Consider the following 113,018-nt stretch of genomic DNA (forward strand, 5'->3'; position numbering starts at 1 on the left):
CCCGGGATTTGCTCGATGTCCTGATTCGCGCCGCGCTCATTGCCGTCCTGGCGATGTTCTGCTTTCGCATCTTCGCCCCGTTCCTCGACCTCATGGTGTGGTCCGTGATTCTCGCGGTCACGCTCTATCCGCTGCAAACGAAGCTGCAGCGCAGCTTCCCTCACAAGGATGGACTCATCGCCACGCTCATCATTCTGTTGGCGTTCGCCGTGATCCTCGCACCCACCTGGCTGCTCGGTGTCGCCGTCGCCGATTCGATCGAACATGCCATGAGCGTCGCGAAGGGGGGCACGTTTCATATCCCGCCTCCCGCCGACTCGATCGCTCACTGGCCAATCGTCGGTCAGCGCGTATACGACTTCTGGATGCAGGCGTCGACCGACATCGCCGGTCTCGTGCAGCGGTTCGCGCCGCAACTGAAGGCGGCTGGCCTTGCGCTGCTCGGCACGATCACCGGGCTTGGCGCCGCGCTGCTGATTTTCTTCGTAGCCCTGATCGTTGCAGGCATTCTCATGGCCCACGGCGAGTCGGGCTATCGCAGTACGGTGCAGATCGCGTCGCGCGTTTCCGGCCCGGAAAACGGCCCGCAAATCGCCGACCTTTGCACTGCCACGATTCGCGCCGTCGCCCAGGGCGTGGTGGGCATCGCGTTCATCCAGATGGTGTTGATCGGCGTCGGCTTTATCGTGATGGGCATTCCCGGCGCAGGCCTGCTCGCGCTGGCCGTGCTGCTGATCGGCATCATGCAGCTGCCCGCCACCCTGATTACCGTGCCCGTCATTATCTTCGTGATCATGACGCAGGGCGTGAGCACGGCAACCATCGTCTTCGCCGTTTACGAGTTCGTCGCCGGTCTCGCCGACAATGTACTCAAGCCGCTGCTGCTTGGCCGCGGCGTGGCCGTGCCGATGCCCGTGGTGCTGATCGGCGCCATTGGCGGCATGGTCACGGGCGGCGTAGTCGGCCTTTTCATCGGCCCGGTGATGCTCGCCGTCGGCTATCAACTGTTCTGGCGCTGGGTGAAAGACCAGCCGCAAGCCGAGCACGCACGAGAAGAACAGCAGGCTTGAGCCGCGAGGCCGCCCTGTGATCCTCTGCGAGCGCCCTTACTGGCTCCCGCTCGGCGCCTGCTGCCTGAGCACGCTATTGGGCGCGTGCATGCGCGTGGGCCCCGATTTTCAGCCGCAACGCGAAAGCTGGAGCGAACACTGGAGCAGCGCGTCGATCGAGCAGGTCACGTCGATCGCGGCACAAGCCGACGCGCAACCCGACGCGCGGCAATGGTGGCGTGTATTCGGAGACGAAAATCTCGAACAGCTGATTGCCGCGGCCGACGCGAACAACGGCGACCTGAAGATCGCCGCCTTGCGCGTGATCGAGGCGCGCGCCCAACTCGGCATCGCGCTCGCAGGGCGTTACCCGCAGGTGCAGCAGGCCAACGCCGATGTGCTAGCCTCGGCGCGCAAACGCCACGACGGTTTCGACCCGCGTTCGGGTGCGTACTTTCAGTACGGTCTTGGCTTCAGCATCGGCTGGGAGCTGGACTTCTGGGGGCGCTTCAGCCGCGCGATCGAATCGGCCGATGCCTCGTTCTTCGCCGCCCGGGACAACCGCGAGGACGCGCTCGTGCTCGTTCACGCGCAGGTCGCGGACACCTATTTCACGCTGCGCACGACCGAAGCGCGCCTGCGCATTGCGCGCGAAAACGCGCAACTGCAAAAGCGCAGCTACGAGATCACGCAAAAGCTCTTCAAGAGCGGCGAAACCGATGAGCTCGATCTCGAGCAGGCGAAAACCCAGTATCTCGGCACGCTGAGCAGCGTTCCCGTGTTCGAAAGCCAGATCGCGGTGGCGCGTCACGCGCTTAGCGTGCTACTCGGGCGCCCCCCCGGCCCGCTGCCGGAGCTCGACGTGCAGCCGGCCAAGGCAGGCTTCGTCCCGCTCGTCGACCGTGCGGTGCTGCAGGACGTGCCCGCGAAGCTGTTGCTGCGCCGGCCGGACGTGCGCGCCGCGGAGCAGCAGATGGCCGCGCAGTCGGCGTTGATCGGCGTGGCGAAGGCCGACCTGTATCCGTCCATTTCGCTCGTTGGCTCACTCGCCTGGAGCGCCAGTTCGCTTGCGGGCGCGCCGAGCACGCTTGGCGTGGCGGGCGGGCCGAGCATTACATGGAACCTGTTCGATCACGGCCTCATCACGAACAACGTGCGCGTGCAGGACGCCCGTCTGCAGCAATTGATCGTCGCGTATCAGGACACCGTGCGCGACGCGGCGCGCGAAGCCGACGACGCCGCAACGGCGCTGAACGCGGCGCTGCAGCGCGACACGATCCTGCACGACGCGCAAGGCGCGGCGCAGCGCTCGCTCACGCTCGCCAATACGATCTATCGCGAAGGGTACTCGGACTTCCAGCGCGTGCTCGACGCGCAGCGCGCACTCTCCGCGCAGCAAGACGCGTTCGTCGTCAATCGCGGCAACGCCGTGAGCAGCCTGATTGCGCTGTACAAGGCCGTGGACGGCGGCTGGGATCTCGATCAGCCGCTCATCGATCCCGCGACTCGCGCCCAGATGCAGCGACGCACGGACTGGGGCGACCTGCTCGACGAACCGGCGTCGCCCGCTGCCGCGCAGGGTGCCGGCAACCGACAGGGCGGTCCGACACGATGAGCAGCGCGTCCGAACCTTCGAACCCGCGCGAGACGCAGCCGGCTTCCGACCCCTCCGGCAAGGCGCTCAAGTGGATTGTCATCCTGATTGTCGTCAGCCTGATCTGGTATCTGCTTGCCGATCGCTTCACGCCTTATACGCAGCAGGCGCGCATCGCTGCCTACGTCGTGCCCGTTGCGGCTGAAGTGTCGGGACGCGTGACGCGCGTGCTCGTGCACAACAACCAGGAGGTCAACGCAGGCGACGTGCTGTTCGAAATCGACAGCGAGCAATACCGTATTGCCGCCGACCGCGCGCGCGCCGACCTCGAATCGACGCGGCGGCAAATCGGCGCGAGCACGGCAGGCGTCGAGTCGGCGCAAGCCTCATTGCGCGCGGCGCTCGCCAACGAGGTCAAGGCGCGCCAGGACAGCGACCGGCTCGAACGGCTGTACCGCGAAGACGAGGGCACGGTCTCGCTGCGGCGGCTCGAAGTGGCGCGCGCGACGCACGAGCAGGCGCAAAGCCAGGTCGAAGCGGCCCGGGCCGAAGTCGAACGCGCACGCGAACAGCAAGGCGGCAACGAAGCGGAGAACGCCCAGTTGCGCAGCGCGGCGGGCGCGCTCGAAAAGGCCGAACTCGATCTCGCCAACACGCGTATTCGCGCGCGCCCGGCCGGCGTCATCACCGACCTGCGCACGGAAGTCGGCCAGTTCGCGGCCGCGGGCAATCCGGTCATGACGCTGATTGCCATTCACGATGTCTGGGTCAGCGCGGACATGACGGAGAACAATCTGGGCCGGCTCCATGCGGGCACGCCCGTCGCCATCGCGCTGGACGCGCTGCCGGGCGAAGTGTTCGCCGGACGCATCCGCAGCATCGGCTATGGCGTGAGCGTGGGACAGAGCACGCCGCCCGGCACCCTGCCGACCGTGCAGAATAGCCGCGATTGGCTGCGGCCCGCGCAACGCTTTCCCGTGATCGTCGAGTTCGACAGCGACGAGCGCGTACGGCTGCGCAACGTTCGCGTGGGCGGGCAGGCCGAAGTGATGGCGTTTCCGAGCGCCGGCAACCCGCTCAATCCGCTCGGCCGCGTGTTCCTGCGCGCGATGAGCTGGCTCTCCTACGTCTACTGAGGGGCGCCCATGCAAACGAGCCCATCGCTTCCCGGCCGCCGCGCGCTACGCGTGGCCTCCGGCACGGCGCTCACGCTTGCCGTCAGCTTCGCGCTCGACTTTCCGATTCCGGTGATCGCGCCGGTGCTCGCCGTCTTTCTGCTGGTGACGCAGAACCGGCCGCTTTCGCTCAAGGCGGCGCTCGTTCTCGCCGTAGTCGTTGCGCTCACGACGGGCAGCGGCCTGCTGCTCGTCCCCGTTCTGCGCTATTACGCGTTCGGGGGCGTGTTGCTCGTCGGCCTCTGTCTCTTCCTGGCGTTCCGCGCCGGCCTGCGTGGCGGCAACAATCTCGTGGCGACATTCCTCGCGGCAGGCCTCACGATGATCAGCGCGGCAGGCGTGGCCGACCAGCAACTCGCGGCCACGGTGGTCGGCGCGCTCGTAAAGGGACTGCTACTCGCGGTGCTCGTCTCGGTCCTGAGTCACGCGCTCTTTCCCGAGCCCGGCGCCGCGGGTGCGGGCGCCAAACCCGCCGCGCGCGTCATGCCGCCGGACGCAGCGTCGCGCATCGCCTTGCAGGCCGCGCTCGTGGTCATGCCCGCCTGGCTGCTGGCGATGAACGACCCCGCGAGCTACATGCCGATCATCATGAAGTCCGTGAGCCTCGGCAGGCAAACCTGCACCACGTCGGCACGCGGCGCAGCGCGCGAACTGCTCGGCTCCACGGCGCTCGGCGGACTGCTCGCCGTCGCGTTCTGGTTTGCGCTCAGGCTCTTCGTGAATATCTGGATGTTCTATCTCTGGATGCTGCTGTTCGGTCTGCTCGTGGCGCGCAAGCTATATCGCATCCGCCCTACGCGTTACTCGTCCGGCTTCTGGCTGAACAGTCTCGTCACCATGATCATTCTGCTGGGTCAGTCGGTCGAGGACAGCGTGGCGGGCAAGGACGTGTTCCGCGCATTTGCCGTGCGCATGGCGCTCTTTCTCGCCGTCACCGCTTACGCGTGTCTGATGCTGCAGATAGTCGAGCGTTTCGCACGGCGCGGTGCAACCGCACTCAAGAGGAATACGCCATGAACGATGCGTCAACGAGCGCGGACCATGCCCCGAACGCACGCGAAATCCTGCTGAAATCGGGCCGGCGCCTGCTTCTGGGCGGGCTGCTACTGCGCGGACTGGTCGGCGTGAAGGCGGCCTCACACCATGCGCAATCGCGTGTGAGAAGGCTCTAAGCGAATTCGAGCAGGTGTAATCAGACCCAATCGGGCATCGGGACCCGGCAGGATCGAACATGACGAACACCACCGTCCGTTGGCTGCAACTGCGCATCGCGCTAGTGAAGACTGGCGTGGCGATGCTCGCCGCAGTGTTGCCGTGGCATGCGCACGCGCAGAACGTACCGGGCCAGCTGTCGAACCAGACCGTGATAGGCGGCAACATCAAGCAGCATGCGGACGCCGTGCTGTCCATCATGACCTACACCACGGTGCCGGACGTCACCACCAGCTCGCTTTCGATCAACAACGGCACCACCGGCAACCCGGGCTTCGGGCAAACACAGCTAGGCGGTGGTTTCACGCTGAGCCGGTCGTTTCCGTTGTACATGGAAGGCACGATCGCCTATAGCCGCTACGACCCGACGTTCATCGCGACCGACGGAACCGAGACACGCGCTGTGCCCACCAGGTGGAATACCTTCAGCGGCACGGTGGGGCTTGGCTGGGACTTCCGCATCACCAACGAACTCGTGTTTCGCCCGATCATAAACGGCACGATTGGCCGTGTTTCCAGCGATCTGCGAATCGGACAAACGCTGTTCAACCATGTCACGGACAGCAATCTCCAGTTCCTCAATAACGGCTATCTGGACGCGTATGGCTACGGCGGCTCGCTCATGCTCGACTATGAGCACTACCGAGAAAACTACGAAATCGATGCAGAACTACGCGCGACCGATATCTACCTGCGCAGCTTCGGCGGGAGTTCTGAAGCCGTTCAAGGTTCTGCGATGGCACAGCAAGTGAGCCTCTGGACGCGCTGGCGCGCGCCGACGGGTTGGCACGCGCTCGACAAGCCGGTGCGCTACGTGCTGGAGTTCGCCTACTCGCATTACTTCGGCGACAGCGCCGGGGTGCTCGGCTTCAACGAACTCACTTCGCTGGGCGTGGGGCTGGAACTCGACAGCAGCGCGCATCCCGTCATCATTACCCGAACGCGGGCGATGGTCCGCTATGTGTTTGGCCACAACGTGCGCGGCGTGTCGTTCGGGCTGGCGGTCAGCTTTTAGGAATTCGAACGATGGATGCGTGAGGTAAATTACGATGAGTCCGAGAGGTGAGCGTCAACTACATTCAACGGCAGGTTCCGCATCGAGGCGTCTCGCGCTCGCGGGCGTTTGGGCCTGTCTGCCGCCACTGGCGGGATGCCCTACTACGCGGCGCCACCGGGCACCGTGGTCATGACGCCCGCCAGCTACGACCGGCGCATGGGGCGCCAGGGGATCGTTTTCCGATTGAACGCGGGGCCCGCGAACGCCGCCCCACCCGCTTACGCAACGTGCGCGGCAAACCCCGTGCGTTCCGGCGCAACGTCCTCACGCAGCGTGAGTGCCGGAATATCATACGCACCGCCATTTTGCTTGCGGAAAGCGATCGGTTCGGTCTGCGCCAGCGCATCCAGGCGAGCGCCGAGCGCGTCGCGTGTTTGCGCATAGCGCTCCTCGTCCATGCGCCCCGTGCGATACACGAGAAACGGCGGCAGCACGTCGTAGCCCGGGTAATAGAGCACGCCATGATGGATCGGGAACAGAATGTCGTCGATCGGGCCGTTCACGCCCCGGGGCCCGTAGTGCGACGCCCAGCCGCCCATCGTCACGACGAGCATCGCGCGCTTGCCGGCCAGCGTTCCTTCGCCGTAGCGGTCGCCCCAGCGCACGTCGGAGTGCTCGCCCACGCCATAAGCGAAGCCGTACGCGAAAACACGCTCCACCCAGCCCTTGAGGATGGCAGGCATGGAGAACCACCAGAGCGGAAATTGCAGGATGAGCGTATCGGCCCACACGAGTTTGGCCTGCTCCTGCGCGATGTCCCCGGTCTGGAGGCCGTTCTCGAAAGCGTGCTTCGAATCGAGCGACGGATCAAACGGCGTGTCGCTCCGGCGTTCGACGCTGTCCTGAGCGTCGAGCGCCGCTTTCCAGTTCATGGCATAGAGGTCGGACACCTGAACGGCGTGCCCCGCCGCCTCGAGACGCCGCACGGTGAAATCTCTGAGCGCGCCGTTGAGCGACTTCGGCTCGGGATGCGCATAGACGAGCAGGATATTCATGGGGAGGGCTCCGTGATGTGGTACGAACCCAGCTTAGTTGCCCGGCTGCTATAGTGAAAATGAATAACGAGAATACCAGCCATTATGTCCGCTAATTTACGCAGCCTCGACCTCAACCTGCTCGTCACGCTCGACGTGCTGCTCGCCGAGCACAACGTCACGCGCGCGGCGCGGCGCCTGAACTTCTCGCAACCGTCGGTTAGCGTGCATCTCGCGCGGCTGCGCGAGATATTGGGCGATCCACTGCTGCTGCCAGGCCCACGCGGCATGCAGCCTACGGCACGCGCGCTCGCCTTGCGCGAACCCCTGCGCGAGGCACTCGAGTCGCTCGAGCGCGCCATTGCGCCCGAGAGCCCGTTCGATCCCGCCAGCGCCCACGATACCTGGTGCGTGGCCGCGAGCGACTATGGCGAGTCCACCATCGCGTTGCCGGCGCTGCGCGGCTTGCGCGAGGCCGCGCCGCATACGCGCCTTGCCGTGGTGGAACTCGCGCCGGCGCGCGTCGCGAAGCAGGCGGCGCAGGGCGAAATCGATCTGGCCTTCCATACCACCAGCGACGCACCCGAGAACCTGCGCCGACGCGCGCTCTTCACCGAGCGCTACGTGCTCGCGGGCCGCGCGGACCATCCGCGCCTCAAGCGCCGTCCGGGCGTCAAGCAGTTCTGCGCACTGGAGCACGTCATCGTCTCGCCCGATGGCGGCGGATTTCGCGGCATCACCGACGAAACGCTTTCACAAGCCGGACTCACGCGGCGCGTCGTGCTCTCCGTTCCGCACTTCCTCTTTGTCATTTCCGTACTCGAACGCAGCGACCTGGTAGCGATGCTGCCGTGGCGGCTCGTGCGCGCAAGCACGGCACTGCGCGTGGTCGAACCGCCTGTCGAGGTACCCGGCTACGAAATGTGCATGCTCTGGCACGAGCGCTCGCATCGCGACCCCGCGCATCGCTGGCTGCGCGAGCAAATCGCCCTCGCTGTTTAACTGCGTAAGACGGACAGACGCCGAAGAGAACAACACGATGTCACCCAGTCGCGCACGCCGGCGCCTGAAAAGCCGGTGCGCGATATCGCTAGCAAACCTGTCGCGTAGGCGCTCGCGTCAGCCAGCATGTCAATGGCATCGGCGAGTCATCCGCTGGAGCCAGGGGACATTGTCACGACTGCAAGATAAGGAAGCCTTAAGAATCATTCCCTAAGCTCGCCACAGGGAATTCATAAGTCGAAGCGCATTCTGCGCCGTCCCATAGGGCTACACACTTCCCTGGTCGGGCAAGGGTGAACTCGCAGGAACTGATGAATGAGCCATGTAGATGCGAGCAGACCGGCAACGCTGGCGCGCATTGCGCGCGCATCCGCACCGGCTAGTCGTGAAAGGAAATGGAAAGGCAGGATTCACGTATGTCGGTTCAGGTCGTATGGGCACGGGCTGGACGGCGAACCGCACTTTCAATGCGTTGAATGCGGCGTGTTTATGGTGCGTGGCGTCCTGTATGGCCCAGATTGACTCCCCTTGATGTTCCGCAGCCCATGCGGCCAACAGCGGGCAGTCGTGAATTGCTTCAGAATACTGGCTGGCCAATTCACTGAGGCTACAAATGGTTAATTCGTCTGCTATTGCGACAGTCTTTTCCGTCTATGCGGCAGCTGTCGTCATACCTGGGCCGAACTTCGTCGCAATCACTCAGAAGGCGGTAGCCGGCAGACGCTCCGACGCGCTCGCGCTTGTCGCCGGGATCGTGACGGTGAATCTGTTCTGGGCGACTTGCGCCATTCTTGGTATCGGCATGGTGTTCGCTATTTTCCCGTGGCTCGCTGTCGGTATCAGGCTTGCTGGCGCGGCCTATCTGATCGGGTTCGGTGTGCGGCTCATTGTGTCGGCACGGGCAACCCCCTCCGAAACACGTCACCCAACGAAGGTGCCCCTGTTTCGTGCCGCGTTCCTGCAAGGTATCGCGACAAATATCGCGAACCCGAAGTCCATCGCCTTTTATGCGGCGGTGTTTTCCTCAGCGGTGCCCACGCACGTTCCCATGCCGACGTTTTTCGCGATGCTTGCTACCGTCGGTGCAACAGCGACGTGCTGGTACGGAGCAGTCGCGCTCGTCCTATCGCACGCGGCGATTGCGACGGCGTATCGACGCGCGAAGTCATGGATCGACCTCACATGTGGTGGGCTCATGATTGCGTTGGGAATCCGGCAGGCATTTCGGTAAGCGAAGAGATGAAGTCGTTGGTCCGCAAGGGCGGGTGTTTCTTTTCTGAGAGCGAGCAGCAAGCAAGACAGCAGGGCGCCCTCTGGCGCCTTCGCAGGCGGCCCCAATACCGTGCAATAGCGGTTACTCAAGAGGTGAAGCGCTACAAAGGTCGCGGCTCCGACTTCCTTCCGTTGCTCCGGTCGTGTCCTTGTGGTTGAAAGGTCTATGATGGGACTGTGAGCTTGCCATGCGTTGTCAGGACCCGAGCATCGAATGAAGCCACCACGTAATACCGACTCCGCCCCAGGGGAGTGGTACATCGACACAGCGTGCATCAATTGCGGTGCATCGCGTCATGTCGCGCCTGGGCTGATCGTCGAGCGAAACGACAAAAGTATCTTCGTTCGCCAGCCCGGCACGCCGGAAGAGCAGCTTGCTGCCTGGCGGGCGGTGTTCGTATGCCCAACGGCATCGGTACGCAGCGAAACGAAGCAGCTTCGTCCGAACGCGGTGATCTTTCCGCAGCAAATCACATCGGGCGTGTGGCGCTGTGGATTCAACTCACGCTCATCGTTTGGTGCACATTCGTATTTTGCCTCGCGCGCTGACGGCAATCTGCTGATCGACTCACCGCGCTACACGGCCGAGCTCGTCAAATGGTTCGACGACGCCGGTGGCATCGCACACATTCTTTTGTCGCATCGCGACGACGTCGCAGACGCGGACAAATACGCGCGCCGATTCGGCGCGCGCGTCTGGATTCACCGGGAGGACAGCTCGGCTGCCCCCTATGCAACCGATCTACTCGACGACGTGTCGGCGCCGACCATTGCGGCCGGCGTACAGGCAGTCCCCGTGCCCGGTCACACGCGGGGTAGCGTCGTGTATCTCCTCGACGATCGCATTCTCTGCTCCGGTGATTCGCTTGCCTGGAGCCCACGCGAGCAGGACCTCGTCGCATTCAGGGACGCGTGCTGGTACTCATGGGCCGAGCTCACCGAATCGCTCGGCAAGCTCGCCATGTATCGTTTCGAATGGCTGCTTCCTGGTCACGGCTGGCTCGCACACTTGCCGGCCAAGGAAATGAATGCTCGCCTGGTCGCATTAGTTGCACGCATGCGAAACGGTTGAAATCGCCGGAATAGCGCCTTCCGGCATGAGGCGCTTCGAATCCTTCCTGATTCCGATCTGCAAAGAGGTGGCAAGACTCGGCCAGTTCCGCACACTCGATCGCCAGGTGGACTTCACCGCGAAGCAGACGTTCGCGAGAGCTTTCTCTACTCGCTGGAAGCGCTCGGCGCACCAGCACACGACGTCTTCCTTATCCGGCACACGGTTTTCCCAGGTCCACTGGGCGCCGCCCCAGCGCCAGAAGCGACACAGGACGAACGGCACGGCCGTGGCTATTCCATGCCCTAAGGGAGCAACGCCATTTTGCGCCGCACGATGCGTAACAACGCATCCAACTCTGATGCGTGTTGCGCATTCCTGTAGGCGAGGCCGAATCCGATCCAGAATTCCCCTTCCTTGAGCGGCCTGAAAGTCGCACCGGCGCGCCGCACCTTCGTCATCGACTTCGGTATGAAGCCGATGCCCCGTCCGCTTGCCACTTCGGCCAGCAGGAGGTGGTGATCCGCGGGTTCCGTCAGTCTGCGGCTCGGCGCATGTCCGAGCTTCGCGAACACTTCCTCGTAGTGATCGAAGAATCCGGGATTTGTTCGGCGCTGCGGCCAGAACAGGGGTTGGTCATTCAACTGCGCGATCGACAGAACTTTGTGCCGCGCGAGCGGATGCCGCACGGGGATTACCGCGACCAGCGGCTCTTTGTGCAGCGGTTCAACCACAAGCTCCCCTGTTGCGCTGGGCAGTCCGATCAAGGCGACATCGAGCGCGCCACGCTGCAGGCGCCGGATAAGTTCGACGGAAATGGCGGCAACGAAAGCCAGCGACCCGCCAGGAACCGCTTTCTTGAAGGCAGGCTCGAGGGAAGGAAAGACCTCCGGGTCGAAGACCTTGGTATAACCGACCCTGAGCTGTCGGGGCGTTCCCTTCGAATGCCGTCGTGCGGTTTCGATCGCCTCTGCGGCTTGAAGCAGCGTCTTCCTTGCCCCCTTCAGGAATGCGCTGCCCGCCGTCGTAAGATCCGCGCCCGCCGAATCGCGATTGAGCAACGTCACCCCGAGTTCGCTCTCGAGCTGTTTGATCTGGCGGCTTAGAGGCGGTTGTGACATGTGCAGTCGTTCGGCCGCGGCGCGGAAGGTGCCTTCCTCCGCCACTGCAACGAAGCACTCCAACTGGCGTAGATCGATTCGTATCCTCATGCAGAAAAGGTATCACGAATTTGGTCTTGGCCCATTGCATCTTCCTGCCCGTATGCTTCGTTCCACCGACTTCGAGAAGGAGCAAATCAGACATGGATACGTACAAGCGCAGGGACTTTCTGCAGAGGATCGCCGCAGCCGGAACGCTGGCAGCGGCCGAAGGCGAAACACCGATGAATGGATCTACGGCTCAGACAGGCATGACGGCCTTGTTGGGTGCTTCCGCTGGCGAAACCAGTGCAGAACGTCATTCCCGGGGTATCGAGGTGCTGAAGAGGATCGGTGGCGCGGGCTATGATATCCCGGTCCACCGTCTGGCGCAGGTTGCCCCGGATTTGGCACGATTCACGGTTGAATTTGCCTATGGAGACATCCTGTCGCGGCCGGGGCTGGATCTGCGCCTTCGCCAGATCGCCACCGTTGCCGCGCTGATGGCCCATGGCAGCGTGCAGCCGCAGCTGAAATATCACATGACCGGCTTCCTCAATACCGGCGGAGAGCCGGCAGAACTGGTCGAAATGCTGTTCCAGGCGATTGCCATCCTGGGGTTTCCGGTCTCGATCAACGCCGTGGGCATCGTTCGCGAGATCTTTCTGGAGCGCGGTCTGGCTTTCGATCCGATAGCCCCAGTGTCCGACGACGGCACTGCGCGATATCAGCGGGGTCTCGAGGTGCTCGACGACTTGATGGCTAATCCTGATGAGTACATGGAAAAGCTGGAAGGCACTTCACCCGAGCTCTCCCACTGGGCGGTCGAGTTCGTGTTCGGTGAGATCTTCGTCCGCGAGGGACTCGATCCAAAGGCAAGACAGATCGCGATCATCTCGATGCTCGCGGCAGCTGGCAATCGCAGCGATCTGCTCCACCTTCATATCGAAGCCGGGCTCAAGTCGGGCCTGTCCCGCACCGAGATCACCGAAGCCCTGATGCAACTGGCCGTCTATGCCGGGTTCCCGAGCGCTTTAAATGCCTTTGGGGTTGCGAACGCCGTCTTCACGAAGCCGGAGCAGAAAGAGAAAGAACGAGCAGGCGGCCGGGTACGCGCGAATGCCATCGTCTCCGAAACTCGCAAGGCTCGCAGCGAACGCGGATTGGCGACACTCGCCACGACTTCTGCCCAGGCGGGCGAGGCCGTGGTCAACAGCTTCAACGACCTGGCCCCGGATATCGGCCGCGCCATCGTCGAGCACTCCTACGGCGACATCTTCAGCCGTACCGGGCTCGACGCGAAGACGCGCGAGCTTGCCGCATGCTCGGCGCTCGCCGCGGTGGGAAGCAAAGCGACGGAGACGCCGCTGCGGGTCCATGCGAATGCGGCGCTGACGGCGGGAGCGACGCAGGCGGAAATCGTCGAAACGCTGCTAAACGTCCTTCCCTATCGCGGATATCCCGCAGTCGCGGAAAGCATGCGTGTCGTCGGCGAGGAATTCAGAAAACGCAGCGATCACGCCTGAAAAGCGGCGGGAGAACGGCAACGAATGCCACACGCTTTCGGACACGCGGCCGGCCCGAAGGCAGCACGACCGGTATCGGGAACAGAGCTAGCGGGCGTACGAGAACCTTCAGCAGCGCGCGCTGAACCTCGGCTCACATGGGCAGTCACGCATTGACCAGCTCACCGCGGCAATGCAGTTGCCACCGACGCAACATACCGATGCGTATTTGCACGCGCTGCAGGGCGCGACAGATGACTCGAGGGTGGCCGTCCTGAGTTATCGCCGCGGGTTGCCCTTCGTCGAAACGGCCAACTCGCTGATCGAGAGCCTCGCGAAGCCTTCCCCGTCTGCCGACGAGGAGGAGGCGTGGCGCGAACAGTTGCTGTTCAGGCTCGCCGAGGTGCTGGAGATGGGCGCCGACTTGATCGCTGAAGGCGAAGCGCACCTCGAGCGCAGCGCGCGCGCTGAAATCGAGTGATCGCCCTACGTAGGCGCCCCGGTGTCTAACTGGATGAGTTCAGTCACAGCAACGGTCAATTGCTGAGGAAACGCGATCGCTGCTGGGCGCGTCCCAAAGCGATCGCGAGCCCCCTCGCTAACGCGTCAGATAGGGACTTTCATGGCCCGGCTCATACGGCCGCGCCTTGATCTCCATGCGCGCAATGCTCTGGAGATGCACCTCATCCGGGCCATCCGCGAACTTCAATGCACGCCCCCAGGTCCAGCTATCCGCCAGCGGCGTATCAGGGCTCAGCCCCATCGCGCCGAAGGTCTGCATCGCGCGCTCGCATACGGCCGTGTGCACGCTCGGCACGAGTGCCTTGATCATGGCGATTTCCTTGCGCGCCTCCTTCGCACCCACGTTGTCGATCATCCAGGCCGCCTTCAGCACGAAGAGCCTTGCCTGATCGATTTCGATGCGTGACTTCGCGATCCACTCGCCAACCGAGCCGTGCTGATAGAGCTTCTTGCCGAACGCCGTGCGCGCCTGCGCGCGTTCGATCATCAGTTCAAGCGCAAGTTCGGCGGCGCCGATCGAACGCATGCAGTGGTGAATGCGCCCCGGTCCCAGACGCGCCTGGGCGAGCGCGAAGCCGCTGCCTTCTTCGCCGAGCAGATTCGAACGCGGCACGCGCACGCCCTTGAATTCGATCTCGCAGTGGCCTTCGGGCGCCGTATGATTGACCACCGTGATATTGCGGATGATCTTCACGCCCGGCGTGTCGCGCCGCACGAGAATCATGCTTTGCTGACGGTGCGCGGGCGCCTCCGGGTCGGTTTTGCCCATGACGATGAACAACTGGCAGTTCGGGTGCGCCGCGTTCGTGATGAACCATTTGCGGCCGTCGATCACATAGTCGTCGCCGTCGAGTCGAATCGACGTGGTGATATTGGTCGCGTCCGAGGACGCCACTGCGGGCTCCGTCATCGCAAACGCCGAGCGAATCTTGCCTTCGAGCAGCGGCTCGAGCCACTTCTTGCGCTGCGCGGGCGTGGCGAACATATGGAGCAACTCCATGTTGCCCGTGTCCGGCGCATTGCAGTTGAACACCTCGGATGCCCACGACACGCGCCCCATGATCTCGGCCAGCGGTGCGTACTCGAGATTGGTCAACCGCGTGCCTGGCTCGTCGTCGCGCAGATGCGGCAGGAACAGGTTCCAGAGGCCTTCGGCACGCGCCTTCTCCTTCAGGTCTTCCATGAAGGAAACGGGGTACTGCCCCGCGCTCACTTCTTCATGCCATTGGTGGATGCGCGGCACGATATGCGTGTCCATGAACGCGCGCAACTGCGTGCGCAGCGCTTCGACTTTCGGGCTATAGGCAAAGTCCATCTTGCTCTTCCTTGAATCGTGGTGAATGTCGTGCGGCGCATGGGTCGATGACGCGCGCCGCTCCCATCGTCAAACCGTCAGGCCGCCGTCCACGACGATGCACTCGCCGTTGGTATAGCTCGCCGCGTCGGAGACGAGATAGAGCACGGTGCCGGCCATCTCGCGCGGCTCCGCATGGCGGCGCAGCGGAATCTTCGTCATCCAGCTTTCGTACATGGCCTGGTCTGCGAACAAGGCTCCGGCAAATTTCGTTTTGGTAAGACCCGGTAGCAGCGCATTCACGCGAATGCCGAGCGGGCCGCACTCCTTGGCGAATGCCCGCGTCATGTTGACTACAGCGGCCTTGGTGATCGAGTAGATGCCCTGTTTGTCGCCTGGCTGCAGCGCGTTGACGGAAGCCGTGTTAACGATCGCGCCGCCGCCGTGCTCGCGCATCAGCTTGCCCGCCTCGACCGACATGAAGAAGTAGCCACGCAGATTGACCTCCACCGTCTTTTCGAAGGACGAAAGATCGGTGTCGAGAATGTGGCCGAAGTATGGGTTCGCCGCCGCGTTGTTCACGAGAATGTCCAGCCGGCCATGTTTCGAGCGAATGTGCTGGAAAGCGCCTTGAATGTCGTCGAGACGCCCCACGTGGCACGGATACGCCTCGGCGCTGCCGCCCGCTTCCCGGATGCCGCACGCCACGGCTTCGCAATCGTCGAGCTTGCGGCTCGACACGATCACGTGGGCGCCCTGCTCCGCCAGCAGCTTCGCAATCTCTTCGCCAATGCCACGGCTCGCGCCAGTCACCAACGCAATTTTTCCGTTCAGATCGAACAAATTAGTAGTCACAATTGTCTCCTCAATGTATTCGCGTATCCGCGTCAAACGCCAGGCGTCAGGTGACGTCGACGCCCAACTTCGCGAGCGCGCCGGCCATTTCACCGACCTGGCGCGCCCTCTCATGCGATGCGTTGCCGCCCAGCGCGCGCTTCTTCACGCCCTGCGCGATCGCAGCCAGCCGGAAGAAGCTGAACGCGAGATAAAAATTCCAGTTCCCGATCGATCCGATTCCCCGCAAGCCGCAATACCGCTCAACGATCGCGGCCTCGTCCGGCACCCCAAGCGCCGCCCGGTCCACGCCAGCAAGACCGCCGATATGGCCTTTCGGCGGGAGCCGCAGGCACATGCAGAAGTACGCGAGGTCGGCGAGCGGATTGCCGAGCGTGGAGAGTTCCCAGTCGAGCACGGCGCGAACCTTCGGCGTGCCGCGGTGGAAGATGAGGTTGTCGATGCGAAAGTCGCCGTGCACGAGCGAAGGCTTGCCCGCTTCGGCCGGACAATGCGCCGGCAGCCAGTCGATCAGCGCTTCCATGGCGTCGAGGTCGTCGGTCTGCGCCGCACGATATTGCTTCGTCCAGACTTCGATCTGTCGTGAGAAGTAGTTGCCCGCGCGGCCGTAGTCGGCGAGGCCAACAGCCTCGACGTCCACATCGTGCAAAGCCGCCATCGTGCCGATCAGCGCGTCGTACACGGCGCCGCGCTCTCCAACGGGCAGCGCGGGCAACGCTGGATCCCAATAGATTTCGCCCTCTTCGAAACTCATCACGTAGAACAGGCTGCCGATCACGTCGCGGTCCTCGCAAAGATGCAAGGCCCGCGCAACAGGAACCGATGTATCGCCGAGCGCGCTCAGCACGCGGAATTCGCGGTCCACGGCATGCGCGGACTTGAGCAGTTCGCCGGGCGGCTGACGCCGCAGCACATAGCGGCCGCTTTGCGCCTCGAGAAGAAACGTGGGGTTCGATTGCCCGCCGGCGAACTTCTCGACGACCATCGGCCCCTGAAAGCCGGGCACGTGCGCGGTCAGATAGCGCGCGAGTGCATCGACATCGAACTGAAGACTTGCATTCATCATGGAGCGGGAATCCGGATTCGAATCAGCCATAGGTGACGAGTTCGCGCCTCTCGGCCTGTTCGAGATGCGGCAAGGTGTTGAAGGTGACCAGCGACATCGCGCTGTCATTGAAGACGTACTGGCTCACGCTGCTGTTGCGGATCTGCATGTTGAGCGCGATGGCGGCCGCAGCCGGCGCCTGCAGAACCTGCTGGGCAAACACCGCGATCGGTCCGCCCGAACTCACCACCAGAATGCGCTTGCCGCCGCTGCGCTGAATGGCGAGACGCGCACGCTCGCAGCGCGCCTGAAACTGCCCCCAGGTCTCGGGAATGCGTCCGGGCAGCTTGTCTTCGGACCAAAGCTGCAAGACCTGCTTGAGCCCCTTGTAGAAGGACTTCATCGAGCCTTCGGCGAGCAGGCCGGGCGCGAGTCCGCTCTCGCCGAGCGCGGAAAAGAGGGCGTGAAAATCGTACTCGTTCAGATCGGCGTCCTGCACGACCTCCACTGTCGCGCCGCCCATCGCGGTGATCAAGGCGTCGGCGGTTTGCGCGTGCCGCCGCATCGTACCGGTCACGACGCGATCGAACGTCAGGGCCGCCTGCGCGCAATATTCGCCCAGCCAGCGCGACTGGGTAACGCCGGAAGAGGAAAGCTCGTCATAGTTTTCGGCGCCGAATGACGCCTGCCCGTGCCGTACCAGGTAGAGTTCCGCCATGCCAACCTCGTCTAGACATGACGCAAACGATACCGGGACACTGGCTATTCAGGAAATTTATTCTGGTGATACCGCGCCATAACGATTCGTGACACCTATGGACGCTGCTTGCGCATGAGACGGCCAATCTGCTCGCGCAGCCAGCGATGGGCCGGATCGGTCGTGACGCTGCGGTGCCAGTAGCCATGCGTCTCGAGATCGGGGAGATCGAACGGCAGCGCCAGTATGCGTGCGTCATAGCGCTTGAGCAACATGAGCGGCGCAGTCAGGACGAGATCGGTGCGCATCGCGATAAGGGGCGCGACGAGATAATGCTGAACGCGGGTCTGGATGGTGCGCCGAAGTCCCAGCTTGTTGAGTTCGGTGTCGACGAGACCAGGTCCCTGCCGGCGGCTGGACACATGGATATGGCCGAAGCGCAGGTAGTCGTCGATCGTGAGCTTCTTCTTCGCGAACGGATGGCCCTGGCGCAGCATGCACGCGTAACGGTCGCGGCCCATCGGTTCCTGCTCCAGGTACGGATCGTCGATGAGCGGCGCGTCGATCGCCAGGTGGACCGCGCCGCTCGCCAGCGCTTCCGGCACATCGCGGCGCGTCGTGAAGTAGCTCTCGATGCGGATGCCGGGCGCAAGACGCTGCAACACCTCTTCCAGCGCAGGAAGCAGCATGGTCTCGGTCAGATCGTTCATGCTGAGCCGGAAGGTTCGCTGCGACGAGGCCGGATCGAAGCGTTCACCGGCATGGGTGCTCGAATCGAGCAACTGCAGTGCCTCGCGCACGCGCCCGATGATGTTTTCGGAAACGGGCGTGGGCATCATGCCCGCCGGCGTGCTCACGAACAGCGGATCGTCGAATGCCTTGCGCATGCGCGCCAGCGCGTTGCTCACGGCGGGCTGCGTGATGAAGAGCAACTCCGCCGCACGCGTAAGGTTGCGCGTTCGATAGACGGCCTCGAACACGACGAAGAGATTCAGATCGACTTTGGATGGGCGCATGGTCCCGAGCCTAACCGGCCCATCGCAATGCCGTCAATCGAGGGCGTGATCGGGCATCGCGTCGCCTCGAACGTCAGTCCGCATACCCCGGATAGGCTCGATCGAGCCGGCGCAGCAGACCGGGCCAGACGAGCGCCCCTGGCATGACGCCCCGCGTCACTGCCACGATCTGCTGCCTGAAGCCGTCGAGAATGGGCTGCGCGATTGGCGTGAGCTTCGCGCCGCCCGACTGCGCGCGCACCTGGATCATGCAGGCCGCCTCGAAGAAGTACATCGCGACAAAGGCGTCCGCCGGCGTGCTTCCGACGGTCAGCAGCCCGTGGTTACGCAACATCAGATACATTTTGTCGCCGAGGTCTCGAACCAGACGCGGCTTTTCGGCTTCGTTCAGCGCAAGGCCTTCATAGTCGTGGTACCCGAGCGACGCCAACACCCCGAGCGACTGCTGCGAGAGCGGCAACAGTCCCGCCTCCTGGGCCGACACGGCCACGCCGTTGATCGAATGCGTGTGCATCACGCAATGCGCGTCGTCACGCGCCGCATGCACGGCGCTATGGATCGTGAAGCCAGCGGGATTGATGTCGTACGGCGACTCGCTCACCTTGCGGCCATCGAGGTCGATCTTCACCAGCGAGGACGCCGTGATTTCCTCGAACATCATGCCGTACGGGTTGATCAGGAAATGATGCTCCGGGCCGGGCACGCGCGCCGAGATGTGGGTAAACACCAGATCGTCCCAGCCGAACAACGCTGTGAGGCGATAAGCAGCTGCCAGATTGACGCGCGCCTCCCATTCGGCGGGTGACACGTCGTTCTTGACATTGACACAGGGTGAAGCCATGTCGACGCTCCTTGGTTGGTTTGGTGAACTCCAGAGAGTCCTCATGATGCGTGCGAACTCCCCGAAAGATTGTCGGCCAGGCGACAACTCCATTCAACCGCGGCCGGCACATGCCATTCGATACTGCTCGCCTAAGGCTCCGCCTTGCGATCCCACGGCGGTTCGTCGCCAAACGTCTCGGCGAGGTAATCGACGAACCGGCGCACCTTGAGCGGTATGCGCCGCACGCCCGGATACACCGCCTGAATCGCCAGTTCCGTCGCGCGATAGTCCGGCAGCAGCGCCACCAGTTCGCCGCGCCTGAGGTGCTCGCCGAACACGAAGGTCGGACCATAGGCGATGCCGGCACCCGCCAGCGCCGCGCCGAGCAGCATCTGCGTATTGTTGGCCGCCAGCCGGCACGGCCCGTCGATGACGTGTGCGCGGTGGCGCGCATCGAGCAACGTCCAGTCGCCCACCGACACCGCCTCGCTGAAGGCGAGGCGCTGCACGCGCCGCAACTCGTCGGGAGTGCGCGGCGTGCCATGGCGCTCGAGATACGCGGGCGACGCACACACGACCATCCGGCACGCTGCGAGCCGGCGCGTTACGAGTCCCGGTTCCTGCAGCCGTCCGATCCGGATCGCGACATCGACGCCCGCATCGATGAGATCCACGTAGCGGTCCCCCAGCAGCACCTCCACATTCACGTCCGCATGATCCTCCAGATAGCGCGCGACGACTCCACCCAGATGCATCGCGCCGAACGTCACCGGCGCGGCGACGCGCAGCACGCCGCGCGCCGTGCCCTGCGAATCGCTTGCCTCCCGATTCGCTTCGTCGAACGCTTCGAGAATCCGCTTGCAGCGATCGTAGTAGGTGCGGCCGACATCGGTCAGGCTCAGGCGCCGGGTCGTTCGCTGAAGCAGCCGCGCATTCAGTTCGGCCTCGATTGCGCTCACGTGCTTGCCGGCCATCGCGGCCGACAGCCCGAAGCGCCGCGCCGCCGCGGCGAGGCTACCCTCCTCTACGGCGGCGACAAAGACGCCAAGGCTCGTCAGTCGGTCCATTGGTTCCTCAAATTCGATATTCCGATTATCGACTGACAATACTGCAACGGCAATTATCGAACCCAAGGATTGAATCTACCATGCATCCATCACCCAATCGGGAAGGAGCCTGGCAATGGAAATCAAGTCGAACGGCACACGGATTCACGTCAAGGAGCAAGGCAACGGCGAGCTGGCGCTGGTGTGCCTGCACTACTACGGCGGCTCGTCGCGCACATGGGACGATGTAGCGAGCGAACTGTCCGACCGGTATCGGATCGTAGCCACCGATCACCGCGGCTGGGGCGATTCCGAGGCGCCGGCTGACGGCTACCGCATCGCCGATCTCGCCGCAGATGCCGAGGGTGTCATCGAGGCGCTGGGCCTGCAGCGCTACGTGCTTGTCGGGCATTCAATGGGCGGCAAGGTCGCGCAACTGATCGCATCGCGCCGGCCGGGCGGGCTCGAAGGTCTCGTGCTCGTGGCGCCTTCGCCGCCGTCGCCGATGGTCCTGTCGGACGAGCAGCGCGCGACGTTGACCGGCGCGTATCAATCGCGCGCATCGGTCGAATACGTCATCGACCACGTGCTGACCGCGAAATCGCTCGACGCCACCCGCCGCGAGCAAGTCATCGAGGACAGCCTGAAGGCCGCGCCGCAGGCCAAGGCGGCCTGGCCGAACGTAGCCATGCGCGAAGACATCACCGAGGCGGTGGCATCCGTCAACGTGCCGACCATCGTCATTTCAGGAGAACTCGACCAGGTCGATGGCGTGGCGACGCTGCAGGCGGAACTGCTGCCGCGCATCCCGCACGCGGCGTTGCACATCCTGCCCGGAACGGGACACTTGTCGCCGCTCGAAGCGCCCGCCGATGTGGCGCGGGTCATTGCGCGGTTCGTCGGCGCGAATATTCCCGCGCGACGCATTGACTCGAAAGCAGCGGAGTGAAGGGAATGGAACCCGGCGCAACTCGCCGGGTGCTCAGCCCGCGCCGCCATCAGGGTTACTGATCGACGGGAATCCAGTTCGCCGTCGCCGCGTCGCTGGCCCGGAATGCCGGGAATTTTGCCCCCAGTTCCGCGATGGTGTGGATATCGTTCTTGACAAGATCGTCGCGCGTGACGAGCGTGGGCTTCACGAGGATGTGATGGTCGAGCGGCTGCCCGGCCACGTCGAGCGCCGCGGCGCGCACCGACACGGCGCCCACCACGGCGGGGTTGGTCGCCGCGGTGGCGACCCATGCGCTGTTCGGCGCGCGAATCGCCTCGATGTCGGCAGTCGAGATGTCCGCGCTGTAGATCCGCACCTTGCTCGCCACGTTCGATTCATTCGCCGCGAGATTGGCGCCGCGCGCAAATTCGTCATAGGGGGCAATGACCACGCGAATATCCGGATGCGCGCGGTAGGCGGCAGCCGCCTGATTGGCAACCGACTGCGCAATCGGATTGTCCACGGTGCCCCAGCGCGCCTTTTCCTGGATGCCGGGATGCTCGTGCTTGAACGTCTGCCAGACGGCGTCGCGCCGGTCGAGCGGCGCAAAGCCCGCTACGTACACGTAGCCCGCGGAAAACGCGTTGCCATTGTCCTTGACGGCCTGAGCGAGCAGCAGCGAAGCGAGGTCGCTGTCGCTCTGCTCGATTTGCGGGACCCTGGGGTTCGCCAGATTGACGTCGAAAGCGACGACCTTGATGCCCTTGTCGAGCGCCTGCTGCACGACGTCCTTGAGCGACTCGGGCAAGCCGTGGTTGACGATGATCGCCGACACGCCCAGATTGATCGCCTGCTGGATCTGGTCGCGCTGCTCGGCCGCGTCCTGGCGCCCTTCGTAAATGCGCAGGTCGATGCCGAGCGCCTTCGCCTGCTTCTGCGCGCCCGCCTCGTAGGCCTGGAAGAAGTCGCCCTCCGAAAGATAATTGACGAGCGCGATCTTGACGCCGCCTTTGTCGAACGGCGCCGGGGCGCCCGCCAGGGTGGCCGCCTGCGCCGTGAGCGTGCCGAACAGGCCCGCCGTGCAGAGCGCCAGCGCGCTGTTGCGAATGAGCCGTTGAATCGATGTCTTCATGACGTTCCCGTTTGTGCGATGGGGTCAGTTCCAGGCGTGACGTGCCGGCTTGACGCCGTTGAGGTAGTAATTGCCAACAAGGTGATACTTCCAGCGCACCGGATCGTGCAGCGTGTGCGTTCGTGCGTTGCGCCAGTGGCGGTCAAGGTTGTGCACGTCCAGCGTCGACTGCGTGCCGGCCAGTTCGAACAGCTTCTCGCCGGCCAGCAGCGCGACTTGTGTCGTGAGCACCTTCGCCTCGCCCACGGCGACCGAGGCGCGCGCCACGTCGTCCTCCGTCGTCTCGCCCTTTGCGGCGAGTTCGTCGAGTACACGCGCCGCACGCTCGAGCAAGGCCTCGGCGGCATGCAGCTGGATATGCAGATTGCCGACCTCGCGGATCGTCAGGGGGTCGTCGCTTGCACGCTCGACGCCGCTATCGACCCACGGCCGCGAGCGAGAGCGCACGAACGCGAGCGTGTCTTCGATCGCCGCGCGGGCAATGCCTGCGTCGATGGCGGCCTGGATGATCTGCGAGAGCGGACCGTTGAGCGTGGGCTGCTCCGACACGCGATGCGCGGGCAACACGAGCCTTGCCGGCACGCGCACGTTCTCTAGCGTCACGGTGCCGCTCGCGGTGGTGCGCTGGCCGAAACCGGACCAATCGTCGACCACGCTGAGCCCTGGCGTGCCGCGCGGAATATAGGCGAGCCAGCCCCTGCGGTCCTCGTCGAGCCCGAGCACGGGAACGTAATGCGCGAACAGGGCGCCCGTCGAATAGAACTTGGTGCCGTCCACGACGTAGTGATCGCCGTCGCGGCGCACGCGCGTCTTCAGGTCGAGCACGTGTTTCGTGCCCTTTTCCGAGAAGCCGTTGCCAAAGCGCTTGCCGGCGATGACTTCGCCGAACAGCTCGCGCTTTTGCTCCTCGGTGCCCGTCAGGGCGATCACATCGACGAGGCCGAAGTGATTCTGCGGCAGTTGCCCGAGCGACGGGTCCGCAGCCGCAATGATCTTGACGACCTCCGTGAGCGTGACGTTAGACACGCCAGCGCCGCCATACGCTTTGGGCACCGTAATGCCCCACAGCCCCGAGCGCGAAAACCACTCGATCTCCTCGTGCGGCAGGCGCCGCTCGCTGTCGCGCTGCGCCGCGCCAACGGCCAGCCGCGCGGCCAGCTCCGTTGCGACAGCGATCGCTTCGTTTTCCGTAGCAATCACATGCGCGGCCTCCGTTACGGGAGCGGCGCCCAGTGTCTCGCTGCCTGCCAGTGTCTCTGCCATGATTTGCTCCGCTCGATCAGATTGTGTAACTCGCTAACCACGAAATTGCCGGGCGTCTGCCGGCTTCAGTTGCGTCCTTCCGCCCGGCGCCCGATGCTGAACGTGAACGCCAGCGCCACGACCAGCAATGCGCCCTTGATGAAGTCCTGGAGGTAATACGGGGCGTTGAGCATCGTGAGCCCGTTGAGCAGCACGCCGACGAACACCGCGCCGATCACCGTGCCCGGCACATTGGGCCGCTTCGCGCCCCATACCGCATAGCCAACCAGCGCTGCCGCCACCGCATCGAGCAGCAACGAATGCCCCGCGCTCACGTCGCCTCGCCCCACGCGCGCGGCGATGAGCAGCCCGCCGAGCGAGGCGATCGTCGCGGAAGCGACATAAGCCGCGAGCCGGTAGCGGGCCGTTGGCGCACCGGCTAGCCGGGCCGCCGTCTCGTTGCCGCCGATCGCATAGACCACCCGGCCCCAGCGCGTGGAGCCCATGACAAATGAGACGAGCGCGGTCAGCACGAGCAGCACGATGACAGGCACCGGCACCACATCGAGGAGGCGTGCGCGGCCTAGCGCGAGGAACGCATCGGGGAACGTGCCGCTCGCTTCGGTGCCGTCGGGCAGGATCGTGCCGCTCGCAAGCGAGCGGCCGCCGGTGGGAATCAGTTGCAGGCCTGCAAGCAGGAAGAGCGTGCCGAGTGTCGCGAGCTGGTCCGGGACATGCAGGCGCGTGATCAGCAACCCGTTGAAGAGCCCCGCCGCCACACCCAGCGCGAGACACGCGAGCACGGCTTCCCAGCCGTTGCCGTGCCACACCACGAGCACATAGCTAGCGGCCATCTGCGCCGAGGCGGCGACACTGCCCACGGAAAGATCGAAGCCGCCCGCGGCGAGCGTGACCGTTACACCGATGCCGAGCAACGCCACGATCGAGACGGCCTGCAAGATGCTGAACAGGTTCGCGACGTTCAGAAACGCGGGTTCGCGAACCGTGAAGATGACGCCAAGAGCGACGAGCACGAGCAGCAGCCCGCCGCGCTCGAGCGCGACGAAGAGGCTGTGCCGGCGCTGCCGGGTCGTGTCGCGCGCGGAAGACTCGTCCGATGCTGCCGTGGGGGTGATGGATCTCATGAGTGGGCTGATAAGAGGGATTCCGCTACGGCTACGCGTTCGACTGTGCCGCGGTCGAACAGGACGATGCGGTCGGCGACTTCATGCGCCTCTTCGAGGTCGCTGACGAAAACGAGCGTCGCGCGCGTAGCGGCGCGCTCGCGCAACGCGGCGGCGATATCGGCCCGTGCGCCCGCATCGACGCCCTGGAACGGCTCGTCGAGCAGCAGCAGCCGGGCCGGCTCGGCGTGCCAGCGCGCGAGCAGCACCTTCTGCTGATTGCCGCCCGAAAGCCGCGCGACGCGGTCGTCCGGACCCGAGCAGCGAATGCCGAATGTCTCGATGGCGTCTTGCGCCTGCGCGGCTTCGCGATCGCGAGGCAGGCCCACGCCGCGCTGCCAGCGGGACAGAAACGGAAAACTGATCGTGCCGGCGATCGATGCGAACGCAACGGTGTCGGGAAAGAGTGACGTGCGCCACCGGTCTTCGCCGGCGAGAAATACGCCCGCGCGGATCGCGTCGGTTGGCGAGCGCGGGGCCCAGGCGCTGCCGTAAAGGCGCATCTCGCCCGCGGTCGCGCGCAACGCGCCGAATATCACCTGGGCAAGCCTCGACTTCCCCGCGCCGACCGGGCCGACAACCGCGACGATCTCGCCTTGCTGCACGTCGAGATCGAACGCGTCGCCATGCGCCGTGAGGCGCAAGCCGCGCAGCCGCAATGCGGGTTCCGCGCCCGCCTCGCCCGTGCGTGGCAAGACTCGCGCCTGCGGCAGTGCGCGGCCGATCATCGCCTCCAGCGCCGCGTCGAAATCGATGGGCGCGCTCTGTTCGGCCACGATGCGGCCGTCACGGAGCACGGCCACCCGCGAAGCCAGTCTTCGCAGGTCGCCAAGCCGATGCGAGACGAGCAGCACCGCCACGCCCTCCGCGCGCAAGTCATCCACTAGCGCATGGAGCCGTGCGGCCTCGCTCGCGGAAAGGCTGGCCGTAGGCTCGTCGAGAATCAGCAGCCGCGGGCGCGTAGCCAGCGCCCGCGCGATCACCACGCGCTGCTGGCCGGCGAGAGAAAGCGAACCGAGCGGTGCCGTGAGGTCGGCTTCGAGCCCCACGCGCGCGGCCAGCGCGGCTGCACGGGTGTAGCGGGAAGCGCGCGGCGTCCACCAGCGCGCTCCGCCGCCGCAAAGTTCGTCGAGCAGAAGATTGTCGGCAATGGACAGCGCGGGCACCACGGCGTCGGCAATGCTCTGATGCACGGTCGCCACGCCCAGACGCTTCGCCGCCTGGGGCGAACCCGGCGCATAGGCGTGTTCGCCGAGCGTGAGCCCGCCTTCGTCCTGCGAATTCACGCCGCTCAGGATCTTGACGAACGTCGATTTCCCGGCGCCGTTCGCGCCCATCAGCGCAACGACCTCGCCGGCGTGGATGGAAAAGTTCAGCCGCGACAGCGCGAGCGTCGCGCCAAAACGCTTCGTGATCGAGTGGGCAGTCAGAATCGGAGCGGACATCGCTGGGGTTAGCCGGTTGGAGATCGCTAGCGGACAGTGCTGCCCATCGTAGCGAGGCATGGGAGAGAGCCCAACGAAGCGATGCTCATATTCATGCGTCTGCATTTGATAAGGCACCCTACAGAAAGCGGCCTGACAGGAACAGGGCGTATCCGCTGTCGCAACAGCCAATTCGACGACATTGCAAAGAACGCGCAGAAGCAAATCGGGCAAGCCGATATCGATTCATCAATCAGTTATTGGAGCCGCAGCGCGCGGGTTTCTATACTTTTCTTCTTCGCTGCGTGGTGCGCAGTCTCTCCACCCCCAACCGAGAAAGAACGCATGAATGTCTCCCGATCCCATGACGCGCTCTCGCAAGGCGCCGACTACGAAACCCTCGCCGCCCGCTTCCGCCCGATCTTCACGGAGATCGGCCGCGAAGCCGCCGAACGCGAGCGCTCGCGCACGCTGCCGCATGACGCGATTGCCGCGCTCAGGCAAGCGGGCTTCGGCGCCGTGCGCATTCCGGTGCGTGACGGTGGCGCGGGTGCTTCGATCGCGCAGTTGGCGCAACTGCTCATCGAGCTTGCCGCCGCGGACTCGAACCTGCCGCAGGCGCTGCGCGGGCACTTCGCCTTCGTCGAGGACTGGCTGAACGTGCCTGCCGGCGCGGACCAGCGCGCATGGTTCGATCGCTTCGTGAGCGGCCAGCTCGTCGGCAATGCATGGACCGAGGCTGGCGACGTCGCGCTCGGCCAGATCAACACGAAGGTCGCGCGCCGCGACGGCGGCTTCGTGCTCAACGGTTCGAAGTACTACAGCACCGGCAGCCTCTACGCGGACTGGATCGACGTGTTCGCGCAGCGCGAAGAGGACGGCAGCGACGTGATCGTGGCCGTGGCGACGGACCAGCCCGGCGTGCTTCGCGAAGACGATTGGGACGGCTTCGGCCAGACGACCACGGGCAGCGGTACCACGCTCTTTCGCGACGCCGCGGTCGAGGGCCGCAACATCATCGACTTCAGCCGCCGCTTCAAATATCAGACCGCGTTCTATCAGCTCTTTCACGTCGCCACGCTCGCAGGAATTGCCGAGGCAGCGAGGCGCGATGCCGCCACCCTCGTGCGCAGCCGCAAGCGTATCTACAGCCACGGCAACGCGCCGCGCGTGAGTGACGACGCGCAGATCCAGCAGGTGATCGGCGAGATCGCCTCATGGGCCTATGGTGCAAAGGCCGTCGCGCTGCAGACCGGAGACGCCGCACAGCGCGCTTACGAGGCGCGCTTCGAAGGTGACGACGAGGCCGAGCGCGCGGCAAACGTGGAAGCCGAAATCGCTTCGGCACAGGCCCAGATCGTCGCCTCCGAATTCGCGCTGCGCGCGGCGACGCATCTGTTCGATGCGCTCGGCGCGTCTGCCATCCGCGCCGGCCACGCGCTCGACCGCCATTGGCGCAATGCACGCGCGGTGTCGTCGCACAATCCGCTCGTCTACAAGGCGAAGATCGTGGGTGACTGGACCATCAACGGCACCGAGCCGCCCTTTCTCTGGCAAATCGGCAACGGACAGGAACGCGGGAGCAATTGAACATCATGAGCAAAACTATCCACCTGAACGCGTTCGAGATGAACTGCGTGGGCCACCAGTCGCCAGGCCTCTGGACCCACCCGCGCGATCGCTCGTGGCAGTACAAGGATCTCGATTACTGGACCGACCTCGCGAAGATACTCGAGCGTGGGGTCTTCGACGCGATCTTCATCGCAGATGTAATCGGCTACTACGACGTCTACAAAGGAAGTAACTATCACGCGCTTCATCAGGCCGCGCAGATTCCGGTCAACGACCCCCTGCAACTCGCCGCGCCCATCGCGATGGTGACGTCGCATCTAGGTATTGGCATCACGGCCTCCACGAGCTTCGAGCACCCCTACACGTTCGCGCGGCGTCTGTCCACAGCCGACCATCATACGAAGGGGCGCCTCGCGTGGAACATCGTGACGTCGTATCTCGAGAGCGGCGCGAAGAATATCGGGCAAGGCGGTCTGCGCGACCACAACAACCGCTACGAGGTCGCGACGGAATACGTCGAGGTGCTCTACAAGCTGTTCGAGGGCAGTTGGGAAGACGGCGCCGTGGTGCGCGACCGGGACCGGCGCGTGTTCACGCACCCGGAGAAAGTGCACGAAATCGGCCACAAGGGAAAATACTTCGAAGTACCAGGCTATCATCTTTGCGAGCCCTCTCCGCAGCGCACACCGGTGCTGTTTCAGGCCGGCGCATCGGGCCCCGGCAAGACGTTCGCGGCGCAGCATGCCGAATGTGTGTTCGTCGCGGCACTCACGAAAAACCTGCTGCGCGACTATGTGGCGGACGTGCGCCGCCAGGCGGCGCTCGCCGGGCGCGATGGGAACAGGCTGCTGATCTACAACCTCGTCACCGTGATCGTCGACGAGACCGATGCCAAAGCACAGGCGCGCTTCGAGGAGTATCAGCGCCACGTCTCCTACGACGGCTCGCTCGTGTTCATGTCGGGCTGGACCGGCATCGACTTCGGGCAGTACCTGCCCACCGACACAGTCAAGCGTGTGCAAACGAATGCGATCCATTCGGCCGTCGAACATCTCTCGGGCGGCGACACGACCTGGACCATCGAAGCGCTGGCGAAGTGGGGCGGCGTAGGCGGAATGGGACCGGTATTCGTCGGCTCCCCCACGACGATTGCCGACATCCTCCAGGAGTGGGTCGAAGAAACCGGCGTGGACGGATTCAATCTGGCGTACGCGCTCGCGCATGAGACCTTCGAGCATGTCGTCGAGTACCTCGTGCCCGAGCTGCAGCGCCGCGGCGTGTACCCGCGCGACTACGCGCCGGGCACCTTGCGCGAAAAGCTCTTCGGCGGCGGTGCGCGATTGCCCGACGAGCATCCGGCGGCACGCTATCGCGACATCGAGCGAGTGAAGCGCGAATCGGCCGTTGAGACGGGCGAAGTGGTTCCCGCCCCGGCTGCGTGAATAAACATAAGCAACCCAAAAACAGGAAGGCGCGTCCGTGGATGCAGCACATCCGTCGTTATATTCCACCAGCGCATATGCATAGCGAATGTGTCTGGTTTGCAGGCAGACACGCCGACAGTAGAATCCGTCGACTCACTGATGCCGTCAACGAAACTCTCATTACGAACATTTCAATCATGAAAGCCATCCGCTCCGCTCTTTTCGCCGCTCTGCTGTCGGTCGTCGCCGCGGCGCCGGCCCTCGCTGCAGACGAACTCGCGCAGGTCAAGTCGTCCGGTGTGTTCCGTGTCGGCACCGAAGGCACTTACGCGCCGTTCACCTACCATGACGAAACCGGCAAGCTGACCGGCTTCGACGTCGATATCGCCACGGCCATCGCACAACGGCTTGGCGTGAAGCCGCAGTTCGTCGAAGGCAAATGGGATGGCCTGATCGCGGGCCTGGACGTCAATCGCTACGACGCCGTGATCAACGAGGTTTCGATCACCGACGCACGCAAGGCCAAGTACGATTTTTCGAAGCCGTATATCTCGACGCACGCCGTGCTGATCGTGCGCTCGGAGAACACGACCATCCATTCCTTCGACGACCTGAAGGGCAAGAAGTCGGCCAATACGCTGACCAGCAACTTCGGCAAGCTCGCCGCGTCGCATGGTGCCGACGTCGTGCCGGTTCAAGGTTTCAACGAATCGATCGATCTGCTGACATCGGGCCGCGTGGACGCCACCGTCAACGACGCGCTTTCGTTCCTCGACTTCCAGAAGCACAAGCCGGACGCGAAACTCAAGATCGCCGCCATCGACGCGTCTTCCGCTGACGACCAGTCGGGCGTGCTGCTGCGCAAGGGCAACCCGGACCTGGTCGCGGCCGTCGACAAGGCGCTCGCCGATATCAAGGCCGACGGGACCTACGCGAAGATCTCGCAGAAGTATTTCGGCAAAGACGTTTCGCAATAAGGCGGACTGAACAATGCCGGCATGGCTGCATTTGATGGCGCGATCGTTGTGGCCACTGCTCTACGCGGGACTGGTCTTTACCGTCCCGCTCACGCTGGCTTCGTTCGCGATCGGCATGGCGCTCGCGTTCTGCGCGGCGCTCATCCGCCTCTTCGGGCAACGCTGGGCGGTCGCGGCCGTGCGTTTCTATATCTGGCTCTTTCGCGGCTCGCCACTGCTCGTGCAGCTGTTCGTCATCTTCTACGGGCTGCCCAACGTGGGCATCGTGCTCGATCCGTTGACGGCGGCCATCATCGGCTTTTCACTCAATGTGGGCGCTTATAACGCGGAAGTCATTCGTGGCGTGATCGAATCGATTCCGCGCGGCCAGTGGGAAGCCGCCTATTCGATGAACATGACGCGCGCGCAGGCGCTGCGCCGCGCCATCCTGCCGCAAGCGATTCGCGTAGCGTTGCCCGCGCTCTCGAACTCGTTCATCTCGCTCGTGAAGGACACGTCCCTCGCGGCCGTGCTGACCGTGCCGGAAATCTTTCAGGCTGCACAACGCATCGCCGCCGTGACTTACGAACCCCTCATTCTTTATACCGAGGCCGCACTGATCTATCTCCTGTTCAGCTCCGTGCTCTCGCAGGCGCAAGGGCGTCTCGAAGCGCGCTATGGCCGCCATGCCCTGTTCCAGGCAGGGCGCTGATGATCCACATCGAGACACTCCACAAGTCGTTCGGCGACCACGAGGTGCTCGCGGCCATCGACCTCACGCTCAAGGCCGGCAGCGTCACGGCGCTGATCGGGCCGTCCGGCAGCGGCAAGAGCACGCTGCTACGCTGCATCAATCTGCTCGAAATGCCAGACTCCGGCACGTTGAGCGTGGGCGATGCCCGCCTCGAATTCAGCCGCGGCCGGCGGCTCTCCCACGCGGAAATCGCCTCGGTGCGTCGGCATACCGGCATGGTGTTCCAGAACTTCCAGTTGTTCCCGCACCTGAGCGTGATCGAGAATGTGATGGAAGGTCTCGTCACGGTCCTCAAATGGGAGAAGGAGCGAGCCCGCGAGCGCGCCGCCGCGTTGCTTGCGAAAGTGGGAATTGCCCAGAAGGCGGACGCATGGCCCTCCACGCTTTCGGGCGGCCAGCAGCAACGCGTGGCGATCGCGCGCGCACTCGCGCCCTCGCCCCAGGTGCTGCTCTGCGACGAGCCGACTTCGGCGCTCGACCCCGAACTCTCCGCGGAAGTGGTCGACGTGCTGAGGCAGCTCGCGCAGGAGGGCACGACCATGCTGATGGCGACGCATGATTTGCGGCTCGCGGCTTCCGTCGCGCACGACGCAGTCTTTCTCAAGGAGGGTGCGATCGTCGAAGCCGGCCCGTCGCATGAACTCTTCGCGCGGCCGCGCGATGCGCGCACGGCTCGCTTCGTCTCTACGCTTACCCAGGCCCTTCCGCCGCTCTGAGCTCACGCAGGCGGCGTCGCCCGACGCCGCCTGATCGTATCCGCTCAATGCACCCTGGGAAAACCGTGCCGATCGGCAAGCAGCGCGAGAATGCGTTTCGTGTCGGTTACGAAGTGACGGCCGTTCAGCGTCTGTACGCCCTCGGGTACCGGATGCTCGTCGCCCAGCACGAGCACGGGCAACCCCTGATGCGCCTCGTCGAGCACGTCGATCACGGCCGCCCGCGGGCGCGCAAACGGCAGGCGTTTCACATCGAGCCGCGCGACGCGCTCGGGCTCGGACGCGAGCAGTCCTTCTATCGGCGCGCCGTCCGGACAGATGAAACGCTCGCCGGGACGCGCGGGGTCAGTGAAGCCAGGTTCCAGCAACAGCAGCAGGTCTCGAGTCATGGTAGATCGACGCTCCGTGATCGAATTGAGGGCACACGGGGATTGTCGTGCGCGGCGGCCACTGCCGCCACGAACGAATCGATCCAACAATATTCGCGCCGCTGCTAACCGGCATATTGGCTGACCGTAAAAAACCGGTTCTCCGGTTTCGGCAGGCCGAGATGCTCGCGTAGCGTATTGCCCTCGTACTCGCGACGGAAAATGCCGCGCCGCTGCAACTCGGGCACGACTTTCTCCACGAAGTCATCGAGGCCCGCGGGCAGATACGGGAACATCACGTTGAAGCCATCGCTGCCCGCCTCCACCAGCCATTGCTCCATCTCGTCCGCGATCGAATCCGGTGTGCCGACCATTTGCAGGCCCGAGTAACCGCCCACGCGCTGCGCGAGCTGGCGAATCGTCAAGCCCTCGTCGCGCGCCCAGTCCACCACGCGTTGCCGCGCGGTACGGCTCGCATTGCTCTCCGGAATCTCGGGCAGCGGGCCGTCCGGCTCGAAACCGGAGACGTCGTGACCGAGCGCGATCGATAGCGAGGCAATGCCGCTGTCATAGTGCACGAAGCTGTCGAGACGTTCGCGCTTCTCGCGCGCCTCTTCCTGCGAGTCGCCCACCACGACGAACGCGCCAGGCAGGATCTTCAGATGATCGGGATCGCGGCCCAGCTTTTCCATGCGCCCCTTCACGTCGGCATAGAAACGCTTGCCGGCTTCGAGATTCGGCTGCGCGGTGAAGACCGCCTCGGCCGTTTCGGCAGCGAGTTGCCGCCCGGCCTCCGACGATCCGGCCTGCACCACCACCGGCCAGCCCTGCGGCGGCCGCGCAATATTGAGCGGCCCGCGCACGCAATAGTAGTCACCCTTGTGCGCGAGCACATGGAGCTTCTCCGGATCGAAATACTCGCCGCTCTCCACGTCGCGCAGGAATGCATCGTCGGCCCAACTGTCCCAGAGGCCAGTCACGACGTCGAAGAATTCGCGGGCGCGGCGATAGCGTTCGTCGTGCTCCACGTGTTCCTCGAGGCCGAAATTGAGCGCTGCGTCCGGATTGGAAGTCGTCACGAGGTTCCACCCGGCGCGGCCGCCGCTCAGATGATCCAGCGAGGCGAAGCGGCGCGCGACATGATATGGCGTGTCGAACGTCGTCGAAGCCGTTGCGACGAGCCCGATCTTCTCCGTCACGGCGGCAAGCGCCGAGAGCAAGGTGAACGGTTCGAACGAGGTGGCCGTGTGGCTGCGCTTGAGCGCGTTGACCGGCATGTTCAGGACGGCGAGGTGGTCGGCCATGAAGAACGCGTCGAAACGCGCACGCTCGAGCGTCTGCGCAAAGCGCTTCAGATGCGCGAAATTGAAATTCGCGTCAGGGTACGCACCGGGGTAACGCCACGCCCCCGTGTGCAGGCTGACGGGGCGCATGAATGCGCCGAGATGCAACTGTCGGTTACGGTTCATCGCTTCGGCCGCCGGAAAACGAAAGTCACAACATACTCCGGATCGGCAAACTCCGCTGAGGGCGCCAGCGCAGATAAGCATCTGACAATATCTTGGTTGTGCCGATGTTGAAACAGATTAAGGTGAGAGACGGATCGCCGCGCACCCGCGGCAGTTTCAACATGCATCTTTAAACAGGCAACGGCACGATGTCGAACGACAACTACGACCATCACGACGACCACACGGCAAACGGCGCACGCCGCAAGCTATTGAAGCTCGCAGCGGGGGCCGCGACGGCCGCCGCGCTGCGTGGCGCAACGGGGCTCACGAGCGCTGCCGCGTTGACGCTTCAAAGCGGCGCGGCACGCGCGGACGAAGGCCGGGTCCTGCGCATCGGTTTCCAGAAGTACGGCAACTTTGTGGTGCTAAAGGCTCAGCACACGCTGGAGAAGCGGCTCGCGCCGCTCGGCTTCACCGTGCAATGGCTCGAGTTTCCCGGTGGCCCGCAGTTGCTGGAAGGGCTTGCCGCCGGCGCGGTGGATGTCGGCACCGTGGGCGAAACGCCGCCCATCTTTGCGCAGGCCGGCGGCGTGGATTTCGTCTACATTGCCAGCGAACCGCCCGCGCCGCAGGGTGAGGCCATTGTCGTGCACGAAGATTCGCCGATCCGCACGCCCGCCGACCTGCGCGGCAGGCGCGTTGCGTTCAACAAAGGCTCGAACGTGCACTATCTGCTCGTCAAGGCGCTGCAGAGAGCCAACCTCAAGTATGAAGATATCCAGCCCGTCTATCTCGCTCCCGCCGATGCGCGCGCCGCATTCACGAGCGGCAGCGTGGACGCCTGGGTGATCTGGGATCCCTACCTCGCGGCAATCGAACGCCAGGCGAAAGTGCGTTCGATCGCGAACGGCGAAAACCTCGTTCGCAATACACAGTACTACATAGCAAGCCGTAACTTCGCGAACGCGCATGCGTCTGTCCTGCATGCGGTCGTGGAGGAAATCGGCGCCGTGGACGCCTGGGCACGCGACAACGTTCCGGCCGTTGCGGCTCAACTGTCACCGCTTGTCGGCCTCGACGCGTCGACGCTCGAACTCGCCCTCAGGCGCGCGAGCTACGGCGTGCAGCCCGTCGACGCGGCCACGCTCGCCTACCAGCAGCAAATTGCCGATACGTTCTCCGAACTCAAGCTGATCCCGAAGAAGCTCGTCGTCGCCGATGCGCGCTGGCAATCCGCCTGAGCGCGCTGACGCCCGGTTGTCGAAACATGCCAGCCGCGCCTGGCGTCACGCCAGGGCGGCCTTCCCCCGTTGCCCGGCAAAACCGGCCTAGAAGCCGAGATCGGCGCCGCCAGGGCCACCCACCGGCGCTTGCGCCGCCTGGGCTTTGGGAGCCTCATGCACCGTGGCATCGGTAGTGAGCAAGAGTCCCGCCACCGAAGCCGCGTTTTGCAGCGCCGTGCGCGTGACCTTGGTCGGATCGAGCACGCCCTTTTCGACCAGATCGCCGTATTCGCCCGTGGCCGCGTCGTAACCGAAGTTGCCCGTGCCTTCCGCGACCTTCGCCGCCACCACGCTCGCTTCTTCGCCCGCATTGCTCACGATCTGACGCAGCGGTTCTTCCAGTGCACGCAGCACGATCTTCACGCCCGCCGTCTGGTCGGCGTTCTTGCCCTTCAGGTCGAGGATCGCCTGACGCACGCGGATCAGCGCCACGCCGCCACCCGGCACGATGCCCTCTTCCACGGCCGCGCGCGTGGCATGCAACGCATCGTCCACGCGGTCCTTCTTTTCCTTCACTTCGATCTCGGTGGCGCCGCCCACCTTGATGACAGCCACGCCGCCCGCCAGCTTCGCCACACGTTCCTGCAGCTTCTCGCGGTCGTAGTCGGAGGTCGCTTCCTCGATCTGCACGCGAATCTGCTTCACACGCGCCTCGATGGCGCCGGCTTCGCCCGCGCCGTCGATCACCGTGGTGTTTTCCTTGCCCACCTCGATGCGCTTGGCCTGGCCCAGTTCCTGGAGCGTGGCCTTCTCCAGCGTGAGGCCCGTTTCCTCGGCGACCACCTGGCCGCCCGTGAGGATCGCGATGTCTTCGAGCAGCGCCTTGCGGCGGTCGCCGAAACCCGGCGCCTTCACGGCCACCGTCTTCAGCACGCCGCGAATGTTGTTGACGACGAGCGTGGCGAGCGCCTCGCCCTCGATATCCTCGGCGATCAGCAGCAGCGGGCGCCCGGCCTTCGCCACCTGTTCGAGCAGCGGCAGCAGGTCGCGAATGTTCGAGATCTTCTTGTCGTGCAGGAGGATGAACGGATTGTCGAGTTCGGCGACCTGCTTGTCCGGGTTGTTGATGAAGTACGGCGAGAGATAGCCGCGATCGAACTGCAAGCCCTCCACGACGTCGAGTTCGTCGGCGAGCGACTTGCCGTCTTCCACCGTGATCACGCCTTCCTTGCCCACGCGATCGATCGCCTCGGCAATGCGCTGGCCAATCGACTCCTCGCCGTTGGCCGAAATGGTCGCGACCTGCGCAATCTCCTTGCTCGTCGTGGTGGGCTTGCTGATCTTCCTGAGTTCTTCAACGGCGGCCACCACCGCCTTGTCGATGCCGCGCTTCAGGTCGAGCGGGTTGAGCCCCGCCGCCACGTACTTCTGCCCTTCGCGCACGATCGCCTGCGCAAGCACGGTGGCGGTCGTGGTGCCGTCGCCCGCTGCGTCGCTCGTTTTCGAGGCGACTTCCTTGACGACCTGCGCGCCGATGTTCTGGAGCTTGTCGGCCAGTTCGATTTCCCTGGCGACCGAAACGCCGTCCTTGGTCACGACGGGCGCGCCGAAGCTGCGTTCGAGCACGACGTTGCGGCCCTTCGGGCCGAGCGTGACCTTGACGGCGTCGGCGAGCAGGTTCACGCCTTCGATGAGTTTGGTGCGGGCGATGTCGCCGAATACGATGTCTTTGGCTGCCATGATGACGTGCTCTCTCAGGTTCTCGCTTATTGATTGACGACTGCGACGATGTCTTCTTCGCGCAGCACGAGGAGTTCGTTGCCGTCGACCTTCACGGTCTGCCCCGCGTATTTGCCGAACAGCACGCGGTCTCCCGCGTTCAGGTCCGGCGCAATGCGGCGGCCGTCGTTGTCGCGGCGGCCCGGTCCCACGGCCAGCACTTCGCCCTGGTCGGGCTTTTCGGCGGCGCTATCGGGAATGACGATGCCCGAAGCGGTGCGGGTTTCCTGGTCGAGTCGTTTGACGATCACGCGATCGTGCAGTGGGCGCAGGCTCATGGGTGGCTTCCTTGCGGTTATCTCTCGGTTATTCGCGGTGAAAATGGCACTCGCCTCGTGCGAGTGCTGATGGAAAACCGAGTATAGAAAGCCGGCGCGCGCCGCTCCAATAACGGATTGGCAGATCGATATCTCACGAACGGGCTTATCGATATCGCGCGGAAGTGGAAAACGGAAAGGAGAGAGGAAAAGAGGAAGCGGAGCGGCGTCAGGCAACGCCGCTCCGGGGTCGTGTTACTGCCGCGGCGCCAGACCGCGAACGACCGACACGAGCGCATCGACCTCTTCGCACGTGTTGTAGAACGCGAGCGAGGGCCGCACGGTGGCTTCCAGACCGAAACGGCGCAGAATGGGCTGGGCGCAATGGTGCCCCGCGCGCACTGCAATGCCTTCGCGGCTCAGCGCCTGCCCCACCTCTTCGGTGCTGTAGCCCTTCAGCACGAACGACAGCACGCTGGCCTTGTCGCGAGCCGTGCCCACGAGGCGCACGCCCGGCACCGGCGCGAGCACGCTCGTTGCGTAGGCAAGCAGATCGTGCTCGTAACGCGCGATGTTTTCGATGCCGACGCGGCTCACATAGTCCAGCGCGGCGCCCAGCCCCACCGCATCGGCGATATTGCCGGTGCCCGCTTCGAAGCGCGACGGCGGCGGCTGGAACACCGTCCGCTCGAACGTCACGTCCTGGATCATGTTGCCGCCGCCCTGCCATGGCGGCATGTTTTCCAGCACCTCGCGCTTGCCGTACACCACGCCGATGCCGGTCGGCCCATAGATCTTGTGGCCCGAGAACACGAAGAAGTCCGCATCGAGCGCCTGCACGTCCACCCGCATGTGCGAAATCGACTGCGCGCCGTCGACCAGCGCCTTCGCGCCCGCGCGATGCGCAAGCTCCACGATCTCGTCCACGGGCACGACCGTGCCCAGCGCGTTCGACACCTGCGTGACCGAGACGATCTTCGTGCGGTCGTTGAGCAGTTTGCGGTACTCGTCCAGCAGCACCTGGCCCGAATCGTCGACCGGAATGACGCGCAGCCTGGCGCCCTTGAGCGCGGCGAGCTGCTGCCACGGGACGATGTTCGCGTGGTGCTCGAGATGCGAGACGATGATCTCGTCGCCCTCGCCCACGTTCTGCACGCCCCAGGTCTTCGCGATCAGGTTGATCGCCTCGGTCGTGCCGCGCACGAACACGATCTCTTCGGGCGACGATGCATTGATGAAGCGCTGCACCGTCTTGCGTGCATGCTCGTACGCGTCGGTCGCTCTCGCCGCGAGCGTGTGCGCCGCGCGGTGAATGTTCGAGTTCTCGTGCGCGTAGAAGTACGCGAGGCGATCGATCACGGCCTGCGGCTTGTGCGTCGTCGCGGCGTTGTCGAACCACACCAACGGCTTACCGTTCACGCGCTCCTGGAGGATCGGGAAGTCGCGGCGCACCGCATTGACATCGAAAGGCGGATGCGCGCCGCGCAACGGCACCCCCTGGCTCACGCCTGGCGCCGCTGCCCGTTCGTCGAGAAAGTATCGCGCGGGGCCGCCGTTTGCATCGTAGTCCCGATGATCGAGCGTCAGCAGGCCACGCAGCGCATCGTCGCCCGGCAAGCCGAACGCTTCGGGAGAGGCGAGCCCGTGCACCGGCACCTCGATATCGCGCGCCGTATCGCGCCAGCCGTTGCCCGCCGTTTCCGTGAAGTAGAACGGCGAACGCTCGCTCGTCGTGGCTCGCACGGGCTCGGGCGGCTCGGACACGGCGTACGCTTGCGGCACGCCAAGCAGCGCACCGCCCGCGCGCGGCTCCAGCGCCGGTGCGACCGTCACCGCGTTGTCGGGCAGCCCGTTCGCCGCCGCCGCGTGCGGCGCGAGCGCGGGTACGCGATTGCCGAGCGAAAGCACGTGCGTGGGCGCGGAAGGCGCGAGATTCAAGCCCGGTGCCTTGCCTTGCGGCGGCGCGAAGCCCGGCACGCCCGTGCCGGTGCCGCCCGGACCCGCGAGCGGTGAGCCCGCCGGCGCCGGATTGCTGACCGAGGCAAGTATCGGCGCGGCCGCGGGCAAGGCGGACGGCACGCCGCCTACCGCGCCGCTTCCTGCCGCGACGCCGGGCGCGCCTGCGCCGCCCGGCAACGTGCTGAAGAACTCGTTGGCGAGCCGCGCAAGCGTGGCGGGATCCGGCAGTCCGCCCGGCAACGGCGGATGCGCGATCTCCGTTGGGTTAGCGGTAGGTGTCAGGGTAGTCATGGTACTTGCCGATTTCCACGTCATCGAGCACAGCCAGCGCATCCGGCGAATGCACCGCCAGCGAGCAGTACAGCGAGATCAGATACGACGCGATCGCCTGGTTGTTGATGCCCATGAAGCGCACCGAGAGCCCCGGTCCCTGCTCGCCCGCCACGCCCGGTTGATACAGGCCCACCACGCCCTGGCGCTTGTCGCCCACGCGCAGCAACAGGATCTTGGTCTTGCCGTCGGCAACCGGCACCTTGTCCGAAGGAATCAGCGGAACGCCGCGCCACGTGAGGAACTGCGAACCGAACAGGCTGACCGTAGGCGGCGGCACGCCTCGCCGCGTGCATTCGCGGCCGAATGCGGCAATCGCGAGCGGATGGGTAAGGAAGAACGCGGGCTCTTTCCAGACCTTCGTGAGCAGTTCGTCGAGGTCGTCGGGCGTGGGCGCGCCGGTCAGCGGGAAAATGCGCTGGTCTTCCTCGACGTTCGCCAGCAGGCCGTAGTCGGGATTGTTGATGAGCTGGCTTTCCTGCAACTCCTTGATCGTTTCGATCGTGAGGCGCAGTTGCTCCTTGATCTGGTCGTGCGGGCTGCTGTAGAGGTCGGAAATCCGCGTGTGTACGTCGAGCACCGTGCTCACCGCGTTGAGGAAGTACTCGCGCGGCTGCTCTTCGTAAGGCACAAATGTCGTGGGCAGCGTGCCTTCGTCCTCGCGCGCCGTGCAGGCGGCACGCACTGCTTCGGGGTCCTTAACGCGGTTCAGACGATAAATACCGGCTTCGACCGGCACCCATTGCAGCAGGTGCGTAAGCCAGCGCGGCGTGATCGTGGAAAGCTGCGGGACGGTTTTGGTGGCATTCGCCAGTTGCCGCGCGGCGTTATCGCCAAGCGCGGTCTGGCCGCTCTGAATCGAGGACATGAACGAGGGCTCCGGTGACTTATAACGAAAACTGCTTTGCTTATGAAGACGGCTGATTATGAGGAGCCAATGGAGCCGGATCAACCGGCTATAGACGGCAGCGTGCGGGAAGCCTCAGGGCGACAACGGGCTGCCGGGAAGCGAGATCGCGGTCGGCGCGCCCGCGGCCCCACCCGCAAGCAGCTCCGCGATACCCAAGCCGAAAGCCAATGCAAGCTTTTCGACGGTGACGATCGAAGCGATGGCCGTGCCGCGCTCGATTTCGCCGACGTAGGTGCGGTTGAGTCCCGCATGTTCGGCGAGCCGCTCCTGCGACCAGGCCTGCGCCTCGCGCAGGCGGCGCACCGTGGCGCCGAAGTCATGGACGATGGCGCTCATTATGCCGCGCCCGTTGCGATGGCATCCGGCGCGGCGGTGCCGGGGCGTTCATGCGCCGGCGCGCGCACTTCGTGCCGGGAAATCGCCTGGGTGATATGCGCCCCCGCCGGCACGCTTTCGGTCAGCCAGACATTGCCGCCAATCACCGCGCCGCGCCCGAGCGTGACACGCCCGAGAATCGTCGCGCCCGCATAAATGACGACCTCGTCCTCGACAATGGGATGACGTGGCAGCCCTTTCTCGAGATTGCCGGCCGCGTCGCGGGGAAAGCGTTTTGCGCCGAGCGTCACGGCCTGGTACACACGCACGCGCTCGCCAATGATCGCGGTTTCGCCGATCACGACGCCCGTGCCGTGATCGATGAAGAACGCACTGCCGATCTGCGCGCCCGGATGAATGTCGATGCCGGTGGCCGCATGCGCCAGTTCTGAAATGATGCGCGCGAGCAGCGGCAAACCGAGCCGGTAGAGTTCGTGCGCGAGCCGGTGGTGAATCATCGCCAGCACGCCCGGATAGCAGAGCAGCACCTCGTCGACGCTGCCCGCGGCCGGATCGCCGTTGAACGCCGCGAGCACATCGCTGTCGAGCAATCCACGGATGACTGGCAGGCGCTGCGAGAACGCACGCACGGCAGCCAATGCGCGTGCATCGATTTCGCCGTGATCGGCTTCGGCGTGGCGCGCCTTGTAGCGCAGTTCGAGCCTCGCCTGCGCCAGCAGTGCGTGCAGCGCGGCGTCGAGCGCATGGCCGACGTAGAAGTTTTCGCTTTCCTGGCGCAGGTCGGGCGGCCCGAGCCGCATCGGGAACAGCACGCCCTTGAGCGTTTCGACGACCTCGGCCAGCGCTTCGCGCGCGGGCAGGTCGCGCCCGCCCGGCTCCAGGGCGCGGCGCTGCAATTCCCGCCATTGCTGACGCACGCCTTGCAGCGCATCGACGATTTCCGACACATGAAATACGGTCACGCCAATTCTCTCTTCGTTATTCGTTGGGGGCGTCGGGAACAGGCTCTAATCCTGCACCCACGGTAAGTCATGAAAACGCCAGCCATTACGGCGCCCGCGCCGGCCGGCTTCGTCCAGGTCGCCTTCAAAGCCTTCGGTGACGTTGAACACATGGGTAAAACCCGCCTTGGCCGCCGCTTCGGCGGCCTGTGCCGACCGGTTGCCGCTGCGACACAGCAGGACAATCGCCGCGCTCTTGCCTGTCTTTGCCTCGAGCTCGCGCACGAAGCGCGGATTGCGTGTGAAGCTCGTGCCCGTGGCCCACGCCACATGCAACGTGTCGGGCACGTGGCCAACGAACTTGCGCTCTTCGGCCGTGCGCACGTCCACGAGCACCGCTTCGCCCGCCTGATGGAGCGCCCAGGCTTGCCGCGGCGTCACGCTGCCCGCGTAGGGCAGGCCGGCCGCCTGCGCGGCGCCGCGCGCCGCTTCCAGATCCGCGTGCAGCGGCGTTTCATGCAGTTCCACTGTCATCAGTGTCTCCTTAATGTGGACGGCAGCGCCCCGACCTTCGGAGCGCTGCCGCCTATAGCCATCAGGATTCCACTATGCGAGTGCGCCGCCGCCGTTCCAACCAATAAAAACTGATATGCAAATGGGCACACGTATGAGATGCATTCGTGCGAATTCGATCGCGTGCGCCCTCGTCAACATGACGCCGGCCTGCCGCGCTGGTCGATCCACAGTCGCGCCCAGCGCGAGGCGTACGCAATGGCGTGATCGGCCTCGAAGAAGTAATCGAGTGCGTCGAAAGTGAACGACGAACCGGGCGGCGACGACCAGTTTTCGATGGTCAGGTTCGCCGCGTAGAGTCCGCTCGGCAATGCGTGTGCGGACGCTTCGACTTCGTAGCCCTTATATCGCATGAAGGCTCCCGTAATGACAAACGCGGACACAAGCGCCCGCGGCACTTCATCCTGGTGCAAGAAGCGCACGACGGCAAAGAAGGCTTTGGCGTTAGCAAATCAGCACGGGCATCACTTCGTCATCACGATGCACTTTGCCTGCATGGGCGGGAATATTCACGCTGGAACGTCCGATGACAAACGACAGCATATGGTTTGCGCAATTCATTATTTCGCGGCAAACCAGATTCGGCGTTACGCTGACATTCGACGTCGCTTTCCAATATTTACGCCATTTAATTAGGTTTACATACGATTCAATTCATGGCGACGCGCGCGCACGTATGCAGACCGTACTCACCTCAAGCGCCTCTTCACTTCGATCCGCACGGAGACCGATTCATGGCCGCATTGCACGGTTCCAGTCTCACCCCGCCCGCCCCGAACGGGCAACGCCGCAAATGGCTGCGCGCCGCCGGCGCGACCGCGCTGAGCGCGCCGGTTCTGACACTCGGCCGCAAGGCATGGTCGGCGCCGGCGCTCAAGCCGTTCACCTTCGCGTGGGCGCCGAACGGCTTTTGCCTCACGCCCGTCGCCGTCGCGCAGGAGCAGGGGTTCTTCGAAAAGAACGGACTGAAGGTCAATCTAGTGAGCTATGCCGGCTCGAACGACCAGTTGCTGCAAACGCTTTCCACCGGCAAGGCCGACGCTGCGGTCGGCATGATCCACCGCTGGCTCAAACCGTTGGAGGCAGGGTTCGACGTGAAGATCATCAGCAGCGTGCACGGCGGATGCGTGCGCCTGATCGGCTCGAGCGCGGCCGGCGTGACGTCGCTCGCCGCGCTCAAAGGCAAGACCGTGGGGGTGAGCGACCTCGCCTCTCCGGGCAAGAACTTCTTCGCCATCCTGCTGCTCAAGCACGGCATCGACCCGGACCGCGACGTGAGCTGGCGCCAGTATCCCGCGGACCTGCTCGATGTCGCCGTGCAAAAGGGCGAGATCCAGGCCATCGCCGACGGCGACCCGAATCTCTATCTGCTGGAACGGCAACGTCCGGGCGCATACACGCATCTCGCCAGCAATCTTTCCGACGAATACGCGCACAAGGTCTGCTGCGTGATCGCCGCACGGGGCTCGCTGCTGCGCAGCGATCGCCCGACCGCTGCGGCGCTTGCGCGTGCGCTGATCCAGGCCACCGACTTCTCGCGCGAGAACCCGCGGGAAGCGGCGAAATCGTTCGCGAAGTACACGCCGAAATTCGCCGAGGATGACCTTGTAAAGCTCTATTCGTCGCTCACCTACGATCACCATCCGACCAACGTCGATCTCCAGCAGGAGATCGCGTACTTCGCCGAGGACTTCAAGCGCGCCGGCGTGCTCAAGCCCACCACCGACCCGCAGCGCTTCGCCGCGGCCGTCTACACCAACGTACTGGGGTGACGCGATGACGACGCTCGAACAGCCTGCGCTGGCGCGCGCCGGCGCCAGCGACGCACTGGAGGCCAGCGAAGGCGCAGGCCAGCCTTTCGCGAACGTCGACCTGCGGGGCCGGCGTTCTTCCGGGCAGCCAACCGCGTGGTACACCGGGCTCGCGGTCGCGGCGGCATGGGCCGTGTTTGGCGGCGTCACGCGCCTGTGGCCGAACCGCATCACCGGTTTTTCCGACTGGGCCTATACCGCCGAACTGGGCGCGGCCGCCTGGGCGATCGCGGCATGGCTCGCGCTGTTCGCGCTCGTACTGCCCGCTCTCGAACGCAGCAGCGAGCGGTTGCGGCCCGCGCTGCGCGGCTTGAGAAAAGCGGGACCATGGCTGATCGCGTTGCCCGTTGCGTTCGCGCTCTGGGAGATCCTCACGGCGAAGACCGCGCTCCTGCCTACGCCGTTCTTCGCGCCGCCGCAGGCGCTCGTCGAGGTCTATCGCGACGACTGGGCGCGGCTCGCCGATTGCGTGGTCCATTCGATCGGCCTGCTCGCCGTAGGCTTTCTCTACGGCGGCGCGGCCGGATTCCTCATCGGCGTGTCGATCGGCTGGTCGCGCGCCGTGGGCTACTGGGTGCACCCCCTCATGCGCGTGCTCGGCCCCGTGCCCGCCACGGCGCTGCTGCCGCTCGCGTTCTATATCTTCCCGTCGAGCCGTTCCGCCGCGATCTTCCTGATCGCGCTCGCCACCGCGTTCCCCGTGACCGTGCTCACGTGGTCGGGAGTCGCGAGCGTGAACAAGGCGTACTACGACGTGGCCCGCACGCTCGGGGCAAGCCAGCGGTTCCTCGTGCTGCGCGTCGCCATTCCGGCTGCGCTGCCCCAGGTCTTCGTCGGCCTCTTCATGGGCCTGAGCGCCTCGTTCACGGTGCTCGTGACAGCCGAGATGATGGGCGTGAAATCCGGCCTTGGCTGGTACCTCACATGGGCGCAGGGGTGGGCGTCGTACTCGAACATGTACGCCGCGCTGCTCGTGATGGCTGTCCTGTTCTCGGGCCTCATCACCCTGCTCTTCCTCGTGCGCGATCGCACGCTCGTCTGGCAGAAAGGAACCGTCAAATGGTAAATGCCGCCGTGGCGCACGCCACGCCCTCGATCTCGCCCGAGCCAGCGATCCGGGGCGCACATATCTCTGTCGAGCAGGTGAGCCACCGCTTCGACACGCCCAAGGGCCCGCTCGCGGTGCTCGACGACGTGACGCTCTCGGTCGCGCCGGGCGAATTCGTCGCGCTGCTGGGCCCAAGCGGCTGTGGAAAGTCCACGCTGCTGCGTCTCGTCGCGGGGCTCGAACCGGCGACGCAGGGCAGGGTCCTGCAAGACGGCGCGCCGATCGAGCGGCCCGATCCCTCGCGCGTCGTGGTGTTTCAGGACCCGACGCTCTACCCATGGCGGCGCGTGCGCGCGAACGTCGCGCTCGGGCTGCAGGCGCGCGGCGTGATCAAGCAGGAGCGCAAGCGTGTGGATGTCGAGCTCGAACGCGTTGGCCTCACCGAATTCGCGGATGCCTTTCCGCACCAGCTTTCGGGCGGTATGTCGCAGCGCGTGGCGCTGGCCCGCGCGCTCGTCAACGATCCGCGCCTGCTCGTGCTCGACGAGCCGCTCGGCAAGCTCGACTCGCTCACGCGTCTGGCAATGCAGAGCGAACTCGTGGATCTCTGGCAGCGCGACCGTTTCTCTGCGCTGCTCGTCACCCATGATGTGGAAGAAGCGCTCTTTCTTGCCCAGCGCGTGATCGTGTTCAGCCCGCGGCCCGCGCGCGTCGCGGCCGAACTGCATGTCGACCTGCCCTATCCGCGCCATCGCGGCGACCCGGCGTTTGCCGCGCTGCGCCGCGAAGCCTTGCAGCATCTCGGCCTCGACGCGAGCTGGTAAGGAATACGAATGATGCGGCACGCTTCATCCCACGCGCGGCGATGAGCGCGCTGGTTTCCGGCAACGTCTGGCTCAACCCGTTTCTCGGCGCGCTGCAGGCGGCGCAGGTCGAACTCGGCAGTGTGGCGCACGCGCTCGGCATCGCCGGCGACAGCCACGGCCAGCCCGCGTGGCCGTGGCCGAAACGCCTCGCCGTAGAGGTTCTGCTGATCGATGCGGGCGTCGCGCGCCAGCTCGCACTGGCGCTCGCCGCCACCGGCGGCGCACTGCTGCTCGCGGTCGCGGGTCTGGTCTGGCGCGGGCGGCGCATCGCGCTGTTCGCCGCGGCCGCACTCGCCGCCTGGTTCGCGCCGTGGCCCGACACTTCGCTGTGGCTGACCGACGCCGTGCCCACGAGCTTCCAGACCACGCCCTTCTCGGTCGAGACGATCGCGCTCGGCGCGGCACACTATGCGCGCGAGTGCGCGGCCTGCCACGGCGACACGGGCCGCGGCGACGGCCCGCGCGCCGGCACGCTCGTGCACTGGCCGCCGACCGTCGTGGGCCCGCTGCTCGGTCATCGTCTGGACGGGGAATTGTTCTGGCGCGTGCTGCATGGCATGCACACACGCGACGGCGCGCAAACGATGCCCGGATTCGAAGGACGCCTGTCCGATGCGCAGACGTGGGCCATTCTCGATTACCTGAAGGTCCTGGCCGCGGGCGGCGGCGCGCAGGACGGCGAAGGCTGGCCCGTGCCTGTGGCGCTGCCTGCACTAGACGTGCGCTGCGGCGACGCGCCGGCCGTGCCGCTGGCCAGTTGGCGCGCAGGGCAGCGAGTTCGGGCCGTGGCCGTCGACGGGCGCGCGCCTCCGCTCGAAGATCCGCGCTGGCAAACGCTGCTGCTGTTCCGCGACGGCGCGTTGCCCGCGCCGTCCGAAGCCGCGCGTTGGGCAGCGAATGGCGACGCCTCGTGCGTGGCCGTCTCGCCCGGAGCGTGGACTGCGTTCGCGGGCATAGCGGGCGTGAATGCGCAAGCCTTCGCGGGCTCGCAACTGATCGCGGACCGCAACGGCTGGCTGCGCGCCGAGGCGAAACCGGGCGACCCCGCATGGGCCAACGCGGCGCTGCTCTGCACAGCCGCCGGCGCGGGCGGCGAACGCGGCGAACGCGGCGGGCGCGGCGGGCGCGTGAGCCGCGGGCGGTCCGATCCGCTCACTTCGCTACTGCTGCGCATTGATGCGGAGCCAGTGCGTTACGTGAAGGGTGGCTACGTGCATTGATCGCGGCACGGAAAAACGCACCTTCATCGCACACCTTCATCGCGCACCTTCCGCCGCATCGAACGAATCGGAAAGATAACGCATATGATTCGGCATCCCTATTATCTGCCTTCGATATGTAAATCTCGATTTGATATTGGCCACGGTTTGCGTCCCAAACCATAATGGGCAACGAGCGGATTGCACCGCCCGCGCGCTCCCGCAGTCTTGAAGCGCGACCTCTCAACCGTATCTGGATCGCTGCGGCCGCGGCCACTTCCGCCACACGGTGACGTGACCCGCGCTCGCGCCCATGCAGGAGGTAACGTCTTGAGTACCGTACTGGAACATCGAGCGCCGCAATCATCACTTACCCCGCAAGCGGGGTCGCCACTGCTCACCGACTCACTGTTGGAGCGCATCGGTGCCCGCGCAGCGCAGTACGACCGCGAGAACGCGTTCTTCGTAGAGGATCTGGCTGACCTCCACGCATCAGGTTTCCTGCGTGCAAGCGTGCCGCGCGAGTTCGGCGGCCTTGGTTTCACGCTGCCGGCGCTATTGCGCGAACAGATCAGGCTCGCCTCCCGGGCGCCCGCCACGGCGCTCGCACTCAATATGCATCTCTACTGGGCAGGCGCCGCCTTGCATTTGTGGCGGCGCGGCGATCCTTCGGCCGACTGGATTCTGCGCGAAATCGGCGCTGGAAAGGTGTTCGCCGCAGGCCATGGCGAGCCTGGCAACGATGCGGGCCTCGCGGACTCGACAGTGCGCGCGACGCCGCTACCCGGCGGCGCCTGGCGCTTCGACGGCCACAAGATATTCACGTCGCTCGCCCCCGCATGGGACTGGCTCGGCGTGCATGGACGCGACGACAGCGATCCGGCCAATCCGCGCATCGTGCACGCCTTCATTCGCCGGGACGCGGCGGGCCATCGCACCGAGCCCACGTGGGACGCGCTCGGATTGCGTGCGACGAGCAGTCACGACACGTGGCTCGAAGGCGTCGTTGCGCAGCCCGAGCACGTCACCCGCGTGTTGCCCGCGGGGCCGCCCGATGACCCATTCGTCGACGGCATTCTTGGCGCAGTCCTGCCCGGGCTGGGCGCGGTGTATTACGGCATTGCGAAGCGCGCTTTCGACCTGGCGCTGGATGCGGCGCGATCGCGGCGCTCTCTCGCGCTGGGCGGCCAGACGTATGCGTTCAAGCCGCTCACGCAGGCCCACGTCGCGCAAGCCGCGATCGAACTGGAGAGCATCGAGGCGCTGCTCGAGCGCACCGCACAGCGCTGGTGGGACGGCTACGCACCTGGCGAACTGTGGCTCGCGCAACTCCTTGCGGCCAAACAGCACGCCGTCGATGGCGCGCTGCGTGTGGTCAATCTCGCCTTGCAGGTGAGCGGCGCGGGTTCGCTCTCGCGCCGGCAGGAACTCGAAAGGCTTTTTCGCGACGTGCGCGCCGGCGCGTTCCATCCGCCCAACGCCGATGCAACGCACGAGTTGATCGGCCAGCTATGGCTGGGCGTCCTCGGCCAAACCGTATAGCGCACGCATCTCAACGATTCTTCGAAGATTTCCGGTTCGCACGCAAAACATAAGGAGTCCTTTTATGTCTTCTGCTGCATCCACTATCGATATCGCGTCGCGTCGGGCGGATTTCGTTGCCGGTCACGACATCGCACACGAGCCCGTCTCCCGGCTTGGCCTGCCCGAAGAATCGGGGCTGCCGCCGCATGCTGCCGAGCTCTTCGAGCGATTTCGGCGCCAATACGGCTTCGTGCCAAACTGGCTGGCCGCACTGGCCGTCAACCCCGACACGGCGTCGCGGCTCGTGGCGTTCTACGAACATCTGTTCGACCCGCATCGCAGCCGCCTGACGGCCGCCGAGCGAGAACTGATCGCAGTCGTCACTTCCGCGGCGAACACCTGCAGCTATTGCGTGTTCAACCACACCCAGTCGCTCGCGACTGCGCTCGGCGACACCGTGCGCGCACAGCGCATCGCGCAGGGATGGCATCACGTGCGGCTGGATCCGAAGGAGGCGGCGCTCACCGGGATTGCGGAGCAGCTCACGCGCGAACCCGGCCTTGTCGACGACAGCGCTTTGCAGCGGCTCCACGACCTCGGCTTCACGCGTGAGGCGGTCGTCGAGATCCTCGAAATATCCGCTTTCTTCAATTACGCGAACCGTCTGACGATCGCGCTCAATGTCGTGCCCGACGATCAGTTTTTCTCGGGAAGAGACCGCGAGACCTCATAAGATTCGCGCCGTCGACGGGACCGTATAGCCGCTGCCGCCCGCCGCAGGCGAACCGCCGCTCACGCCGCACGTGCAAGCTTCGCCGACTTGAAGCTTTGCGCAACGCTTTGCGCCAGCACCGCGATAGCGGATTCCATCTTGCCAATGGCGCGTGAGCGGACGATCCGCACCGCGATTTCGGGCTTGAAGTCGCTCACCTGCACGATGTCCAGCAAATCGGCGTGCGCGCTCGCCACGACGAGCGGATACGGCACGACACCGAGGCCCACGCCGTCCGCGACGAGCCCGAGTTGCAACTCGGTGCCGAGCGTTTCGAAATTCAGTTTGAGTGCGTGGCCTTGCGCAGCGAGCGCATGCTGCAGGCCGGCGCGAAAGCCGCAACCGTCCGGATTGAGCACCCAGCCGTGCGACTGGCATTCGGCGAGCGTCCAGGCGCGGCGCTTCAGCAGCCCCTTTTGCGCGACCACGGCGAGCTTGAGCGAGCTGAGCGATTCCGCCACCAGCGTTTCGGACAACGCGCGGTTCGCGGGCAACAGCACGACGGCCGCGTCGAGTTCGCCGTCCTCCACTTTTTGCAGCAGCGGTGCGCCCCACCCCGTGGATACACGCGCCTGCAACCCGGGATGCGCGTGACGCAGCGATTGCAGCGCGTCGAGCATCGCGATGTCGGCAACGGTTTGCGCTACTCCCACACGCAGCACGCCCGCAAGCGGCGCCCCGTCGTTCACGAGTTGCCGCAGCGCGTCGATCTCTCGCACGATGGCGCGGCACTGGTCGTACACGGCGCGGCCCATCGGCGTCGTGCGCATGGGCTTGGTGTTGCGATCGAGCAGCGCCACGCCCAATGCTTCCTCGAAATTCTGGATGCGGCGAGTCACGGCGGGCTGCGTCAGTTCGAGCCGTTCGGCCGCATGGCTCAGCGACTCGCTGCGCACCACGGCGACGAAGGCTTCGATCTCGTCGAGTGTCATGATGGTCCCGGTGTATTGATCGCGTAGCTTAACGTCGTTGCAACGCTTCGTTCAAGCGCCGGCGCATTTGCGATCTGCATATTTCCTTAGAAGAACAATGCGTTTGCCTTATACGGGAGCGCTCCGTATCGTGCTCTCTTCGCTATCCGCATTACCCAGGGAATCTTCATGCGCCGCGCTTATGTCCGCTTTCTTGTCGCGATTGCTGCAACATTGCCGCTGGCTGTATCCGCCGCCACGCTCAAGGTCGGCGACCAGCAGCTCCAGACGCGCGGCATACTCGAAGCGTCGGGCCAGCTAAAGGACGTGCCCTACCAGATCGAATGGTTCAATTTTCCCGCCGCGCAGCCGCTGGGCGAAGCGCTCAACGCGGGCGCGATCGACGTGGGCGGCCTGGGCGACGCCCCGCTCATCTTCGCGTACTCGGCAGGTGCGAAAATCCGCGCCGTTTCGGCCACGCGCTCGACGCCTGTCGATCTCGCGATCGTCGTGCCCGACACTTCGCCCATCCGCAACGCTGCCGACCTCAAGGGCAAGCGCATCGCCACCACGCGCGGCTCGATCGGCCACTATCTCGCCGTGGCCACGCTCGAACATGCGAACCTCAAGCTCGCCGACGTGACCTTGTCGTACATGCAGCCCGTCGACGCCCAGGCCGCACTCGCCACCGGCAGCGTGGACGCCTGGTCCACATGGGACCCTTACGTGGCACTCACCGAAGCGCGCCAGCATACGCGCAGCATCGCGAACGGCGTGGGCGTTTCATCGGGCTTGAGCTTCGAGGCCGCCACCGATACGGCGATCCGCGACAAGCACGCCGAACTCGCCGACTTCCTGCGTCGCGTGGCGGCCGGCCAGCGTTGGGCGCTCTCGCATCCTGACGAAGTCGCGGCGATCCAGTCGCGCGTGACGGGCCTGCCCGCCGACGTGCTCAAAACCGTCTATCAGCGCGCGCAGCTGCATCCCGTGCCGATCGACAACAGCGTGATCGCCGAGCAGCAGCGCACCGCCGATCTCTACCTGCGCGCGGACGTCATCAAAACACGCCTCGACGTTGCGCCGAGCTTCGACAAACAGTTCTCGTCGACCGCTCCCTGAACGGACGTCCATCGCCCGGACTTCACCGCAATTACGGAACCGCCATGGCAGACGTCACCTCTTCTTCAAACCGCTACGGACCGCCTTCGCGCGCCGGCGGCTCGCGGCTTTCGACGGGCCGCTTTTATTTCTGGCTCTCGTGGGCGATCCCCGCGCTGATCGTCGTGGTCTGGGAACTCGCGGCGCGCGTGGGCTGGATCGCGCCGCAAGTGCTGCCGGCGCCGAGCAGCGTCGCCGCGACGGCGTGGGATCTTGCCCGCAACGGCGACCTCTTCGTGCACCTCGGCGTCTCGCTGCTGCGTGCCGTAACAGGACTTCTGATCGGCGGCACGATCGGCCTCGTGCTTGGCGTACTAGTGGGTTTTTCCCGGCTCGCGCAGGCGCTCATCGACCGGTCGATCCAGATGGTCCGCGCGATTCCCTTTCTCGCGATGCTGCCACTCGTCATCGTATGGTTCGGCGTGGGCGAAGTCGCGAAGATTTTTCTGGTCGCGCTCGCCGTGCTGTTTCCCGTCTACATCAACACGATGCTCGGCATTCGCCAGATCGATCCCAAGCTGATGGAACTGGCCAAGGTGATCGGGTTGAACTGGCCGGCCGTGGTGCGCCGGATCATCCTGCCTGGCGCCATGCCTTCGATCCTCACCGGCGCGCGTTACGCGCTGGCGCACGCGTGGCTCGCCCTCGTGATCGCCGAAACGCTCGCGACGACCAAGGGCATCGGCTTTCTCGCCATGGACGCCCGCGAATTCCTGCAAACCAACGTCATCCTGTTGACCATGATTATTTACGCGATCATCGGCGTTGCCGCGGACGCGCTGGTTCGCTCGCTCGAAGCGCGCTTCCTCTCGTGGCACGCGAACTATGCGAAGGGAGCGAAATAGTGGGCTCCATCGTCGCGTTGTCCCTTCCTCCGAATGGCGCGCCTCGCGCCGCAAACGAAGCCGCCGCGGCACCGTCCGCTGTATCGGTGCACGGCCTGCAACGCCGTTATGGCGAGCGCGTCGTCATCGACGCACTCGACCTCGATATCCGCACAGGCGAATTCGTCGCGCTGCTCGGCGAAAGCGGCTGCGGCAAGACCACACTGCTGCGTGCGCTCGCGGGCCTCGACAAACCGGATGCCGGGCAGATTCGTGCACCAGAGCGGCCCTCCGTGGTGTTTCAGGAGCATCGTCTGCTGCCCTGGGCCACTTTGTGGGAGAACGTCGCGCTCGGCCACGAGTCGAGCGTCGGGCGCACCGGTGCCACCCGGGCACTGGCCGAAGTCGGTTTGTCAGGCCGCGAGGACGACTGGCCGCGCAATCTGTCCGGCGGTCAGGCGCAGCGCGTGGCGCTCGCGCGGGCGCTCGTGCGCGACCCCGCGCTGCTGCTGCTCGATGAACCGTTCGCCGCGCTCGACGCGCTCACGCGCATCAAGATGCATGGACTTGTGAAGCAGCTGGTCGCGCGCCACGCGCCGGGCGTGCTGCTCGTGACCCACGACGTCGACGAGGCGCTCGCGCTCGCGGACCGGATACTCGTCATGCGCGCCGGGCGCATCGCGGCTTCGTTTCACACCAAAGACCACACGCCGCAGGCATTGCGGCTCACGCTGCTCGAGGGACTGGGCGTTCGGTCGCACTGATGCGCTCCGCTCTCTACAGAAGGAACCACCACGAATGAACGATGTTTCACTGACTCGCCGCCAGCTTCTGCTCGCGGCAGGAGGTTTGCTTGCCGGCGCCGCAGCCGCGCCTCTTCTTTCCGCGCAGGCGGCCGAGCCGGCCCGCAAGCTCACGCGCAACACCGACACGGTACGCATTGGCTGGGGCTACGGCGCCCTGCCCGACATCGCCAGGCAGCGCGGCGTCTTCGAGAAGACGCTCGCCGCGAAGAACATCAAGGTCGAATGGATCGGTCCGTTCCCGAACCATGCGCCCTCGATCCAGGCCGTGGTCGGCGGTAGCGCGGACTTCGGCTTCTGGGGCTCCACCACACCCGCGCTCGCCGCCATGCTGGCCGGCTCGCCCATCGTCTTCACCGGATTCGACGTGTATTCGCCGCGGTCCACGGCCATCATCGTGAAGAAGTCGAGCGGCATCAACTCGGTTGCCGACCTCGCCGGGCGCAAGGTCGCGGTGAACCGCTCGGGGCTCGGCGAGTTCCTGCTCATCGCGGCGCTGGAGAAGCATCATATCGACCGCGACAAGGTCGAGTTCGTCTATCTGAATCCGCCCGATGCGGCGCCTGCATTTGCGCAAGGCAGAGTCGATGCATGGTCGATGTGGTCGCCCGCCGTGGATATCGCGCGCTATTCGCATGACGCGAAGGACATTTTCAACGAGGGGCGCGATCTCGATTTCCTCATCGACTACAGCTCGCTCGTGACACGTCGCAAGTTCACCGAAGAAAATTCGGAGCTGGTGCGCGCCGTGCTCGACGCGTATTACGTGGAAGGCGCCTGGCAGTCGGCGCATGCCGCCGATTCGGAACAGCTCGTGCAGAAGGAAGCGAAGTATCCGGACCAGGTGCGCGACTATCTGACGAGCCTGAAGCGCGTGAACCAGTTTCACGAGCCGGACGACGCGGCCTTCATGGCGCAGTTCCAGCGCGCGGCGGACTGGCTCGCGCAACGCAGAATCATCAACGCGCCCATCAAGGTCGCCGACTACAGCGTCAAGGTGTGACGCGCCATGAATGGGAATGCGCATGACTGAAACCTCCGCCCTCCAGCCCGGCGGGATCGCGCTCGTCTCGCCGTTGTCCGCCGCGCTCGGGTTCTCCGAAGCGATAATCGGGATCGCCGCGACGGCGGCGCAGCGCGAGCGGGAGCAGCGCCTGCCGCACGAAGAGATCGCCACGCTGAAGGCGCTCGGTTTCGGCGCGTTGCGCCTGCCCGCCGACGACGGCGGCCGCGGTCTGTCATTGAGCGAACTCTTCGCCGTGGCGCGTGACGTCGCAGCGGCCGATTCGAACATCGCCCACGCCTTGCGCAATCACTTCTGGCAAGTGGAAGCCGCGCTCAAGCAACGTGCCCTGCCGTTCCATGCGCACGTGCTCGACCTCGTGCGCCAGCGCAAGACGATCGGGCTTAGTTTCGTCGAAAGCGACGCGACGGCGGCCGGCGCGCGGCCGAGCCGCGTATTGAGCCGCCTGGAATGGGACGAGCGCAAACAGGTGTATCTGGGTTCGGGCGACAAGGTCTACGCGACAGGTAATCTGTACAACGATGCATTCATCGGTGTCGCTGTGGAAAGCCGTGCGAACACAACGGTGCAATACGTGCTCGAACGCGCCGAAGGCGTGAGCGACGAGGACGACTGGCTGGGTTTCGGGCAGCGCCTGACCGGCTCCGGCACCGCGCGCTTCCGCGACGTCGTGGTAAAGGTCGAGCATGTCTATGCGCCCGACCCGCCGAAAGCGCCCGAAGCCGCGCCGTGGGGCTTCACCTTCCACCAGATCTACCTGACCAATTGCATTGCCGGCATCGTTCGGCGCGTGGTGCTCGATGCGGTCGAGGTGCTGCGAGGACGCAAGCGCAACTTCTACCACGGCGGGGCGGCGCATCCCGCCGACGAACCGGCGCTACAGGCCGTGCTGGGCCGGATTCGCGCCTACGCGGCGAGCATCGAGGCGAGCGCCGACCGCGCCGTGCAGGCGCTGCAACGCGCGTTGGATAGCGAAGGCACGAACGAGGAATACGCCGCCACGCTCGCCGCGACGCTTGCGGCTTCGGAGGCGAAAGTCGTGATCGACGATCTCGCGCCGCAAGTCGCGAGCTGGCTCATCGACCTCGGCTCCGGCTCTGTGGTGTCGAGCGTGGGCGCGCTGGACAGGCACTGGCGCAACATCAAGGTCATCGCCTCGCACAATCCGCGCCTCTACAAGGAGCGCCTGCTCGGCCAGAACCTGCTGACTGGCCAGCTTCCGCCAACGGGCGCGTTCTTCTGATCGCGCCCGCCGCTACCCGCTTCACGCTGCGAGTTCGCGGCGCACGCGCGGGACGATCTCCTGCGCGAAGCGCCGCATATCGTCTTCGAACGGCTGGAACTGGAGCATGAATAACTCGACGCCCGCCCGGTGAAAGGCCGCGATGCGCCGCGCGACCGTATCGTAATCGCCTACGAGTCCGGCGGCCGTGCCGCCATTGGAACCGACGCGCGCCGAGCGGGCGAAGGTCTTGAACATTTCGGCGTTCGGGTCGATGTTGGCTTTCTGGCGCTCGCGTAACGACTTGTCGAGTTCGGCCAGTGCGAAGAGATGCTCGAGATGGGCTTCGGCCTGCGCTTGCGTTTCACGCGCGATCACAAACGCGGACAGGCCAAAACGCAACGCTTCGTGGCCAGCCGGACGCGTGCGTGAAGACACGTCGGCGATCAGAGCCGCCACGTCGTCGAGCGGCTGGCCGTTGATGAACCACGTATCGCCGTGCGCGGCAACAAGCGAGCGCGCCGGTTCAGACTCACCGCCCACGTAGATGCGCGGACGCGCACGGTACGGATCGGCCGGAAGAAGCCGGTAATCGTCGATGTGGAAATGGCAGCCGTGATGGGTCACGCGCTCGCCGCGCAGCAGCGCGTCGACCACCGAGATCCATTCGCGGCCATAGCGGTAGCGATCGTCGTGTTCCGGAAACGGGATGCCGGCGCGTTCGAGTTCAGGCCGGTTCCATGCGTTCACGAGGTTGATTGCAAAGCGGCCGCCGCTGATGTGCTCGATCTGCTGCGCCATTTTCGCGAGCACGACCGGATGGTAGAGAAACGGCTTGATCGCGGCGATGATCTCGATGCGCGAGGTAAGCGCCGCAAGCGCGGCTGATGCGGTCCACGCCTCGAGCTGGTCGAGTGCGGGATCGTGCGGATTGACCGTATGCTGCGCCACGAGCACCGAGTCGTAGCCAAGCCGCTCGGCTTCGAGCACGAGCGCCTTGTTGCGGGCCCACGAGGCATCGTAGGGTTCAGCGGGGTCTTGCAGCGCCGCGCGGCTTCCGTGCACGAGCGCCCAGATGCCAAAACGTGGGAAAGAAGGGGACATCGCGTGAGAACATCAAAGGACGGCAATGATCGGGCATCCATACTAACGCCACGTGCGTCACGGCCAATCCAATATCTGCTGATATCAAAGCCGTGAAAACGCATTAAGGCGAATCACGCCGCCGATATGGCGCGCTCACCCGGCCAAAGCGCTCCCGCGCGAATCCTTAGCAGAATCGCTTCGTTGCCTTGTGCGCGAAGGTCATCCAGCATTTTCGATTCGTCAACTGAATCCGCTGGGTCCGCCATGTTCTCTCCCTCCCGCCGACGCCTGCTCATTCATGGATCGATTCTCGGCGTCGCGGCGACCACGGGTCTCGCTTTTGCCGCACCGGCTTCCACGCTGCGAATCGGCTATCAGAAGTCGTCTACGCTGATCACCGTGCTCAAGACGCAAGGCAAGCTAGAATCCGCGCTCGCGCCGCTCGGCGTGAGCGTGAGCTGGAGCGAGTTCGCGAGCGGGCTGCCGCTCACCGAAGCGCTCAATGCGCAAGCCGTGGATTTCAGCGCCGATGTTGCCGACACCGTGCCGATCTTCGCGCAGGCTGCACATGCGCGCTTCGTCTACGTCGCCCAGGAAGCGCCCTCGCCCGGTGCGCAGGCCATCATCGTCAAGCGCGCGGGTGCGCTGCGCACGCTCGCCGACCTGCGCGACAAGGACATCGCCGTGACGAAGGCGGCCGGCAGCCACTATCTGCTACTGGCTGCACTCGCGCAGGCGAACGTGCCCGCCGAAGCGGTGCGCATCCACTACCTCACGCCTGCAGACGGGCGCGCCGCTTTCGAGAACGGCAGCGTCGACGCGTGGGTGACGTGGGACCCCTATGTGGCCTCGGTCGACCAGCAGCCCGACGTGCGCGTGCTCGCCGACGGCAAGGGGCTCGCCACCTACCAGCGCTACTATCTCGCCTCCACGCATTTCGCGCAGGCGCGGCCCGACGTGATCGCCGTGGTCTATGCGCAGTTGCGCGACGCCGGCCAATGGGTGCGCAGCGCGCCGCAGGACGCCGCGCGGCTGCTCGCGCCGGTCTGGGGGCTCGATGCGCCCACCATCGAGCGCGCCAACGCACGCCGAAGCTATCTCGTGCGCGAGGTCAGCGCCCTGGTTTTCGGCGAGCAGCAGAAAATCGCCGATACGTTCTTCAACGCGCATCTGCTGCCGGCCCCGGTGGAGACGGCGCACGCCGAGCGCTGGGACTTCGCGCAAAAGCGTGCGATTGCGATCGGCGTGTGAGCCGCTCCGTTATCGCGACGGCGCCGGCTCGACGCGCTCTTCACTGTACACGCTGTCCACATACAGCGACGGCTCGAAATCGGCGGCCACCACGGCGCTCATCCGCGCCTCATGCGCCTCGATATCGTCGAGAAACAGATCCTCGCTGATGCGCCGGATCACGGCGGGGATATCGCGCTTCATGCTCGGCACGTCGCCAACGGGCAGCCCGCGGCTCACGAACGCGGCCGGATTGAAGACGTGAACATTGCGCAGGAACGGTGCCGTGCCCGGCGTCTTCTCCAGGTATTCGAGCGCCGCGCCGAGGTAAGGATGCGCGCCGAGCGCCTCGTCCTGCTCGTGCGGCGCCGGCATGTAATGATCGCGCCAGAGCAGCACGTGATCGGCCAGGTCGGCAAGTTCGGGCCGCGCGTGCAGGTCGACGGCGTAACCGGTTCCGGCAATCGCGAAATCGAATGCGAACGTCGCGTCGTTCACCCGCGCCGCTACGCGCGTGCCCTCCACCGTCGCGCGCTGCCACACGGCGTCCAGATGCAGATGGAAGTTCGGGAAGCGCGTGGCGCGTGAGACGGCGTCGGCGGGCGGCGTCGATCCCGCGCGGCGAAAGCGCAGTGCCAGGCGCCAGCGCAGCGCGTCGGGCAGCGCGGGATAGTTGTCGTACGCGCCAGGATACGCACGGGCGCGCGTCACAGGAAGGCTTGGCAACAGCGCGCGACGCACGAAGAGGTGCACATCGGCAGCGCCCGCTTCGAGCGCCGTCGCCGCCGCGTCGAACGCCGAGGCCGCGCCCCCCACCACCGCGACGGACTTGCCGCGCAATGCGGCGAAATCGATCGCATCGGACGTATGCGCGAGGTGCGTGCGCGGCAGCACGGCCAGCGCCGCGGCGAGGTTGGGCTTGCCATTGCCCGCCACGCCGTTTGCGAGTATCACCTTGCGCGCCGTTTCCACACGCCGCACGACATCGTCACCGTGACGAACGTCGAGATGTAGCCTGAAGTGCGTTCCAACCGGTTCGATGCGCGTGAGCGTCGTGCCGTAACGAACCGCGATGCCGAGGAATTCCCGATACCACGCAAGATACTCGGCCCAATCCTCGCGGCCAATGCGTTCGAATTCGGCGTACGCGGCCTCGCCGTGACGCGCTTCGTACCACGCCTGGAAACTCAGCGCGGGCAACCCTGCTTCCGGCCCCGCCAGTGTCTTGGGCGTGCGCAAGCGCTGCATGCGAGCGCGTGTGGTCCAGACACCCGCGTGCGGCGCGCCAGGCGCGCCGTCGATCACGCTGACCTTGCCGATCCCCGCGCGCCGCAAGCCGAACGCGAAGGCCGTGCCGCTCTGGCCGCCGCCCACGACGACCACGTTGTGATCGATGCCGTCACGGTTGACGACCCAATCTTCCGGATCGGGGCCGATGAGGCGCAGTGTGCTGTGCGCTAGACGGTCGTGCAGTGTGGGATCGCTCATGGGAATGTCCTGCGAAGGGGCACGTGGGGCGCAACCGCGCGCCGGAAATCCGAGTATCGGTGAGCGCTCGCGCGCCGGCAAAGAACGATTCGGACTTTCCTTTTTCGGCGCGCGGCATGCCGCTGCATGTCATGTGCGAATGGAATGTTTATCAGCATTCAATATTTAAACCTCGCATGCCCGGGTGGTAGCCTCTTTGGATCGTTCGTCCACCCAGGGAGCCCGCATGAGCATCGAATTCATCGGCATGATCCAGCAGCGCAAGGTGTCGGAGACGCATCTCGCCGAAGGTCCGGCCATCGACGTCGACTACGTTCGCGACTTTGCGCAGGCGCACGAGCACGCAGGCTTCGACCGCATTCTCGTGCCGCACAGCTCGGTCAGCCCCGACGCCACGCTGACGATCGCCTATGCGGCAAGCGTGACGTCGCGCGTGCATTTCATGCTGGCGCACCGCCCCGGCTTTGTCTCGCCGACGCTCGCCGCACGCCAGCTCGCAACGCTCGATCACTTTTCCGGCGGCCGGCTCGCCGTGCACTTCATCTCGGGCGGCAGCGACGCCGACCAGCGGCGCGACGGCGACTACCTGAGCCACGACGAGCGCTACGCGCGCACCGACGAGTACCTGCAGGTGCTCAAACGTGTATGGACCGAAAGCAAACCGTTCGACCACGAAGGCCGCTTCTATCGCTTCGAACAGGCGTGGTCGGAGGTCAAGCCGCGTCAGCAGCCGCACGTGCCGATCTACTTCGGCGGCGCTTCCGAAGCCGCGCTCGCGGTGGCCGGCAAGCACGCGGATGTGTACGCGCTGTGGGGCGAATCGAAGCAAGGCGTGGCCGACCTCATTGCTCGCGTGCGTGCCGAAGCCGCGAAACACGGACGCCAGGTGCGCTTCTCCGTGTCGTTCCGGCCGATCCTCGCCGACACCGAGAAGGCGGCGTGGGAGCGCGCCGAACATATCCTCAACGAGACGCGCCGCCTGCGCGCCGAACAGGGTCTCGACACGGGCGGCCCGCTTCAGAGCGAAGGCGCGCGTCGCCTGCTCGGCGCAGCGGGCGACGGCGTGCGCGCCGACGACCGCCTGTGGACCGCCGTCGCGAAGGAAATTGGCGGGCGCTCGAACTCGACGGCGCTCGTGGGCACGCCTGGCCAGGTGGCGCAGACGCTCGCCGAATATCACGCGCTGGGCGTGACAACGTTCCTGATTCGCGGGTTCGACCCGCTCGAGGACGCCATCGATTACGGCCGCGCGCTGATTCCGGCCACGCGCGAACTGGCCTCGCGCGTACGCGCCGCCGCCTGATACGGCTGGAGAGACCGCCATGAGCCATCCCGACGCCGCAGATATCGGCACCGCTGCACCGCGCGCCGTCCTCCGGCATGCGCCCATCCGCAAGTTCTGATGGGCATTCACAAGCTTCGCCGCTTCGTCGGCACGATTGCGGAACTCGTGGACCACGCGCCGCGCGAGTCCAGATTGATCGATCGCGGCCTCGATGCGCTGCGCGAACTCGTGCGCGACGACGACTGGTTGCCCGACGCCTACGCCGCGCCCTCGCCTGAGCGCTATCAGCAATACCTGCTCTACGCCGACGCGCGCCAGCGCTTTTCGGTGGTCAGCTTTGTCTGGGGACCGGGCCAGCAAACGCCCGTTCACGACCACACGGTGTGGGGCCTGATAGGCGTGCTGCGCGGCGCCGAATATGCGCAGCCCTACGCGCACGACGCGGCGGGTGCGTTGCATCCGCTGGGCCGCGAGGTGTTGCTTCAGCGCGGCGAGGTGGAGGCCGTCTCGCCGACGCTCGGCGACATCCACCGCGTGCGCAATGCCTACGACGATCGCGTTTCGGTCAGCATTCACGTGTATGGGGCGAACATCGGCGCGGTGCGCCGGTTTACCTATCCGGCCGACGCCTCGCCCAAGCCCTTCATCTCCGGTTACTCGAACGACGTCCTCCCGAACTTCTGGGATCTCAGCAAGGAACCCAACGCCTCATGAAGTCATTTCCCGTACGCACGCATCAGGACGTGCGCAACGCCCTGCTCGGCCGCCGCGAGATCGCGCTGCTCGACGTGCGCGAGGAAGATCCGCATGCGCAATGCCATCCGCTTTTTGCCGCCAACCTGCCGCTCTCGAAGCTCGAACTCGACGCCTGGACGAAGCTGCCGCGCCGCAGCGTGCCGATCGTGCTGCTCGATAACGGCGAAGGCTTCGCACAGCGCGCGGCCACGAAGCTCGACGCGCTTGGCTACACCGATATCGCGCTGCTGGAAGGCGGACTCGCGGGCTGGATCGATGCGGGCGGCGAGGTGTTCCGCGACGTGAACGTGCCGAGCAAGGCGTTCGGTGAATTCGTCGAAGCGGAGCGCCATACGCCTTCGCTGACGGCCGAGGCCGTGAATGCGCTGCTCTCGGGCGGCGAAGACGTGGTCGTGCTCGACGCGCGCCGCTTCGACGAGTACCAGACGATGAACATTCCCGGCAGCATCAGCGTGCCAGGTGCGGAACTCGCGCTGCGCGCCCGCGCGCTGGCGCCCAATCCCGCTACGCGCGTCATCGTGAACTGCGCGGGGCGCACGCGCAGCATCATCGGCACGCAATCGCTCGTGAATGCGGGGCTGCCGAACCCGGTGGCGGCGCTGCGCAACGGCACGATCGGCTGGACGCTGGCCGGGCAGACGCTCGAGCATGGCAGCGCACGCCAGTTCGAACCGCAGGCGGGACGCGACGCGGCCACGCTCGCGCAATCGCGCGCAGCGGCCGCCGCGCTCGCCAGCCGCGCGGGCGTGCAGCGCACGACGCTCGCGCAAGCCGAACAGTGGGCCGCCGACACGTCGCGTACGACGTATCGCTTCGACGTGCGCACGCCTGCCGAGTATGAACACGCACATGCTCCAGGGTTTCAGGGTGCGCCGGGCGGGGAGCTCGTTCAGGAAACCGAAATGTTCGCGCCGGTGCGTGGCGCGCGCGTGGTCCTGTTCGACGACGACGGCGTGCGTGCCAACATGACCGCTTCCTGGCTCGCACAGATGAACGTCGACGTGCATGTGATCTACGAAGCCCGCACCGGGCACCTCACCGAAGCGGGCGCATGGCGCGCGCCGAAGGCCGCCGCCGCCAGCGTCTCGACGATCACGCCCGAAGCGCTCGCCACGCGTCTTGCCGCGAGCGATCATGGCACCGTCGTGCTCGATTTCACGTCGAGCGCCAATCACGTGAAGGCACATATCCCCGGCGCGTGGTGGGCGCTGCGGTCGCATCTCGCGCCAGGCTTCGACGATCTGCGCGCGCTGCCCGATGCGCGCCGCTATGTGGCCGTGTGCATGACCAACGCGCTCGCACCGTTCGCCGCGTCCGAGATTGCCTCGCTCACGGGCAAGCCCGTCGAAGTGCTGGAAGGCGGCACGGCGGCATGGATAGGCGCCGGCCTGCCGGTGCAAAGCGGCGATGCGCATCTGGCGTCGCCGCGTATCGACCGCTACCGGCGCCCTTACGAAGGTACCGACAACGCCCGCGAGGCGATGAACGCGTACCTCGAATGGGAGTACGGGCTCGTGGCGCAGCTAGAGCGCGACGGCACACATGGATTCTTCGTGATCTGAAGGCGACGCCGAGAGCGCGGGTCGCGTAAAACAGGATGCGTTCAGCCCGGCAATCTGCAGACAGTCGAACGTAACGTGATTGCAGCGCGATGACGATTGCCGCGGCCTGATAGCCTAACCGGGCTAGGCCGGAATCGCCTGACGAAATCGATGTGAGCGCGAGGAACTCGACAAGCCTCTCGAGCAACAGTTCGTAGCACTTGAGAGCCCCGCCTCCGGGTTATTACGTGAAAGCGACTCGGCTAGCTTCCCGCCAGAAGCCTTGCGGCCAATGCGCAAATCAGGGCCGGCGGCATCACGACGGCGCCCACGCTCAGAAAGCGGCCAAAGGTAATGGACTCACCTTCGCGGCGAAGCGCGGCGAGCCACAGGATCGTCGCGAGCGATCCAGTCACCGAGAGGTTAGGCCCGAGATCGACGCCGATCAATAACGCGTCGATTACCGGCTGGGGACTTTGCGCCTTGATCGTTGCTGCGCTAGCAACCAGTCCCGCAGGCAGGTTGTTGACGACGTTGCTGACGAACGCCGCCGCCGCGCCCGCGCCCAATCCTGTCAGTGTCTCGTTCGCCGAAGTCGCGTGCTTCAGCAGACCGGCCAGCGCGTCGATCACGCCGGTATGATCGAGCGACGCAACCATCACGAACAGCCCGGCGACAAGTGGCAGCACGCTCCAGGAGATGCGCTTGAGCAACGGCCACGGCGACGCGCGCTCGCGCCATAGCACGACGCCGGTAGTGAGCGAACCCATCACTGCGGTCGGCGCACCGAGCTGCAGGCCACGCAACGACGCGGCCAGAAGCGCAACTGACGTCAGGGCGAGGCCGCAAAGCGTCAGGCGACCACCGGCGCCAAGACCGGACTCAGGTTTATCGTTGGCCAAGGTGCCTTGCAACGCGCGACGCTGCGTCCACCATAGGAGCGCAAAGGTCGCGAACAATGACAACACCGACGCCAGCGCGAATCTCGAGAGCCAGGCTCCGAGCGGCGGCGTGTGATTTCCATATAGAACCAGGTTGGCCGGGTTCGAGATCGGCAGCACGAAACTGGCCGCATTGGCGACGAACGCACACGAGAGCAGGAGGGGCAACGGCTCAGCCTTGGCCTCTTTGGCGGCGGCGTAGACGGCCGGCGTCATGACGACCGCGGTCGCATCGTTCGAGAGAAAAGTGGTCGTGACGACTCCTGCCACGTAGACGAGCACCAGCAGCCGCAGTGGAGAACCACGCGCATGTTGCACGGCGAGCGCGGCGATCCAGTCGAATAGTCCTTCCTGTCTGGCGACTTCCGAAAGCAGCATCATGCCGCCGAGAAAGAGATAGACGTCCGTCCCCTTGCCGATAGCCTGCAATGCCGCGCTCAACGGCAGCAATCCGGACAGCATTAGCAACAGCGCCCCTCCGACCGCCCAGATGGCTTCCGGCCATCCAAGCGGCCGCAGGATGACACCCGCAGTCGCGACCGCTGCGATGGTCCAGGAAAAGACCGCTGGATTCAAGGGTGCTTGCACTGTACCAAGCCTGACAGATCGGGACAGCAGCCCCTCGAGCACCCGTCGTACCCGCCCTGACCGGTCGGCGCTCGCGCAGCCGACGGCAATTTGATCAACGATCCCGGGGACGAAGACCGTCCGGCGCTCGAATCCGACGTGGCGAGCAGGCTTTCGGCTGCCTCCTGTGGTCAACCAGTCACTACCGGCCGCGATGCCGGCTCGCCATTGCCTGTATCGAGGCGCTCGTACTCGGCAATGAGTTGCGCACCGAACAGCATCAGGGTCGCAAGGGTTTCGAGGCTGAATAGCACGACGATCGCCGTCGTCAGCGTCCCGTAGACGACGCTCACCTCGGAGAGCGTCGCGAAATACCACACCAGCACGCGTCGCGTGATCTCCCACAACACGCCGGCGGTGACCGCGCCGACGAACGCATGGCGCAGCGTCGTGCGCCCCGCCGGTATCACCAGATAAATCGCTGTCAATACCAGAATCTCACCCGCGAAACCGCACAGATACAGCACGACCCGGGTCGCGCCTGTTAGCGGCACCGCATGACCGAACAGCACAATGCTGTCGCTCGCTACGGCATGCAGGCCGCTGGAGACGAGCGTCACCACCAGCACGCCGATACCCAAAGACAGGCTGAACAGATACGGCACGATTGCCGACAGCAGGAAGTGTCTGCGCCGGATCGCGACCCGATGCACGAAAATGATTGAAAGCGCGTTCTCGAGCACGGTGAAGGCAAGCGAGCTGAAAAAGATCATCGTGACAACGAGAAACCAGCCAATCACGGAGCGATGGGCGAGAAAGCTGGCAAGCTCCGCCACAATCGCTTTCGACTGCCCCGGTACGAGCCATTCGAGCAAATGGGCGAGCGTATCGAGCAGAAGCTGCTCCCCAACGAAATGACTAAACGCGATCGCGACGAGTATCAGGAGCGGCACGATAGACAGCAACGCGTAGTAAGCGATCGCACCTGCGAGCAGCAACCCCTGGTTCCTGCGAAACGCCGTGCACACCTGGAAGACGAACCGGAGGGGATGCCGGGTAACGAAGCGCAGAGCCTGTCCGTGTGGATGATCGGCGTTGCTCACGTGAAGCTGTCCTGTTTCGTCCGCTCCGGGCAGCGTTCGCCTGCACCCGGCGCGAGGCGTTGCGCCCAAGGCCGCACCGCCTGGGCTCATTGTGCAGGTGACGTCCTGAAGCATAGCGAACTGCGACGTCACCGGTCAGCGAACATGCGGAGAAATCGCTACCTGGCGGTGCGCAGTCTGACGCCTTCCTGGCAGCAAGCAGCGGACCTGCTTGCGCAATACAGACTTGTAGATACTGTGAAACGCAAAGGCGATAAGGATTGGTCGGAGTAAGCGCGCGAATGTCGAACCGGTCAACGCGCCAGTCTGGCACGTCGCCCATGTTCCCACCCTCTTCCGCGGTCCGCTGCGTTCGCGCGCGCGGCACGTTTCGTGCTGTTGCGCTCTTGACCCGCCTGCCGCTGCGTGGCTTCGCATGCAGGCTCACGACCGAAAAGAGGGTTAGCCATGGATGAGATCGATCGACTTGGGAATGACGTCGCAGCAGCGCGGGTCGCGGAGTCCCGCAATGGACGCCCACGCTCCGCCGTTTCCTGGAGCGCTGTCGTGGCGGGAGCCGTGGGCATGGCGGCCTTCGCCCTCATTCTTCTCATGCTCGGCACGGGCCTCGGGCTTTCGTCGCTTTCGCCCTGGTCTGGAAGCGGCGCGCACGCAGAGACTTTCGGCGTGGCGGCCGTCATCTGGATCTGCGTGACGCAGGTGATGTCTGCCGGTCTCGGCGGCTATCTCGCGGGGCGGTTGCGTCGGCACTGGCCCGGTATCGGTACAGACGAGACCCACTTCCGCGACACCGCACATGGCTTTCTCGCCTGGGCGCTCGCCACGCTCCTTTCCGCCATCCTGTTCACCGCGGCCATGTCCGGGCTGGCCCGAGAGGGCGTGAGCGCAGGCGCACGGAGCGCAGCGCACGTCGCGAGCGGCGTTGCCGCCCTCAATCGCGGCAACGCCCAGGCCGCATACAGCACCTGGCCCATGGGCTATCTGATCGACGGCATGCTGCGTCCGGTTGCGGGCGCCGCCGCATTCGGTGCGTTGTCTACCTCGGTTGCTTCGAGTTCACCGAGTACCTTGCATGCCGAACAGGTCTTCGAGACCGCACAGCAGAAGCAGGAGATCGCGCGAATTTTCCTCAACAGTCTGCCCGCGGGCGGGGCGCTTTCGGCCGAGGACACCGCGTACGTAGCGCGCATCGTAGCCGAGAGAACCGGGCTCGCACCGGCAGATGCCCGAGCGCGCGTCACGACCACCTGGTCGCGCTTGCAGGAAAAGGTCGATGCCGAGGAACGCGCCGCGCGCGCAGCCGCAGAAGCGATCCGCAGGGCCACCGTCCGCGTCACCTTGTGGCTCTTCGTTTCGCTGCTCATAGGGGCCTTCTCCGCCAGTCTCATGGCGACGGTCGGCGGCAGGATGCGTGAATGGTGACGGCTCGGCAAATCCCACTACTTTCGATCTGAGAGGAGGCAAACATGCGCTCAATTCTTCTTTTTCTGCTTGGCGTTCCGATTCCGATCATCATTCTTATCGCGCTCCTTTGGCATTGACCCGAACAATTACGCCTGCCGTGCTGCGGCCTTTCACGGGCTGCAGCTCGCCATCCTGTTGCGACCCGTCGCCTTGGCCGGGCTCCTCAGCTGTCGTAAGGTACCCCCGGCGTTGGGCATCGGGTTGTGGGAGTATCCTTACAGGGAGGCCGACGCATTTGGTTTCGTTTTCCTTACGCGCAACTGCCTGCACGGCAGGATTCACGCGTCGAAGCCCCGTTCAACGGAGAGCAGGCAGGTGGCCGTCGAAGGTTCACGCGCGGCCAGACGGACAAAGGAGACAGGCATGAGCACATGCAACGAACCTCATCACGCACACCATAACCACCAGCATGGCCCGGGCTGCGGACACACCGCCGTCAGGCATGGCGACCACGTAGACTATCTGCACGATGGCCATTTGCATCATCCGCACGGTGATCACGTAGACGAACACAGGATCGAAGTCAGCGCAAGGAATCCGGACCAATGCACACCCGACTGCGGTGGCCATGAACCGGGCCACGTCCACGGCCCTGGCTGCGGACACGAACCGGTACCACATGGCGATCATGTCGATTATCTGGTCAACGGCCATCTTCATCACCCGCACGGCGACCACTGCGATGACCACGGTGCGGTGGAACTCGCCTGAGCGCTATTGAAGAAGCGCGACGGGGACCCGGTTCGCTGCCCTGTCATCCGCCCGTTGGAGACGTATGTCCCAGCACGGCCGCGAACACGAGAACGGCCAGCATGACAAGCGCTTCAACAGTCAGCCAGGCGTCGAATCGGCCCAGCGCGGCCATGAAAACAGGGCCGTCCTGCTGGGCGTTGGCACACAGATCAGGCAAGATCAGCCACCGGTTCCAGCCGCCCAATGCCACCGCGGCGGCGACGCACGCGAGCTTCGCAGAGAGGACCCGGCCCCAGGCCGTACCGAAGAACGGCACGCCCGCCTGCGCGGTGTCCTGCATCACGTTGTAGAGGCCGGTGATCAGCACGACGAGGAGCGCGGCCGTCGCCAGATGCGACAGCCCGAGGCGGAACGCCGCCGCCCTTTGCCCAGCCGATGCGTCAGCGACAGGCGCCGCCCGGCGCAATATCACTGACGCGACGATCACGCTGCCGGCCCATAGGGCTGTCGCGCACAGATGCACGAGATGAATGCCTTCGCGCACCGAGAAGTCGCCGGCGTCCGCCGCGTGGCTGGCCGCGGCCTTGCCCGCCGCCCACACGAGGAGGCCCACGGCGAACAGCGGCAGGCCGCGACGACCGGCGATACGACTCAGCGTGGCCAGCAGCGCGCCAACGAACCCGACTGACCACGCGACGCCAAAGTGTGACTGCGTGAGCACGGCGGCGACCGCGTCGCCGGCGCCGGCAAGCGGGGAGCCGCTCATGACGGCGGCCTGCAGCCAGAGGTAAGCGAGAGCCGTGAGCGCCAGCGCGATCACGAGGCCGGCCTGCCACCCGCGCAGCGTGGCCGGCGCGCCCATGCCGCTATGCGTGCCCAGCACGGCGCACGCAAGCGAGCCGGCCGCCGTCGCGAACAGCACGTCCTGCACTGCGGCAAGGGCGATCTGCCCGGCGACAAGGAGCTCCATGATCACTTCACCGTGAACGTGTAGTGCCCCTGCGTGCGATGCCCGTCCGCCGCGACAGCGACCCACGCGACCGCGTAGACACCCGGCGTCTGCGGGTTCAGCGCGACCGACATGTGCTTGCTGTTCGACGGGTCGGCAACGGCCTTGCCGCTCGTGATGGCCTTGCCCTGTGCGTCCGTGACGGTGATCGAGCTGAATGCGGGCTCGAGGCCATCGTCGAAGTCGATTGCGACTTCCTTCTGCGAGCCTGGCACGGTCGAACCAGCCCCCGGCGTCTGATGGGTCGGGTAGGCGTGCGCCTGCACGAACTGACAGACGGCGATCAATAATGCGGCAACGGCGCCGCGTGCGGTCGTATGCAGTTTCATGAAAGGATTCCTCATAGGTCAGAACAGCGGCTTGCCGATCGAATTCGGGAAAATGTCGTCGAAGTAGATATGGGCTTGCACCAGGATACCCGTGTGCGTGCCGGTCGCGCGATTGACGGGAATCTGTGCTTCGACGCCGAACTGCCCGTAGCGATTGATCCAGATCACGCCGGGGTTGATCGTGCCCGTCGTCTGGCCGGCGCACGCGCCTGCCGTGCAGGTGCTCATCGGGAATTCGACGACGGGAATCAGGTTGCTGAACGGCTGGGGCAGCCCGAGATCCTTCACCTGCTGTTGCAGGTACGGAATGCTGTACTGCAGCGTCAAGCCCCAGCCGAGCGAGTTCGGCCCCTGGTCCGATGACGCGGTCGTCAGATTCGGGCCGATCGTGCCGGTGATGGCGAACGGCCGCAGGTAGCCGAGCGACGCGGGCAGGTCGCCGAAGCCCTTGCCGAAGTAGACGGTCGGAGTGAAGGTCGAAAAAGGATTGGCGATCGATTTGGCGCCAGTGCCGCCGAGCGTGGCAAGCAGCCCGACCGACGCCATGAACTCGTGCTGCGGGTTCGCGTAGACAAGATATTTGACGCCGAGCGTGAAATTGTCCCAGCCCTTCGCGCTGCCATCCGGCGAATTCAGGCTCGCGTAGTTGCTCGCAACGCTGAACGCGAGATTCTTCGTGATCAGCTTGTCCCACTCGTACGACACCGTGTTGACGTTCATGTCGTTGCCGTTGCTGTCGGGCGTCTTGATGTGGCCGTACTCCAGGTTGAATTCGTCGCCGACGCCGGGGTCGTCGACCGCCATCGTGGCCGGAAAGACACGATCGCCGACCACCGCGTGGGCCGACGCATCGACTGAAACCAGGCACGACGCAAGCGCGCACAGCGCTGCGGCACCCCGTTGGAGAATGGTTCGCATGTCCAGATCCTGATCGAATGGTGGTGAAGCGCCCTCGCGCCGTGGCAGGCTGGCGCAGAGCAGGCGCGCGCCAGCGCAGCGATGCCGTTCACCGGCATCGCCACATTGGCTGGAAAACGTCTGCGAGGATCAGGATGAGGCGGGCGGAGCGCGCGGCTGGGCCGGCGTCATCACTGTGTATGGGCGGAACGCAGCGGTGACGAGGGGGACAGGAAAGAAGGGGCGCAGCGGCGCGACGCTCGATTTGACGGCCAGGCCGGGCAAGGCTGGCGAGTGAGCGAACAGTGCGCAATACGGACACGCGTCGCACAGCGACGATGAATCGGAGCCATGGTGGTGCCCGGCATGGGCATCGCACGCAACCTCGACAGCCAGTTGAGGGTGATGAGCATGATGGGCGTGATGCGCGACGCCGCCATGCACGCCGCGCAGCACCTGGGACACCGTAGGCGCGACCACGCTCAGCAGGATGGCAAGCATCCCGAGCCAGGCACCGATCTTCTGACGGTGGCGGTCAAGCATGGCGAATCGACGAGACGTAAAAATTTTGCAGAGGAACGGCTGAACCTACGCTGCTCGTCAGCCGGGGCTAGTCATCGCGCGGCCAGTTTGCAGCAGGCAGCGCGATGACTAGGTGGCCGAGCGTACCAAAGCTCTCGACTGGCGGGAGATTCCCCATCGTATAGCGGCAATTTTGCGCTACCGGTCAGTTGAGGTTTGGCGAGACGCCGCTCGCCGCACCTCAACAAGTGCGGCGTCTCATGCACCGTCACGGTCAAGTCACGTCCCCGTGTTTCCATCTATTTCGGTTTCCTACCGGTCGCCTCGGAAACGATGGCGCCCCGACTTTTCTGCCCGCGTACCTGCTTCAGGAGATGAACATGCGAAGCATTCAAACTCTTCACGCAGCAAGCCGCATTTTTAGCCGCACCGCGCTCGCGTTCACCGTACTCTGCTTCGCGGCCGGTGCCGCCGACGCCCAGACCGCGGCAAAACCGATAGTCACTCCGGGATTCAGCCTGTCCGTGTTCGCCACGGGTTCAGGCGGGCTGATGAGCGCACCGGACTCACTTGCCGTGCTTGATGATCACGTTTGGGTCGGCTATGCAAACACCGGCGCACCGGATGGCACGAATGGCGCGATGAGCGTGATTGTCGAATACACGCTGGACGGCAGCGTCGTGAAGTCGTATCAAGTCGCGGGACACAACGATGGCCTGAAGGTCAATCCATACACGCGCGAGATCTGGGCGATGCAGAACGAGGATGCGAATCCGAACCTCGTCATCATCAATCCCGCGACCGGCCAGGCCTCCAGGCCGTATTCCTTCGCCAAAACGCTGCACGGTGGCGGCTATGACGACATCGTGTTCAAGGACGGCCAGGCCTACTTCAGTGCGTCCAATCCCACCCTTAGCGCTAGCGGCAAGAATACGGGGCCCGCGATCGTCCGCGTCGTGCACCTTGATGCAAACAGCTACAGGATCGACGTTACGCCGGTTATGAGCGGCTCGCTCGACGCCAGCAACATTCCGTTTGGCACGGTGGCAACCCTCAACCTGACCGATCCGGATTCAATGACGCTCACGCCGTCGGGAGATGTACTGCTCGATGATCAGGGAGACGGTCAGCTTGTCCTGTTGCGCTCGTCGGGCGATGAGCCGCGCGTGCAATATCTGCCACTTCTCGGCAACGTGCAGGTTGATGACACGGTATTCGCCGCGGCGCGACAGGGGTACTTGCTGGTATCCGATACGAAAGCCAACACGGTGTACAAGATCAGCGCCAATGTCTGGCAGCGTGACGCGGCTTTCTCCGCCTCGACGGGTGTGGCCGCTTCCGGTAGCACGCCGGCAGTGCCGGCTTACGTTGGCCAACTTGACTTGCGCAGCGGAGCACTTCTGCCGCTGGTAACCAATTTGGCCAGTCCGCATGGCATGGCCTTTGTATCGACAGGCGCCCAGCAATAACGGCCGCGTATCGATTGCCGGATGACGTGATCGCAGCAAGCCGGTTCGCGGCGATTGCGTCATCCGGCAAGTGCGCCCCAACGTCGCGACGGTCCCAGGGCGCCCCCTCGGCTCGAAGACGCCGCGCCCCTGAAGCCTTCCCCTCTCCTTCCAACACCCGGTCGAGCGATTTTCGAAAGCGAGCGCCACGGGAAATCAATCAAGCGTGAGCATGCCCGTTCCTGGCGCCCTGGATCGGCGCGATGCGGGGGATTGCCAATTCTTTATGTTACGTTATAACATTACCAATCCTGCGCGCCAACGCTCGATTGATCGATGGCGCGTCGTTGCCTGACAAAAGGCGCGTCCACCCCGAAATCACAACAAAACAATGAACCGCTCGCTGAAATCGCAGGCCGGTATGGTGCTGCTCGCCTGTACGTTTTGCACCCGCTCGATCGCCGCCAGTGGCGAAACCACGCTTGCCGGCACGGTAGCGGACGCGCAGGGCCACGCGCCCGCCCATGTCCAGATATCGCTCCAGGACGCCGGCGGCAAAAAAGTCGCCCAGACGACGGCTGACGCCAGCGGGCACTTCCGGCTCGAGGACATCGCGCCCGGCACCTACGCCGTCAACGTGGAAGCGACGGGCTACGGCACCGTCACACGCGTCGCGACGGTGACACAGGGACAGGCGCCCGAGCCGGTCGCTGTCGTGCTCCAGAAAGACTCCACGCTCGACATCACCGTCAACGCCCAGCGCCTTGACCGCGCTCGCAACGGCCTCCAGCCCGAAGTGGGTGCGAGCGTCTACCGCATCACGCAGGCCGACATCGACTCGTCGCCGCAAGGCGCGAACACGCCGCTCAACCAGGTTCTGCTCCAGGCGCCCGGCGTCGCCAACGATTCCTACGGTCAGCTCCACGTGCGCGGTGACCATGCCAACCTGCAGTACCGCCTCAACGGCATCATCATTCCGGAGCCGATCAGCGGCTTCGGGCAGTCGCTCGATACGCGGATCATCGACCAGGTGAATCTCGTGACGGGTGCGCTGCCGGCTCAGTACGGCTATCGCACGGCGGGCATCGTCGACATCCGCACCAAGTCCGGCGACACCGGCAACGGCGGCACGATTGACGTTTACGGCGGCAGTCACCAGACAATCCAGACGAGCGCCGATGTGTTCGGCTCCAGCGGCCCGTTCAGCTATTACTTCGCCGGTTCGCTCGGCCAGAACAATCTCGGCATCGAGGCGCCCACCTCGGACGGCAGCCCCCTGCACGACCACACGCGCCAGGGCAACGGTTTCGGCTACATGTCGTACCTGCTCAACCCGCTCACGCGCGTGAGTGTGATGTTCGGCACCGCCAGCAACCAGTTCCAGATTCCGAATACGCCGGGGCTCGCCCCCGTCTACACGCTGAACGGCCAGTCCACGTTCGACTCGGCGAACCTCAACGAGACCCAGTCGGAGCTGAACAACTTCGCGGTGGTGGCATTGCAGGGCACCAACGGTGGCGCACTCGACTACCAGGTGGCGCTGTTCACGCGCTACACGCGCACCAAGTTCAATCCGGACCCGGTCGGCGACCTCATTTTCAATGGCGTCGCATCGGAGGACTTCCACAGCAACCAGGCGAATGGCGTTCAAGCCGATTTCACTTACCGGCTCAATGATCAACACACGCTGCGCGCGGGTCTCATGTTCCAGCAGGAGCACGCCGTGTTCGACAACAGCGTGGCCGTGTTTCCCGTCGACGCGAACGGCAATCAGACCTCCGACCAGCCACTCACGATTCAGGATGCCAACAGCAAAACAGGCTATCTGTATAGCCTCTACCTGCAGGATGAGTGGAAGATCACGCCGAAGCTGACACTCAACTATGGTCTGCGTTACGACCGCATGGACGAGTATGTGCAGGCCGGACAACTGAGCCCGCGCGTCGGACTCGTCTGGCAGCCGACCAACGCGACGACGCTGCACGCCGGCTACGCGCGCTACTTCACGCCGCCGGCTTTCGAACTCGTTTCCGACTCCACGGTCAGCAAGTTCAACGGCACGACCAACCAGAGCCCGAACGCGCAGAACGATCCCGTGAAGCCCGAACGCGCCGATTACTTCGACATCGGCATTACGCAGCGCCTCACCTCCAGCCTGACCGTTGGACTCGACGCGTACTACAAGCGCGCCAGCAATCTGCTCGACGAGGGGCAATTCGGTACCGCGCTCATCTTCACGCCATTCAATTACCAGTATGGGCGCGTCTACGGCGTGGAGTTCACGTCGAGCTACCACCAGGACAATGTGACGGCCTATCTGAATGTCGCATTCAGCCGCGCGCAGGGCAAGAACATCGAATCGGCGCAGTTCAATTTCGGCGCCGACGAACTGGCCTACATTGCAAACCATTGGGTCTACCTCGATCACGATCAGCGCATTACCGCGTCGTTCGGCGGCACCTACTCCCTCGGCCAGACGACTCTCACCACCGATGCGATCGTAGGTAGCGGCCTGCGCAGCGGCTTTGCGAATACCGGGCGACTGCCCTGGTATGCGCAGGTCAACGTCGGTGTGATCCAGCATTTCAGCGAACCGTTGATCGGCCGCTTCGATGCGCGGCTCGTGCTGGTCAATGCCTTCGGCCGCGTCTACCAACTGCGTGATGGATCCGGCATCGGCGTGGGTGCGCCACAGTACGGCCCGCAGCGAGCGATCTATGCCGGTATTACCAAGCACTTCTGATCATTTCACGCGTAAAGTAGTCCAATCATGAACGAATGGAACGGTATTGCCGAAGCGTTGCGGCTCGGCGGCTGGGTCATTTACCCGTTGAGCCTGCTGGCGATCTTCGCACTCGCCATCACGTTCGACCGGATGTACGTCTGGTGGCGCTACGCCCGAATGCCGCGTGATGGCGCCGTACGCGCACTGCCGGACGAACATGTGCTGCGACGCGTGGACATGCTGTTCGATGACAGCAGCATGCCCATCTGGCGTATCGAGGGGCAGGTCGAAACGGCCGCTTCGCAGATCGAGCGCGAGATGGGCCGCGGTCTGTGGCTGCTCGAAACGATCGTGACCGCTGCGCCGCTGCTGGGATTGCTTGGCACGATCGTCGGCATGATGCATTCGTTCCGACTGATCGGCGGCGATGGCCTCGTCAGCCCTTCGGGCGTGTCGGGGGGTGTGGCCCAGGCCCTGGTTGCCACCGCCATCGGTCTCGTGATCGCACTGATCGCACTCTTTGCGTTCAACTATTTTTCGCGTCGCGTCGACCGGCTCATGGATGACGTCGAGACCTTCGCGAACGGCCGCATCGGCGACCTGCGCCTCGCGCGCGAACGCTCCGGTGCGGCGTCATGAAGCTCAGACGTGCACGCACGTCGAGACGTGGCCGCATCGAGATCATCCCGATGATTGATGTGATGTTCTTTCTGCTCGCCACGTTCATGCTGACGACACTGGCGATGCAGCGGCTCGACGCGGTCCATATCGATCTGCCCCGAGGAGAGGCGCAGCCGATGCAGATGGACCGGCCGCTCACCATCTCCGTGAATCGCGCCAACCACATCTTCGTGAACCAGCAGCCCGTTCGCCTCGATGAAGTGCGCGCGGTGGTGACGAACCTGCTCCGAAAGGACGGGAGTGTTGTCGTAGCCGCAGACGACGGCGCTTCGCATGGCGTGGTCGTGGAAGCAATACTCGAAGCGCGCAAGGCGGGCGCCGAACATTTTCTCGTTGCCGTGCATCGTGAATAGCGAATCGCTGTCACGCCGCAACCACAATGTGCGTCGCTTTATCGTTGCCGCGTCGGTGGCAGCGATAGCGTGGTGGTTCTTCCTTGCGCATCTGCGCTGGCTCATGGGCTCCGGGCGACCCGCGGCGCCCCCGCAGGCGATAGAGCTGCAGGTCGTGGAACTACCGCGCGCGCAACGCGCAAGCGAAACGCCACACGACAACGTCCGGCTCGCTGCGCCAACCGCGCCTCACAGCGCGCCCCGCATGCAACGGCAGCAGCTGCAGGTGGCGCGCAGCAGCGCGGCGCACCATGCCCCTCGCGAGCTTACGCCGCCCCGCCCCGCACCCGACGCTCCTCGAGGCGCGACAGCCACACAGCAAGACGCATCCGCAACGCCCGCGTCAAAAACTGCCTCTGCCCCGGGCGCTGACACGCCGCAGTCCGGCCCCCCATCGAACGCCGACGGTTCAACCGGGCCCGTCAGCCAGCAGGCCCGGCTGCTCTCGCAACCCCTGCCGGAAGTCCCCGACGATCTTCGAGAGCAGGCATTTCAGGCCGTCGCCGTTGTACGCTTCGCCGTCCATGCGGACGGTACGTTCGATATCGAACTGGTGAAGCCCACGCAAAGTCCGCGGCTGAACCAGATTCTGCTTGTCACGCTGCGGCAGTGGCGCTTCTTCCCGGCAATTGAGAACGGTAGGCCCGTCGAGAGCCATCAGGACGTTCGCGTCCACTTCAATGTCAATTGACACACTGAACGATGAGCCAGGCGTGCACGCGCGGCCGCTCCTTATCATTGGGGCGGCCGCGCGTGGCCGTCACGTCGTCGGTTAGGTTGAGCGTGAGGAGCGTCTCGGGCAGCCCGACCATCGTCATCAAAGCGGCGTAGGGCAGGACGATCCTGAGCGTCGTGAGGTCGAACGGCAGGAGGCGAGACGCACGCCTGCCGTTCGCGTGTTTGATACGATTCGCTTCACCCGCCCCCACAGCGAACCCCATCATGGCGCGCGAAAACTTCAGCGATCTCATTGCGTTTCTCGCCGTCGCGCGCGAGCGCAGCTTTACGCGTGCGGCCGCGCAGCTCGGCGTCTCACAGTCGGCGCTGAGCCACACCATCCGCAGCCTCGAAACGCGTCTCGGCCTGCGTCTGCTCACGCGCACCACGCGTAGCGTCGCCACCACGGAAGCCGGCGAGCGGCTCTTTCAGGCGCTCTCGCCGCGCTTCGAGCAGATCGACGCCGAGCTTGCCGCGCTCACCGAACTGCGCGACAAGCCCGCGGGCACCATCCGCATCACCGCGATCGATCATCCCATCGACACCGTGATCTGGCCGAAGCTGCGCCCGCTCCTCGCAGACTACCCCGACATCAAGGTCGAGATCACTGTGGACTACGGCCTGCGCGACATCGTCGCCGATCGTTACGACATCGGCGTGCGCCTGGGCGATCAGGTCGAGAAGGACATGATCGCGGTGCGCATCGGGCCGGACGTCAAGATGGCAATCGTCGGTTCTCCCGATTATTTCGCGGCGCACAAGGCGCCGCGCGCGCCGCAGGATCTGCTCAAGCACAATTGCATTACGCTGCGGCTCACGTCGTCGGGCGGCCTGTACGCGTGGGAACTCAAGAAGGACGAGCATGCGCTGCAAGTGCGCGTGGACGGCCAGCTCACGTTCAACGCCATGCCGCAAATGCTCAACGCGGCGCTGGACGGTCGCGGCCTCGCGTTCGTTCCCGAGAACGCCGCGTTGTCGTTCATCCGCGCAGGCCGCCTGAAAAGCGTGCTCAAGGACTGGTGCCCGGTATTTCCGGGCTATCACGCGTTTTATCCAAGCCGGCGACAGTCGTCGCGCGCGCTCGCGCTAGTGATCGACGCGCTGCGCTATCGCGCTTAGCGTAGCGCAGCGCCTGCCGGTGCGGATTACGTACGCGTCTTGCGCCCTTCGACCGGATAGCCCGGGTCCGTATATCCCGGCGTAGAGGCATGCCCCGGCGCCACGAGGCTGTCGACGAACGTTTCGTCGTCGGGGCCGAGCTGAAGGTTCAGCGCGTCGATATAGCTGTCCCAATGCGCTTCGGTGCGCGGGCCCGCGATCGTCGAACTGACGTGACGATTCTTGAGCACCCATGCGAGCGCGAACGCAACAGGCGTCGTGCCGCGCTCTACGGCGTAATTCGCGATCTCGGTCGCAATCCGCAACGACTCGGCGCGCCACTCCGTCTGGTGGATGCGCCGGTCGCCGCGGCCCGCGCGGCTGTCGCCGGGCGGTGGCGCATCGACGGCGTATTTGCCGGTCAGCACGCCACGCGCGAGCGGACTGTAGGGCACTACGCCCAGCCCGTAATGCGCGGCCGCGGGCAACTGCTCGACCTCGGCCGTACGATCGACGATGTTATAGAGCGGCTCGCTCGCCACGGGCCGGTCCATGCCCATCTGGTCCGCGAGGCGCACGATCTCGGCGATGCGCCAGCCACGGAAATTCGACACGCCGAAATAGCGCACCTTGCCCTGGCGGATCAGATCGCCGACGGCGCGCACGGCTTCGTCGAGTGGCACGTCGGGCAGAGCGCGGTGAAAGTAGAGGATGTCGATATAGTCGGTTCCGAGGCGCTTCAGGCTCGCCTCCACCGACTGGTAGATCCACTTGCGCGACTGCCCCTGCTCATTCGGCCCCTGTGCGAACGGGAAACCGAATTTTGTCGCCACGACCCAGTTGTCGCGCTGCGCCGCGATGGCGCGGCCCACGATTTCTTCCGAGCGGCCTCCGTGATAGACGTCCGCCGTATCGATGAAGTTGATTCCCTGTTCGAAGGCCTTGTCGATGATGCGTTTCGACGCGGCTTCGTCGGTCTCGCCGCCAAACATCATCGCGCCGAGGCACAGCGGCGAAACTTTGAGTGCACTGCGGCCCAGATTGCGATAGTCCATATCCTCTCACTTCGAGCTCGTTGCCAAAGTGGAGATTTAAATACGGAGTGGCTTTTCGATAAAGGCCTGGATCGCGCATGCTTTCATGAATGCGATTCATGAAACGCTATTGACAAAAAAGCTACCGCGCAAAATACATATCGTGAAGCACCTCCACGTTCACCTCCCTGGCACGCGCAGCAAACGTAACCTTCCCGCCCTGCATGAGATAAACCTGATCCGCAAGCCGCAGCGCCATATTGGTATTCTGCTCCACCAGCACGATAGTACGCCCCGCCCCCTTAAGCCGCTCCAGGATCGCAAAAACTTCCTGCACCATCACAGGCGCAAGCCCAAGCGAAGGCTCATCGATCAGCATCAGTTGCGGCGAAGACATAAGCCCGCGCCCCAGCGCCAGCATCTGCGCCTGCCCGCCTGATAGCGTGCCCGCAGGCAGCGCGCGCCGCTCCTTGAGCAGCGGAAACAGCGCATAGACTTCCTCGAGCTGCGTTTTCGCCCCCGCGCGCCGCGTTTTCGCAAACGCGCCCAGCATCAGATTCTCCTCGATCGACATGTCGCGGAAAATCATGCGCCCCTCGGGCACCATCGCGACACCGCGCTGCGCCATGTCCCATGTAGGCACGCCCGCGAGCGACGCGCCGTCGAAGGTGATCTGGCCGCGCTCCAGCGGCACGAGCCCCATGATCGCCCGTAGCAGCGTGGTCTTGCCCGCCCCGTTCGGGCCCACGATCGTCGTGACCTCGCCGCTCGCGATATTGAGCGTAACGTCCCACAACACATTGATCGCGCCATAGCCGGCGCGGGCGCTGCTGACCTCAAGCATGGGCGGCCTCCCCCGTATAGCTGCGCACGACCTCGGGATCGCGGAACACTTCGGCGGGCGGCCCATCGGCGATCAGCTTGCCGAAGTTGAGCACGCACACGCGCCGGCACAGGCTCATCACGGTTTCTATATCGTGCTCGATGATGAGGATACCTACGCTGTATCGCTCGTGCACCGCCAGCAGCGTTTGCATGAAGCGGCGCTTGGTGGCCGTTTCGAGACCGCCCAGCACTTCGTCGAGCAACAGCAGCTTCGGCCCCGTCGCGAGCGCCTTCGCGACCTCCAGCGCCTTCAGTTCGGTGAGCGCAAGTTCCGTGGCCGCGTCGCGCTGCGCCTTGCCTTCGAGTCCCAGGAACGCGAGGATCTCGTCGATGCGCGCCTCGTCCACTCGCCCCGTGCCGAAGCGTTGCGCGACGATCAGGTTCTCGCGCACCGTGAGCTCGTGCATGGGCTGCGGCACCTGGAACGTGCGGCCGATGCCCAGGCGCGCGCGTCGATAGAGCGGCGCTTTCAACAAATCCACATCGCCGAAACGGATCGAGCCGCTCGTGGGCCGAACGAGCCCCGAAATCGCGTTGAAAAGCGTCGTCTTGCCCGCGCCGTTCGGGCCGACCAGCCCCACCACATCGCGCGTGCCGAGCGAGAGCTTTACACCGTTGACCGCCGTGATGCCGCCAAAGCGGATCGACACATCCTGCAGGCGCAGTTCCGCCGCCTGTTCAGCTTGCTGCATAGACACCTCGCCGGGTACGTTTGAAGCGCAGCGCGGTCAGACCCGCGGGGCTCACGATGATCATCGCCACGAGCAGCATGCCCAGCACGATCTGGTGCCCCGTCGGCAGCAGGCTTTTGAGCACGAGCTGGTCGACCAGATAGACCGTCACCGCGCCCACGAGCGGTCCGAGGATGGTGCGATAGCCGCCGCAGATCGCCGCGATGATCGGCACGACGGCCCAGCTCGCGTTGAACGCGTAGTCGGGTTCGAGAAAGTTGATGTAGTGCGCGTTGAATGCGCCGACGAGCCCTGTCATCAGCGCGGAAAGCATCAACATGGCGAGCTTGAGCATCACGCTGTTCACGCCCACCACGCGCGTGGCGTCCTCCGACTCGTGCATCGCCCGCAGCGCGAGTCCCACATGGCTGCCGCGCAGCCGCGCATAGATCGCGGCGAACACCAGCACGAGCGTGAGCACGACGAGGTAGCCGCCGCTCTTGCTGCCGAAGTCGAAGCCCGCGACCTTCGGCAGCCCCGGGATGCTCGAAAGGCCGCTCGCGCCGCCCGTGAGATCGGACCATTCGGTCGCGATGATGCGGAAGATCTGCGCATAGGCGAGGATGGCAAGCGCGAAGTACGGCCCCTTCAGACGCAGCGCGGGCGCCATCGCAAGCGAGGCAACTGCCGCCCCCACGCCGCCCGCGAGCATCGCGGGAAACACGGGCCAGCCGGCCTTGAGCGTGAGGAGCGCGGAAATATACGAGCCCACGCCGAAAAATGCCGCGTGGCCAAAGCTCACCATGCCGCCCAGATTGCCGAGCAGCGCCCACGCGAGCGCCACGCCCGCGATCGTGAGCGAGGCCACCGCCAGGCTCATCAGATACAGGTTTTGCCCGAACACGAGCGGCACGCCCGCATACAGCACGGCCAGCGCCACCGCGAGCCCGGCCAGGCGCGGGCCGGACCAGGCCAGTGTGATTTTCAAAGTCGACATCGATCTCATCCCCTTCGTTTCGCCACACCGAACAAGCCGTTCGGCAGCACGTAGAGCACGAGCAGAAACAGCAGCATGCCCGCGAGTTCCTGCAACGCCGAACTGGCGAGCGTGACGGTGAGCGCCTCGGTAATGCCGAGCAGCATCGCGCCCGCCAGCACGCCCGGAATCGAGCCCACGCCCGCGAGCACCGTGATGATGAACGCCTTGACGGTGAGCGCTTCGCCGATGGATGGCTGGATCGCGCTCGACGCGTAGATCGACACGCCCGCGCACGAAGCGAGCAGCCCTGCTACGACGAACGAGATCAGTTCGGTCTTGCGCGGGTCGATGCCCATCAGGCGCGCCGCATCGCGGTTGCTGGAAATCGCGCGCACGGCGCGCCCATACCACGAACGCGAGAGCCACCACCAGAGCGAGAGCATCAGCACGACGCTGATACCGAACGAGAGCACTTCGCTGCGCATGGAAAGCAGGTTGCCGAGCATCACGCTGTCCTGCAGCCATGCGCTGCCGGTCGAGCGCACGTCGGCGCCCCAGCCCAGCAGCACGGCATTGGTCAACACGATGCCGATTCCGTAGGTCAGAATCAGCGAGTTCAGCTCGCGGTCGCGCTTGATGCGGCTAACCAGATACCACGCAGCGGCCGCCGCGGCGCAAACCACCGGAATCGCCACCGGAATTGCGAACACGGGGTTCAGGCCCAGCTTCGTCTCGAACGTATAGGCGATATAGGCGGCAAGCAGCACCAGTTCGCCGTGGGCGAGATTGATGATGCGCATCGAGCCGAATACCAGCGCGAGCCCCAGCGCGACGAGCGCGTAGGCGCCGCCCACCAGCACGCCCGAATACAGCGATTGCAGCAACAGGTCCGTCATCGCGGCTCCTCCTTCGTTGCGCGCGCAATTACCACGGCAGCGCGGGGTAGTTCAGCTTGCCCGTGGCGCGCTCCTTCGGCCACACGAGCACGATGCGATTGCCCTGGATCTGCGCCATGTTGTTCAGGAACACGGGGTTGTCGCCGTTCGGCGCGAAGCTCACCTTTCCGATCAGCGTGTCGTGCGGCTTCGCGCGCAGTTCGGCGGCAATGCCGTCCTGCTTGAGCGTGCCCGCGTCGGCAGCGCGCGCCATGGCCTCGAACAGCAGCCGCGACTGCACGTAGGCGAATTCGGCCAGATAGTCGGGCTCCTTGTGATATGCAGCCTGATATGCCTGCACGAAGGCCTTGCCGTCGGCCGTGCCGAAGTCCGCGGGATATGGCAGCATCGCGCAGCCGATCACGTTGTTCACGAGATCGGGATAGTCGGTGGTCATTTTCGGCGTCACGATGGACCACGCGCCCATCACGGCCTTTAGTTGCGGGCGCAGCACCTTGGCCGCGCGCAGAATGCCGATATAGTCGTTCTCGTAAGCGATCATCAGCAGAACTTCGGGTTTGTCCTGCAAGCGCACCTTGTTCACGAGCGGCTTGAAGTCCGTCATCGCCGGGTCGAACGCATGCACCGTCACCGCCACGCCCTGCGCGCGCAGTTGCGTCGAGACTTCGTTGCTGAGGTCGGTGGTGGCCTGCTTCGTCGAGGCGAGAATCGAAACCGACTTCACGCCCATGGCGTTCAACTGCCCCACCACGGCCTTCGAATAGCCCGATGCGGGGCCGATGCGGAAAAAGTGCTTGAGGCCGCGCGAGGTCATCGCGCTGTCCACGGCCCCCGAGGTGATATAGACGATGCCCGCCTTGTCGGCCGCTTCGGAAGCCGGGCTCACCGAATTGGAGCCATAGCCGCCGGTAATGGCGAGCACGCCTTGCGACGCGAGCTTCTCCACCGCCGATACGGCCTTGGCGGGCTGCGCCTCGTCATCGACCACGGTGAGCGCGACCTTGTGTTTACCGCTACCGTTGTTGAAGAGATCGGCGGCGAGCCGGATGCCCTCGAGCTGCGCGTTGCCTGCACGCGCCATCGAACCGGTAAGCGGCAACTCCACCCCCACGGGCAGTGTGTCGGCAAATGCGGCGGGCGTGTGGGCGAGCAGCGCGCAGGCGCTTGCGGCGCCCGCGCCGATGCGAAAGAGTGCGCGCACGAGGGCGCGCGGCTTGCTGCGAGTCGCGAAGCGGTCCATCGAACCTCCAAACCTGAGTCTCGGTAATAGGAAGCGGCACCGTTCAATTGCAGTGCTCGCCCTGTTTCGTTTTTCTATGTTTTCGTTACCACGGCACGCCGGGATACACCGGCTTCGCCGTCGCGTAGGTCGCGGGCCAGACGAGCGAGAGCTTGCCGTCGCGCGCGAACTGGCCCATATGCGCCACGTAGTTCGTGTTGTCGCCGCGTGCGTCGAACGCTACCTTGCCGAGGAACGTGTCGTCGCGCTGGGTCGCGCGCAGCGTGTCGGCGAGACCGCCCTTGTCGAGCGTGCCCGCTTTCTGCGCGTTCGCGATCGCGTCGAACAACAGCTGCGCGTAGACGAACGACGTCTGCGACTGATAGTTCGAGGTGGTCTTGAAGAGCCGCTGGTACGTGTCGGAGAAGTCGCGCTGGTCCGCCGAGCGGTAGTCGGCCGGCGAAGAGAGCACGGTCGCGCCATACACGTTCGGCACGAGGTCTGGGAACGACTGCGCCATCTTCGGACTCGCGAACGCCCATGGCGCCGCGATCGCCTTCAGGTCGGGCTTGAGCACGCGCGAGGCGCGCAGAATGCCCACGTAGTCGTTCTCGTAGCCGAGCATCGCCATGGCGTCGGGCTTGTCCTGCAGCTTGACCTTGTTGACGAGTGGCTTGAAGTCGCCGATCGAGGGATCGTAGGCATGCAGGAAGGTCTTCATGCCTTGCGCCTTGAGCGCCGTGTCGAGCTGCTTCGCGAGGTCGCTCGTCGCGTCCTTCGTCGAGTAGACGATCGCCACTGACTTCACGCCCAGCGTGTTGAAGAGGCCCACCATGCCCTTCGTGTAGCCAGGCGTGTTGCTCACGCGAAAGAAGTTCTTCAGGCCGCGCGTGACCATGTCATCGCTCGTGCCGCCCGACGTCACGTAGACGAGCCCGGCCTTGTTCGCAGCTTCCGACGCCGGGCCGGCGCAGTTCGAATTGGCTGCGCCCGCAATCGCGACCACGTGCTGCGAGGCGAGTTGCTCGACAGCAGCGACGGCCTTGGCCGGGTTCGATTCGTCGTCGACGGCCACCAGCGTGATCTTGTCCTGCGGATGGCGCCGGTTGTAGATGTCGGCCGCCACCTGAATGCCGCGGTACATTTCGGTGCCCGCCTGCGCGAGCGCGCCGGTGAGCGGCAGTTCGACGCCCACGCGCCATTCCGTGGCGTGCGCGAACGACGGCGCGAGTGCGATGGCGAGCGCCGCCGCCAGCGCGCCGCGCAGGTTCGTCTGTGCGGGCCGTTCGCGTCCCGGTTTGCCGATGCTCCCGTGCTGCGTGTTGGGTCGCGTCATGTCTCCTCCTTTGCCCTTGGGGGCTTTTGTCTGCTTTGGAGTCTGCTGCGCGGCGGCCGCCTGATTCGTTTGTGCGCGCCACTGGACAGGTGCCAGTGTGGTTCAGGCGCGCGAGGCCAACAATTCGTTTTCGGGAAAGCGGGCGTTCGGCTGGCTGGAAGTCGGCATTTGTCCCGATGCCTGCGCGCGTGCAGTCAGCGGATCCATCGAGGCGGCGCAAAAAAAACCGCTGCACTCAGGCAGCGGTCATTGGGAACCAGGTCGGCGCACGCACTCGCGATGCGCCGTCAAACGGACGGTCTACGGTGCGCTCAGGCCGGCGCGTTTTCGGTGCTCAGCTTCGACACCATGCCGGTCTTGGCGTCGTAGGCATAGCCCTGCTGCTCGAGATGGGCGCTGACCGCTTCGACGACCACTTGCTGCTGGGACTCCTTGCGCAGCAGTTCATGCTCCGGCGCGACCTGGCCCAGCTCGGTGGCGAGGCGGCGGCTCAACGAGGCTTCGCCGGCGCTGCGGGCGAGACCCACGATCGCCTTTTCGTTGGCCTGGGCCAGTTGCTGCTTCAGTCCGTTCGCGTACTCGGACCAGCGCTTGATGTTCTCGCGCGCATCGGCAATCGCGGCGGCGTGCCTGGCCGTCTCGCTGGCAAGCTGGGCCTTCAGCGCTTCGACTTCTTCCGGATCGGCGGCCGCGGGCTGTGCCTCGGCTGCGCCCTCGGCGGCTTCGCTCGATTCCGCGGCCTTGGCGAATTCGCCCATCTCGGCGAGTTCGGTCGCCTGCTGCTGCGCGGCGTCGGCGCGCTCCTGCGCCTCGGTCAGGCTCGCCGTGAGACGCGCGATTTCGGAGGCGTCGGCCGTGCGCTCGTCGCTCAGGCTGGCGAGCTGCTGCTGGGCATTCTGCAGTTCGGTGGCGGCGGCATCGCGCTCGGCCTGGGCACCGGCGACCTGTTCGCGCTGGGCCGCGTGCGCTTCCTGCTCGGCTTGCAGCGCCGCGCGAATCGCTTCCAGTTCGCCCTCGAGCTTCGCCACAGCTTCCGTGTGAGCCGCTTCCAGCGCTGCGCGCTCCGCTTCGTCATTCCCGGTCGAGGCTGCCGGCTCGGCCTGGCCGCTTTCCTCCGCGGCTGCCTCAGCGGCTTCGGCTTGGGCGGCCTGGGCCGCGTGCGCTTCGCGCTCAGCGGCCAATTCGGCGAGCGCGCGCTCCAGTTCTGCCTCGAGGGCCGAAACGCGCCCGGCCAGTTCCTCGGCGCGCTTCTCGGCTGCGTCGGCGCGCTCGATCGCGCTCGCGATGTCTTCCTCGAGAGCCGGGCCGGCATTGGGCCTGGTCTCGTAGGCGCGCGTCATGTTATCCAGCTGAACTTGCAGGGCGTCGAGTTCCTGGACCGTGCTCTGCAGCTCTTCGAGCGCGTTGTCGCGCTCGTTGCACGCGTCCTCGACACGCTCGCGCATCGACAGCAGCCGGCGCGCCACGGCTCGCTCGGCTTCGTCCTGCGCCGACGTCCACAGACGGTCGAGCGCGTCGCGCATCGTGTCCGTCACGGTTTCCGGCAACCCGGGGCGCTCCACGACCTGCTGCACGCGCGGCGCACGCTCTTCGCGCCACTTGCGCAGCGAGGCAGCCACTGCGACCACCGAACCGGTATGAACTTCGGACCAGATGGCCATGGGAGAAACCTTCTGACCCTCGTCGGCCATCCGCTCCGCGATTTCAGCAACCAGTTCGTCCGTGATCGTAATGCTGCTTGACATATCTGCCTCGAGAAAGTGCGAGCCCACCCCGCGTTTCTAGAGATTGTCAGGCAACCACCTCCCGGTTAATCGCTCGAAAAGCCGGGTTTAAGGGGAGGTGTTCACAGGATTGCGCCGCCGGGCGCGCTCCGCGTCACGCCGCTGCCGCAGCCCAAAGTCAGCTCCTCCACGCTGGCCACCGGGGTTTTGTGGCTCGCGTCAGGCGGCCAGCGCCCTGCGAATCGCCGCCGAAAGCTCCGCAGGTGCGAACTTGGAGACGTATCCGTTCGCGCCCGCGTTGCGCGCGTGCGCCTCGTTGGCGCTGCCTGAAAGCGACGAATGAATGAGCACCGGAAGGTGCTTCAAGCGCTGGTCGGCCTTGATCTTGCGCGTGAGCATGAAGCCATCCATCTCAGGCATTTCGAGGTCGGTGATCACGAGCGAAACCTTGTCGCGAATTGCGATGCCTTCGCTGTGCGCATCAGTCGCCATCTGCTGGAGGATCTCCCACGCGGCCTGGCCGTTGTGGGCAATCACGTGCGGCACTTCGAGGGCGGTGAGCGCCTGCCCGATCAGCGCGCGGGCGAAGCCCGAGTCGTCGGCAGCGAGGATGCGGCCGCCGGCAAGACGCACGGCTTCGCCCACGGCGTCGGCGCCCACTTCGGTGTGCTGCTCGGGGAAGGCGTCGCGCATGATCTGCTCGACGTCGAGCAGTTGCGCGAGGCGCGCGTTCGCGGTGCCCGGATTGATGCGCGCCACGCCCGTCACATAGCCCGTGGTGCCGCTCGATTCCGCACTCAGCACCTCGCTCCACTCGAGCCGGACGATGTCCTCCACTTCCTCCACGGCGAACGCCTGCGTGCCGCGAGAAAACTCGGTCACGAGCAGAATGCCGGGCGGCTTTTCCGAAACGGAGCCGATCATCGAGCCGACATCGATCACCGGAATGATCTGGCCGCGAATATCCACCGCGCCGGCGAGATGCTCGGGCGAGCCTGCAATCGGCGTGAGCTCGGGCATGGTCGCGATTTCGCGAATCTTGAAGACGTTGATGCCGTAAAGGCCGCGGACCGTCCCCTTGCGCGCCGAACCCAGGCGAAAGAGGAGCAGTTCGAGCCGGTTATTGCTCGTCAGAGTGGTACGCTCGTCCACGCCATGCTGCTGTACTGATTTCAATTTGCACTCCGTAATGATCTGTCGCGAATAGGCTTGGGGAACCGGTCATCCAGCTTACCGTTGTGCTTGTTTCAGGGGGCTTCCGGTGGTATCAGGCGAATGCAGGAGACATCACCGGCTCGTACCGCTCGCCGAGCACGCCGCTGCGCTCCACGAGTGCGGCGAGCACGTCGCCGGCGAGCGGCAAGCCCTGCCAGAACGCGCGGGCGCTGGCGCCATGGGCCAAATGCAGCAACGAGAGCGAACCGGTGAGCACGGCACGCAACGCCAAGGGCCGCTGTTCATCAGCAACTCCATCACCGCCAGCACCGCGTTGAAGGGCGGCGGCGTAGCGCGCACCGCGAACACCTCCGGCCGCGCGAAATATCCGTAATCGGCAGGCGCGCCACCCGTGCGGCGCGCGGCGACGCCTCTTCCATCAGCAATCCGCCCAATTCTTTCTCCTGTGCGGCTGCTTTCCGCGTGACATCTGAGCTTTCCCCTACTAACGGCTCGGGCGCGTCTACCTTGAGTCGATTTACACGTTTACCTCGTCTTTGTTCGGGTTAGCCCGCAGGTTAATTCTGGCCCTTACGGCTAACGCTCATCGATGTCGGGCCGCAGAAAGATACGCCGTGAATAGTTGTAAGCGACAGATCCGAACAAAAAAGCACGGTCGTTATTTCGCTATCCAGATTAATCTTTTGTTAGAAAAATGGCTGCCCAATCGTGCGCACCTCGGGCGCCCGAGGACCGGCATCGCGGGCTCGCAAGTGATTGTCGATCTGTCACTGCCGGGCGTGCATGTCGCGCCAATCCGGGACCTCACCGGCGATGCGCACTTCTCCGAAGTCACCTTCGACGATGTGGAATTGCCCGATGACGCACTGATCGGCACCGAAGGCGCGGGCTGGGAACAGGTCACCGCGGAACTCGCGTTCGAGCGCAGCGGCCCGGAGCGCATTTATTCGAGCATCGTGCGGCGGCCATTGCGAAGGCGCGTGCGAGCCGCGCCGCTGGTGGCGAACGGCGCACATGCGCTCGTGGGCGCGATGGGCATCACCGCCGAGTTCGATCTGCAGCTCTATACGAGACGGTTACACGCGCAACGTCTTCAATATGGATCGGAGTCGTTCTGGGACGACGTCGTCGGCACGCACGCCATCGATCACTGGAACAACGTCGCCGCGGGGGTCATCGGCATTTACGATGCGCTCGATGAAGCCGCGGCGGTCGGAACCTAACCGCGCGAACGCGGGCCTGACGCCGTGCCAACGCGCTCCAGGACCACATCCAGCAGCACGTTCGCGCCGTCGATGAGCTGATCGTCGTCCGTGTGCTCGCGCGGATTGTGGCTAGTGCCGCCACGGCTCGGCACGAAGATCATCGCCGCCGGCGCGATCCGCGCAATCATTTGGGCGTCATGGCCCGCACTCGGCGTCCTGCAAACGCGTTTCACCCAGTTCGCGCAGTTGCCGAAGCAGCACTTCGCCATTCAGTTTCAGCATATTCACGATTGGTTGATTCCGCCCGGCAACGCGAGGCGCGCGATCTCCGCAAAGTAGCGGGCGCCGGTCATCAGGATGTCGTCGTTGAAATCGTAGCCGGCGTTGTGCAGCGGAATCCCGCCGCGCTCCGGCGCGTCGCCGTTGCCGATGAAGATGAAATTCCCGGGCACGACCTGCAGGAACGCACCGAAATCCTCGGAGATCATCATCGGTTGCACGTTGGCGTCAACGGCGGCGTCTCCCGCCACGCTGCGCGCGGCGTTCACTGCCAGTTCGACGAACTGCTCCGAATTGACCGTTGGCGCGAACTCGTGCGTGTACTCGAAGCTGCATTCGGCGCCGTGCGTCTGGCAAATGCCGACGCTGACTTCCCGCATGCGGGTTTCTAGCAGCGCTTGCACCTCCTTCGAATAGCTGCGCGTATCGCCCTTGATGATCACGTTCGACGGAATGACATTGCGAATGCCGTCGGTGATGACTTCCGTGCAGGAGATCACGGCTTGCAGGCTCGGGTCGAGATTGCGCGACACGATGGTTTGCAGCGCGAGCACGATTTGCGCCGCGATGACGATGGGATCGGCCCCCATGTGCGGGCGCGCCGCGTGCGTGCCACGCCCCTTGATATGGATGACGAAGTTATCCTCGCTCGCCATGATGCCACCCGCGCGCGTGGCGAACGTGCCGGCGGGCATGCCCGGCATGTTGTGCGCGCCGAAGATCGCATCGACGGGAAACCGTTCGAACAGCCCGTCCGCCATCATCGCCTTCGCGCCGCGGCCATGCTCTTCGGCCGGCTGGAAGATGAAACGCACCGTGCCGTCGAAATCGCGCCGCTCTGCGAGCAGCCGCGCCGCGCCGAGGACCATCGACATATGGCCGTCGTGTCCGCATGCATGCATTTTTCCCGCGTTCAACGAGGCATGTGCGCGGCCCGGCGCCTGCTCCGCGATATTGAGCGCGTCCATATCGGCGCGCAGGCCGATTACGCGCTTGCCGTTGCCGACCGTGAGGTTTGCCACGAGCCCCGTGCCGCCAATGCCGCGGTGCACTTCGAGACCCAGTGTCTCGAGGATGTTGGCCACGTAGTGGGCGGTATGGATCTCCTCGAAGCCGGTTTCGGGACGTTGGTGCAGATACTGTCGCCAGCTTTTGAGTTGGCCTTGCAGTGTGCTTTCCATGTGGGGGTGTCCTCTTTTCGGTTACTGCGCGACCTGACTCAGCCAGGCGTCGCGACGGGCCGCCACGGTCTCCGCGGACGCGCCGACCAGTTGCGCGTACACGCCGGGCGCCGTGGCGCCCTCGGTACTGATCAACAGGACGCGTGAGGCTGCGTCGAGCCCTGCTGCGCGCGCAAGATTCGGATCGCGCATTAGCATCGCGAGGCCCGCAAGCCCTGCCGCGCCCGATTCGCCCGATACGATCGGCACGTCGCCTGCCGCGCCGGTGGCGAGGCTACGCATCGCCTCCACGGCATCCTCGTCGTCGATCAGCATGAAGTTGTCGACACACGGCTCGAGTATCTGCCACGCGAGCGGCGACGTCTCCCCGCACGCAAGGCCCGCCATCACGGAATCGACCGACCCGGTGGCTTTCGCTGCGCGGCCGGCGATGGCGCTTTGATACAGGCAGTCGGCCTGGCGCGGTTCGACCACGATGAAACGCGGACGCGCCGCGCCATGATGCTCCCACAGGTAGCTGGCTACGCCGGCCGCGAGCCCGCCCACGCCGCCCTGCAGAAACACGTGCGTCCACGCATCGCCGGACTGTTCGATGAGTTCCGCCGCGATGGTGCCGTAGCCTTGCATGACGTCGCGCGGGATCACCTCGTAGCCGTCATAGGAGGTATCGGAAACGACGTGCCAGCCGTTCGTCTTCGCCAGTTGCGCCGCGTGCTCGACCGATTCGTCATAGTTGCCGACGATGCGAACGATACGCGCGCCGTACGCGGCGATCGCCGCTTCGCGCTCGACGCTGACGTTCGCATGCAGCACGATCACGCAGTTACAGCCAATCGATTGCGCGGCTGCGGCGAGCGCCTTGCCGTGGTTGCCATCGGTCGCGCTGATGACCGTGAGGTTCGTGACCATCTCGCCGTAGCGGCCTTCGATCAGCTTGCGAGGATCGATCTCCTGCAGGGGCCACAGGCGCATGATGAGGCGCATCAGCGCGATGGGTGCGCCCAGCGCCTTGAAGCTGCCAAGAGGAGAACGAAACGATTCGTCCTTGAGTCCAATGCGAGCAACGCCCAGACGCGCCGATGCGCCGTCCAGATCCCAGAGCGGCGTGGACTCCGGGCTGATCAGCGACCAACCGGCGAGCCATGCCCGGCTCTCGTCGCCCGACTTCACGTTCAGGATGGCCCCGAGCGTTTCGGGGTAGGCATGGCGCGTGGCGCGCGGGTTGGCGAACAGCATGGGTAGGCTCCGGTGGACTTGCGATGTCGAAATCATATTGCGCAGCCCCCGCGAAAAAGTCTCATAATGCGCCCACGTGACGCAAAAAAATATCGACTTTCAGGCTCCCGCGTAAATGGCGACACATCTAGACTCCTTCGACCGCAAACTCCTGATGGAAGTCCAGCGCGACGCCCAGATTCCCCAAAACGAACTCGGCGCGCGCGTGAACCTCTCTACGGCTGCGGTGAACCGGCGTTTGCGCCGTCTCGCCGACGAAGGCGTGATCGACCATTACGCGGCGATCGTCTCACCCGAGAAGGTCGATCATCCCATCACGATCGTCGCGACCGTCGAGGTGGAGAGCGAGCAGATCGACTTGCTGGACGCCATGAAGCGCACCTTCGAGCGCTGCCCGCAGATTCAGCAGTGCTACTACGTCGCGGGCGAGTGGGATTTCGTGCTCATTTTTGCGGTGCGTAACATGGACCAGTACACGGAACTCACGCGCGAGCTATTCTTCTCGAACAACAACGTGAGGCGGTTCAAGACGCTGGTGAGCATGAGCCGCGTGAAGGTGGGGCTCGAAGTGCCGCTCGCGCTCGACGGCGAATGACGAATGCGGGCTGCGACGCAGACGCCACGCGGTCATCTGAACAACAGGAGCCACGACCCATGAGCGACGCCGTGCATCATGCTGGAGCCATTGAAAGCGAAGAGTTGTTCCATCACCCGGAAATCGCGACGCTGCGCGCGGACCTCGCGCTCGCGCTGCGTGCCGCTGCACATTTCGGGCTGGGTGAAGGCGTCTGCAATCACTTCAGCGTTGCGCTTCCCGGCGAAGACGGCCTCTTTCTGCTGAACCCGCGCGGCGTGATGTGGAGCGATGTGATGGCCGACGACATCGTCATCGTCGACTCACAGGGGGACGTGATGGCGGGCCGCCATGTCGTGGAGCCGACGGCGATGTTCATTCATGCCGCCATCCACGGCATCGCGAAGAAGGCCTGCGTGCTGCATACGCACATGCCGTACGCGACCGCCCTCACGCTCACGGTGGACTGCGGGCTCGATACGACCTTGTCGCAGAACGCGATGCGCTATCACGGCCGCGTCGCCCTCGACCGCGAGTACAACGGCCTCGCGCTCGGCCCCGAAGAAGGCGAGCGCATTGCGCATGCGCTCGACGGCAAGGACATCGGCTTCCTCGGCAATCACGGCGTGGTAGTGTGCGGCGAGCGCATCGACTACGCGTTCGACGATCTCTATTACCTGGAGCGCGCCTGCGCCGCGCAGGTGCTCGCGGGCTCGACCGGGCGCGCGTTGCGGCCCGTGGCGCCCGAACTCGCGCAGCGCGTGGCCGACCAGATTCAGGGCGAGCGATTGCAATCGGAGTTGTTCTTCGCGGCGCTGCGAAGAACCCTCACGCATGCCTGACGAAAGGGCCGCCCTACCTCCCCTGCCACACCGCCTTGCGCTTCTCCGCGAACGCCGCCGCGCCCTCTCGCGCGTCGGCGGAAGCGAACACCGGGTCCGTGATCTCGCGCTGACGCGCGAACATCTGAGCACTGGACCAGTCGCGCGATTCGCGCATCACGCGCTTGCTCGCGGCCACCGCGAGCGGGCCGTTCGCCACGATCTTCTGCGCGAGTTCGAGCGCGCCCGCCAGCGCTTCGCCCGGCGCGGTGAGACGGTTGACGAGGCCGAACTCGAAGGCCCGCTGGGCGCCGAACATGTCGCCGGTAAGCACGAGCTCCATCGCGATACGCTCCGGCACCTGCTGTTGCAGACGCAACAATCCGCCAGCCGCGGCGCATAGCCCGCGCTTCACTTCGGGCAAACCGAACTGCGCGTTGTTCGCGGCCACGACGAGATCGCTCGCCAGCACGACTTCGAACCCTCCCGCGAGCGCATAGCCTTCGGCCGCCGCAATCAGCGGCTTGCGCGGCGGCGCTTCAGTAAGCCCGGCAAAGCCGCGGCCCGGCAGGCTCGGCCGTTCGCCTTCGAGAAAGCCCTTCAGGTCCATGCCCGCGCAAAACGTGCCGCCCGCGCCGGTGATGATGGCAAGCCGCAGATCGTCGCGCTGTTCCAGTTCGTCCAGCGCGGCGGCTATCGCTTCGGCCACCGCCTTCGTGCAGGCGTTGCGTGCCTCGGGACGGTTGATCGTGAGGATCTGGATGCCGTCACAGAATTCGATCAGCAATTCGTCGCTCATGGTCGGCCTCGCTCAGCGCGGCTGCATGCGAATCGCGCCGTCAAGGCGAATGGTCTCGCCGTTGAGCATCGGATTCTCGAGAATGTGCAGCGCGAGCGCGGCGAATTCGTCAGCTTCACCCAGGCGCGGCGGAAACGGCACCATGCGACCGAGCGATTCGCGAATTTCCTCGGGCAGGCGCGCGAGCAGCGGCGTGTCGAAGAGACCAGGTGCGATCGTGCACACACGGATGCCCTTGCTTGCCAGGTCGCGCGCGGCCACGAGCGTCATGCCCACCACGCCCGCCTTCGACGACGCATACGGCACCTGCCCGATCTGCCCTTCGTACGCCGCCACCGAAGCCGTGAGCACGCAAGCGCCGCGCTCGCCTCCGGCATCGGGCTCGTTGCGCGCCATCGCCGCCGCCGCGAGGCGCAGCGCATTGAAAGTGCCGAAGAGATTCACGCGCACCACGTTCTCATAGGCTTCGAGCGAGCCCGGCGAGCCGTCCTTCTCGATCAGGCGCACCGCGCCGCCACGACCCGCGCAATGCACGAGCGAGCGCAGCGTGCCGCGCTTCGTAGCCGCCTCGAATACGGCGTTCATGTCGTCGGCGCTCGTCACGTCGGCGGGCACGAAGCTCGCGTGCGCGCCGAGTTCATCGGCCACGGCCGCGTGTACAGGAACGGATCGCCCAGGCGGTCGCCACGCGCACGCGCGATGAATGGACCGCCGTGTTCGAAGGCAGCGACGCATGCGTCACGCCCGTGCTGGGTCTTGCGGAAGCGCCGCTCGATGCGCACAACGTGGCGCGCGGCGCGTTCGCGCAGAGCGGCGGCGCATGGCAGCCGCAATGCGCGCCGCGCTTCGTGGACTACGGCGGCGAGAGCGCTTAACCTCGCACCGCGCCCAGCGCTGCTTCGTCGTCGGCGAGCAGCGACAGTTGCCCGCTCGCCACGATATGGCTGAGCGGCGCCGGGCGGCCAAGCAGATAGCCCTGCACTTCGTCGCAGCCTTCGTCGGCGAGCAGAGTAAGCTGCGCCTCGGTTTCGATGCCTTCGGCCAGCACCGGAATGCCGAGGCTCTTGCCGAGCGCGAGCACCGCGCGAATGATCGCGGTGGCCTGGCGGCTCGACTCGGCCTCGCTGATGAAAGACTGGTCGAGCTTGATCTTGTCGAACGGGAACGAGCGCAGCGTGTCGAGCGACGAGTAGCCGGTGCCGAAGTCGTCCAGCGCGATGCTCACGCCGATCGCCTTGATTCGCTGCAGCACGTCGAGCGAGCGCTCGCGGTCCGCGAAAATGGTCGTCTCGGTCAGTTCCAGTTCCAGCCGCTCGGGCGCGAGGCCAGTCTCGACCAGAACGGTCTCGACGAGCTTCGGCAGGTCCGCGTGCGAGAACTGCACGGGCGAAAGATTCACCGCCACCTTGTACGGCGGCGACCACGAAACGGCGCGCGTGCAGGCCTCACGCAGCACCCAGGCGCCAATGCCGAGAATGAGGCCGTTCTCTTCGGCGAGCGGAATGAATTCGGCGGGCGAGATGAAGCCGAGCCGCGGATGCTCCCAGCGCAGCAGCGCTTCATAGCCACAAATTTCGCCGCTCGCGATCGAGGTCTGCACCTGGTAGTGCACGCTCAGCTGCCCGCGTGCGAGCGCCTCGCGCAAGTCGTGCGTGAGCGAGCGGCGCGCCCGCGCGATCTCGTCCATCGCCGGCTCATAGAAGCACACCGACTGCGCCAGATCCGCCTTCGCGCGGTACATGGCGAGGTCGGCGTTGTTGATGAGCACGGTCTTGGTGGTGGCGTCGTCGGGATAGATGGCGACGCCAAGGCTCGCGCCCGAGAGCACTTCGGCGTCGTCGTAGCGCACCGGCCGGTACAGCGCGGTTTCGAGGCGCGAGAGCAGATCGCCGAGGTCATCGCGCGAGGCGAAGCGCGTGAGCGCCACGAACTCGTCGCCGCCCACGCGCGCCACGAACTCGCCTTCGCGCATCAGGCTCGAAAGACGCCGCGCGAGAATGCGCAGCACTTCGTCGCCAGCGTGATGGCCGTGCAGGTCGTTGATTTCCTTGAAGCGGTTCAGGTCGATGCCGATGAGCGCCAGCTTGCGGGTGTCCTGCGTGCGTGCCAGTTCGGCGTCGATGCGTGCGTTGAAGCTCGCGCGATTGGGCAGGCCGGTGAGCATGTCGCTCATCGCCATCGTGCGCAGATGCTCGACGGATTCGGCGCGCACGCTGTCGTCGAGCAGAAAGCTCACGCAGCCTGCACCCGCGATCACGAGCGCCATGCACGCCACGGCGAGCGCGAGCGCGTGCAACGCGGCGGGATTCGAAAAGTGTCCGTCAAGCGGCATCGGCACCACCTGGAACGCGGACATGCCGGTGAAGTGCAGCGCGGCGATGGCGAGCGCGAGCACGCCCGCCACGAGGCGCGCGGACGCGTCGGCGCTCGCTCGCGCGCTGGCCGCGTTCTCCTGCGGGCGCCGAGCGGCCACGCCCGCGAGATGCAGCGCGAGCGCGCTGATTGCGACTGCAAACACGATCGACAAGGCGATCCCGACGCGATTCCAGATCACGATGCCTTCCACGCGATACGCGAGCATGCCCGCGTAATGCATGAGCGCGACCGCCAGCCCGACGATCGCACCGCCCAGCGCGGGCGCAGCACGCGTGAGACGGTTCGCGGCGTGGCTCGTGGCGAGCAGGAACCCCGCGAAACTACCCACGAGCGCGATGAGCAGCGACGTGATGGTCAGCACGGGGTCGAAAGCGATCGGCACGCCCGGTTCGAAGCCGAGCATGGCGACGAAGTGCGTGCACCAGATATCGGCGGCGGCCACGACGGCCGCGATGAACGACCAGCCCATGCGCTGCAGCGATCGCGTGGCGAACGCGCGCAGGACGAGCCGCGCCGTGACCCAGGAGCCCGCGGCACAGATCAGCAGCGCGACGACGACGAGCCACAGGTTGTGTTTGTAGACGATGCAGCCCGCCACGCTCATCATGGGAAGATCTCCTTGTTCACCACTCGTTCACCCGGACGTCGGCCGAAGCTGCGTCCCTGTTCGCCCGCACGCGCGGCTTCCAGGCTGCCCGCCTGGTGTTCGGTGCGCGCACTCAGGTTCGCGTTGCCTTCCGCGATTTCGAGCGCGGCCTGCTCCACGTGCGCCGTGCTCGTGCTGACCTCCTGCATGGCGCGCGCCACCTGGGCGATCGCCCCCTTGAGCGCGACCGCCGTGGGCGCGCTGGCCGGAACGCCGTCCACCGCGAGGCACGAATACATGATCGCGTCGGCGGCGCGCGCGACGTCGTCGAGCGCGCGAATGGCCACGCGCGGTTGCGAGCCGGACAGTCGAAGCGACTGCGCGCGACCCGGCAAATCTGCCAGCATGAACGACACTTGAATGAGGAAGAAAAGTTGCAGGTAGGCGTTAATGCGGCGGCAGCTGATGGACCTTGATGCGCCTGGTTGAATTCGGCTGCAAAAAGAGCCGCCGTAAAGGCATCGGCGCGACTCGTTGGCGGGCTCGACAGGAAAATCGGGACCGCGCACGAGTTTACGGCAGCAAATCAATAAACTTCAGGAAACCCTTTATGGGACAGGTATTTGCAAACGTTTGCAATGTTTTGGTCCCGTTTATTTGCCGCTTGCCGAACGAGCCCCGTTTATCGCTGGAGAAACTACCAATAGCACGATCGTTCTATTTTAGGTACGCTAGCAGCCTTCTCCTCTCAAGATGCGAGACCGTTCCGCCATGTCGCTGATCCTTTCCCGCCGCGATCTGAACTTCCTGCTCTACGAATGGCTCGATGTCGAAAGCCTCACGCGAATTCCGCGCTACGCCGATCACACGCGCGAGACCTTCGACGCCGCGCTCGACACCTGCGAGAAGATCGCCACTGACCTCTTCGCGCCGCACAACAAGAAGAATGATCAGTACGAACCGCACTTCGACGGCGAAACGGTCACGATCATCCCCGAGGTCAAGACGGCGTTGAAGGCGTTCAGCGACGCAGGCCTGATGGCCGCAGGTCAGGACTACGAATACGGCGGCATGCAGTTGCCGCTCGTCGTCGAGAAGGCAGGCTTCGCGTGGTTCAAGGGGGCGAACGTCGGCACGAGCGCCTATCCGTTCCTCACCATCGGCAACGCGAACCTGCTGCTCGCGCATGGCAGCGCAAAGCAGATCGACACCTTCGTGCGCCCCGAACTGGAAGGCCGCTATTTCGGCACGATGTGCCTTTCCGAGCCGCAAGCGGGTTCGTCGCTTTCGGATGTCGCCACGCGCGCCGACTTCGAATGCGACTCCCCGCTCGGCGCGCAATATCGTCTGCGCGGCAACAAGATGTGGATTTCGGGTGGCGAGCACGAGCTTGCCGAGAACATCGTGCACCTCGTGCTCGCCAAGATTCCCGGCCCCGACGGCAAGCTCATTGCGGGTGTCAAAGGCATCTCGCTGTTCGTCGTGCCCAAGTACCTCGTGAACGAGGACGGCTCGCGCGGCGAGCGCAACGACGTCGTGCTCGCAGGCCTCAATCACAAGATGGGCTATCGCGGCACGACGAACTGCCTGCTGAATTTCGGCGAAGGCACGCAGCACACGCCGGGCGGCCGCGCGGGCGCGATCGGCTACCTCGTGGGAGAGCCGCATCACGGGCTCGCGTACATGTTCCACATGATGAACGAGGCGCGCATTGGCGTGGGGCTCGGCGCGACGATGCTTGGCTATACCGGCTATCTGCATGCGCTCGATTACGCGCGCAACCGTCCGCAAGGGCGTCCCGTGGGCGCGGCGGGCAAAGATCCGGCTTCGCCGCAGGTGAGGCTCGTGGAGCACGCCGACGTGCGCCGCATGCTGCTCGCGCAAAAGAGCTACGTGGAAGGCGCGCTCGCACTCAACCTCTGGTGCGCCAAACTCGTGGACGAAGCGGGTGCCGCCAGCGGCGCGGCGCGCGAGCCGCTCTCGCTGCTGCTGGACCTGCTCACCCCCATCGCGAAGAGCTGGCCTTCGCAATGGTGTCTCGCGGCCAACGACCTCGCCATCCAGGTGCACGGCGGCTATGGCTACACGCGCGAGTACAACGTCGAACAGTTCTATCGCGACAACCGTCTCAATCCGATCCACGAAGGCACGCATGGCATTCAGGGGCTCGACCTGCTCGGCCGCAAGGTCGTCATCAAGGACGGTGCGGCGCTCAAGGTCTTCGTGGCGCGCGTGCAGGCTACGCTCGAACGCGCACACGCTTCGGGCACGGCAGACGAGGCCGCCCACGCAAGCGCGCTCGCAGCCGCACTCGAGCGGCTCACGCAAGTCACGCGGCGGTTGTGGGCAGCCGGCGACCCGGCGGTGACGCTCGCCAATGCTTCGGTGTACCTGGAAGCGTTCGGCCACGTGGTCCTCGCCTGGGTGTGGCTCGAACAGGCGCTCGTGGCACGCGCGGCGCTCGCCAAAACCGGCGGCGAGGAGGCGGACTTCTATCGCGGCAAGCTCGCGGCGGCCGCTTACTTCTTCGCATGGGAGTTGCCGAAAACCGGCGCGCAGTTCGATCTGCTCGCCTCGCTCGACCGCACCACGCTCGACATGCAGGACGCGTGGTTCTAAAGCCGCGATCACGGAGCGAAAGCCAGGCGCCCCAAAAGACCGGACTGGCGTCGGCCTTTTGGGGCGCTGCCCGATGCCGCACGCGAGGCATCGGTTCACTTCACGTGCGTCGGGCCGTCAGTTCGCGGCCTGCTGCTCGAAACGCCTGAGCAGATCGTTGCCGCGCGAGTTGGCCGAATCGAGCGCCTGTTGCGGCGTCTTGGCGCCCGTCCACACCTGTTCGAGTTCCTCGTCCACGATCGTGCGGATCTGCGGCATGTTGCCAAGACGCAGGCCCTTGGTCCACGGCAGCGGCGGCTTGTTGAGCATCTGCTTCGTGGCCGTGTCGGCGCCGGGATGCGACGCGTAGAAGCCTTGTTGCTGCGTGAGTTCGTACGCGGCCTTCGTCACCGGCAGATAGCCCGTGTCCTGATGCCACTTCGCGGCCACGGCCGGTGAGCTCAGGTACGCGAGGAACTTCGCCACGCCCTTGTAGACCTCGGGGTTCTTGCCGCCCAGCACCCACAGGCTCGCCCCGCCGATGATAGCGTTCTGCGGCGCGCCCTTCACGCTCGGGTCGTACGGCATCATGCCGGTGCCGAACTTGAATTTTGCATACTGCTGCACGTTCGCCAGCGCACCCGACGAGCCCATCATGATGCCGCAGTCGCCGCTATAGAACTTCGCGGTGGCTTCATCCTTGCGGCCCACATAGGTGAAGGTGCCCTGCTTCGCCATGTTCTGCAGGAAGGCGATATGCGCGACCTGCATCGGCTTGTTGATTTCGAGTTGCGCGTCGAGGCCGTCAAAGCCGTTGTTGCGCGTCGCGATCGGTGCGCCTTGCCACGCGCTGTAGTTCTCTACTTGGATCCAGCCCTGCCAGCCCGTGGTAAAGCCGCAGCTCATGCCCGAGGCCTTCAGCTTCGCGGCGGCTTCGGCGACTTCGGGCCAGGTTTTCGGCGGCGCGTCTGGCAGGCCGGCCTTCTTGAAAGCGTCGCGATTGTAGTAGAGCACCGGCGTCGAGCTGTTGAACGGCATCGACACCAGATGGCCCGTCCTGGCATCGCTGTAATAGCTCGCGATGGTCGGCACGAAGGCCTTCTCGTCGAGCGGCACGCCGGCGGTCTTCATCACGTCGTACACGGGCAGCACGGCCTTCTTTGCGTTCATCATCGTGGCGGTGCCGACTTCGTACACCTGGAGGATGGCGGGCGCGTCGCCGCTGCGATAAGCCGCGATGCCGGCAGCGAGCGTCTGGTCGTAGGTGCCCTTGAAGACGGGCACGATCTTGTATTCGCTTTGCGACGCGTTGAATTGTTCGGCGATCGCGTTCACGCGTTCGCCGAGCTGGGACTCCATGGCATGCCAGAACTGGATTTCCGTGGCGGCATGCGCGGCTTGAGCGCCGCCCGCCAGCACCGCGGCGGCGATCAGCGCGCGCAAGCGGCCGCGCGAACCTGCGCGTTGTATCTCGTGCTTTTTCATCTGCCTCTTCTTCCTGTTTTTGGTCGTTGTCCCGGCGCATGCGCGCGATGAGGCGCGGCGCGGGACTTTGGTTCAGGACTTCGATTTTCGACTTTGATACATCGGACCGTCCGCCGGCGGTCGCTTGCACGCGTGCACGGCACCCGCGGCCCAAGGCAGGGCAAGGGTAGCACAGCGAATGGGACACCCGTGTGATGGCTTGCCGCGCGGTGTCAATGGTCCGAGGGATCGTGGCAACAGACGCAGAACTTGTTGCCTTCGGGGTCGCGAAAGTACGCGCCGTAGTAGTTCGTGTGATAGTGCGGGCGCAGCCCGGGCGCGCCCTCGTCGGCACCTTGCCTCCTCGTTTGCAGCGGCGCGCGGGGCGGTGTCAGCCGCGCCGCTGCGCCATGAACAGCATAGAAGCGGGCTTGCCGCTGCGCGGGTCGAGCGGCTCGCGCAGCGCACGCCAATCGAGACCGCTCACGTCGAGCAACGCGACCCAGCTTTCGAGCGCTCGCGGGCCACCAGAAGGCGTCGGGCAAGACGATCGACGCGGACACGGGCGAGCTCGTCAACGCGGTCGCCTCGTTCGGCGACTTCGACAACGATGCGAGCGACGACAAGCAGGCGATGGTGATGGCCGCGCTGCGTCACAAGTTCGGGTTCGCTTCGCGCGAGGCACGCGCGGCGGGCGCGCCGGAAATCGCTCGCCGCCATGAACTTCGGCTATAATCGCCCCCTGTCTTAGGGGAGTAGTCTGCAACGCCTGCTTCGGCGTTGCGCCGCCGTCAACATAATTGGTGCCCCTGCACCATGGCGCCGGCAGCCGTATTGCGAATCATTGCAGCGCATCGCTGCAATAGCGCGGCCTGACGAGACCTATGACGTTTTCCCTTTCACCCGGGCCGGGCGAAGGGAAGCGTCATGGTTTCGGTGCCCGGCTCGCACATCACGGCAAAAATAATGACTCGTCTCGCCCCGCTTCACCTCCTCATTTGCGCCACGGAGCGAACGTCATGATCTTGACGTTCGCCTTGCTCATTGCCGCGGCCGGCATCATCTACCTGTCCTGCGAGACGTTCGTCAATAGCGTCGAGTGGCTCGGCCACAAGCTCAAGGTCACGCAAACCGCCACCGGCACGATCCTCGCCGCATTCGGCACGGCGCTGCCCGAGAGCGTGGTCACGCTCGTTGCCGTCGCTTTCGGCGGCGATCCCGCGCACAAGGAAATCGGCGTAGGCGCCGCGATTGGCGGCCCGCTCGCGCTCAGCACGATCGCCTATGCCGTCGTGGGCTTCGCGTTGCTAGCGACAGCAAAGCGCGTGGGGCGCGAGCGCGCGGCCACCGTCGACGTCAATACACGCCGTCTGCGCCGCGACCAGCTCTGGTTCCTCGCAATCTTCGTCGCGAAGATCGCGCTCGGGCTCGTGGTGTTCAGCTTCAAGCCGGTACTGGGGATCGCGTTTCTCGCGGCCTACGCGTTCTACTGCTGGAAGGAGCTTTCCGCTGAAGATAGCGGCGAGGTGGAAGGCGATCTCGAGCCGCTGAAGCTGCGCCCGCACGACGACAATCCGGCCATGGTGTGGATTCTGCTGCAGACGCTGGGCGCGCTCGCCGTCATCTTCGCGGCCTCGCATCTGTTCGTGCAGCAGATCGGTGCGGTGGGACCGTGGCTCGGTCTAAGCCCGCAGTTGACCGCCGTGTTGTTCAGCCCGATCGCCACCGAGCTGCCCGAGATCATGAACGCGATCATCTGGGTGCGCCAGGGCAAGGAGCGGCTGGCGCTGGCGAACATCAGCGGCGCGATGATGATTCAGGCCACCATTCCCACGGCGTTCGGCCTCTTCTTCACGCCGTGGCATCTCGGCACGCCTTCGATTCTCGCGGCCGTGACGACCATGATCGCCATCCTGATCCTGCAATGGGCGTTTCGCGCGCCGAAGGTACGTAGCCGTCAGCTCACACATGTCGGCTGGCTCTATGCAGTGTTCGCGGTGTTGCTGTTCGTGGTGTGACGCGGCCAGACGCCAGGCTCAGGCTGCCTCGGCGGCGGCCTGGGCAACGCCCGCGTGGTGATGGAGCCAGCGGATCATGTCCGAATGCCTGACCACGCCAACCAGCCGACGCGCATCGTCCATCACTGGAATGTCGTGGTAGGCATGCTCGACAAAAATCGGCACCAGATGCGCGAGCGGCGTGGCCCGATGGACCGCGTGCACGCCGGCTGCCATCACGGCTTCGACCGTTTCTTCCACGCGCGCCGATTCGCGCTGCGCCGCGCGACGCAGCGTGTTCCTGAATCGCTTGAAGCCAGCCGCCGGCGCAAGGTCGCCGAGCGCGTGATGCGTGACGACGCCGACCACGCGATCCATCGCATCGACCACGGGGAGCGTCGAAGCACCGTGGCGGTGGAACATCTCGTGCGCCGCACGCGCGCCCATTGTTGCGGGCACGGCGGGACAGCCGATCGACATGATCTCCTCGCAAGTTAGTTGTTCGAACGACTTTTGCGGAAAATCCAGCGGCGCGAGTCGCTGTTGCGACAGCACGGCAAGCGGCGCGGCAGCGGCTTCCGGCGTGGGACGAAACGCAGCGCGCGGATAGCGGTGCCCGGTCAGCGCGTGGAAGGCCAGCGCCGCACTGAGCAACGCGAAGGACTGGAACGCAATAGGCGCGATCACGAAGTGAAAGCCGAGCGCGTGAACCGCGGGGCCGCCGAGCACGGCGGTCAGCGCGACCGCGCCTGAAGGCGGATGCACGCAGCGGCACAGGAACATCGCGCAGATCGCGAGGGCCACCGCCACGGAAGCCGCCGCGACCGGCGATGCGATCCATTGCGCGCACGCCACGCCCACCAGCGCAGAGACGAAGTTGCCGCCAAGGATCGACCACGGCTGCGCAAGCGGGCTGTCCGACGCGCCGAACAGCAGCACCGCGGACGCGCCCATGGGCGCCACGAGCAACGGGATATTGCCCGCCGCGCCGAACGTCGCGTGGGTTGCGAGTCCCGTGAACGCGATGCCGATCAACGCTCCGGCACAGCGTCGCCCCCGCTCGCGCCATTGCGGCGCAGCCGGGTTGGGCACGAAACTCGTGAACCATTCGATGAGCGCGGTGCGGGTCATAGCGGGGCTTGCTGGTCGGTATGTCGGCCAGATTACCGACGCGCGCCGAATATCAACAATTGATATTTCTGTGCGTACATATAATTCATCCTGTATGCATGTTTGGATTCGCCACGCACATTTTTCTCGGCAATTCGGAATCGATTGGTCTAGAATGACGACATGAAATCCGATACCCGTTCTGGCCCCGGCCGTCCACGCGAATTCGACGAGCAGGAAGCCGTGCAGAACGCGCTAGAGGTGTTCCGCGCGCGCGGCTATGCGGCAACGTCGCTGCCCGACCTGATCGAGGGTACGCAGCTCTCGCGCGGCAGCCTCTACAAGGCGTTCGGCGACAAGCACCAGCTCTTTCTCGCGGCGCTCGACTTCTATACCGAGCGCGGTATCGCACGGCTTACGCGCAATCTGCGGCACGCGTCGGCGCGCACCGCGCTGCGCGAGGCGCTGCGCCACTACGTGCGCCTTTCCGTCGGCCTCGAAGGGCTTGCGGGCTGCCCGGTGACAGCCGCCGCCACCGAATGCCTGCCCTTCGATGCCGAAGTGAAAGCCCGCGTCACGGACATGTTCGCGCGCATGCAGGCGCTGCTCGCCGGCGCGATCCGGCGAGGCCAGGCAGCGGGCGAACTGGCCGCCGACCAGAATGCCGACGATCTCGCGCGCTTCCTGCTCTGCACGATCGAAGGTATGCGCGTGCTGGGCAAGACTGACGCCGGCGGGCACGCGATCGATGCAATTGCTGAAATCGCGCTGAGCGCCATCCGCTAGTTTTTTTGGCCAATTAGGAACCGATTAGTTCCATATGGAGGCTGCATGACGAATCTTTCGACTGTGGAAATGCCGTCCACGCGAGCGGGCGCACGCACCTGGTGGGCGTTGACCGTGCTGCTGATGGGCACGCTGTTGCCGCCGCTCGACTTCTTTATCGTCAACGTCGCGCTGCCGTCGATGCAGGCCGACCTGCATGCCAGCCCCGCTATCGCGCAACTGGTGATTTCGGCCTATGCAGCGACCTACGCGATCTTTCTCATTACGGGCGGCCGGCTCGGCGACCTGTACGGACGGCGGCGCATCTTTCTCGTGGGCATCCTGGCGTTTGCGGCGGCTTCGGCCGTGTGCGGGTTCGCCAGTTCGCCCGCAGCGCTGGTGACGGGACGCATCCTTCAGGGCAGCGCCGCAGCCGTCATGGCGCCCCAGGCGCTTGCGTCGATCCATGCGCTCTTTCCGGCGCATCAGAAGGGGCTTGCACTCAGCCTCTTTGGCGCGGCTTACGGGATCGCCGCGGTCGCCGGTCAGGCCCTCGGCGGCGTGCTCGTCTCGGCCAACGTATTCGGACTCGGCTGGCGCAGCATCTTCCTCATCAACCTGCCCGTCGTGATGGCGGCCGCGCCAGCGGCGTACTGGCTCGTGCGTGAAAGCCGCTCGGACCACCCCGCGAAGCTCGATCCCGGCGGCATGGTCCTGCTCGGCATCGCGCTGGCTGCGCTCGTCGTGCCGCTGATCGAAGGTCGCGAGCGCGGCTGGCCGGTCTGGACGTGGGCGTTGCTCATTGGCGCCGCGCCACTGTTCGCGATCTTCTGGCGCTACGAGGCGCGCGTCGCGAACGCCGGGCGCGACGCGCTCGTGCCGCCCGTCATCTTCGCCGCGCCCGGCCTCGTGCGCGGGCTCGTTGCCACGCTCTTCTTCTATTCGCTCGCACCGTTCTTCATGATGTTCGCGATTTACGTCCAGCGTGCGCTCGGGCTCACGCCACTCGAAGTCGGATTGCGCATTCTGCCCTTGGGCGTCGGCTTTCTGGTCGGGCCGCTGCTCAATCCACTGATCGTGCGCCAGTTCGGGCATCGTGCGACGGCGGCCGGTATGGCAATCGAGGGCTGCGGTTTACTTTGGACTGCCATGCTTGTTCACGATGCTCAGCTCCACGCACTCAATGCATCGCTCTTTCTGATCGGCTTCGGCCAGGGCGTGGCGCTGCCCGCGCTCGTCAGGCGCAATGTCGAATGTGTCGATCGACGCTGGTCCGGTCTTGCCGCCGGGCTCGTCAGCTCGGTTTTGCAGGTCAGTGCCGCGCTCGCCGTGGCGCTGCTCGGTGGCCTGTTTTTCGCACTTGCCGGGCCGGATGCGAGCAGCGCGCAGGTGGCTCGCGCGTTCGCAACAACCGTTGCGATTATCGGCATTCTGCTTTTCGTCGCAGCGTTGCTCGCCAGCGGGCGCAATATTCACGCGCCGCAATTGCGCAATCAGCACGTATAAGAATAAGTGCGCCCGACGCGCTGCATGAAACGATGGCCATGCGTCGGGCCGATCGAACTCGTCAACGAATACGGCCAGCACGCGGTGTGTGTGAAGGTAAGCGGTCGAGCCGCCCTGCTCGATGCGCCCGATGTAGACGGCCTGATCGTAGAACCGTTTGCTTTTTGAGTTAACAAACCCATGCCTCCGCGCCCGGATAGGTAACCGGTTCCCACAAACGGTTACCTGAGCGCGCGCATCAGTCGAACGTCGGCGAGGTCAGTTGATAGCCGTCGCGGCTGATGGTATCGATGCGCACTTCGATGCCTTCGCGCGCGAGCTTGCGCCGCTGCCGCGAGACGACGAGGTAGACGGTTGAAGCGTCGATGTCCTCTTTCTCGGGCCACGCGTAGCGAATCATCTGGCCGCGCGGCGCGCGATAGCGTGTGCATACGCTCGTGCATTTCCATGAACGAGAACTGTAGCGAAAGCACGCGTCGGCGCCCGCGCGCAGCACCTTCGAGGTCCCAGCGCAAGACCGGTGGGCATCGCGCGGATATCCTCGGCGAGCCAGCGCCCGTTCGGTGCGAACAGGCCGTAGAAGTTGTCGCGCTGGTCGGGGCGTCGGAAGCGCGCGTCGATGGCGCCGGCAAGGCTCGCGTCGCTGCGCGAATCGAAGTACCGCAGTTGCCAGCGCAGGCGGCTGTCGGTCTCGCGCATCATGGCGCGCGTCACTGAGTATTCGATGATGCCGAACAGCGCCATGAACGCGAGCGAGAAGATCGCTGCGGAAACGGTGAACCAGCGGAACGTGGTCCTCTGCCAGTGGTCGGGCCAATGACCCGCACGTCCGGCACCGCCCGCGACGACGCCGGAACGAACAGGCCAGGCCCGAGCGCCAGCCAGGCAGGTTCATCGCGCGCCTCGCACACAGGGCCCGGCGTCGTGCAACGCCTGCAGTTGCGCGGTCGTGCATCGCGCGCACGGTGCTTTCTCGCTGGCTGACGCGGCTACCCAACCATGGGCCATGAATGGTCGGCTCGACGACTCACTGGCGAACCCACGAACGCGGATGCGGCCGCCGCACCGCATCTGACTCAGCAGGCATGTCACAGGTACCCGTTCGTCAAACCGGCCCACGAGGTCACGCATGCCGGTCTGATACCGCAAATTACGGTACTCGAGGCGGTGCGTTACGACCCGAACTCGGACGACGACACCCGCCGATATCGAAGCCGCCCAGCAGCGTCTCGCCGACCGGTACCGCAGCGATTGCCTGCGGCGGCACACCGCGGCCGCGGTTACCTTTCCCGCGTATTCACACTGAGATCCGGCAGGCGCTCGGTGGGCCGTAGGTTACCGATAAATCTTGTGCAGTGCACCTTGTCCGGTTGGCGCCTGACTTTCCTTGATTGTTTTGGGTCGCGGCCCAAGTGGACCTTCGGTGACTCCCATGTTTGGTGACCTGAGGTGGGTAACCGGAAATGGGAGGAACGGTTCGTCCACAAGTGCGCATCTCCGGATCGCTGGTTCCCCTGACCTGGTTCAGCGGGCGTCCAAGGCTGGCAGGACGCTTTACGGTTCCGATCCAACTGGTGTCGTAGTCATTCAGCCAGTCCCATAGGCAGTTACCTTTGGACGAAGAACAGCACCATAGACGTAGACCATCCGGGTGTTTCCCTCGGTAAATCAATGGTTTGATTCGATCTCTAGAAGTTTATTCTCAAGAAAAGGGGGCTTAGCTAATGCTCCAGGGTGGCCGCAAAGCGTTGGTAGACGGGCTAGGTAACCCGGAATGGGGTTACGGAGGTTGGTGACCACTTACATGCGATTAGGTCCCCGGTTTTGGGAGACGTCTTTCTCATCGAACGCGTGTTTCAGTGTTTACCTTTTACGCTTTAACAACTTTAGTAAACCTTTAGACGGCTCGAACCCTTACCAGGCAAGGCTTTGCGGCCGATTTGGTGGCGCGTTATGGGATTTGTGGTCCCGGGTATGGGAGTTCGGGGTTGTGGATATGGGACTTCGGTACCCGGGCATGGGGTTTACGGGTTGTGGATATGGGGGGAAGGTCGCCCGCTATGGGAAAAGGAGCGGTTTTGCCTTCAGGTCACTGTTTATGGGAGTCAGTGAAGGTCGCTGCTTATGGGATGCGGGGCTTTTCTTGAGGGTGTTCAAGAGGACCCGTCGCTTGAGTTCAGGTAACCGTCTTTGGGAATCGGTTTGGGTAACCAGATATGGTGGCTTGTCGGGAGAGGAATTCGGGCGTTATCGTGCGCCGGATTGGCTACCCGCATGAATCCTTGGACGCGGAGAAGCTGGCTGGAGCCAGGTAACAGCCTATGGGATCAGGCGTGGGTCACCAGTTATGGGGGCAAGTGCTGATCCGCTGACCTCGAGCGCCGTATTTGGCCCCGCAAGGGTAGCCATTTGTGGGAGCCGGTTCAGGTCACCATTTATGGGCGTACTGGGCATGACGACGCTTGGCCGAGCTGCTCCGGGCGACAACCTGGATAGCAATGTGAAAAATCCCATGGACAGCTACCTGTTGAGGCTGAATTCTCGGAGTGAGTACTCACATTTTGCATAAAGGTCACCGGCTATGGGATAGTTTTCAGGACGCGGCGACGCAAAGGTCACCATTTATGGGTCCGTGCGCGGGGCCTGTTCAGAGTGCCCAGGACGGGTTCCCGGTGGCCATCGAGGCAGAGAATCGCCGGCTGTCAATGCTCTTAGCCCTTGGGTGTCGTGCCGCGTCACGATTGCGTCTGTGGCCTTGAGTCACCTGATCGCTTGGTATACAGTTACCAACCGACCAGGTTCCCTTTCATCGTGGGTCATATGGCAAGAAAAAAGGCCGAAGCCGGCGACGCCGACAAGCAAGGTGCACTCGTATTCCAGCAAGGCCAGCCGCCCGATCTGTTCCGCAAGGCCGTTCCGGCGATTCATATCGCACCGAAATCCGGATCGATCAGCCTGCAGCAGCGCAAGATGTTCAGCTCGCTGATCAAGAACGCCATTCGCCAGGATTCCCTCGACCGCGGCCGCTCCTCGTTCGAGATCACGATCTCCGCCCTCTCCCAGGACGTCGATCTGAACAGTAACAACACCGAGTACGTCAAAGAAACGATCAACTCGCTCATCAGCACGGTCGTCAACTGGGACTACCTCACGCAGGACAAACGCAGCATCTGGAAGGCGTCCGGCTTGCTCGCCGGCGCCGAACTCGAGCGATCGGTGTTGCGCTACACCTTCTCCGAACAGATTCGCGGCGAACTGCTCAATCCTGAAATCTACGCGATGATCGATATGCGCATCACGCGTCAGTTCAGAAAGGCGCATTCGCTTGCGCTGTGGGAGAACGTCGTTCGCTACGAGGCCGTGGGTGTGACGGCGCGCTTTCCGCTCGCGACGCTGCGTGACCTGATCCTTGGGCAGGATACTTCGGCGCAATCGTACAAGCTCTACAAGCAGTTCAAGAGCCGTGTGCTGGTGCCCTGCATCAAGGAAGTCAATGAGATTTCGGATCACAATTTCGAGCTCATCGAGCACAAGGTGGGACGCTCGGTCGTCGCCCTACAGTTCCGCGTGACCCGCAAGCCGGAGACCGATCCGTCCCAGGAGCTGCGTGCAAACGAAACGCTGCTGATTGGCGAGATGTCGAAGTTCAGCATCCCGGTTTCCGAGGCGCGGCGCCTGCTCAAGCAGTACGGGGAGGACAAGATTCGCACGGCGGTGGCCTATACCGCGGCGCGGGTGGCGCAGAAAAATTCGGCGCCGCTCGCCAACGTTGCGGCGTATTTCCGCAAGGCGCTGACCGAGGGCTACGAGTTGCCCGGTGCGAATGCCGCCGCGCCCACCACCGACGCTGGCCGCGCGCGCGAAAGTCAGGATCAGGTGAAGGACCGCTATATCGCTGCGAAGATCAATGAGGCGCGCGCCTACTTCAATGAACTTGAATACGACGACCAGACTGCGCTGATCAAGCGCTACAACGAGACGGTCGGTATGGACAAGCTCAAGGTGTCGACGGCGAAGGTACCGAGCAAGATGGCATCGACGAACTTCTTCCGTTGGGTGGTTCTGGACACCTGGGGCCAACCGACTGCTGCGGATCTGCTTGAATTCCTGCTGAGCGGACAACAGGTGCCGGCCGGGGGCGAAGGCCTGCAGGCGGCGGAAATCGATCTCGCGCTGAAAGCTCGGGACGAGTGAAGGCGATGGATCTAACGGGACGGCGGCTTCGGCCGCCGTTTTTTTGTGCGATTCGCTGTGAGTACATGCGGATAGTGCGCAAGGAAATTAGCTAAATATAACGACGTAGAATTCGTAGCTAAATATATATTTCGAAGCTTCTGAGTTAGATCGACCGCTTTTTTGGTGACGAGTCAGGCTTCGACTGTTTGAGTGCCTCGGAGTGATGTTTGTGCTCTGTCTCGGCGTACGCGGATGCTGATGGCGCTTGGTTGCTTCGTGCTGTTCCGCGTTGATCTCCACGTGGAGAGTCGCTGCTTTAAACGATCAAGAATGTGTGGATGCGGCGGCGAGATACACGCAATGGATGGAACTCGCTTACCGTCACTGCCCATCCCTTCATCCCGGGCAGTACCTGCTCACGCGTCATCATTCTCCCGAATGCTGATTGAGGACTCTCCACGTGGAGAATCGCTCAGAACACTTGCTGGCCGGATCGCTTCTGGACATCGACATCACACTCACTGCGCTGCGCTAATTCGAGGTCAAGTCGATCACTCTCCACGTGGAGAATTGCTCGGTGTTCCTCGTATCCCTCCGCGAAGATACCTATCGAGCACTCTCGCGCAACTTGAACTTTCCTCCCGCGTCACCAACGTAATGCACGGCTGTGCAAAGATCCAGTGTCTAATCGACCTGCGAGCAGACGAGCTCCGCAACTTCGATGGGCGCATTCTGCGATCTCCACGTGGAGATCAGCGCCCATCACTGTTGAAACATCGCGATCCCGTCAATCCACCCCGCCCACCAGCCCTCTCCATTGCATCCAATTCTTATCCGTTCAGCCAATTGGTTGTGAACTGACAACGTCCGGGGCGGAATTTCTAGAATTTACTTTAAGTTGCCAGTAGACTGTCGAATGACTTGCTGGAGTCTCCACGTGGAGAGTGCACCTGGGAGACTCGCCCGCTGTTGAACAATTGCATGGAGAAACGAATGGGTCTCGTGATAGCCGTAGCGAACCAAAAAGGTGGGGTTGGCAAAACCACTACCAGCATGAATCTGGCTGGGGCATTTCAGGCTGAAGGCTATAAGGTCTATGTCGCCGATGCCGACGGTCAGCAATCTTGCATGAGTTGGTGTGCAGCGGCCGGTCCCGAAACGCCTCTACCGTTCCGCGTCGGCAGCATTCACAAGCTGGAGAAGATGATTGGGCCGGAAATCGCCGCACTGGCGAACGACTACGACGTCGTTATCGTCGACTGTCCGCCTAATATCAACGACCTGACTACCGCGCGAGTGCTTGCCGTAGCCGACGCAACTGTCATTCCGACGGACGCATCACCGATCGACATCTGGAGCAGCGAAGGGATGATGGAGTTGGTCGAGCGAACCCGCGTGGCCAATCCGGCCGGAAAATTCGCAATTTTGTTGAATAAATCTAATTCGAAGACGCTGCTGCATACGCAGATGAGCGCCATCCTCGCCGAGAGCAACGTCCGCGTATTTTCGGCAACCATCAAGCAGCGTGAGCTCTACCGTCAGGCGGCAGCACTTGGCCGCACCGTCTTCGATGTGCGCGGCGTGCGCGGGGCGAAAGTCGCGAAGGACGAGATCAGCGCTGTCTACAACGAGATCATTGCGCTGGTTCAGGAAGAAGAAGAGGAGGAGGTCGTCAATGGCCGCTAAGCTGAATTTCACCAGCAAGGTCCGCGCGGGCATGGCCGCCGAGCGGGTTTCGGCTGGCGAGCGTCTCGCGGAAGCCGATGTCGTCAATATCGCGCAGCGCGACGCGGGTGTACCCAACGCCGTGGACACGCCCGCCGCTCCGCCTGCCGAAGTCGTCGAGGCACCGCTTTCGCTGCATGCGGTCCGCAAGATTTCGGTCGAAGATGTCGTCTCCAATCCCTACAATCCGCGCGCGTTCTACAGCGCCGAGACGATCGACGAGTTGGCAGAAAGCTTTGCGACGCAAGGGCAGATCACGCCGATCCTGGTCACCAGACTCGCGGCGTTTCCCGGTCAATATGTGATCGTCGACGGCGAGCGCCGTATTCGTGCTGCGCGTTCGCGCGGCGACAAGTTCATCGACGCCGATGTCCGCGAGGGCCTCGACAACCAGAACCTGTACCTGCGCGCCTATCACGCCAACAAGGAGCGCGAGGAGCAGACGGTATTCGACGACGCGCTCGCGTGGAAGAAGCTGCTCGACGATCGCGTCTACGTCGACCAGATCGAGTTGGGGGTAGCGGTAGGCGAAGATCCGAAGCACATCAGCAAGGTGATCGCACTCACGTCGCTGCCGCCCTATCTGCTGCAGAGAATGGCGCAGCATCGCAAGGACGTCGGACTCGGACACGCCTACAACATCAAGCTGATCTTCGACCGGGCGGGCGCAACCGTTGCCGAGCATTGGCTTGCGCAGGTGGTCGAAGGGAAGGCGAGCGTGCGCAAGCTCGAGGCGGCGGCCTCGGCTGAAGCGGGTGCGCGCAGCGTCGGGCCGCGTCGTACGCATTACCAGTCCCGCGTCCAGTTCAATCGACCGGACGGCGTCGCGCTGGGCGAACTGAAGCTGTTCGGCGACGGGCGCGCGGAGCTGAGCCTGAAGGGCATCGCGCCTTCCGATCAGCAACGTCTTGCCGAGCGCGTGAAGGCAGTCATCGAGCAGTGGGCTTCGGAGATGGATACGACCGGGGCGACCTGAGCGTCGCGAGTAGCGGCTAACGGTGGCAGGGGAGGGCGTCGTCGGGCGCCCTTTTTCGTTGTCGAGGCGACGCGGGCTATACGCCAGTCACCACCGGGGTCGAATCGTGAAACAGGCGCGAAAAAATACCGGATCAGGCTTACTTATTTAAAATCAATGGCTTAGACTGGATTTTCTAGAATGTTTCACGAAACTTGTTAGCTTGGATCGGGCTAAATCACGTTTTTTGCGTCTCTCGCCACGAAGATACCCGCTGCAAGCGAAAAACGTAGCAAATAAGACGTAATTTGTAGTGCATTACAATCAACAAGATTGTGAGCAATTGACAAGGCTCGCCCCTCAGGTCATCCTACAGAGATGAACTGCCGCCTTTTCACGATTGCGCTGATTATTAGCACCATTCAACGAATGGTGGGTTAGCGTACGTCTGGCAGCAGTGACAACAACAACCCGCCCCACGAGGCGGGTTTTTTGTTTCCGCCTCCTGGCCAAAACGAAAGTGAAGACAGGAGCCGTCATGCAGGTGCATCAAAGCCGCCCCACCGCCGAAGCCACTGAAGTCGTCAAAGCTACGGACTCCGCTCAGTCCCGACGCGACGAAAACGACTATCTCCGCAAGATTCTCACAGCGCGTGTCTACGACGCCGCCCGCGAAACCGAACTCGAGCGCGCCCCGAACCTCTCGGCGCGTCTGCGCAACGCCGTGTTCCTCAAGCGCGAGGACAACCAGCCGGTGTTCTCCTTCAAGCTGCGCGGCGCCTACAACAAGATGGCGCATCTCTCGCCCGCGCAGCTCGAGC

The 113,018-nt window shown here is 64.7% G+C and carries 109 protein-coding genes, 3 pseudogenes and 1 riboswitch (1 of these 113 cut by a window edge); of the genes and pseudogenes, 54 read left to right on the forward strand and 58 right to left on the reverse strand.

Features of this window, described 5'->3' with window-relative positions:
• The 6 genes from AB3X98_RS17055 to AB3X98_RS17080 all read left to right on the forward strand — a co-directional run.
• On the forward strand, positions 1–1,070 hold the 3' portion of the coding sequence (locus AB3X98_RS17055; RefSeq protein WP_342950051.1) for an AI-2E family transporter. 37 nt of this gene lie to the left of the window's left edge; 1,070 of the gene's 1,107 nt are visible here — the last part of the coding sequence; its start codon lies off the left edge, out of view; the stop codon is at positions 1,068–1,070.
• A gap of 64 nt (positions 1,071–1,134) precedes the next feature.
• Positions 1,135–2,664: a TolC family protein gene (locus AB3X98_RS17060; RefSeq protein WP_368602331.1), complete on the forward strand. Its 1,530-nt coding sequence runs from the start codon at positions 1,135–1,137 to the stop codon at positions 2,662–2,664.
• On the forward strand, positions 2,661–3,779 hold the full coding sequence (locus AB3X98_RS17065; RefSeq protein WP_368602103.1) for an HlyD family secretion protein: 1,119 nt from the start codon (positions 2,661–2,663) through the stop codon (positions 3,777–3,779). The genes AB3X98_RS17060 and AB3X98_RS17065 overlap by 4 nt, the downstream gene beginning before the upstream one ends.
• Before the next feature lie 9 nt (positions 3,780–3,788).
• On the forward strand, positions 3,789–4,835 hold the full coding sequence (locus AB3X98_RS17070) for a DUF2955 domain-containing protein (RefSeq protein WP_368602102.1): 1,047 nt from the start codon (positions 3,789–3,791) through the stop codon (positions 4,833–4,835).
• Positions 4,832–4,990 carry a hypothetical protein gene (locus AB3X98_RS17075; protein WP_368602101.1) on the forward strand — a complete coding sequence of 53 codons (159 nt, stop codon included), beginning with the start codon at positions 4,832–4,834 and terminating at the stop codon, positions 4,988–4,990. Before AB3X98_RS17070 ends, AB3X98_RS17075 begins: the two co-directional genes overlap by 4 nt.
• A 122-nt stretch (positions 4,991–5,112) precedes the next feature.
• Complete coding sequence (locus tag AB3X98_RS17080; RefSeq protein WP_368602330.1) at positions 5,113–6,045, forward strand: hypothetical protein; 933 nt, start codon at positions 5,113–5,115, stop codon at positions 6,043–6,045.
• Between the two features lie 260 nt (positions 6,046–6,305).
• Here the strand turns inward: AB3X98_RS17080 and AB3X98_RS17085 are convergent, their stop codons facing one another.
• Entirely contained in the window at positions 6,306–7,082 is a 777-nt protein-coding gene (locus AB3X98_RS17085; protein WP_069266797.1) for an NAD(P)H-dependent oxidoreductase, read from the reverse strand.
• An 84-nt stretch (positions 7,083–7,166) separates the two neighbouring features.
• Here AB3X98_RS17085 and AB3X98_RS17090 point away from each other — a divergent pair, with 84 nt between their 5' ends.
• The 3 genes from AB3X98_RS17090 (at position 7,167) to AB3X98_RS17100 (ending at position 10,407) form a co-directional block, all read left to right on the forward strand.
• Positions 7,167–8,063: a LysR family transcriptional regulator gene (locus AB3X98_RS17090; protein ID WP_368602100.1), complete on the forward strand. Its 897-nt coding sequence runs from the start codon at positions 7,167–7,169 to the stop codon at positions 8,061–8,063.
• Between the two features lie 613 nt (positions 8,064–8,676).
• A complete protein-coding gene (locus tag AB3X98_RS17095; RefSeq protein WP_368602099.1) occupies positions 8,677–9,294 on the forward strand; it encodes a LysE family translocator in 618 nt (205 codons plus the stop codon).
• Positions 9,295–9,549: 255 nt separating this feature from the next.
• Positions 9,550–10,407 (forward strand): MBL fold metallo-hydrolase, encoded by an 858-nt coding sequence (locus tag AB3X98_RS17100; RefSeq protein WP_368602098.1) that lies wholly within the window; start codon positions 9,550–9,552, stop codon positions 10,405–10,407.
• Here the strand turns inward: AB3X98_RS17100 and AB3X98_RS17105 are convergent.
• Entirely contained in the window at positions 10,381–10,671 is a 291-nt protein-coding gene (locus tag AB3X98_RS17105; protein ID WP_368602097.1) for a hypothetical protein, read from the reverse strand. The two genes, AB3X98_RS17100 and AB3X98_RS17105, sit on opposite strands and share 27 nt — an antisense overlap.
• Positions 10,672–10,691: 20 nt before the next feature.
• A complete protein-coding gene (locus AB3X98_RS17110) occupies positions 10,692–11,597 on the reverse strand; it encodes a LysR family transcriptional regulator (protein ID WP_368610287.1) in 906 nt (301 codons plus the stop codon).
• A gap of 92 nt (positions 11,598–11,689) precedes the next feature.
• On the opposite strand from AB3X98_RS17110, the gene AB3X98_RS17115 reads away from it, so the two are divergent.
• Together AB3X98_RS17115 and AB3X98_RS17120 are read left to right on the forward strand one after the other, a co-directional pair.
• Positions 11,690–13,051: a carboxymuconolactone decarboxylase family protein gene (locus AB3X98_RS17115; RefSeq protein WP_368602095.1), complete on the forward strand. Its 1,362-nt coding sequence runs from the start codon at positions 11,690–11,692 to the stop codon at positions 13,049–13,051.
• 178 nt (positions 13,052–13,229) lie between these two features.
• Entirely contained in the window at positions 13,230–13,511 is a 282-nt protein-coding gene (locus AB3X98_RS17120) for a hypothetical protein (protein ID WP_368610288.1), read from the forward strand.
• 117 nt (positions 13,512–13,628) lie between these two features.
• Here AB3X98_RS17120 and AB3X98_RS17125 read toward each other — a convergent pair whose 3' ends face one another.
• The 7 genes from AB3X98_RS17125 to AB3X98_RS17155 form a co-directional block, all read right to left on the reverse strand.
• Positions 13,629–14,867: an acyl-CoA dehydrogenase family protein gene (locus tag AB3X98_RS17125; protein ID WP_368602093.1), complete on the reverse strand. Its 1,239-nt coding sequence runs from the start codon at positions 14,865–14,867 to the stop codon at positions 13,629–13,631.
• A gap of 69 nt (positions 14,868–14,936) precedes the next feature.
• On the reverse strand, positions 14,937–15,701 hold the full coding sequence (locus AB3X98_RS17130; protein WP_368602092.1) for an SDR family oxidoreductase: 765 nt from the start codon (positions 15,699–15,701) through the stop codon (positions 14,937–14,939).
• 46 nt (positions 15,702–15,747) lie between these two features.
• Positions 15,748–16,767, reverse strand: a complete 1,020-nt coding sequence (locus AB3X98_RS17135; protein ID WP_368602091.1) for a phosphotransferase — start codon at positions 16,765–16,767, stop codon at positions 15,748–15,750.
• A 22-nt stretch (positions 16,768–16,789) separates the two neighbouring features.
• Positions 16,790–17,464, reverse strand: a complete 675-nt coding sequence (locus tag AB3X98_RS17140) for a histidine phosphatase family protein (protein ID WP_368602090.1) — start codon at positions 17,462–17,464, stop codon at positions 16,790–16,792.
• Positions 17,465–17,559: 95 nt separating this feature from the next.
• Entirely contained in the window at positions 17,560–18,459 is a 900-nt protein-coding gene (locus tag AB3X98_RS17145) for a LysR family transcriptional regulator (RefSeq protein ID WP_368602089.1), read from the reverse strand.
• A gap of 73 nt (positions 18,460–18,532) precedes the next feature.
• A complete protein-coding gene (locus tag AB3X98_RS17150; RefSeq protein WP_069266807.1) occupies positions 18,533–19,300 on the reverse strand; it encodes a class II aldolase/adducin family protein in 768 nt (255 codons plus the stop codon).
• Between the two features lie 131 nt (positions 19,301–19,431).
• Positions 19,432–20,349, reverse strand: coding sequence for a LysR family transcriptional regulator (locus AB3X98_RS17155; RefSeq protein ID WP_368602088.1), 918 nt, complete (start codon positions 20,347–20,349; stop codon positions 19,432–19,434).
• Between the two features lie 115 nt (positions 20,350–20,464).
• On the opposite strand from AB3X98_RS17155, the gene AB3X98_RS17160 reads away from it, so the two are divergent.
• Complete coding sequence (locus AB3X98_RS17160; RefSeq protein WP_368602087.1) at positions 20,465–21,277, forward strand: alpha/beta fold hydrolase; 813 nt, start codon at positions 20,465–20,467, stop codon at positions 21,275–21,277.
• Between the two features lie 55 nt (positions 21,278–21,332).
• Here AB3X98_RS17160 and AB3X98_RS17165 read toward each other — a convergent pair whose 3' ends face one another.
• The 4 genes from AB3X98_RS17165 to AB3X98_RS17180 all read right to left on the reverse strand — a co-directional run bounded on the left by AB3X98_RS17165 (position 21,333) and on the right by AB3X98_RS17180 (position 26,262).
• Positions 21,333–22,391, reverse strand: coding sequence for a substrate-binding domain-containing protein (locus tag AB3X98_RS17165; RefSeq protein ID WP_368602086.1), 1,059 nt, complete (start codon positions 22,389–22,391; stop codon positions 21,333–21,335).
• Between the two features lie 24 nt (positions 22,392–22,415).
• On the reverse strand, positions 22,416–23,654 hold the full coding sequence (locus AB3X98_RS17170; protein ID WP_368602085.1) for an SfnB family sulfur acquisition oxidoreductase: 1,239 nt from the start codon (positions 23,652–23,654) through the stop codon (positions 22,416–22,418).
• Positions 23,655–23,719: 65 nt separating this feature from the next.
• A complete protein-coding gene (locus AB3X98_RS17175; RefSeq protein WP_069266812.1) occupies positions 23,720–24,778 on the reverse strand; it encodes an ABC transporter permease in 1,059 nt (352 codons plus the stop codon).
• Positions 24,775–26,262, reverse strand: a complete 1,488-nt coding sequence (locus AB3X98_RS17180; protein ID WP_368602084.1) for a sugar ABC transporter ATP-binding protein — start codon at positions 26,260–26,262, stop codon at positions 24,775–24,777. Before AB3X98_RS17180 ends, AB3X98_RS17175 begins: the two co-directional genes overlap by 4 nt.
• A gap of 324 nt (positions 26,263–26,586) precedes the next feature.
• Between AB3X98_RS17180 and AB3X98_RS17185 the strand changes: the two genes are divergently transcribed.
• The 5 genes from AB3X98_RS17185 to AB3X98_RS17205 all read left to right on the forward strand — a co-directional run bounded on the left by AB3X98_RS17185 (position 26,587) and on the right by AB3X98_RS17205 (position 31,663).
• Complete coding sequence (locus tag AB3X98_RS17185; RefSeq protein WP_368602083.1) at positions 26,587–27,831, forward strand: acyl-CoA dehydrogenase family protein; 1,245 nt, start codon at positions 26,587–26,589, stop codon at positions 27,829–27,831.
• A 5-nt stretch (positions 27,832–27,836) separates the two neighbouring features.
• Entirely contained in the window at positions 27,837–29,255 is a 1,419-nt protein-coding gene (locus tag AB3X98_RS17190) for an LLM class flavin-dependent oxidoreductase (protein ID WP_368602082.1), read from the forward strand.
• Between the two features lie 179 nt (positions 29,256–29,434).
• On the forward strand, positions 29,435–30,214 hold the full coding sequence (locus AB3X98_RS17195; RefSeq protein WP_342950073.1) for an amino acid ABC transporter substrate-binding protein: 780 nt from the start codon (positions 29,435–29,437) through the stop codon (positions 30,212–30,214).
• A 13-nt stretch (positions 30,215–30,227) separates the two neighbouring features.
• Positions 30,228–30,905, forward strand: a complete 678-nt coding sequence (locus AB3X98_RS17200) for an amino acid ABC transporter permease (protein ID WP_368602081.1) — start codon at positions 30,228–30,230, stop codon at positions 30,903–30,905.
• Positions 30,905–31,663, forward strand: a complete 759-nt coding sequence (locus AB3X98_RS17205; RefSeq protein ID WP_368602080.1) for an amino acid ABC transporter ATP-binding protein — start codon at positions 30,905–30,907, stop codon at positions 31,661–31,663. Before AB3X98_RS17200 ends, AB3X98_RS17205 begins: the two co-directional genes overlap by 1 nt.
• 44 nt (positions 31,664–31,707) lie before the next feature.
• On the opposite strand, the gene AB3X98_RS17210 is transcribed toward AB3X98_RS17205, so the two are convergent.
• Positions 31,708–32,052 (reverse strand): DUF3088 domain-containing protein, encoded by a 345-nt coding sequence (locus tag AB3X98_RS17210; RefSeq protein WP_368602079.1) that lies wholly within the window; start codon positions 32,050–32,052, stop codon positions 31,708–31,710.
• 104 nt (positions 32,053–32,156) lie between these two features.
• On the reverse strand, positions 32,157–33,500 hold the full coding sequence (locus AB3X98_RS17215) for an LLM class flavin-dependent oxidoreductase (protein WP_368602078.1): 1,344 nt from the start codon (positions 33,498–33,500) through the stop codon (positions 32,157–32,159).
• 188 nt (positions 33,501–33,688) lie between these two features.
• Between AB3X98_RS17215 and AB3X98_RS17220 the strand changes: the two genes are divergently transcribed.
• Positions 33,689–34,723, forward strand: a complete 1,035-nt coding sequence (locus tag AB3X98_RS17220; protein ID WP_368602077.1) for a sulfonate ABC transporter substrate-binding protein — start codon at positions 33,689–33,691, stop codon at positions 34,721–34,723.
• An 87-nt stretch (positions 34,724–34,810) separates the two neighbouring features.
• Here AB3X98_RS17220 and groL read toward each other — a convergent pair whose 3' ends face one another.
• The 8 genes from groL to AB3X98_RS17260 form a co-directional block, all read right to left on the reverse strand.
• The gene (gene groL, locus AB3X98_RS17225) at positions 34,811–36,445 is read right to left on the reverse strand and encodes a chaperonin GroEL (RefSeq protein ID WP_368602076.1); all 1,635 of its coding nucleotides are present in this window, start codon (positions 36,443–36,445) and stop codon (positions 34,811–34,813) included.
• 26 nt (positions 36,446–36,471) lie between these two features.
• A complete protein-coding gene (locus tag AB3X98_RS17230; RefSeq protein ID WP_069266822.1) occupies positions 36,472–36,762 on the reverse strand; it encodes a co-chaperone GroES in 291 nt (96 codons plus the stop codon).
• A gap of 234 nt (positions 36,763–36,996) precedes the next feature.
• On the reverse strand, positions 36,997–38,991 hold the full coding sequence (locus AB3X98_RS17235) for a family 2A encapsulin nanocompartment cargo protein cysteine desulfurase (protein ID WP_368602075.1): 1,995 nt from the start codon (positions 38,989–38,991) through the stop codon (positions 36,997–36,999).
• Entirely contained in the window at positions 38,966–39,898 is a 933-nt protein-coding gene (locus AB3X98_RS17240; RefSeq protein WP_368602074.1) for a family 2A encapsulin nanocompartment shell protein, read from the reverse strand. Before AB3X98_RS17240 ends, AB3X98_RS17235 begins: the two co-directional genes overlap by 26 nt.
• A gap of 114 nt (positions 39,899–40,012) precedes the next feature.
• A complete protein-coding gene (locus AB3X98_RS17245; protein ID WP_069266894.1) occupies positions 40,013–40,276 on the reverse strand; it encodes a helix-turn-helix domain-containing protein in 264 nt (87 codons plus the stop codon).
• Positions 40,276–41,238, reverse strand: coding sequence for a serine O-acetyltransferase EpsC (gene epsC / locus AB3X98_RS17250; protein WP_069266825.1), 963 nt, complete (start codon positions 41,236–41,238; stop codon positions 40,276–40,278). The genes AB3X98_RS17245 and epsC overlap by 1 nt, the downstream gene beginning before the upstream one ends.
• A gap of 45 nt (positions 41,239–41,283) precedes the next feature.
• Complete coding sequence (locus AB3X98_RS17255; RefSeq protein ID WP_368602073.1) at positions 41,284–41,751, reverse strand: rhodanese-like domain-containing protein; 468 nt, start codon at positions 41,749–41,751, stop codon at positions 41,284–41,286.
• 173 nt (positions 41,752–41,924) lie between these two features.
• A complete protein-coding gene (locus tag AB3X98_RS17260; protein WP_069266827.1) occupies positions 41,925–42,143 on the reverse strand; it encodes a hypothetical protein in 219 nt (72 codons plus the stop codon).
• A gap of 381 nt (positions 42,144–42,524) precedes the next feature.
• Between AB3X98_RS17260 and AB3X98_RS17265 the strand changes: the two genes are divergently transcribed.
• The 6 genes from AB3X98_RS17265 to AB3X98_RS17290 all read left to right on the forward strand — a co-directional run bounded on the left by AB3X98_RS17265 (position 42,525) and on the right by AB3X98_RS17290 (position 48,971).
• The gene (locus tag AB3X98_RS17265) at positions 42,525–43,562 is read left to right on the forward strand and encodes an ABC transporter substrate-binding protein (protein ID WP_069266828.1); all 1,038 of its coding nucleotides are present in this window, start codon (positions 42,525–42,527) and stop codon (positions 43,560–43,562) included.
• Positions 43,563–43,566: 4 nt separating this feature from the next.
• On the forward strand, positions 43,567–44,667 hold the full coding sequence (locus AB3X98_RS17270) for an ABC transporter permease (protein ID WP_368602072.1): 1,101 nt from the start codon (positions 43,567–43,569) through the stop codon (positions 44,665–44,667).
• The gene (locus tag AB3X98_RS17275; protein WP_069266829.1) at positions 44,661–45,473 is read left to right on the forward strand and encodes an ABC transporter ATP-binding protein; all 813 of its coding nucleotides are present in this window, start codon (positions 44,661–44,663) and stop codon (positions 45,471–45,473) included. Before AB3X98_RS17270 ends, AB3X98_RS17275 begins: the two co-directional genes overlap by 7 nt.
• A 41-nt stretch (positions 45,474–45,514) precedes the next feature.
• Positions 45,515–46,735 (forward strand): cytochrome c, encoded by a 1,221-nt coding sequence (locus tag AB3X98_RS17280; RefSeq protein WP_368610289.1) that lies wholly within the window; start codon positions 45,515–45,517, stop codon positions 46,733–46,735.
• 309 nt (positions 46,736–47,044) lie between these two features.
• Entirely contained in the window at positions 47,045–48,256 is a 1,212-nt protein-coding gene (locus AB3X98_RS17285) for an acyl-CoA dehydrogenase family protein (protein WP_368602070.1), read from the forward strand.
• Positions 48,257–48,320: 64 nt separating this feature from the next.
• Complete coding sequence (locus AB3X98_RS17290) at positions 48,321–48,971, forward strand: peroxidase-related enzyme (protein WP_368602069.1); 651 nt, start codon at positions 48,321–48,323, stop codon at positions 48,969–48,971.
• A 59-nt stretch (positions 48,972–49,030) separates the two neighbouring features.
• On the opposite strand, the gene AB3X98_RS17295 is transcribed toward AB3X98_RS17290, so the two are convergent.
• On the reverse strand, positions 49,031–49,942 hold the full coding sequence (locus tag AB3X98_RS17295; protein WP_069266832.1) for a LysR family transcriptional regulator: 912 nt from the start codon (positions 49,940–49,942) through the stop codon (positions 49,031–49,033).
• A 168-nt stretch (positions 49,943–50,110) separates the two neighbouring features.
• Here AB3X98_RS17295 and AB3X98_RS17300 point away from each other — a divergent pair, with 168 nt between their 5' ends.
• From AB3X98_RS17300 to AB3X98_RS17320, 5 genes are read left to right on the forward strand one after another with little or no spacing between them, the layout of a single operon-like run.
• Positions 50,111–51,040 (forward strand): ABC transporter substrate-binding protein, encoded by a 930-nt coding sequence (locus AB3X98_RS17300; RefSeq protein ID WP_368602068.1) that lies wholly within the window; start codon positions 50,111–50,113, stop codon positions 51,038–51,040.
• A gap of 44 nt (positions 51,041–51,084) precedes the next feature.
• The gene (locus AB3X98_RS17305; RefSeq protein WP_368602067.1) at positions 51,085–51,924 is read left to right on the forward strand and encodes an ABC transporter permease subunit; all 840 of its coding nucleotides are present in this window, start codon (positions 51,085–51,087) and stop codon (positions 51,922–51,924) included.
• Positions 51,925–51,941: 17 nt separating this feature from the next.
• Positions 51,942–52,667 carry an ABC transporter ATP-binding protein gene (locus AB3X98_RS17310; RefSeq protein ID WP_368602329.1) on the forward strand — a complete coding sequence of 242 codons (726 nt, stop codon included), beginning with the start codon at positions 51,942–51,944 and terminating at the stop codon, positions 52,665–52,667.
• Between the two features lie 34 nt (positions 52,668–52,701).
• Complete coding sequence (locus AB3X98_RS17315; RefSeq protein WP_368602066.1) at positions 52,702–53,709, forward strand: NrtA/SsuA/CpmA family ABC transporter substrate-binding protein; 1,008 nt, start codon at positions 52,702–52,704, stop codon at positions 53,707–53,709.
• A gap of 22 nt (positions 53,710–53,731) precedes the next feature.
• Positions 53,732–54,973: an acyl-CoA dehydrogenase family protein gene (locus tag AB3X98_RS17320; RefSeq protein ID WP_368602065.1), complete on the forward strand. Its 1,242-nt coding sequence runs from the start codon at positions 53,732–53,734 to the stop codon at positions 54,971–54,973.
• Between the two features lie 21 nt (positions 54,974–54,994).
• Here AB3X98_RS17320 and AB3X98_RS17325 read toward each other — a convergent pair whose 3' ends face one another.
• Positions 54,995–56,056: an LLM class flavin-dependent oxidoreductase gene (locus AB3X98_RS17325; RefSeq protein ID WP_368602064.1), complete on the reverse strand. Its 1,062-nt coding sequence runs from the start codon at positions 56,054–56,056 to the stop codon at positions 54,995–54,997.
• A gap of 246 nt (positions 56,057–56,302) precedes the next feature.
• On the opposite strand from AB3X98_RS17325, the gene AB3X98_RS17330 reads away from it, so the two are divergent.
• Complete coding sequence (locus AB3X98_RS17330; RefSeq protein WP_368602063.1) at positions 56,303–57,289, forward strand: aliphatic sulfonate ABC transporter substrate-binding protein; 987 nt, start codon at positions 56,303–56,305, stop codon at positions 57,287–57,289.
• Between the two features lie 9 nt (positions 57,290–57,298).
• Here the strand turns inward: AB3X98_RS17330 and AB3X98_RS17335 are convergent, their stop codons facing one another.
• Positions 57,299–58,756, reverse strand: a complete 1,458-nt coding sequence (locus AB3X98_RS17335) for an NAD(P)-binding domain-containing protein (protein ID WP_368602062.1) — start codon at positions 58,754–58,756, stop codon at positions 57,299–57,301.
• 226 nt (positions 58,757–58,982) lie between these two features.
• Here AB3X98_RS17335 and AB3X98_RS17340 point away from each other — a divergent pair, with 226 nt between their 5' ends.
• From AB3X98_RS17340 to AB3X98_RS17350, 3 genes are all read left to right on the forward strand, one after another.
• A complete protein-coding gene (locus AB3X98_RS17340; RefSeq protein ID WP_368602061.1) occupies positions 58,983–60,059 on the forward strand; it encodes an LLM class flavin-dependent oxidoreductase in 1,077 nt (358 codons plus the stop codon).
• A 99-nt stretch (positions 60,060–60,158) separates the two neighbouring features.
• On the forward strand, positions 60,159–60,755 hold the full coding sequence (locus AB3X98_RS17345) for a cysteine dioxygenase (protein ID WP_069266841.1): 597 nt from the start codon (positions 60,159–60,161) through the stop codon (positions 60,753–60,755).
• Entirely contained in the window at positions 60,752–62,359 is a 1,608-nt protein-coding gene (locus tag AB3X98_RS17350; RefSeq protein WP_368602060.1) for a rhodanese-related sulfurtransferase, read from the forward strand. The genes AB3X98_RS17345 and AB3X98_RS17350 overlap by 4 nt, the downstream gene beginning before the upstream one ends.
• A gap of 242 nt (positions 62,360–62,601) precedes the next feature.
• Here the strand turns inward: AB3X98_RS17350 and AB3X98_RS17355 are convergent, their stop codons facing one another.
• Together AB3X98_RS17355 and AB3X98_RS17360 are read right to left on the reverse strand one after the other, a co-directional pair.
• On the reverse strand, positions 62,602–63,855 hold the full coding sequence (locus tag AB3X98_RS17355) for an arsenic transporter (protein ID WP_368602328.1): 1,254 nt from the start codon (positions 63,853–63,855) through the stop codon (positions 62,602–62,604).
• 182 nt (positions 63,856–64,037) lie between these two features.
• Positions 64,038–64,949, reverse strand: coding sequence for a YihY/virulence factor BrkB family protein (locus AB3X98_RS17360; RefSeq protein WP_069266844.1), 912 nt, complete (start codon positions 64,947–64,949; stop codon positions 64,038–64,040).
• 546 nt (positions 64,950–65,495) lie between these two features.
• On the opposite strand from AB3X98_RS17360, the gene AB3X98_RS17365 reads away from it, so the two are divergent.
• Positions 65,496–66,371: a hypothetical protein gene (locus tag AB3X98_RS17365; RefSeq protein ID WP_368602059.1), complete on the forward strand. Its 876-nt coding sequence runs from the start codon at positions 65,496–65,498 to the stop codon at positions 66,369–66,371.
• A 372-nt stretch (positions 66,372–66,743) separates the two neighbouring features.
• Here the strand turns inward: AB3X98_RS17365 and AB3X98_RS17370 are convergent, their stop codons facing one another.
• The 5 genes from AB3X98_RS17370 to AB3X98_RS17390 form a co-directional block, all read right to left on the reverse strand.
• Positions 66,744–67,103 (reverse strand): hypothetical protein, encoded by a 360-nt coding sequence (locus AB3X98_RS17370; RefSeq protein ID WP_368602058.1) that lies wholly within the window; start codon positions 67,101–67,103, stop codon positions 66,744–66,746.
• Positions 67,104–67,167: 64 nt separating this feature from the next.
• On the reverse strand, positions 67,168–68,076 hold the full coding sequence (locus AB3X98_RS17375) for a CopD family protein (RefSeq protein ID WP_368602057.1): 909 nt from the start codon (positions 68,074–68,076) through the stop codon (positions 67,168–67,170).
• 2 nt (positions 68,077–68,078) lie between these two features.
• On the reverse strand, positions 68,079–68,444 hold the full coding sequence (locus tag AB3X98_RS17380; protein ID WP_368602056.1) for a copper resistance protein CopC: 366 nt from the start codon (positions 68,442–68,444) through the stop codon (positions 68,079–68,081).
• Positions 68,445–68,462: 18 nt separating this feature from the next.
• Complete coding sequence (locus AB3X98_RS17385; protein ID WP_368602055.1) at positions 68,463–69,362, reverse strand: hypothetical protein; 900 nt, start codon at positions 69,360–69,362, stop codon at positions 68,463–68,465.
• A 129-nt stretch (positions 69,363–69,491) separates the two neighbouring features.
• Positions 69,492–69,806 (reverse strand): DUF2946 family protein, encoded by a 315-nt coding sequence (locus tag AB3X98_RS17390; RefSeq protein ID WP_368610292.1) that lies wholly within the window; start codon positions 69,804–69,806, stop codon positions 69,492–69,494.
• Here AB3X98_RS17390 and AB3X98_RS17395 point away from each other — a divergent pair.
• The 6 genes from AB3X98_RS17395 (at position 69,693) to AB3X98_RS17420 (ending at position 75,800) form a co-directional block, all read left to right on the forward strand.
• Positions 69,693–69,992: a hypothetical protein gene (locus AB3X98_RS17395; RefSeq protein ID WP_368602352.1), complete on the forward strand. Its 300-nt coding sequence runs from the start codon at positions 69,693–69,695 to the stop codon at positions 69,990–69,992. The genes AB3X98_RS17390 and AB3X98_RS17395 overlap by 114 nt on opposite strands.
• 251 nt (positions 69,993–70,243) lie before the next feature.
• The gene (locus tag AB3X98_RS17400; protein ID WP_368602054.1) at positions 70,244–71,332 is read left to right on the forward strand and encodes a hypothetical protein; all 1,089 of its coding nucleotides are present in this window, start codon (positions 70,244–70,246) and stop codon (positions 71,330–71,332) included.
• A 400-nt stretch (positions 71,333–71,732) separates the two neighbouring features.
• Complete coding sequence (locus AB3X98_RS17405) at positions 71,733–74,054, forward strand: TonB-dependent receptor (protein WP_368602326.1); 2,322 nt, start codon at positions 71,733–71,735, stop codon at positions 74,052–74,054.
• Positions 74,055–74,081: 27 nt separating this feature from the next.
• Positions 74,082–74,675: a MotA/TolQ/ExbB proton channel family protein gene (locus AB3X98_RS17410; RefSeq protein ID WP_069266847.1), complete on the forward strand. Its 594-nt coding sequence runs from the start codon at positions 74,082–74,084 to the stop codon at positions 74,673–74,675.
• The gene (locus tag AB3X98_RS17415; protein ID WP_368602053.1) at positions 74,672–75,070 is read left to right on the forward strand and encodes an ExbD/TolR family protein; all 399 of its coding nucleotides are present in this window, start codon (positions 74,672–74,674) and stop codon (positions 75,068–75,070) included. The genes AB3X98_RS17410 and AB3X98_RS17415 overlap by 4 nt, the downstream gene beginning before the upstream one ends.
• On the forward strand, positions 75,063–75,800 hold the full coding sequence (locus AB3X98_RS17420) for a TonB family protein (protein ID WP_368610290.1): 738 nt from the start codon (positions 75,063–75,065) through the stop codon (positions 75,798–75,800). The genes AB3X98_RS17415 and AB3X98_RS17420 overlap by 8 nt, the downstream gene beginning before the upstream one ends.
• Here AB3X98_RS17420 and AB3X98_RS17425 read toward each other — a convergent pair.
• Positions 75,793–76,053: a hypothetical protein gene (locus tag AB3X98_RS17425; RefSeq protein ID WP_368602351.1), complete on the reverse strand. Its 261-nt coding sequence runs from the start codon at positions 76,051–76,053 to the stop codon at positions 75,793–75,795. The two genes, AB3X98_RS17420 and AB3X98_RS17425, sit on opposite strands and share 8 nt — an antisense overlap.
• Here AB3X98_RS17425 and AB3X98_RS17430 point away from each other — a divergent pair.
• Positions 76,052–76,945, forward strand: a complete 894-nt coding sequence (locus tag AB3X98_RS17430) for a LysR family transcriptional regulator (protein ID WP_069266851.1) — start codon at positions 76,052–76,054, stop codon at positions 76,943–76,945. The genes AB3X98_RS17425 and AB3X98_RS17430 overlap by 2 nt on opposite strands.
• Before the next feature lie 26 nt (positions 76,946–76,971).
• Here the strand turns inward: AB3X98_RS17430 and AB3X98_RS17435 are convergent, their stop codons facing one another.
• The 10 genes from AB3X98_RS17435 to AB3X98_RS17480 all read right to left on the reverse strand — a co-directional run bounded on the left by AB3X98_RS17435 (position 76,972) and on the right by AB3X98_RS17480 (position 87,115).
• Positions 76,972–77,979 (reverse strand): aldo/keto reductase, encoded by a 1,008-nt coding sequence (locus tag AB3X98_RS17435; protein WP_368602051.1) that lies wholly within the window; start codon positions 77,977–77,979, stop codon positions 76,972–76,974.
• Positions 77,980–78,100: 121 nt separating this feature from the next.
• Entirely contained in the window at positions 78,101–78,802 is a 702-nt protein-coding gene (locus AB3X98_RS17440) for an ABC transporter ATP-binding protein (protein ID WP_368602050.1), read from the reverse strand.
• Positions 78,795–79,535, reverse strand: a complete 741-nt coding sequence (locus AB3X98_RS17445; protein ID WP_368602049.1) for an ABC transporter ATP-binding protein — start codon at positions 79,533–79,535, stop codon at positions 78,795–78,797. The genes AB3X98_RS17440 and AB3X98_RS17445 overlap by 8 nt, the downstream gene beginning before the upstream one ends.
• Positions 79,522–80,511 carry a branched-chain amino acid ABC transporter permease gene (locus tag AB3X98_RS17450; RefSeq protein ID WP_368602048.1) on the reverse strand — a complete coding sequence of 330 codons (990 nt, stop codon included), beginning with the start codon at positions 80,509–80,511 and terminating at the stop codon, positions 79,522–79,524. The genes AB3X98_RS17445 and AB3X98_RS17450 overlap by 14 nt, the downstream gene beginning before the upstream one ends.
• A 5-nt stretch (positions 80,512–80,516) precedes the next feature.
• A complete protein-coding gene (locus tag AB3X98_RS17455) occupies positions 80,517–81,389 on the reverse strand; it encodes a branched-chain amino acid ABC transporter permease (protein ID WP_368602047.1) in 873 nt (290 codons plus the stop codon).
• A gap of 28 nt (positions 81,390–81,417) precedes the next feature.
• Complete coding sequence (locus tag AB3X98_RS17460) at positions 81,418–82,629, reverse strand: ABC transporter substrate-binding protein (RefSeq protein ID WP_368602046.1); 1,212 nt, start codon at positions 82,627–82,629, stop codon at positions 81,418–81,420.
• Positions 82,630–82,714: 85 nt separating this feature from the next.
• Positions 82,715–83,944: an ABC transporter substrate-binding protein gene (locus AB3X98_RS17465; RefSeq protein WP_368602045.1), complete on the reverse strand. Its 1,230-nt coding sequence runs from the start codon at positions 83,942–83,944 to the stop codon at positions 82,715–82,717.
• A 311-nt stretch (positions 83,945–84,255) separates the two neighbouring features.
• Positions 84,256–85,689 carry a DNA-binding protein gene (locus AB3X98_RS17470; RefSeq protein WP_368602044.1) on the reverse strand — a complete coding sequence of 478 codons (1,434 nt, stop codon included), beginning with the start codon at positions 85,687–85,689 and terminating at the stop codon, positions 84,256–84,258.
• 198 nt (positions 85,690–85,887) lie between these two features.
• Entirely contained in the window at positions 85,888–86,844 is a 957-nt protein-coding gene (locus AB3X98_RS17475) for a chemotaxis protein CheV (protein WP_368602043.1), read from the reverse strand.
• A gap of 91 nt (positions 86,845–86,935) precedes the next feature.
• Positions 86,936–87,115: a hypothetical protein gene (locus AB3X98_RS17480; RefSeq protein WP_368602042.1), complete on the reverse strand. Its 180-nt coding sequence runs from the start codon at positions 87,113–87,115 to the stop codon at positions 86,936–86,938.
• A gap of 475 nt (positions 87,116–87,590) precedes the next feature.
• Between AB3X98_RS17480 and AB3X98_RS17485 the strand changes: the two are divergent.
• Positions 87,591–87,803, forward strand: a pseudogene (locus tag AB3X98_RS17485) (acyl-CoA dehydrogenase); the annotation flags it as partial.
• 260 nt (positions 87,804–88,063) lie between these two features.
• Here the strand turns inward: AB3X98_RS17485 and AB3X98_RS17490 are convergent.
• The 3 genes and pseudogenes from AB3X98_RS17490 to AB3X98_RS17500 all read right to left on the reverse strand — a co-directional run.
• Positions 88,064–88,255: pseudogene (locus AB3X98_RS17490) on the reverse strand (M20/M25/M40 family metallo-hydrolase); the annotation flags it as partial.
• A 78-nt stretch (positions 88,256–88,333) separates the two neighbouring features.
• Complete coding sequence (locus tag AB3X98_RS17495) at positions 88,334–89,509, reverse strand: M20 aminoacylase family protein (protein WP_368602041.1); 1,176 nt, start codon at positions 89,507–89,509, stop codon at positions 88,334–88,336.
• A gap of 21 nt (positions 89,510–89,530) precedes the next feature.
• Positions 89,531–90,745: a diaminopropionate ammonia-lyase gene (locus tag AB3X98_RS17500; protein WP_368602040.1), complete on the reverse strand. Its 1,215-nt coding sequence runs from the start codon at positions 90,743–90,745 to the stop codon at positions 89,531–89,533.
• Positions 90,746–90,860: 115 nt separating this feature from the next.
• Between AB3X98_RS17500 and AB3X98_RS17505 the strand changes: the two genes are divergently transcribed.
• Together AB3X98_RS17505 and AB3X98_RS17510 are read left to right on the forward strand one after the other, a co-directional pair.
• Positions 90,861–91,340, forward strand: coding sequence for an Lrp/AsnC family transcriptional regulator (locus tag AB3X98_RS17505; RefSeq protein WP_069266864.1), 480 nt, complete (start codon positions 90,861–90,863; stop codon positions 91,338–91,340).
• Between the two features lie 59 nt (positions 91,341–91,399).
• Complete coding sequence (locus tag AB3X98_RS17510; protein ID WP_368602039.1) at positions 91,400–92,161, forward strand: aldolase; 762 nt, start codon at positions 91,400–91,402, stop codon at positions 92,159–92,161.
• A 13-nt stretch (positions 92,162–92,174) separates the two neighbouring features.
• Here the strand turns inward: AB3X98_RS17510 and AB3X98_RS17515 are convergent, their stop codons facing one another.
• On the reverse strand, positions 92,175–92,939 hold the full coding sequence (locus AB3X98_RS17515; protein WP_368602038.1) for a crotonase/enoyl-CoA hydratase family protein: 765 nt from the start codon (positions 92,937–92,939) through the stop codon (positions 92,175–92,177).
• A gap of 12 nt (positions 92,940–92,951) precedes the next feature.
• Positions 92,952–93,587 (reverse strand): SDR family oxidoreductase, encoded by a 636-nt coding sequence (locus AB3X98_RS17520; protein ID WP_342950112.1) that lies wholly within the window; start codon positions 93,585–93,587, stop codon positions 92,952–92,954.
• Here AB3X98_RS17520 and AB3X98_RS17525 point away from each other — a divergent pair.
• Positions 93,512–93,814 carry a CoA transferase gene (locus tag AB3X98_RS17525; RefSeq protein WP_368602325.1) on the forward strand — a complete coding sequence of 101 codons (303 nt, stop codon included), beginning with the start codon at positions 93,512–93,514 and terminating at the stop codon, positions 93,812–93,814. The two genes, AB3X98_RS17520 and AB3X98_RS17525, sit on opposite strands and share 76 nt — an antisense overlap.
• On the opposite strand, the gene AB3X98_RS17530 is transcribed toward AB3X98_RS17525, so the two are convergent.
• Positions 93,811–95,922 carry a putative bifunctional diguanylate cyclase/phosphodiesterase gene (locus AB3X98_RS17530; protein ID WP_368602037.1) on the reverse strand — a complete coding sequence of 704 codons (2,112 nt, stop codon included), beginning with the start codon at positions 95,920–95,922 and terminating at the stop codon, positions 93,811–93,813. The genes AB3X98_RS17525 and AB3X98_RS17530 overlap by 4 nt on opposite strands.
• Positions 95,919–96,308 (reverse strand): hypothetical protein, encoded by a 390-nt coding sequence (locus tag AB3X98_RS17535; RefSeq protein ID WP_368602036.1) that lies wholly within the window; start codon positions 96,306–96,308, stop codon positions 95,919–95,921. The genes AB3X98_RS17530 and AB3X98_RS17535 overlap by 4 nt, the downstream gene beginning before the upstream one ends.
• Positions 96,309–96,672: 364 nt before the next feature.
• Between AB3X98_RS17535 and AB3X98_RS17540 the strand changes: the two genes are divergently transcribed.
• A complete protein-coding gene (locus tag AB3X98_RS17540; RefSeq protein ID WP_368602035.1) occupies positions 96,673–98,520 on the forward strand; it encodes an acyl-CoA dehydrogenase in 1,848 nt (615 codons plus the stop codon).
• A 117-nt stretch (positions 98,521–98,637) separates the two neighbouring features.
• Here AB3X98_RS17540 and ugpB read toward each other — a convergent pair whose 3' ends face one another.
• From ugpB to AB3X98_RS17555, 3 genes and pseudogenes are all read right to left on the reverse strand, one after another.
• Positions 98,638–99,984, reverse strand: a complete 1,347-nt coding sequence (gene ugpB / locus AB3X98_RS17545; protein WP_368602034.1) for a sn-glycerol-3-phosphate ABC transporter substrate-binding protein UgpB — start codon at positions 99,982–99,984, stop codon at positions 98,638–98,640.
• Between the two features lie 212 nt (positions 99,985–100,196).
• A pseudogene (locus AB3X98_RS17550) lies at positions 100,197–100,319 on the reverse strand (VOC family protein); the annotation flags it as partial.
• Positions 100,320–100,446: 127 nt separating this feature from the next.
• Positions 100,447–100,683, reverse strand: a complete 237-nt coding sequence (locus AB3X98_RS17555) for a hypothetical protein (protein ID WP_368602350.1) — start codon at positions 100,681–100,683, stop codon at positions 100,447–100,449.
• 18 nt (positions 100,684–100,701) lie between these two features.
• A riboswitch (yybP-ykoY riboswitch) is annotated at positions 100,702–100,909 on the forward strand.
• A gap of 73 nt (positions 100,910–100,982) precedes the next feature.
• On the opposite strand from AB3X98_RS17555, the gene AB3X98_RS17560 reads away from it, so the two are divergent.
• Positions 100,983–101,981 carry a sodium:calcium antiporter gene (locus AB3X98_RS17560; protein WP_368602033.1) on the forward strand — a complete coding sequence of 333 codons (999 nt, stop codon included), beginning with the start codon at positions 100,983–100,985 and terminating at the stop codon, positions 101,979–101,981.
• 18 nt (positions 101,982–101,999) lie between these two features.
• Here the strand turns inward: AB3X98_RS17560 and AB3X98_RS17565 are convergent, their stop codons facing one another.
• Positions 102,000–103,091 (reverse strand): HPP family protein, encoded by a 1,092-nt coding sequence (locus tag AB3X98_RS17565; protein ID WP_368602032.1) that lies wholly within the window; start codon positions 103,089–103,091, stop codon positions 102,000–102,002.
• A 162-nt stretch (positions 103,092–103,253) separates the two neighbouring features.
• On the opposite strand from AB3X98_RS17565, the gene AB3X98_RS17570 reads away from it, so the two are divergent.
• The 3 genes from AB3X98_RS17570 to AB3X98_RS17580 are packed head-to-tail and all read left to right on the forward strand — an operon-like array spanning position 103,254 to position 105,509.
• On the forward strand, positions 103,254–103,856 hold the full coding sequence (locus AB3X98_RS17570; RefSeq protein WP_069266873.1) for a TetR/AcrR family transcriptional regulator: 603 nt from the start codon (positions 103,254–103,256) through the stop codon (positions 103,854–103,856).
• A 45-nt stretch (positions 103,857–103,901) separates the two neighbouring features.
• A complete protein-coding gene (locus AB3X98_RS17575) occupies positions 103,902–105,341 on the forward strand; it encodes an MFS transporter (RefSeq protein WP_368602031.1) in 1,440 nt (479 codons plus the stop codon).
• A 24-nt stretch (positions 105,342–105,365) separates the two neighbouring features.
• The gene (locus tag AB3X98_RS17580; protein ID WP_368602030.1) at positions 105,366–105,509 is read left to right on the forward strand and encodes a hypothetical protein; all 144 of its coding nucleotides are present in this window, start codon (positions 105,366–105,368) and stop codon (positions 105,507–105,509) included.
• A 70-nt stretch (positions 105,510–105,579) separates the two neighbouring features.
• Here the strand turns inward: AB3X98_RS17580 and AB3X98_RS17585 are convergent, their stop codons facing one another.
• Complete coding sequence (locus tag AB3X98_RS17585; protein WP_256094902.1) at positions 105,580–105,741, reverse strand: helix-turn-helix domain-containing protein; 162 nt, start codon at positions 105,739–105,741, stop codon at positions 105,580–105,582.
• Complete coding sequence (locus tag AB3X98_RS17590) at positions 105,738–106,085, reverse strand: hypothetical protein (protein ID WP_368602029.1); 348 nt, start codon at positions 106,083–106,085, stop codon at positions 105,738–105,740. Before AB3X98_RS17590 ends, AB3X98_RS17585 begins: the two co-directional genes overlap by 4 nt.
• A gap of 2,076 nt (positions 106,086–108,161) precedes the next feature.
• Here AB3X98_RS17590 and AB3X98_RS17595 point away from each other — a divergent pair.
• The 4 genes from AB3X98_RS17595 to AB3X98_RS17610 all read left to right on the forward strand — a co-directional run.
• A complete protein-coding gene (locus AB3X98_RS17595; RefSeq protein ID WP_368602028.1) occupies positions 108,162–109,535 on the forward strand; it encodes a replication initiation protein in 1,374 nt (457 codons plus the stop codon).
• A gap of 975 nt (positions 109,536–110,510) precedes the next feature.
• Complete coding sequence (gene parA / locus AB3X98_RS17600; RefSeq protein WP_069266877.1) at positions 110,511–111,203, forward strand: ParA family partition ATPase; 693 nt, start codon at positions 110,511–110,513, stop codon at positions 111,201–111,203.
• Entirely contained in the window at positions 111,193–112,218 is a 1,026-nt protein-coding gene (locus tag AB3X98_RS17605) for a ParB/RepB/Spo0J family partition protein (RefSeq protein ID WP_083245445.1), read from the forward strand. The genes parA and AB3X98_RS17605 overlap by 11 nt, the downstream gene beginning before the upstream one ends.
• Before the next feature lie 517 nt (positions 112,219–112,735).
• Positions 112,736–113,018, forward strand: a 283-nt coding sequence (locus AB3X98_RS17610) for a pyridoxal-phosphate dependent enzyme (RefSeq protein ID WP_368602027.1), incomplete at its 3' end; no start/stop codon positions are given.

Origin of the sequence: Paraburkholderia sp. BR14312 (genome assembly GCF_040948675.1) — a bacterium.
Classification (GTDB): domain Bacteria; phylum Pseudomonadota; class Gammaproteobacteria; order Burkholderiales; family Burkholderiaceae; genus Paraburkholderia; species Paraburkholderia nodosa_A.

Bases quoted from the DNA above. Each gene is read 5' to 3' on its own strand.
- AB3X98_RS17065 (WP_368602103.1), top strand. From the start codon at position 2,661: ATGAGCAGCGCGTCCGAACCTTCGAACCCGCGCGAGACGCAGCCGGCT.
- AB3X98_RS17070 (WP_368602102.1), top strand. From the start codon at position 3,789: ATGCAAACGAGCCCATCGCTTCCCGGCCGCCGCGCGCTACGCGTGGCC.
- AB3X98_RS17075 (WP_368602101.1), top strand. From the start codon at position 4,832: ATGAACGATGCGTCAACGAGCGCGGACCATGCCCCGAACGCACGCGAA.
- AB3X98_RS17080 (WP_368602330.1), top strand. From the start codon at position 5,113: ATGCTCGCCGCAGTGTTGCCGTGGCATGCGCACGCGCAGAACGTACCG.
- AB3X98_RS17085 (WP_069266797.1), bottom strand. From the start codon at position 7,082: ATGAATATCCTGCTCGTCTATGCGCATCCCGAGCCGAAGTCGCTCAAC.
- AB3X98_RS17090 (WP_368602100.1), top strand. From the start codon at position 7,167: ATGTCCGCTAATTTACGCAGCCTCGACCTCAACCTGCTCGTCACGCTC.
- AB3X98_RS17095 (WP_368602099.1), top strand. From the start codon at position 8,677: ATGGTTAATTCGTCTGCTATTGCGACAGTCTTTTCCGTCTATGCGGCA.
- AB3X98_RS17100 (WP_368602098.1), top strand. From the start codon at position 9,550: ATGAAGCCACCACGTAATACCGACTCCGCCCCAGGGGAGTGGTACATC.
- AB3X98_RS17110 (WP_368610287.1), bottom strand. From the start codon at position 11,597: ATGAGGATACGAATCGATCTACGCCAGTTGGAGTGCTTCGTTGCAGTG.
- AB3X98_RS17115 (WP_368602095.1), top strand. From the start codon at position 11,690: ATGGATACGTACAAGCGCAGGGACTTTCTGCAGAGGATCGCCGCAGCC.
- AB3X98_RS17125 (WP_368602093.1), bottom strand. From the start codon at position 14,867: ATGGACTTTGCCTATAGCCCGAAAGTCGAAGCGCTGCGCACGCAGTTG.
- AB3X98_RS17135 (WP_368602091.1), bottom strand. From the start codon at position 16,767: ATGATGAATGCAAGTCTTCAGTTCGATGTCGATGCACTCGCGCGCTAT.
- AB3X98_RS17140 (WP_368602090.1), bottom strand. From the start codon at position 17,464: ATGGCGGAACTCTACCTGGTACGGCACGGGCAGGCGTCATTCGGCGCC.
- AB3X98_RS17145 (WP_368602089.1), bottom strand. From the start codon at position 18,459: ATGCGCCCATCCAAAGTCGATCTGAATCTCTTCGTCGTGTTCGAGGCC.
- AB3X98_RS17150 (WP_069266807.1), bottom strand. From the start codon at position 19,300: ATGGCTTCACCCTGTGTCAATGTCAAGAACGACGTGTCACCCGCCGAA.
- AB3X98_RS17155 (WP_368602088.1), bottom strand. From the start codon at position 20,349: ATGGACCGACTGACGAGCCTTGGCGTCTTTGTCGCCGCCGTAGAGGAG.
- AB3X98_RS17160 (WP_368602087.1), top strand. From the start codon at position 20,465: ATGGAAATCAAGTCGAACGGCACACGGATTCACGTCAAGGAGCAAGGC.
- AB3X98_RS17165 (WP_368602086.1), bottom strand. From the start codon at position 22,391: ATGAAGACATCGATTCAACGGCTCATTCGCAACAGCGCGCTGGCGCTC.
- AB3X98_RS17170 (WP_368602085.1), bottom strand. From the start codon at position 23,654: ATGGCAGAGACACTGGCAGGCAGCGAGACACTGGGCGCCGCTCCCGTA.
- AB3X98_RS17175 (WP_069266812.1), bottom strand. From the start codon at position 24,778: ATGAGATCCATCACCCCCACGGCAGCATCGGACGAGTCTTCCGCGCGC.
- AB3X98_RS17180 (WP_368602084.1), bottom strand. From the start codon at position 26,262: ATGTCCGCTCCGATTCTGACTGCCCACTCGATCACGAAGCGTTTTGGC.
- AB3X98_RS17185 (WP_368602083.1), top strand. From the start codon at position 26,587: ATGAATGTCTCCCGATCCCATGACGCGCTCTCGCAAGGCGCCGACTAC.
- AB3X98_RS17190 (WP_368602082.1), top strand. From the start codon at position 27,837: ATGAGCAAAACTATCCACCTGAACGCGTTCGAGATGAACTGCGTGGGC.
- AB3X98_RS17195 (WP_342950073.1), top strand. From the start codon at position 29,435: ATGAAAGCCATCCGCTCCGCTCTTTTCGCCGCTCTGCTGTCGGTCGTC.
- AB3X98_RS17200 (WP_368602081.1), top strand. From the start codon at position 30,228: ATGCCGGCATGGCTGCATTTGATGGCGCGATCGTTGTGGCCACTGCTC.
- AB3X98_RS17205 (WP_368602080.1), top strand. From the start codon at position 30,905: ATGATCCACATCGAGACACTCCACAAGTCGTTCGGCGACCACGAGGTG.
- AB3X98_RS17210 (WP_368602079.1), bottom strand. From the start codon at position 32,052: ATGACTCGAGACCTGCTGCTGTTGCTGGAACCTGGCTTCACTGACCCC.
- AB3X98_RS17215 (WP_368602078.1), bottom strand. From the start codon at position 33,500: ATGAACCGTAACCGACAGTTGCATCTCGGCGCATTCATGCGCCCCGTC.
- AB3X98_RS17220 (WP_368602077.1), top strand. From the start codon at position 33,689: ATGTCGAACGACAACTACGACCATCACGACGACCACACGGCAAACGGC.
- groL (WP_368602076.1), bottom strand. From the start codon at position 36,445: ATGGCAGCCAAAGACATCGTATTCGGCGACATCGCCCGCACCAAACTC.
- AB3X98_RS17230 (WP_069266822.1), bottom strand. From the start codon at position 36,762: ATGAGCCTGCGCCCACTGCACGATCGCGTGATCGTCAAACGACTCGAC.
- AB3X98_RS17235 (WP_368602075.1), bottom strand. From the start codon at position 38,991: ATGACTACCCTGACACCTACCGCTAACCCAACGGAGATCGCGCATCCG.
- AB3X98_RS17240 (WP_368602074.1), bottom strand. From the start codon at position 39,898: ATGTCCTCGATTCAGAGCGGCCAGACCGCGCTTGGCGATAACGCCGCG.
- AB3X98_RS17245 (WP_069266894.1), bottom strand. From the start codon at position 40,276: ATGAGCGCCATCGTCCATGACTTCGGCGCCACGGTGCGCCGCCTGCGC.
- AB3X98_RS17255 (WP_368602073.1), bottom strand. From the start codon at position 41,751: ATGACAGTGGAACTGCATGAAACGCCGCTGCACGCGGATCTGGAAGCG.
- AB3X98_RS17260 (WP_069266827.1), bottom strand. From the start codon at position 42,143: ATGCGATATAAGGGCTACGAAGTCGAAGCGTCCGCACACGCATTGCCG.
- AB3X98_RS17265 (WP_069266828.1), top strand. From the start codon at position 42,525: ATGGCCGCATTGCACGGTTCCAGTCTCACCCCGCCCGCCCCGAACGGG.
- AB3X98_RS17270 (WP_368602072.1), top strand. From the start codon at position 43,567: ATGACGACGCTCGAACAGCCTGCGCTGGCGCGCGCCGGCGCCAGCGAC.
- AB3X98_RS17275 (WP_069266829.1), top strand. From the start codon at position 44,661: ATGGTAAATGCCGCCGTGGCGCACGCCACGCCCTCGATCTCGCCCGAG.
- AB3X98_RS17280 (WP_368610289.1), top strand. From the start codon at position 45,515: ATGAGCGCGCTGGTTTCCGGCAACGTCTGGCTCAACCCGTTTCTCGGC.
- AB3X98_RS17290 (WP_368602069.1), top strand. From the start codon at position 48,321: ATGTCTTCTGCTGCATCCACTATCGATATCGCGTCGCGTCGGGCGGAT.
- AB3X98_RS17295 (WP_069266832.1), bottom strand. From the start codon at position 49,942: ATGACACTCGACGAGATCGAAGCCTTCGTCGCCGTGGTGCGCAGCGAG.
- AB3X98_RS17300 (WP_368602068.1), top strand. From the start codon at position 50,111: ATGCGCCGCGCTTATGTCCGCTTTCTTGTCGCGATTGCTGCAACATTG.
- AB3X98_RS17305 (WP_368602067.1), top strand. From the start codon at position 51,085: ATGGCAGACGTCACCTCTTCTTCAAACCGCTACGGACCGCCTTCGCGC.
- AB3X98_RS17315 (WP_368602066.1), top strand. From the start codon at position 52,702: ATGAACGATGTTTCACTGACTCGCCGCCAGCTTCTGCTCGCGGCAGGA.
- AB3X98_RS17320 (WP_368602065.1), top strand. From the start codon at position 53,732: ATGACTGAAACCTCCGCCCTCCAGCCCGGCGGGATCGCGCTCGTCTCG.
- AB3X98_RS17325 (WP_368602064.1), bottom strand. From the start codon at position 56,056: ATGTCCCCTTCTTTCCCACGTTTTGGCATCTGGGCGCTCGTGCACGGA.
- AB3X98_RS17330 (WP_368602063.1), top strand. From the start codon at position 56,303: ATGTTCTCTCCCTCCCGCCGACGCCTGCTCATTCATGGATCGATTCTC.
- AB3X98_RS17335 (WP_368602062.1), bottom strand. From the start codon at position 58,756: ATGAGCGATCCCACACTGCACGACCGTCTAGCGCACAGCACACTGCGC.
- AB3X98_RS17340 (WP_368602061.1), top strand. From the start codon at position 58,983: ATGAGCATCGAATTCATCGGCATGATCCAGCAGCGCAAGGTGTCGGAG.
- AB3X98_RS17345 (WP_069266841.1), top strand. From the start codon at position 60,159: ATGGGCATTCACAAGCTTCGCCGCTTCGTCGGCACGATTGCGGAACTC.
- AB3X98_RS17350 (WP_368602060.1), top strand. From the start codon at position 60,752: ATGAAGTCATTTCCCGTACGCACGCATCAGGACGTGCGCAACGCCCTG.
- AB3X98_RS17375 (WP_368602057.1), bottom strand. From the start codon at position 68,076: ATGGAGCTCCTTGTCGCCGGGCAGATCGCCCTTGCCGCAGTGCAGGAC.
- AB3X98_RS17380 (WP_368602056.1), bottom strand. From the start codon at position 68,444: ATGAAACTGCATACGACCGCACGCGGCGCCGTTGCCGCATTATTGATC.
- AB3X98_RS17385 (WP_368602055.1), bottom strand. From the start codon at position 69,362: ATGCGAACCATTCTCCAACGGGGTGCCGCAGCGCTGTGCGCGCTTGCG.
- AB3X98_RS17395 (WP_368602352.1), top strand. From the start codon at position 69,693: ATGGTGGTGCCCGGCATGGGCATCGCACGCAACCTCGACAGCCAGTTG.
- AB3X98_RS17400 (WP_368602054.1), top strand. From the start codon at position 70,244: ATGCGAAGCATTCAAACTCTTCACGCAGCAAGCCGCATTTTTAGCCGC.
- AB3X98_RS17405 (WP_368602326.1), top strand. From the start codon at position 71,733: ATGGTGCTGCTCGCCTGTACGTTTTGCACCCGCTCGATCGCCGCCAGT.
- AB3X98_RS17410 (WP_069266847.1), top strand. From the start codon at position 74,082: ATGAACGAATGGAACGGTATTGCCGAAGCGTTGCGGCTCGGCGGCTGG.
- AB3X98_RS17415 (WP_368602053.1), top strand. From the start codon at position 74,672: ATGAAGCTCAGACGTGCACGCACGTCGAGACGTGGCCGCATCGAGATC.
- AB3X98_RS17430 (WP_069266851.1), top strand. From the start codon at position 76,052: ATGGCGCGCGAAAACTTCAGCGATCTCATTGCGTTTCTCGCCGTCGCG.
- AB3X98_RS17425 (WP_368602351.1), bottom strand. From the start codon at position 76,053: ATGATGGGGTTCGCTGTGGGGGCGGGTGAAGCGAATCGTATCAAACAC.
- AB3X98_RS17435 (WP_368602051.1), bottom strand. From the start codon at position 77,979: ATGGACTATCGCAATCTGGGCCGCAGTGCACTCAAAGTTTCGCCGCTG.
- AB3X98_RS17440 (WP_368602050.1), bottom strand. From the start codon at position 78,802: ATGCTTGAGGTCAGCAGCGCCCGCGCCGGCTATGGCGCGATCAATGTG.
- AB3X98_RS17445 (WP_368602049.1), bottom strand. From the start codon at position 79,535: ATGCAGCAAGCTGAACAGGCGGCGGAACTGCGCCTGCAGGATGTGTCG.
- AB3X98_RS17450 (WP_368602048.1), bottom strand. From the start codon at position 80,511: ATGTCGACTTTGAAAATCACACTGGCCTGGTCCGGCCCGCGCCTGGCC.
- AB3X98_RS17455 (WP_368602047.1), bottom strand. From the start codon at position 81,389: ATGACGGACCTGTTGCTGCAATCGCTGTATTCGGGCGTGCTGGTGGGC.
- AB3X98_RS17460 (WP_368602046.1), bottom strand. From the start codon at position 82,629: ATGGACCGCTTCGCGACTCGCAGCAAGCCGCGCGCCCTCGTGCGCGCA.
- AB3X98_RS17465 (WP_368602045.1), bottom strand. From the start codon at position 83,944: ATGACGCGACCCAACACGCAGCACGGGAGCATCGGCAAACCGGGACGC.
- AB3X98_RS17470 (WP_368602044.1), bottom strand. From the start codon at position 85,689: ATGTCAAGCAGCATTACGATCACGGACGAACTGGTTGCTGAAATCGCG.
- AB3X98_RS17495 (WP_368602041.1), bottom strand. From the start codon at position 89,509: ATGGAAAGCACACTGCAAGGCCAACTCAAAAGCTGGCGACAGTATCTG.
- AB3X98_RS17500 (WP_368602040.1), bottom strand. From the start codon at position 90,745: ATGCTGTTCGCCAACCCGCGCGCCACGCGCCATGCCTACCCCGAAACG.
- AB3X98_RS17505 (WP_069266864.1), top strand. From the start codon at position 90,861: ATGGCGACACATCTAGACTCCTTCGACCGCAAACTCCTGATGGAAGTC.
- AB3X98_RS17510 (WP_368602039.1), top strand. From the start codon at position 91,400: ATGAGCGACGCCGTGCATCATGCTGGAGCCATTGAAAGCGAAGAGTTG.
- AB3X98_RS17515 (WP_368602038.1), bottom strand. From the start codon at position 92,939: ATGAGCGACGAATTGCTGATCGAATTCTGTGACGGCATCCAGATCCTC.
- AB3X98_RS17530 (WP_368602037.1), bottom strand. From the start codon at position 95,922: ATGATGAGCGTGGCGGGCTGCATCGTCTACAAACACAACCTGTGGCTC.
- AB3X98_RS17535 (WP_368602036.1), bottom strand. From the start codon at position 96,308: ATGCTGGCAGATTTGCCGGGTCGCGCGCAGTCGCTTCGACTGTCCGGC.
- AB3X98_RS17540 (WP_368602035.1), top strand. From the start codon at position 96,673: ATGTCGCTGATCCTTTCCCGCCGCGATCTGAACTTCCTGCTCTACGAA.
- ugpB (WP_368602034.1), bottom strand. From the start codon at position 99,984: ATGAAAAAGCACGAGATACAACGCGCAGGTTCGCGCGGCCGCTTGCGC.
- AB3X98_RS17555 (WP_368602350.1), bottom strand. From the start codon at position 100,683: ATGGCGGCGAGCGATTTCCGGCGCGCCCGCCGCGCGTGCCTCGCGCGA.
- AB3X98_RS17560 (WP_368602033.1), top strand. From the start codon at position 100,983: ATGATCTTGACGTTCGCCTTGCTCATTGCCGCGGCCGGCATCATCTAC.
- AB3X98_RS17565 (WP_368602032.1), bottom strand. From the start codon at position 103,091: ATGACCCGCACCGCGCTCATCGAATGGTTCACGAGTTTCGTGCCCAAC.
- AB3X98_RS17570 (WP_069266873.1), top strand. From the start codon at position 103,254: ATGAAATCCGATACCCGTTCTGGCCCCGGCCGTCCACGCGAATTCGAC.
- AB3X98_RS17575 (WP_368602031.1), top strand. From the start codon at position 103,902: ATGACGAATCTTTCGACTGTGGAAATGCCGTCCACGCGAGCGGGCGCA.
- AB3X98_RS17580 (WP_368602030.1), top strand. From the start codon at position 105,366: ATGAAACGATGGCCATGCGTCGGGCCGATCGAACTCGTCAACGAATAC.
- AB3X98_RS17585 (WP_256094902.1), bottom strand. From the start codon at position 105,741: ATGATTCGCTACGCGTGGCCCGAGAAAGAGGACATCGACGCTTCAACC.
- AB3X98_RS17590 (WP_368602029.1), bottom strand. From the start codon at position 106,085: ATGGCGCTGTTCGGCATCATCGAATACTCAGTGACGCGCGCCATGATG.
- AB3X98_RS17595 (WP_368602028.1), top strand. From the start codon at position 108,162: ATGGCAAGAAAAAAGGCCGAAGCCGGCGACGCCGACAAGCAAGGTGCA.
- parA (WP_069266877.1), top strand. From the start codon at position 110,511: ATGGGTCTCGTGATAGCCGTAGCGAACCAAAAAGGTGGGGTTGGCAAA.
- AB3X98_RS17605 (WP_083245445.1), top strand. From the start codon at position 111,193: ATGGCCGCTAAGCTGAATTTCACCAGCAAGGTCCGCGCGGGCATGGCC.